102 protein-coding genes and 5 tRNA genes (1 of these 107 cut by a window edge) are annotated in these 115,343 nt (G+C 42.3%); 34 read left to right on the top strand and 73 right to left on the bottom strand.

Annotation, left to right across the window (positions count from 1 at the left end):
* Positions 1-87, bottom strand: partial view of a hypothetical protein gene (locus LU361_RS11915; protein ID WP_233089063.1) — the 5' portion only. It extends 63 nt beyond the left edge of the window; only the first 87 of its 150 coding nucleotides appear in the window; its start codon is at positions 85-87; its stop codon lies off the left edge, out of view.
* Positions 88-663: 576 nt separating this feature from the next.
* Here LU361_RS11915 and LU361_RS11910 point away from each other — a divergent pair.
* On the top strand, positions 664-3,573 hold the full coding sequence (locus tag LU361_RS11910; RefSeq protein WP_233089062.1) for a pentapeptide repeat-containing protein: 2,910 nt from the start codon (positions 664-666) through the stop codon (positions 3,571-3,573).
* Between the two features lie 285 nt (positions 3,574-3,858).
* Here the strand turns inward: LU361_RS11910 and LU361_RS11905 are convergent, their stop codons facing one another.
* Both LU361_RS11905 and LU361_RS11900 read right to left on the bottom strand, forming a co-directional pair.
* Positions 3,859-4,440, bottom strand: a complete 582-nt coding sequence (locus LU361_RS11905; protein ID WP_233089061.1) for an imm11 family protein — start codon at positions 4,438-4,440, stop codon at positions 3,859-3,861.
* A complete protein-coding gene (locus LU361_RS11900; protein ID WP_233089060.1) occupies positions 4,437-5,060 on the bottom strand; it encodes an AHH domain-containing protein in 624 nt (207 codons plus the stop codon). Before LU361_RS11900 ends, LU361_RS11905 begins: the two co-directional genes overlap by 4 nt.
* A gap of 1,183 nt (positions 5,061-6,243) precedes the next feature.
* Between LU361_RS11900 and LU361_RS11895 the strand changes: the two genes are divergently transcribed.
* On the top strand, positions 6,244-9,666 hold the full coding sequence (locus LU361_RS11895) for a pentapeptide repeat-containing protein (RefSeq protein WP_233089059.1): 3,423 nt from the start codon (positions 6,244-6,246) through the stop codon (positions 9,664-9,666).
* 14 nt (positions 9,667-9,680) lie between these two features.
* Here LU361_RS11895 and LU361_RS11890 read toward each other — a convergent pair whose 3' ends face one another.
* Positions 9,681-9,884 (bottom strand): helix-turn-helix domain-containing protein, encoded by a 204-nt coding sequence (locus tag LU361_RS11890; protein WP_233089058.1) that lies wholly within the window; start codon positions 9,882-9,884, stop codon positions 9,681-9,683.
* Positions 9,885-10,050: 166 nt separating this feature from the next.
* Here LU361_RS11890 and LU361_RS11885 point away from each other — a divergent pair, with 166 nt between their 5' ends.
* The 3 genes from LU361_RS11885 to LU361_RS11875 are packed head-to-tail and all read left to right on the top strand — an operon-like array spanning position 10,051 to position 10,928.
* Positions 10,051-10,284 carry a hypothetical protein gene (locus LU361_RS11885; RefSeq protein WP_233089057.1) on the top strand — a complete coding sequence of 78 codons (234 nt, stop codon included), beginning with the start codon at positions 10,051-10,053 and terminating at the stop codon, positions 10,282-10,284.
* A gap of 35 nt (positions 10,285-10,319) precedes the next feature.
* Complete coding sequence (locus LU361_RS11880) at positions 10,320-10,616, top strand: hypothetical protein (protein ID WP_233089056.1); 297 nt, start codon at positions 10,320-10,322, stop codon at positions 10,614-10,616.
* A gap of 21 nt (positions 10,617-10,637) precedes the next feature.
* Positions 10,638-10,928, top strand: coding sequence for a hypothetical protein (locus LU361_RS11875; RefSeq protein WP_233089055.1), 291 nt, complete (start codon positions 10,638-10,640; stop codon positions 10,926-10,928).
* On the opposite strand, the gene LU361_RS11870 is transcribed toward LU361_RS11875, so the two are convergent.
* From LU361_RS11870 to LU361_RS11795, 16 genes are all read right to left on the bottom strand, one after another.
* The gene (locus LU361_RS11870) at positions 10,925-13,777 is read right to left on the bottom strand and encodes a DUF927 domain-containing protein (protein WP_233089054.1); all 2,853 of its coding nucleotides are present in this window, start codon (positions 13,775-13,777) and stop codon (positions 10,925-10,927) included. The genes LU361_RS11875 and LU361_RS11870 overlap by 4 nt on opposite strands.
* 272 nt (positions 13,778-14,049) lie before the next feature.
* Positions 14,050-14,367, bottom strand: a complete 318-nt coding sequence (locus LU361_RS11865) for a hypothetical protein (protein WP_233089053.1) — start codon at positions 14,365-14,367, stop codon at positions 14,050-14,052.
* Positions 14,367-14,636, bottom strand: a complete 270-nt coding sequence (locus LU361_RS11860) for a helix-turn-helix transcriptional regulator (protein WP_233089052.1) — start codon at positions 14,634-14,636, stop codon at positions 14,367-14,369. Before LU361_RS11860 ends, LU361_RS11865 begins: the two co-directional genes overlap by 1 nt.
* Positions 14,637-14,767: 131 nt before the next feature.
* Positions 14,768-15,997: a hypothetical protein gene (locus LU361_RS11855; protein ID WP_233089051.1), complete on the bottom strand. Its 1,230-nt coding sequence runs from the start codon at positions 15,995-15,997 to the stop codon at positions 14,768-14,770.
* A gap of 91 nt (positions 15,998-16,088) precedes the next feature.
* Entirely contained in the window at positions 16,089-17,327 is a 1,239-nt protein-coding gene (locus LU361_RS11850) for a tyrosine-type recombinase/integrase (RefSeq protein WP_233089050.1), read from the bottom strand.
* A gap of 163 nt (positions 17,328-17,490) precedes the next feature.
* Positions 17,491-17,575: transfer RNA gene (locus LU361_RS11845), tRNA-Leu, on the bottom strand.
* Between the two features lie 46 nt (positions 17,576-17,621).
* Positions 17,622-17,698, bottom strand: a tRNA-Pro gene (locus LU361_RS11840).
* Positions 17,699-17,925: 227 nt separating this feature from the next.
* Positions 17,926-18,282 carry a MerR family transcriptional regulator gene (locus LU361_RS11835; protein WP_233089049.1) on the bottom strand — a complete coding sequence of 119 codons (357 nt, stop codon included), beginning with the start codon at positions 18,280-18,282 and terminating at the stop codon, positions 17,926-17,928.
* Positions 18,260-18,568, bottom strand: a complete 309-nt coding sequence (gene ihfA / locus LU361_RS11830; protein ID WP_233089048.1) for an integration host factor subunit alpha — start codon at positions 18,566-18,568, stop codon at positions 18,260-18,262. Before ihfA ends, LU361_RS11835 begins: the two co-directional genes overlap by 23 nt.
* A gap of 51 nt (positions 18,569-18,619) precedes the next feature.
* Positions 18,620-21,034, bottom strand: coding sequence for a phenylalanine--tRNA ligase subunit beta (gene pheT, locus LU361_RS11825; protein ID WP_233089047.1), 2,415 nt, complete (start codon positions 21,032-21,034; stop codon positions 18,620-18,622).
* A gap of 39 nt (positions 21,035-21,073) precedes the next feature.
* Positions 21,074-22,063 (bottom strand): phenylalanine--tRNA ligase subunit alpha, encoded by a 990-nt coding sequence (gene pheS / locus LU361_RS11820; protein WP_233089046.1) that lies wholly within the window; start codon positions 22,061-22,063, stop codon positions 21,074-21,076.
* Positions 22,064-22,212: 149 nt separating this feature from the next.
* Positions 22,213-22,569 (bottom strand): 50S ribosomal protein L20, encoded by a 357-nt coding sequence (gene rplT, locus LU361_RS11815; RefSeq protein WP_233089045.1) that lies wholly within the window; start codon positions 22,567-22,569, stop codon positions 22,213-22,215.
* Positions 22,570-22,608: 39 nt separating this feature from the next.
* Positions 22,609-22,803 carry a 50S ribosomal protein L35 gene (gene rpmI, locus LU361_RS11810; RefSeq protein WP_233089044.1) on the bottom strand — a complete coding sequence of 65 codons (195 nt, stop codon included), beginning with the start codon at positions 22,801-22,803 and terminating at the stop codon, positions 22,609-22,611.
* A gap of 250 nt (positions 22,804-23,053) precedes the next feature.
* Positions 23,054-23,593 (bottom strand): translation initiation factor IF-3, encoded by a 540-nt coding sequence (gene infC / locus LU361_RS11805; protein ID WP_233089537.1) that lies wholly within the window; start codon positions 23,591-23,593, stop codon positions 23,054-23,056.
* A gap of 45 nt (positions 23,594-23,638) precedes the next feature.
* Complete coding sequence (thrS, locus tag LU361_RS11800) at positions 23,639-25,573, bottom strand: threonine--tRNA ligase (RefSeq protein ID WP_233089043.1); 1,935 nt, start codon at positions 25,571-25,573, stop codon at positions 23,639-23,641.
* Between the two features lie 85 nt (positions 25,574-25,658).
* Positions 25,659-25,735, bottom strand: a tRNA-Val gene (locus LU361_RS11795).
* A gap of 227 nt (positions 25,736-25,962) precedes the next feature.
* Between LU361_RS11795 and LU361_RS11790 the strand changes: the two genes are divergently transcribed.
* Positions 25,963-26,862 (top strand): NAD-dependent epimerase/dehydratase family protein, encoded by a 900-nt coding sequence (locus LU361_RS11790; protein ID WP_233089042.1) that lies wholly within the window; start codon positions 25,963-25,965, stop codon positions 26,860-26,862.
* Between the two features lies 1 nt (position 26,863).
* A complete protein-coding gene (locus LU361_RS11785) occupies positions 26,864-27,916 on the top strand; it encodes an MraY family glycosyltransferase (RefSeq protein WP_233089041.1) in 1,053 nt (350 codons plus the stop codon).
* On the opposite strand, the gene LU361_RS11780 is transcribed toward LU361_RS11785, so the two are convergent.
* The 15 genes from LU361_RS11780 to rfbB form a co-directional block, all read right to left on the bottom strand.
* Positions 27,889-29,004 (bottom strand): glycosyltransferase, encoded by a 1,116-nt coding sequence (locus tag LU361_RS11780; RefSeq protein WP_233089040.1) that lies wholly within the window; start codon positions 29,002-29,004, stop codon positions 27,889-27,891. The two genes, LU361_RS11785 and LU361_RS11780, sit on opposite strands and share 28 nt — an antisense overlap.
* 19 nt (positions 29,005-29,023) lie before the next feature.
* Positions 29,024-29,866, bottom strand: a complete 843-nt coding sequence (locus LU361_RS11775; RefSeq protein ID WP_233089039.1) for a glycosyltransferase family 4 protein — start codon at positions 29,864-29,866, stop codon at positions 29,024-29,026.
* A gap of 311 nt (positions 29,867-30,177) precedes the next feature.
* On the bottom strand, positions 30,178-31,062 hold the full coding sequence (locus LU361_RS11770) for a GDP-mannose 4,6-dehydratase (RefSeq protein WP_233089038.1): 885 nt from the start codon (positions 31,060-31,062) through the stop codon (positions 30,178-30,180).
* A gap of 16 nt (positions 31,063-31,078) precedes the next feature.
* Positions 31,079-32,104 carry a GDP-mannose 4,6-dehydratase gene (gmd, locus tag LU361_RS11765; RefSeq protein WP_233089037.1) on the bottom strand — a complete coding sequence of 342 codons (1,026 nt, stop codon included), beginning with the start codon at positions 32,102-32,104 and terminating at the stop codon, positions 31,079-31,081.
* Positions 32,105-32,134: 30 nt separating this feature from the next.
* Entirely contained in the window at positions 32,135-33,718 is a 1,584-nt protein-coding gene (locus LU361_RS11760; protein ID WP_233089036.1) for a methyltransferase domain-containing protein, read from the bottom strand.
* Positions 33,711-34,847, bottom strand: a complete 1,137-nt coding sequence (locus LU361_RS11755; RefSeq protein WP_233089035.1) for an ABC transporter ATP-binding protein — start codon at positions 34,845-34,847, stop codon at positions 33,711-33,713. Before LU361_RS11755 ends, LU361_RS11760 begins: the two co-directional genes overlap by 8 nt.
* Complete coding sequence (locus LU361_RS11750) at positions 34,844-35,611, bottom strand: hypothetical protein (RefSeq protein WP_233089034.1); 768 nt, start codon at positions 35,609-35,611, stop codon at positions 34,844-34,846. The genes LU361_RS11755 and LU361_RS11750 overlap by 4 nt, the downstream gene beginning before the upstream one ends.
* Complete coding sequence (locus LU361_RS11745) at positions 35,598-38,312, bottom strand: glycosyltransferase (protein WP_233089033.1); 2,715 nt, start codon at positions 38,310-38,312, stop codon at positions 35,598-35,600. The genes LU361_RS11750 and LU361_RS11745 overlap by 14 nt, the downstream gene beginning before the upstream one ends.
* 37 nt (positions 38,313-38,349) lie before the next feature.
* The gene (locus tag LU361_RS11740) at positions 38,350-39,102 is read right to left on the bottom strand and encodes an SDR family NAD(P)-dependent oxidoreductase (RefSeq protein WP_233089032.1); all 753 of its coding nucleotides are present in this window, start codon (positions 39,100-39,102) and stop codon (positions 38,350-38,352) included.
* Positions 39,103-40,047, bottom strand: coding sequence for a phosphoglycerate dehydrogenase (locus LU361_RS11735; protein WP_233089031.1), 945 nt, complete (start codon positions 40,045-40,047; stop codon positions 39,103-39,105).
* A 2-nt stretch (positions 40,048-40,049) separates the two neighbouring features.
* Positions 40,050-40,718 (bottom strand): acylneuraminate cytidylyltransferase family protein, encoded by a 669-nt coding sequence (locus tag LU361_RS11730; RefSeq protein WP_233089030.1) that lies wholly within the window; start codon positions 40,716-40,718, stop codon positions 40,050-40,052.
* Complete coding sequence (locus LU361_RS11725; RefSeq protein WP_286206474.1) at positions 40,678-41,613, bottom strand: glycosyltransferase family 2 protein; 936 nt, start codon at positions 41,611-41,613, stop codon at positions 40,678-40,680. The genes LU361_RS11730 and LU361_RS11725 overlap by 41 nt, the downstream gene beginning before the upstream one ends.
* Before the next feature lie 5 nt (positions 41,614-41,618).
* Positions 41,619-42,404 (bottom strand): MBL fold metallo-hydrolase, encoded by a 786-nt coding sequence (locus LU361_RS11720; RefSeq protein WP_233089028.1) that lies wholly within the window; start codon positions 42,402-42,404, stop codon positions 41,619-41,621.
* A gap of 57 nt (positions 42,405-42,461) precedes the next feature.
* Positions 42,462-43,355, bottom strand: a complete 894-nt coding sequence (rfbA, locus tag LU361_RS11715; RefSeq protein WP_233089027.1) for a glucose-1-phosphate thymidylyltransferase RfbA — start codon at positions 43,353-43,355, stop codon at positions 42,462-42,464.
* A gap of 80 nt (positions 43,356-43,435) precedes the next feature.
* Positions 43,436-44,485: a dTDP-glucose 4,6-dehydratase gene (gene rfbB, locus LU361_RS11710; RefSeq protein ID WP_233089026.1), complete on the bottom strand. Its 1,050-nt coding sequence runs from the start codon at positions 44,483-44,485 to the stop codon at positions 43,436-43,438.
* Positions 44,486-45,442: 957 nt separating this feature from the next.
* Between rfbB and LU361_RS11705 the strand changes: the two genes are divergently transcribed.
* Positions 45,443-46,975, top strand: a complete 1,533-nt coding sequence (locus LU361_RS11705) for a polysaccharide biosynthesis protein (protein WP_233089025.1) — start codon at positions 45,443-45,445, stop codon at positions 46,973-46,975.
* A gap of 14 nt (positions 46,976-46,989) precedes the next feature.
* Here the strand turns inward: LU361_RS11705 and ihfB are convergent, their stop codons facing one another.
* The 10 genes from ihfB to LU361_RS11655 form a co-directional block, all read right to left on the bottom strand.
* Complete coding sequence (ihfB, locus tag LU361_RS11700; protein WP_233089024.1) at positions 46,990-47,274, bottom strand: integration host factor subunit beta; 285 nt, start codon at positions 47,272-47,274, stop codon at positions 46,990-46,992.
* Between the two features lie 240 nt (positions 47,275-47,514).
* On the bottom strand, positions 47,515-49,194 hold the full coding sequence (gene rpsA / locus LU361_RS11695) for a 30S ribosomal protein S1 (RefSeq protein ID WP_233089023.1): 1,680 nt from the start codon (positions 49,192-49,194) through the stop codon (positions 47,515-47,517).
* Positions 49,195-49,615: 421 nt separating this feature from the next.
* Positions 49,616-49,690: transfer RNA gene (locus LU361_RS11690), tRNA-Asn, on the bottom strand.
* Between the two features lie 66 nt (positions 49,691-49,756).
* Positions 49,757-49,831, bottom strand: a tRNA-Asn gene (locus tag LU361_RS11685).
* A gap of 146 nt (positions 49,832-49,977) precedes the next feature.
* Positions 49,978-51,183: a lipopolysaccharide assembly protein LapB gene (gene lapB / locus LU361_RS11680; RefSeq protein WP_233089022.1), complete on the bottom strand. Its 1,206-nt coding sequence runs from the start codon at positions 51,181-51,183 to the stop codon at positions 49,978-49,980.
* 113 nt (positions 51,184-51,296) lie between these two features.
* Entirely contained in the window at positions 51,297-51,971 is a 675-nt protein-coding gene (cmk, locus tag LU361_RS11675) for a (d)CMP kinase (protein WP_233089021.1), read from the bottom strand.
* A gap of 20 nt (positions 51,972-51,991) precedes the next feature.
* A complete protein-coding gene (gene pyrF / locus LU361_RS11670; protein ID WP_233089020.1) occupies positions 51,992-52,750 on the bottom strand; it encodes an orotidine-5'-phosphate decarboxylase in 759 nt (252 codons plus the stop codon).
* Between the two features lie 549 nt (positions 52,751-53,299).
* The gene (locus LU361_RS20185; RefSeq protein ID WP_286206473.1) at positions 53,300-53,614 is read right to left on the bottom strand and encodes a ComEA family DNA-binding protein; all 315 of its coding nucleotides are present in this window, start codon (positions 53,612-53,614) and stop codon (positions 53,300-53,302) included.
* A gap of 172 nt (positions 53,615-53,786) precedes the next feature.
* Positions 53,787-54,482 (bottom strand): sensor histidine kinase, encoded by a 696-nt coding sequence (locus tag LU361_RS11660; protein WP_233089019.1) that lies wholly within the window; start codon positions 54,480-54,482, stop codon positions 53,787-53,789.
* Positions 54,483-54,500: 18 nt separating this feature from the next.
* Positions 54,501-56,126 carry a response regulator gene (locus tag LU361_RS11655; RefSeq protein ID WP_233089018.1) on the bottom strand — a complete coding sequence of 542 codons (1,626 nt, stop codon included), beginning with the start codon at positions 56,124-56,126 and terminating at the stop codon, positions 54,501-54,503.
* A gap of 240 nt (positions 56,127-56,366) precedes the next feature.
* On the opposite strand from LU361_RS11655, the gene cmoA reads away from it, so the two are divergent.
* Together cmoA and cmoB are read left to right on the top strand one after the other, a co-directional pair.
* Entirely contained in the window at positions 56,367-57,134 is a 768-nt protein-coding gene (cmoA, locus tag LU361_RS11650; protein WP_233089017.1) for a carboxy-S-adenosyl-L-methionine synthase CmoA, read from the top strand.
* Positions 57,131-58,105: a tRNA 5-methoxyuridine(34)/uridine 5-oxyacetic acid(34) synthase CmoB gene (gene cmoB, locus LU361_RS11645; protein ID WP_233089016.1), complete on the top strand. Its 975-nt coding sequence runs from the start codon at positions 57,131-57,133 to the stop codon at positions 58,103-58,105. The genes cmoA and cmoB overlap by 4 nt, the downstream gene beginning before the upstream one ends.
* A gap of 148 nt (positions 58,106-58,253) precedes the next feature.
* On the opposite strand, the gene LU361_RS11640 is transcribed toward cmoB, so the two are convergent.
* Both LU361_RS11640 and LU361_RS11635 read right to left on the bottom strand, forming a co-directional pair.
* The gene (locus LU361_RS11640; RefSeq protein WP_233089015.1) at positions 58,254-58,715 is read right to left on the bottom strand and encodes a hypothetical protein; all 462 of its coding nucleotides are present in this window, start codon (positions 58,713-58,715) and stop codon (positions 58,254-58,256) included.
* Positions 58,716-59,295: 580 nt separating this feature from the next.
* Positions 59,296-59,835, bottom strand: coding sequence for a flavodoxin (locus LU361_RS11635; RefSeq protein ID WP_233089014.1), 540 nt, complete (start codon positions 59,833-59,835; stop codon positions 59,296-59,298).
* A 378-nt stretch (positions 59,836-60,213) separates the two neighbouring features.
* Here LU361_RS11635 and LU361_RS11630 point away from each other — a divergent pair, with 378 nt between their 5' ends.
* Both LU361_RS11630 and LU361_RS11625 read left to right on the top strand, forming a co-directional pair.
* Complete coding sequence (locus LU361_RS11630; RefSeq protein ID WP_233089013.1) at positions 60,214-60,915, top strand: response regulator transcription factor; 702 nt, start codon at positions 60,214-60,216, stop codon at positions 60,913-60,915.
* Positions 60,916-60,962: 47 nt separating this feature from the next.
* Positions 60,963-62,330 carry an ATP-binding protein gene (locus tag LU361_RS11625; RefSeq protein ID WP_233089012.1) on the top strand — a complete coding sequence of 456 codons (1,368 nt, stop codon included), beginning with the start codon at positions 60,963-60,965 and terminating at the stop codon, positions 62,328-62,330.
* A gap of 111 nt (positions 62,331-62,441) precedes the next feature.
* Here the strand turns inward: LU361_RS11625 and LU361_RS11620 are convergent, their stop codons facing one another.
* Entirely contained in the window at positions 62,442-63,074 is a 633-nt protein-coding gene (locus LU361_RS11620) for a hypothetical protein (protein WP_233089011.1), read from the bottom strand.
* Between the two features lie 422 nt (positions 63,075-63,496).
* On the opposite strand from LU361_RS11620, the gene LU361_RS11615 reads away from it, so the two are divergent.
* Positions 63,497-64,396, top strand: coding sequence for a GGDEF domain-containing protein (locus LU361_RS11615; RefSeq protein WP_233089010.1), 900 nt, complete (start codon positions 63,497-63,499; stop codon positions 64,394-64,396).
* Here the strand turns inward: LU361_RS11615 and rluB are convergent, their stop codons facing one another.
* The 5 genes from rluB to LU361_RS11590 form a co-directional block, all read right to left on the bottom strand.
* The gene (gene rluB, locus LU361_RS11610) at positions 64,397-65,251 is read right to left on the bottom strand and encodes a 23S rRNA pseudouridine(2605) synthase RluB (protein WP_233089009.1); all 855 of its coding nucleotides are present in this window, start codon (positions 65,249-65,251) and stop codon (positions 64,397-64,399) included.
* Entirely contained in the window at positions 65,251-66,555 is a 1,305-nt protein-coding gene (scpB, locus tag LU361_RS11605) for an SMC-Scp complex subunit ScpB (protein WP_233089008.1), read from the bottom strand. Before scpB ends, rluB begins: the two co-directional genes overlap by 1 nt.
* Before the next feature lie 2 nt (positions 66,556-66,557).
* Entirely contained in the window at positions 66,558-67,394 is an 837-nt protein-coding gene (locus LU361_RS11600; RefSeq protein WP_233089536.1) for a segregation and condensation protein A, read from the bottom strand.
* A gap of 268 nt (positions 67,395-67,662) precedes the next feature.
* The gene (locus tag LU361_RS11595; protein WP_233089007.1) at positions 67,663-68,295 is read right to left on the bottom strand and encodes an L-threonylcarbamoyladenylate synthase; all 633 of its coding nucleotides are present in this window, start codon (positions 68,293-68,295) and stop codon (positions 67,663-67,665) included.
* Positions 68,296-68,375: 80 nt separating this feature from the next.
* On the bottom strand, positions 68,376-69,221 hold the full coding sequence (locus tag LU361_RS11590) for a PHP domain-containing protein (RefSeq protein ID WP_233089006.1): 846 nt from the start codon (positions 69,219-69,221) through the stop codon (positions 68,376-68,378).
* Positions 69,222-69,732: 511 nt separating this feature from the next.
* On the opposite strand from LU361_RS11590, the gene LU361_RS11585 reads away from it, so the two are divergent.
* From LU361_RS11585 to rlmB, 7 genes are all read left to right on the top strand, one after another.
* On the top strand, positions 69,733-70,476 hold the full coding sequence (locus LU361_RS11585) for a VC0807 family protein (protein ID WP_233089005.1): 744 nt from the start codon (positions 69,733-69,735) through the stop codon (positions 70,474-70,476).
* Positions 70,477-70,485: 9 nt separating this feature from the next.
* Complete coding sequence (locus LU361_RS11580) at positions 70,486-70,788, top strand: YciI family protein (protein WP_233089004.1); 303 nt, start codon at positions 70,486-70,488, stop codon at positions 70,786-70,788.
* 68 nt (positions 70,789-70,856) lie between these two features.
* On the top strand, positions 70,857-71,543 hold the full coding sequence (locus tag LU361_RS11575; protein ID WP_233089003.1) for a TIGR04211 family SH3 domain-containing protein: 687 nt from the start codon (positions 70,857-70,859) through the stop codon (positions 71,541-71,543).
* On the top strand, positions 71,525-72,211 hold the full coding sequence (locus tag LU361_RS11570; protein ID WP_233089002.1) for a peptidylprolyl isomerase: 687 nt from the start codon (positions 71,525-71,527) through the stop codon (positions 72,209-72,211). Before LU361_RS11575 ends, LU361_RS11570 begins: the two co-directional genes overlap by 19 nt.
* A 105-nt stretch (positions 72,212-72,316) precedes the next feature.
* The gene (locus LU361_RS11565; protein ID WP_233089001.1) at positions 72,317-73,066 is read left to right on the top strand and encodes a pyridoxine 5'-phosphate synthase; all 750 of its coding nucleotides are present in this window, start codon (positions 72,317-72,319) and stop codon (positions 73,064-73,066) included.
* Positions 73,067-73,108: 42 nt separating this feature from the next.
* Complete coding sequence (locus LU361_RS11560; RefSeq protein WP_233089000.1) at positions 73,109-74,008, top strand: Rossmann-like and DUF2520 domain-containing protein; 900 nt, start codon at positions 73,109-73,111, stop codon at positions 74,006-74,008.
* Between the two features lie 90 nt (positions 74,009-74,098).
* The gene (gene rlmB, locus LU361_RS11555; protein WP_233088999.1) at positions 74,099-74,899 is read left to right on the top strand and encodes a 23S rRNA (guanosine(2251)-2'-O)-methyltransferase RlmB; all 801 of its coding nucleotides are present in this window, start codon (positions 74,099-74,101) and stop codon (positions 74,897-74,899) included.
* Here the strand turns inward: rlmB and LU361_RS11550 are convergent, their stop codons facing one another.
* The gene (locus LU361_RS11550) at positions 74,900-76,078 is read right to left on the bottom strand and encodes a benzoate/H(+) symporter BenE family transporter (protein WP_233088998.1); all 1,179 of its coding nucleotides are present in this window, start codon (positions 76,076-76,078) and stop codon (positions 74,900-74,902) included. It abuts the gene before it with no gap.
* 1,397 nt (positions 76,079-77,475) lie between these two features.
* On the opposite strand from LU361_RS11550, the gene LU361_RS11545 reads away from it, so the two are divergent.
* From LU361_RS11545 to LU361_RS11525, 5 genes are all read left to right on the top strand, one after another.
* Complete coding sequence (locus tag LU361_RS11545) at positions 77,476-78,366, top strand: hypothetical protein (RefSeq protein WP_233088997.1); 891 nt, start codon at positions 77,476-77,478, stop codon at positions 78,364-78,366.
* A complete protein-coding gene (locus LU361_RS11540) occupies positions 78,356-78,895 on the top strand; it encodes a GTP-binding protein (RefSeq protein ID WP_233088996.1) in 540 nt (179 codons plus the stop codon). Before LU361_RS11545 ends, LU361_RS11540 begins: the two co-directional genes overlap by 11 nt.
* Positions 78,896-78,899: 4 nt before the next feature.
* Positions 78,900-79,301 carry a roadblock/LC7 domain-containing protein gene (locus LU361_RS11535; RefSeq protein WP_233088995.1) on the top strand — a complete coding sequence of 134 codons (402 nt, stop codon included), beginning with the start codon at positions 78,900-78,902 and terminating at the stop codon, positions 79,299-79,301.
* 22 nt (positions 79,302-79,323) lie between these two features.
* Positions 79,324-79,683 (top strand): hypothetical protein, encoded by a 360-nt coding sequence (locus LU361_RS11530; RefSeq protein WP_233088994.1) that lies wholly within the window; start codon positions 79,324-79,326, stop codon positions 79,681-79,683.
* 444 nt (positions 79,684-80,127) lie between these two features.
* Positions 80,128-81,450 (top strand): amidohydrolase, encoded by a 1,323-nt coding sequence (locus LU361_RS11525; protein WP_233088993.1) that lies wholly within the window; start codon positions 80,128-80,130, stop codon positions 81,448-81,450.
* A 55-nt stretch (positions 81,451-81,505) separates the two neighbouring features.
* On the opposite strand, the gene LU361_RS11520 is transcribed toward LU361_RS11525, so the two are convergent.
* From LU361_RS11520 to purL, 3 genes are all read right to left on the bottom strand, one after another.
* Complete coding sequence (locus LU361_RS11520; protein WP_233088992.1) at positions 81,506-81,805, bottom strand: DUF3144 domain-containing protein; 300 nt, start codon at positions 81,803-81,805, stop codon at positions 81,506-81,508.
* 182 nt (positions 81,806-81,987) lie between these two features.
* Positions 81,988-82,605, bottom strand: coding sequence for a BamJ family beta-barrel-assembly machinery protein (bamJ, locus tag LU361_RS11515; RefSeq protein WP_233088991.1), 618 nt, complete (start codon positions 82,603-82,605; stop codon positions 81,988-81,990).
* 156 nt (positions 82,606-82,761) lie between these two features.
* Positions 82,762-86,637: a phosphoribosylformylglycinamidine synthase gene (gene purL, locus LU361_RS11510; protein WP_233088990.1), complete on the bottom strand. Its 3,876-nt coding sequence runs from the start codon at positions 86,635-86,637 to the stop codon at positions 82,762-82,764.
* 677 nt (positions 86,638-87,314) lie between these two features.
* Here purL and mltF point away from each other — a divergent pair.
* Positions 87,315-88,796 carry a membrane-bound lytic murein transglycosylase MltF gene (mltF, locus tag LU361_RS11505; RefSeq protein WP_233088989.1) on the top strand — a complete coding sequence of 494 codons (1,482 nt, stop codon included), beginning with the start codon at positions 87,315-87,317 and terminating at the stop codon, positions 88,794-88,796.
* 4 nt (positions 88,797-88,800) lie between these two features.
* Here mltF and tadA read toward each other — a convergent pair whose 3' ends face one another.
* The 6 genes from tadA to greB all read right to left on the bottom strand — a co-directional run bounded on the left by tadA (position 88,801) and on the right by greB (position 93,223).
* Entirely contained in the window at positions 88,801-89,319 is a 519-nt protein-coding gene (gene tadA, locus LU361_RS11500; RefSeq protein ID WP_233088988.1) for a tRNA adenosine(34) deaminase TadA, read from the bottom strand.
* A complete protein-coding gene (locus tag LU361_RS11495) occupies positions 89,312-90,154 on the bottom strand; it encodes a putative RNA methyltransferase (RefSeq protein WP_233088987.1) in 843 nt (280 codons plus the stop codon). Before LU361_RS11495 ends, tadA begins: the two co-directional genes overlap by 8 nt.
* Positions 90,151-90,414 carry a DUF1653 domain-containing protein gene (locus LU361_RS11490; protein WP_233088986.1) on the bottom strand — a complete coding sequence of 88 codons (264 nt, stop codon included), beginning with the start codon at positions 90,412-90,414 and terminating at the stop codon, positions 90,151-90,153. Before LU361_RS11490 ends, LU361_RS11495 begins: the two co-directional genes overlap by 4 nt.
* A 108-nt stretch (positions 90,415-90,522) precedes the next feature.
* Positions 90,523-91,404, bottom strand: coding sequence for a cobalamin-binding protein (locus LU361_RS11485; RefSeq protein WP_233088985.1), 882 nt, complete (start codon positions 91,402-91,404; stop codon positions 90,523-90,525).
* A 68-nt stretch (positions 91,405-91,472) separates the two neighbouring features.
* Complete coding sequence (locus tag LU361_RS11480) at positions 91,473-92,690, bottom strand: multifunctional CCA addition/repair protein (protein ID WP_233089535.1); 1,218 nt, start codon at positions 92,688-92,690, stop codon at positions 91,473-91,475.
* Positions 92,691-92,749: 59 nt separating this feature from the next.
* Positions 92,750-93,223, bottom strand: a complete 474-nt coding sequence (gene greB / locus LU361_RS11475) for a transcription elongation factor GreB (RefSeq protein ID WP_233088984.1) — start codon at positions 93,221-93,223, stop codon at positions 92,750-92,752.
* A 155-nt stretch (positions 93,224-93,378) separates the two neighbouring features.
* On the opposite strand from greB, the gene LU361_RS11470 reads away from it, so the two are divergent.
* Positions 93,379-93,990: a flavin reductase family protein gene (locus LU361_RS11470; protein WP_233088983.1), complete on the top strand. Its 612-nt coding sequence runs from the start codon at positions 93,379-93,381 to the stop codon at positions 93,988-93,990.
* A gap of 19 nt (positions 93,991-94,009) precedes the next feature.
* On the opposite strand, the gene LU361_RS11465 is transcribed toward LU361_RS11470, so the two are convergent.
* The 6 genes from LU361_RS11465 to LU361_RS11440 all read right to left on the bottom strand — a co-directional run bounded on the left by LU361_RS11465 (position 94,010) and on the right by LU361_RS11440 (position 102,093).
* Positions 94,010-95,077 (bottom strand): ROK family transcriptional regulator, encoded by a 1,068-nt coding sequence (locus LU361_RS11465; protein ID WP_233088982.1) that lies wholly within the window; start codon positions 95,075-95,077, stop codon positions 94,010-94,012.
* A gap of 111 nt (positions 95,078-95,188) precedes the next feature.
* Positions 95,189-96,085 (bottom strand): ROK family protein, encoded by an 897-nt coding sequence (locus tag LU361_RS11460; protein WP_233088981.1) that lies wholly within the window; start codon positions 96,083-96,085, stop codon positions 95,189-95,191.
* 20 nt (positions 96,086-96,105) lie between these two features.
* On the bottom strand, positions 96,106-96,474 hold the full coding sequence (locus tag LU361_RS11455; RefSeq protein ID WP_233088980.1) for a phosphomannose isomerase type II C-terminal cupin domain: 369 nt from the start codon (positions 96,472-96,474) through the stop codon (positions 96,106-96,108).
* Between the two features lie 16 nt (positions 96,475-96,490).
* The gene (locus tag LU361_RS11450) at positions 96,491-97,732 is read right to left on the bottom strand and encodes a glycerate kinase type-2 family protein (protein WP_233088979.1); all 1,242 of its coding nucleotides are present in this window, start codon (positions 97,730-97,732) and stop codon (positions 96,491-96,493) included.
* A gap of 17 nt (positions 97,733-97,749) precedes the next feature.
* Entirely contained in the window at positions 97,750-99,348 is a 1,599-nt protein-coding gene (locus tag LU361_RS11445; protein ID WP_233088978.1) for a sodium:solute symporter family transporter, read from the bottom strand.
* A 246-nt stretch (positions 99,349-99,594) separates the two neighbouring features.
* On the bottom strand, positions 99,595-102,093 hold the full coding sequence (locus LU361_RS11440) for a TonB-dependent receptor plug domain-containing protein (RefSeq protein ID WP_233088977.1): 2,499 nt from the start codon (positions 102,091-102,093) through the stop codon (positions 99,595-99,597).
* Positions 102,094-102,510: 417 nt separating this feature from the next.
* Here LU361_RS11440 and LU361_RS11435 point away from each other — a divergent pair, with 417 nt between their 5' ends.
* On the top strand, positions 102,511-104,328 hold the full coding sequence (locus tag LU361_RS11435; protein WP_233088976.1) for a glycoside hydrolase family 125 protein: 1,818 nt from the start codon (positions 102,511-102,513) through the stop codon (positions 104,326-104,328).
* Between the two features lie 195 nt (positions 104,329-104,523).
* A complete protein-coding gene (locus tag LU361_RS11430) occupies positions 104,524-104,856 on the top strand; it encodes a hypothetical protein (RefSeq protein WP_233088975.1) in 333 nt (110 codons plus the stop codon).
* Positions 104,857-104,863: 7 nt separating this feature from the next.
* Here LU361_RS11430 and LU361_RS11425 read toward each other — a convergent pair whose 3' ends face one another.
* Together LU361_RS11425 and LU361_RS11420 are read right to left on the bottom strand one after the other, a co-directional pair.
* On the bottom strand, positions 104,864-106,117 hold the full coding sequence (locus LU361_RS11425) for an HD-GYP domain-containing protein (protein WP_233088974.1): 1,254 nt from the start codon (positions 106,115-106,117) through the stop codon (positions 104,864-104,866).
* A 54-nt stretch (positions 106,118-106,171) separates the two neighbouring features.
* Positions 106,172-107,368: an amino acid aminotransferase gene (locus tag LU361_RS11420; RefSeq protein ID WP_233088973.1), complete on the bottom strand. Its 1,197-nt coding sequence runs from the start codon at positions 107,366-107,368 to the stop codon at positions 106,172-106,174.
* Between the two features lie 229 nt (positions 107,369-107,597).
* On the opposite strand from LU361_RS11420, the gene LU361_RS11415 reads away from it, so the two are divergent.
* Positions 107,598-108,068 (top strand): Lrp/AsnC family transcriptional regulator, encoded by a 471-nt coding sequence (locus LU361_RS11415; RefSeq protein ID WP_233088972.1) that lies wholly within the window; start codon positions 107,598-107,600, stop codon positions 108,066-108,068.
* Positions 108,069-108,267: 199 nt separating this feature from the next.
* Here the strand turns inward: LU361_RS11415 and LU361_RS11410 are convergent, their stop codons facing one another.
* Entirely contained in the window at positions 108,268-109,140 is an 873-nt protein-coding gene (locus LU361_RS11410; protein ID WP_233088971.1) for a LysR family transcriptional regulator, read from the bottom strand.
* A gap of 297 nt (positions 109,141-109,437) precedes the next feature.
* On the opposite strand from LU361_RS11410, the gene LU361_RS11405 reads away from it, so the two are divergent.
* The 4 genes from LU361_RS11405 (at position 109,438) to LU361_RS11390 (ending at position 114,158) form a co-directional block, all read left to right on the top strand.
* A complete protein-coding gene (locus LU361_RS11405; RefSeq protein WP_233088970.1) occupies positions 109,438-110,139 on the top strand; it encodes a CoA transferase subunit A in 702 nt (233 codons plus the stop codon).
* A gap of 13 nt (positions 110,140-110,152) precedes the next feature.
* Positions 110,153-110,815 (top strand): CoA transferase subunit B, encoded by a 663-nt coding sequence (locus LU361_RS11400; RefSeq protein WP_233088969.1) that lies wholly within the window; start codon positions 110,153-110,155, stop codon positions 110,813-110,815.
* A gap of 1,803 nt (positions 110,816-112,618) precedes the next feature.
* A complete protein-coding gene (locus LU361_RS11395; RefSeq protein ID WP_233088968.1) occupies positions 112,619-112,981 on the top strand; it encodes a group I truncated hemoglobin in 363 nt (120 codons plus the stop codon).
* A 142-nt stretch (positions 112,982-113,123) separates the two neighbouring features.
* Positions 113,124-114,158, top strand: a complete 1,035-nt coding sequence (locus tag LU361_RS11390; protein WP_233088967.1) for an FAD-binding oxidoreductase — start codon at positions 113,124-113,126, stop codon at positions 114,156-114,158.
* A 6-nt stretch (positions 114,159-114,164) separates the two neighbouring features.
* Here the strand turns inward: LU361_RS11390 and LU361_RS11385 are convergent, their stop codons facing one another.
* Positions 114,165-115,025, bottom strand: coding sequence for a nitrate- and nitrite sensing domain-containing protein (locus LU361_RS11385; RefSeq protein WP_233088966.1), 861 nt, complete (start codon positions 115,023-115,025; stop codon positions 114,165-114,167).
* Positions 115,026-115,343 lie beyond the last annotated feature (318 nt).

Genomic DNA, 115,343 nt, shown 5'->3' with positions numbered 1-115,343 from the left:
GCCATCGAAGCGCTTATTGGTGCCTTCAATCCAGAATAGTTTTTTATCTTCTTCATTCAGAGGGAGATTATCAAATGTTGTTTGCACATCAAGTGGTTGTTTGCCTCCCCCAGGTGGGTTGAGTTGTTACATTAGTGGTGATGGAGTTAGTGACTAGTTGTTTGGATAAGGTGCTTTGTTACTGGCTTAATGTTGATGAATTAGCGATCAGAAAGAAGGGTTATAAGGCTTTAAATGATTATTTATTGGCCTTTTTATATTCTGTTGATGTTGGATATGGTAGCTTTGTTTGTGCGCGCGCAAGTAGTGAACATTTGATTGGGATTAGGGGTGGTTGTGCATGGTGCCTTTATAGTGTTGCTTAGATTGCTTATTCGAACTTAACTTATTGATATTAAAAGAAAATAAATAAGCAATTGGCAAAAGCAACGTGAAATAAGCATTGCTTTTAAACATTTACAGGCTAAATTTCTGTTGATATCTAATCAATAAATGATCGACATTTTGAAATGTGCTCGATCATTTTAACATGTCGCTCGATGGGTATATCTGATGGTTTGTACTGCTTGCGGTAGCTTCAATAGCGATACACAATAATGCTTGATCACCTAGCCACTAACTGACTTCAACAAACAAAATAATTAGCAGGGAGCAGCCCGCAACATGGATGACCAAACCGATTTGATCGCTAAGAAACCTGTTTATATATTTAAAAGATTGAAACTTGATCCTAAGAAGACAATTAAAGCTCTCGGAAAGGCTGTAATATCTGGCGTTAAACAAGATTATTATGGTGTGGCGACCAATATATGGGATGGTTTGACAGAAGTAAGTCCAGCCGTAAAAGCCCAATATGCCGCTTGGGCTTTAATCTATAACGCTCTTACACGATCCATTGCATTACTGGTTGAAGATTACCGTGACCTGTTTGATTTGGAATGCAGCGAATCTACTCTAGAGTCTGTAACTCACCGCTTAGACGAAGAATTACAAGACATTGAAATAGACTTAGACCTTAATTTTTTTAACCAACCAGACAAATTAGAGTTTTTTATCTATCTCGAAGCCCCTCTATGTTTTTGGTTGACCGGTTTAGGATTAAAAGAACATGAGGCCCGAGCTTTCTTTTATCGACTAAAAAATCATTTTGTTATCTCACTACACAAATGTTGGTTAGATAAATCAGCAGATTATCAAAGTATTGAAAACGCTCTTGCAACGCCATTTGTACAAGCGCAAAAAAAACAACGAGAATGGATTCAATACAATGCTTGGTTAAAAGATCAAGTAAAACAACGTATGTTTGCCGAAGCATTTAGCTTGGAACAAATCTACGTGAAGCTTAGGGCCTTTTACCTCCGAGAGAGTGTAACTAAAGACAATGATATTAAAACTGTTAATTTAGGTATTGAAGCTAACCTAGAAGCTACCTTAGCTAACTCAGAAAAAGTTGTAGTAGATATCCACGAAGAATTACTACAGTGGGTAAATAACTTTAACTATGATGATTCTATACGTGTAGTCAGCGGTGGACCGGGTTCTGGTAAGTCTTCATTTTCCAAAATGTTTGCAGCACAAATCGTGACTGAGGTAGTTTATGTACCAGTATTATTTATTCCATTGCATCACTTTAAACTTAAAGACGATTTAATTAATTCTATTGAAAGTTTCGTAAAAAACCATACACATCTATCTCATAACCCCTTTGCATTTAACGGAGGAGAAGACCGGCTCCTATTAATATTTGATGGTTTGGATGAACTCTCAAATAGAGACAAGTCCTCGACAGATACAGCAGAACATTTTCTTGCAGAAGTGATTGAAAATTTAAATATATTTAATGAAAAAGGCTTAAAACACCAAGCTCTTATTACAAGTCGTGATCTAGTCATTGAAGCGAACTCTCATCAATTATATAAAGACAAGCAAATTCTTCACTTGTTACCCTACTATACTAGTGAGGACGATTTAGAAAACTATATCGATAAAGAACGACTATTAGTAGAAGATCAAAGAGATCTATGGTGGGAAAAATATGCCAAGGTAAGTAATAAAACATACAAATCAATGCCCAACGAATTAAAAGCAGACAACCTAGCTCCCATTACTCAAGAGCCGCTACTCAATTACTTAGTAGCATTAAGTTATGAAGAAAACCAAATACAATTTAAGGAAAGCACCACATTAAACAAAATTTACGCCGACCTTCTAAATTCTATTTACGAACGCCAATGGGAAGGTCAGTCATCTCTAGGCAGAAAACATGCATCGATTGGCAAATTAACACATGAAAATTTTGAACAAGTTTTAGAGGTGATTGCGCTTAGTACTTGGCATGGCAACGGTCGCACTGCTTCAGAAGAAGAAATCTATAGTAATATTAAATCTGACGGATTAAAAAATAGCTTAGAAGCATACCAAACAAGTATCGATAAAGGTATTAGCAAACTGTTAACCGCTTTTTACTTCCGCCGGAGTAATAACTCTGAACTAGAAAACAAAAGTTTTGAATTTACACACAAAAGCTTTAGTGAATATCTTGTTGCAAAAAGAATAGTTAGATTAATTAAACAAATTAATCTGGAGCTAAGTAGGGATAATATTCGCTCAAACAATCCCAACACTTCAAAAGTATTAACTACCTGGGTAGAGGTTACCGGACCAACAGAGATAAATAGAAATATCTATTTATTTTTGCAGAATGAAATACAAAGTTACCCATTGGACACACTTAAAATATGGCAAAAAACCTTTGGTGACTTACTACAACTCTGTGTTTGCCAAGGGGTTCCTACTGCCGGACTGGAAAAGCTAGACTTCAAATGTATACTAACCTACTTGCGTAACGCTGAGGAAATGTTATTGGTCGTTCATTCGGCTTGCGCTTTAATAACGAAAGAGGTTTTACTCATAAATTGGCAAGGTATGTTCTCTGAATGGCTTTTACGAATCATCGGGAACGAATCTGTATTCCTTAAAGCCGCTAAACTCTGTTTACAGTATTTAAATTTAGAGTCTGAGAATTTTGCTTTTTATAATTTCACTGACGCAAATTTGACTGGCTCTAACTTGAGGAATACGAATCTATATCGAGCAAATTTACACTCGGCCAATTTAGACAGTGTTGATTTTACTGATACCAACCTTAAAGGAGCGGTGTTAACCAGGTCAAAATTACGTAAAGCTAAGATTATCAATGCTGATCTTAAAGGTGCACAATTCGGAATAGACTTTCAAGATTGTGGCGCAAGCTTGTATCGTCGTACTAGAATCCAGAGGAGAGGTTTAAGGGATATTTTAGAGGATGCGATCCTTGATGGTTCAGATTTAGAAGGTGCTTTTTTGAGAGGAGTAAGGTTTGCTGGCACATCCCTTAACGGCACCAACCTCAAGCACACTCGATTAATAAGTGATAGCGTAGCAACTGATAAATTTAATGAACATACCGTTTTTCCAGAGGGTATAGATAGGGATGAATGCCTAGAGGCACATAAAGCTTACATTCTTCGTCTCCAAGAAAGGGAGTTATATCCTGAGATAAATACTGATCATGAAGACGATCAGATAAAGTAAATTTAGGTTGCTCACTAATAGCTACCCTCAAAACGAAAACAACCAACTGGAAGCAATACAGCCTTTATTTTATCTAATGTAGTGATGAGCGAAGCACCACCTTTTTCAAAGGATGAAACTGTGGTTTGTCACATTCCTGCTTTTCCGAGGGTAGCTTTCCTAGCCAGTGTGTAGACTGGAAAGCCAAAGGTGCCCTCCAAAGTTTCGGGGGCGATTTCCAGCGTTAAACGAATTTCCAGTTGCCGGATATTTCACTTGGAGCTGGATGGCGCATTACAGGTGTAATTAATGATTGGTTTTCATATTAAATTCCGGTGGGAACGGATGACTTACATCGGCGGTGAATGTGATTCCAGTTAGCTGTTCCATTTCAATTATTTTTTTAATTTTTTCTGATACAAAAAAAGCGTCTAAATCTATTTCGCAGCGGAATATGTCAATTCCAGATAGCTTGTTTTCATCAAAAACTATAGAAAATTTATCGTTTAAGGGGGCGTGCATACTGAGTTGATTGTTTACCGCATTATGTTGTTCTGCCAACTCTAAGCAATTAAAAATATATCCGCTTCCGCCATCATAAATAACGGGTAAGAACTCACCATACGAATCAAATAAATTCTTTAATACTTCGTAAGCTTTATTGCTCAAAAATAGCTTTCCAACTCGCATTGAAATATCAGGAACGGCCTCTGCTTCCGAATCGTCATCATAAAACTCAATAACCATCGTTTTCCATTGATCACGATAAGAAATTGGGCTGGGATCAATATTGAAATCTGTATTCTCCCCCAACACTTTGCGAGCTTCTTTTCCGTCAATATGTAAACATAAGAATTTATCAGTTGAAGGATGAATACGGTAAATCATGATGTAACTTTTTCTCCTGCGGGTAACATGACGTAGTCCGGTAAACTATCCATATTTAATAACCGATCTTTGATCATATTGAGCTGGAATCGACAATAAGTTTCGTTGTTGGTAGCGGGAAGCCGTATATAAGTATCCATCCAACGATAATAATTTTTACGATGGATTCTACTGTGAGGCACAGCTGGGCTTCTCATTTTTTTCTTTGCCTCTGTATTATTAGGTAACCAGCAACCATTATCAGGGTCATCTATACGTATTTTATACTTAGCAAGAATACCTCTTAGAGTAGCTGCTCTCGGGTGCCCACCAGAAACAATTGCATGAGCCTGGCATAAAGTGGGATGTGGCTTTTGGTTGTTAACAAGATTCATACGTTGGCCAAGCTTTTTAGAATCATGAACTTCTTCTTCAAGCTCAGTACGAGATTTTTTGGTATAGCCGTCACGTAAATAAGCCAACAACTCTTCTACACCTGCTTCAACCTGCCCAGCTACTTTTAAAACATTGAGATCGCCAAGAGTTGGGTTTTCAATGCCGACAAATTTTTCTATTGCACGCTCTGTCATACTCTTAAATGCATAAGGCTTCTTTGTTGGCATACTGTGATGAGGCAACATGTTTGATCCTTAATTTCGAGAAAATTAATTCTTAAGGATAACAGCAGTTAAACAGCTCTATGGGAACATCAAATGTTATCAAAAGGCCGCAAGTTAAAAAATAGGCGCCAAATTTACGTATATGTGACTTATACCCCATAGAGTTGAATATAACTGGCGGCAATTCAGATTTTCATTAACTTGCGCTCAAAAGGTTTTTCTAGGCACCGGTAAATCATATCGCTTAATTTAAAACCAGTGTAACTCATCACAGACTTTAACTAGCCATACCCTTGGTAATACGTAGATTGGAAAAAGTAAACTGAGTACTGCACAGCGGTGTTATGTGAAGATAAGAAGTATTTCTTACAGTGAATTCTCTATATTGAAAGAGATTTAAGGAAGTTTGATATCGTCAAAGATATCAAAAAAAGAAATGGTGCCAAGGCCGGACTTGAAATATATCCATAAATCATTGATTTATATACGTTTACCCAATTCAATTTTTGAAATATAGCACCAAAAGTAGCACCACTTTCGTTTCGCTGGGCTTACACCTGCTTTTCTGTGGTGATGACTTATTCTCAACGATTTATCTCATTTACCCTCACATTCACTCTTATATTGTTGGTTATTCAAACAATAGCCATACCTTCTTACTTTAAACCGGAACCGGAACCCCCTATAAGAGCCACTTCGGCTGTAAAAATTCTGCGCACTAGCGCCCCCGTAGCTAATACCCACTAGGAAGGACCCATGAATTCTTGGGAATGGTTGTCTGTTGGTGGTTGGTGACTGGTTAATTTGCGTTCAGCATATGAGGTGACGTGGGTTTTAAATAACTGTTTATTTATTGGCCTTTTTATGTGTTGTTGATGTTGGGTTTGGTGACGGTTTTTGTGGGTGCGCAGGTGGTGAACATTCGGTTGGGGTTAGGGGTAGTTGTGCATGGTGTCTTTTTTGCGTTGCTTACATTGCTTAGATTGCTTTTAAGCAATTGTAGGCTGAATTTTTGTGGATATTTGGTCAATAAATCACCGAGATTTTGAAAATGCTCGGTCGTTTTAACGTGTTGCTCGGTGGGTTTATCTGGTGGTTTTTACTACTTGCAACCACCGTAGGAGGGATACAGAATAGGTTTTGATCACTTATTCTTAAACTGGCTTTGCCATTGGAATTCAGTACATCAAGGAACCGCTCTTCTATGCCCACACCACCAGCCAGCATTACCGGTGAAAAGCCCGTTAACGCTCTGTTTCGCGATCTAAAGATTTCGCCTAAAGATAGCTTTAAAGCGTTAGGCAAAGCGCTTCTCTCTGGCGTTAAACAGGATTATCTCGGTGTGGCTGGCAATTTAATGGATGCGCTATTCGGGATTTCGTTTAAGGGTAATACCGAGCACGCAGCTTGGTTATTAGTATTTAGAGCGTTGGTCTTATCGATTAATAATTTATCTGTAGAGTACAAAGATGATTTCGATAAAGACATTGACGATAAACAGCAAGACGATTTTTCGAAAACGCTTAGCGATAAACTGGAAAAGCTGAAATTTTATTTGCCCTATAACTTTTTTAGTAACCCAGAAGATTTATCTTTATTTAACGACTTACAGCCAGCATTCACAAATTGGTTAACAAACTTAGGTATGTCGCAAGATAAGGCAAACGAATTTTTTCGCCGATTAAAGTCGAGCTTTAGTTTTTCGCTGGGTAGAACTTGGGCTGCTAACTCAAAAGACTATGAATGTATTCAAACTGCACTTTCAGGGCCTTTTGCAGAAGCTGAAGCATTAGCCTTAGGCTGGATGCAATACAAAGGCTGGTTAACGGCTGAAACACAACAAAGTATCTTTGATGAACCCATAACGCTAGAACACATTTACGTTCCATTACGCGCTTTTTATTATCTAGATAAACCAAAGAGCTCTATAGATGAAGATGAAAATCCACAAGAGACCACCAAAACCCCAACTGCTCAGGTGGTTGATTTAGAGTCTGAACTTACGGATTGGGTTAAAGAGTTTAACCGGAATAACGCCATAAAAGTGATTAGTGGCGGACCGGGTTCTGGTAAGTCATCCGCTACTAAAATGTTTGCTGTAACTGTCGCACGTAGCATGCCCGATATTCCGGTTTTATTTATACAAATCAATAAGCTTAAGGGTTATGATTATAATGCTGTAATAGACTTTACCAGTAAATTGAATTACTTCCCCCGAGGTTTTAACCCTCTGGATACTAGAGTAAGTAAAGGTCGATTATTACTCATTTTAGATGGCCTTGATGAGCTTTCAAGACGTGGTGATACAGCCGCTGCCGCCGCAACCGCATTTGTAGACGACGTTATCAACAATGTAGAAAACGCTAATGATCATTCATGCCGATGGCAAGTGCTAATCACTGGACGTGACATTGCCGTTCAATCAACTAGCAGAAACTTTAAACGCCTTGCCCAAACATTGTATTTATTGCCATTTATCGTTAATAAATATCACGATAAGTTTAATGACGAGAAAATACAGTTTGAAGATCCCAACAACTTATTACGTGTAGATCAACGAGATTTATGGTGGAGTAAATACGGTACAGGTATAGGACAACAATATGAAGGTATACCCAATAATTTTAAAACGGATAGCTTACTCGAAATCACCCGTGAACCTTTACTTAATTTATTAGTTGCTCTCACTTATAAGCCGAATGACTTTAACCTCGAAAATATAACCATCAATAAAATTTACGACAAATTGTTCCATAAAGTTTTTGAACGTGATTGGTACAGCGAAGGCACTCATCACGGCGCAAGGCATTTAGAGGAGGATCAATATAGACATGTGTTAGAGGAAATAGCACTTGTTGCTTGGCATAGTGGTGACGCCAGAACAGCAAAAGAATCGCAAATAGAAAAACGTTGTAAAACTGAAGGGATCACGAATTATTTAAAAATTTATGTCGAGTCTGCAAAAAAAGATATTAGCCAATTACTAACTGCATTTTATTTTTCAAGAAGTCATGAAAACATTCTTGGTGAAGACACCTTTGAATTCACTCATAAAACGTTCGGTGAATATTTAATTGCTAAAAGATTAGTAAGAGAGCTGAAATTACTCAACAAATTAAAGGTTGATGGTAAAAACGAGAAAGAGTTATTAAAGCGCTGGGCGGAAATCACTGGTCCTGTAGCTATTGACATATTTATTTTAGAGTTTATCAACGGTAGATTCACGCAAGATTCTGTTGAAGAAAATAAAAACCTGCAAGATACCATAAGCCATTTGTTAAGTGCTGCTTCTCAACACGACCTACCTATGGAGCTATTCGAAAACCTCTCTTTTAAGGATATGCTCAAACAATCTGGAAATGCATTAAAGATGTTATTTGTGGTTCATCACGCTTGCAGTTTATCGACAAAAACCATCTCTTCTACGAATTTCAGAGAAGAAACAAACTTCATTAAACAAGTAATTAATCGGAAGAATGATGTAACTTCAGAAAGACTTATATTGTCCTCAATGGCATATTTAAGTTTGTGCAATCAGGATTTGTCTTATCAAAATTTGAATAATTCGAACTTTCAGGGGGCTGATTTAGACAAAGCTAACCTCCAAGGAGCCAATCTCTACAGAGCTAACCTCGAAGGAGCTAATCTCGAAGAAGCTGACCTCCAAGGAGCCATTCTCTACAGAGCTAACCTCGAAGGAGCTAATCTCGAAGAAGCTAACCTCAAAGGAGTTAACCTTCAAGGAGCTAACCTTCAAGGAGCTAACCTTCAAGGAGCTAACCTTCAAGGAGCTAACCTCGAAAAAGCTAACCTCGAAGGAGCTAACCTCGAAGGAGCTAACCTCGAAAAAGCTAACCTCGAAGGAGCTAACCTCGAAGAAGCTAACCTCGAAAAAGCTAATCTCGAAAAAGCTAACCTCGAAGGAGCTAACCTCGAAGAAGCTAACCTCGAAAAAGCTAATCTCGAAAAAGCTAACCTCGAAAAAGCTAACCTCGAAGGAGCTAACCTCGAAAAAGCTAAACTCGAAGGAGCTAACCTCGAAGGAGCTAGCCTCTACCGAGCTAATAACCTCAGAAGAGCTAATAAGCTTGACGGAGCTAACCTCACTGGAGCGCACCTAGAAGGAGCTTACCTCAAAGGAGCTTACCTCGACGGAGCTAGCCTCAAAGGAGCTTACCTAAACAGAGCTTACCTTTACGGAGCTAACCTCGAAGGAGCTAACCTCGAAGGAGCCAACCTCGAAAGAGCTAACCTCGAAGGAGCCAACCTCAAAAGAGCTAACCTCAAAGGATCTAACCTCAAAGAAGCCAACCTCAAAGAATCTAACCTCAAAGGAGCTAACCTCTCTGAAGCTAACCTTTACGGAGCTAACCTCAACAGAACCAACCTCAACAGAGCTAACCTCAACAGAGCTAACCTCAACATAGCTAACCTCGGAGAAGCTAACCTCATTAGAGCTAATCTAAAAGGAACTACTCTCAAAGGTGCTGACCTTGAGGGAGCTGATCTACAGGGAGCTGATCTACAAGGAGCTGATCTATTTAATATTAAATATAATAAAGAAACCATTTTCCCTGACAGATTCGATATAGAAAATCATATGAAACAATACGATTCCAACAAGTAAGGCTTATTTTGGTACTAGACCTGATTTACGTCATCTACAAATACACCGTTGTCACCATCAAATCGTACCCTTCCAGTTTCCAATAAAGCGTGTTTCATTTTATCAACCGTAGTTGTTAACGCAGCTCCGCCCTTCTCAAAGGCTGAGACCGTCGCATGCCTAACTCCAGCTTGCTCGGCCAGAAACTTACCCGACCAATCTAATCCAGCCCTAGCCATTCGGCACTGTTTAGCATTCATACCCACACAACCGTAATTTAATTTCTATTTAGAGCTATAAAATGTTGTAAACAGCAAACGACCGCTGTAATATTACGCTCAACCGTTGGAAAGTTAAGAATGTTATCAAATTAGACAGTAACTCAGCAAATAACAGAGGTCAGCCATGAACAAGAAGGAATTTGCATTAACCGGTATTCAGTTTGATTTGGTCAATAAAATTGGCGCTGTCATTGTCGAGTCTGATGATGGCAAGGAAGTAAAAGAACCGGCTGAGTTTTTGGAATCGATGGATAACCGTTCACGTATGATTTTTTTAATCGGTTATTTGCAGTCGATGAACGATAAAAACAAACCACAAGATTGGGATTTTACGCCGGGTGTCGCCTTGGTTGAGTAGGGTTCTTTTAACGCATTTAATACGCAGGTGATGTTATGCAATTGGGTACTTTTGAGATTACCGCTTTTCATCTTAGTTTGACGAGTGCAGACAGTTTAATTTCTGTTACCAGCGCTGAGGGCGATCAAAAGCTACGACCGGAATTATTAAAGCCGTATTTAACCGAGCAAGAATTTGAGGTGTATTTGGCGGGTTATATTCAAGGGTTTAATGACCGCAATAAAGAGCGGTGTGTTTTTCCATCGCAAATTCTTAATGGTAGTGCCGCTCAGCTATTAAAGCGTAATTGGGATGATGTTAATAACGTGGTGGCTATTCGCACGGAAAGTTAATTAATCAATACAGGTGATGTTATGCAGTTAGGCAGCGTAAAAGTAACGGGCTATTGTTATTGTTATATTGATTACGAGCACATGATTTCTATATCAGCACCCGAAGGCCAACGGATGGTGGAACCGGAATCATTAAGGCCGCATTTAACCGAGCAAGAATTTGAGGTGTACTTGGCCGGTTATCTTCAGGCGTTTAACGATCGCAATAAAGAGCGGTGTGTTTTTCCGGTTCAAATCCTTGATGGTAGTGCCGCTCAGTTATTAAAGTGTAATTGGAATGACGTTGATAACGTGGTGGCCATTAAACGTTAGGCAACGCCTTCTATATCGTCGGGTTTATTGTCGTCATTTTCGTTGAGCACATCTTGCAAGGCAGACATTTTAATAAAATACACTTGGGTTTGGCGGCTGCCGGTACCAGGTAATACTTTTTGGTAAAGATTTCCTTTGCCTTTACTGGTAATTAGCGCACCACGTTTTTTTAAGAGTTCACAGGCGCGTTTGTAGTCTAGGTCTTTGCAAATTTCTTTGCGGAATACTTCTTTAAAAATATACAGTTCTTCTTCGCTATAAGACTGCTCGCCATAGGTGTGGTTTTCTTCAATTTTCCGAAATCCCCAACGAGTCATGCTGCGCGGCTGATGGGTATCAACTGACGGCTCTTCTTTGTCCCAACGGGTAAAGTTAGATTCTGCTTTGGTTTGCAGTAGCATGGTAATTTGTTCGAGTATAGCGCGGTCTTCTGCGTTACCTTCGCCCCCACGGTCGGCTAAGAAGTTTTTAAACAGCATCGACGCCGCAGCACGAGCCTCGCCTTTTTGCCATCCGGTAATGCCTTGCATGGTGGCTAATTCACCGCATTCACCTACCAACGCAAAACCCATAGCGGCACGCCTTGCTTGCCCACTGGCAGCATTGGTTAGGTGCTGCCTTTCAAACTCCATAACCATGCGATCTAAATACGCAGCAACCTTGCTGCGCTCTTCTGGTGTTGCAGAGGTTAACCATTGAATAAACGCTTGAAAGGCGTGGCCGTGGTTTTTAGTGGCTTGTTTTTTTAAGTGTTCTGATAAGGCAGCACCGTTTGCAAAGGCGTGTAGGTTTTGATAAATGCCTTTGCTGGCACGTTCTTTTTCGTTGGTGTGTAAATCAGCGCGAATGTGCAATAAACGCATTTCTTGACCTGCTTCGGTAATTTTACCCACGCGGTTTTGAATTTCCTTCAAAGAGCGCTCACCGTTACTTAACCAGACTAAACGCCATTTGTGTTGGGTGCGCGTACTGCTACCGGTATCGGTTGCACGGGCTTTACCTTCTTCGTTTCCTAATTGATAAACAGTATGGCCAACGCTAAAGGGGTCGGCTTGGTTGATTTCATCAAGAATTAAAATGGAATCACTGTGTGCTGATGCTGTGGATTCTAACGCCGCTGAGGTGGTATTCCATGTGTGCACGTAATTAGGTGCACCACACACAGAACCTGCCACCACCGATAACGAGCTTTTGCCTAGGCTGGAATTACCCAGCATGTGAAAACCCAAGGTTTTATAACCTACCCACTCTAACAATGGGCCAGTAAAGGCAATGGATACCGCAAACATTAATACCGGATTACCTGTGCAATAACGGGCAATATTGTCTTGCCAGCCTTGTAAACTGCCGGTGACTTGAGCGCGGTTTAAACAGGTGCGCTCGCTGTAGTAATGCATGGGTTCATCACTATCACCAATAACACCAACCGGTGACATATAAGCGCTGCCGTGCCAGCCCATACGATTAACAAGGCGCATTCGTTTGGTAGTAACACGAGAGGCTTTTTGCAGGTAATCGAGAACACGATTTTTGCTGTTACGGTGGCTGTCTACGGCCAGGCCACGGCTGTAGAGTTCTTCAAGCACCTTGGCACCACGATCAGACGCAAATAAGCGCATAGGTATGCACAGCTCGCAGCGTTGATTGTCGCGGTCGTGAAAGACCAACATAACGCTCCACTCGGTTCGCTCACTGGTACGCGCAAGGGCAAGCACTTCTAGATGGCCACAAATCCAAAATAGACTTTCACCGTCGTCGCTGTCGGGATTAACCCAATAGACACCACCATCACGAATCACGTAACCGGCGTTCAGTTGTCGATCATCCGGCGGTGGGTTGTCGTCTGCAATGTGTGCATTTGATACCGCGTTTTGCGGTTGTTGGTGCTGTTGATTGGGGTCATCTTTATTGGGGTGCTGCCAAGACTGAATGGCGCCATTAATTTGCGTGGCCACGGCTTCAAGCCCAAGTTGCACGTGCAGATCGTTAAAGTCTGAATAGGCTTTTTTGGTGTTGGGCGGTGGGCACTGAGTAAAGCTGGGTACAACGACATTACCAGCGGCAAGACTTGCAGCCTTGTGCGCGTATTGAATACCGGTAGTGTCGTCATCGGCGGCAATAATTACCATTACCTTCGCAAAAGCTTTGCGTAGCGCGGTGGTGACCTTGGGCAAGTTGCCTGCATCAAAGGCAATCACAACCGGTAATTGCGTGGCCATGTGCAAACTTGCGGCGGTGGCGTAGCCTTCTGCAATGATTACGGTCTGGCTTTGGGCAATATCACCCAATACGTGCATAGCACCGCCTTTGGGTGTGCCGGTTAAGAATTTCTTGGTACCGTCTGACGCAATAAACTGCAAACCTACTAAGTCACCGTTAACCTTTCTTACCGGAACAACCACAGAACCGCGCGAAAAACCTAGTTCAAAGGCGGCAACCTTTTTACGATTAAGGTAATCGGAACGTCCCTGTTTAGGTAATTTTTGCCAAATATCAGCAGCGCGTTTAGCCGCGTTTTGTTGTTTCGCTTTGCGTTCACGATCAGCCGATTGTTGAGCTTGTCGCTGCTTTTGTTTAATAGCTGCCTTGTCTTCTTCACTTAAGGTTTTGCCGTCGTATTCAATGTTTGCGCCTTTTTCTGGTAACGCTGGATTTTTCCAGTTGCCGTAAGAGCCGACGTAATACGTATTACCCGCCTTACTGATCACACTAAAAACACGATACCAACCGGAACGCTTTTTACCTGTGTCACCGTCTACCTGAACACGAACAATGCTGTTGGTATCTGCCTCGAATGAATCCAGCAAAAGACCAGCAGATTGAAGTTGTTTTAATACAGAATCATACATAGTGTTTACCTGTCGCCCCAATCCCCATAAAAACCAAGAACGATTGCGCCAAAATGCTGGAGCGCGCTTAAAAACGCATCGATTACGGTGATTTTTGTGGCCTACAATTGCTTAAAAGCAATGGCGATTTTGTGTAAGCAAGCTACATTGCTTAGATTTTTATCTATAAAAATCAACGATTTAAGTGCTAAAAAGCAATCTAAGCAACGTAAGCAATGAAAAAAGTAAGGGGTGCGTAACTGCATTGAGTTTTTGCCGCGCTGCGGTGTCGCTTAAATCCCTGTATTTGAGCACGAGTAAGTGCGTCTTGGTCGCCCTTCAACATGAACAAAAGTGTTACCAACATGAGCTGCATGGTAGAAGGAATTAAGACGACCAGGCGGAATTTGAATGTCTTCACTGGTGGTATCGTCGTAACAGACGATCCATGCGTGATCACTCCAAACAAAGGCAACAACAAAATTACGAGCTTTATTGAAAGCTTCCATGTGATTAAAAGCGTCTTTAAATGCATCGCTTTTGAGCACGGAATTAGGCATGTGTAATTTAAATTCAGCGGCAGATTTAAACGCAGTTGGTGAGGGATTCATTAGGCTACTCCTTTGGTGAGTTGTTGACGCTTCTCAACCAAGTGATTAACCAACGTACGAATATCATCGTCAGATTTACCCGCCACCATAAAGGCGAGTACTTGATCTAATTCGTGTTCGGGCCAACCCTTAGCACGAACGCCCAACGAAACAGGAGGAGGAAGTAAACCGGCTTTAACACGGTCATGAAACCAAGTGCTTTTGGCACCAAAACGCTTTAGTGCATCAGCACGGCGAAGAAGAATTATTTGATATTTGGATTTAGACATAACTCACCTCAATGACAATAACGATAGTTAACGGAGTGAGAATATGTTCTTACAATAGTTATGATGTGACGATGTTTGAGCCTGGTTAAAACATGTTTTAACCGGCTAAAACATTTTATGAGATTAGTATTTTATACTTCAGTGCTAATTTTTTTCTTAAGTTTGGATATTACCCTTTTTATATGGTCAGTTGCTTGTTCTTGATATTGCCAACCAGCCCCATCAATTTCTATACGAATATCATTTAATTCTGACCACCATCGACGAGCTAGCTTGACGTTGCCAACATCCATATTTGTTTTAATGTCCGCGCTGAAAAGTTCTTCAATCCTAGTTGCTACAGGGTCTCTCCAACGGTTTCTTTGTTTAGCTTTATTACTTTGGGATTTACTTAGCGCTGCTGCTTGCTTCTCTTCAAATAAATTATCTTGCTCTTCTTCTGTCTTGTATTTTAGAGCCTTGCTTAAGAAGCCTTGCGCTTCGCCGTAGTAGATTCTGGTATATTTATCATCAAGCGTTTCGTCATGATATTCCTTATGCCAGACATCAGCTAATGCGTAAAAAGCGTTATAAATAGCAAAGGCTGAGAATATATGTGATTTAGGAAGGCGTTCATCCAACTTACAGCTTGAGCGGTAGTCTCGAACGAATTTCAATACCCAATAGTCCGGTAATTGGCAGTCCAAATAAGCTAGGGGGGCTTCAGGTGTCTGAAACTGTTTTGCTCGACTTTCATTTTCATATCTATTAGCGTACTGAAAAACAAAACTGTATGAATTCTTTAGCCGCGCTGCCTGTTCATGCTTCCATTCTGGATAGTGACCTTCATCATCAACCCAAATATTGCGAGCCTTTTGGATAATTTGGGCTAACTGGCCTTCTGTTGTGCTTCCGGCCATATCACCAATTTCTGGAATCTCGCTTGATAAAAGGTTATAGCTGCCTGACGGAAAATTTTTAGGCGATTCAACTTTGTGTGTTCGTAGAAGTACTTCAGAAATACCCAATAAATGAACAATTCCTTCGTTAACATTTTTACTTTTAAACGCTTCAATTACATTGAGTAAACGAACGAGAGCGCTATACATGGTAAGTAAATAGTCCGTATCCTCAGTCAAATCACTGTCGTATCTACTTTTTATAGCACCAGAAATATTTTTTAATTGATGAAAATCTAAAGTGGTGGCATCTATTTTTATTTCGTATTTTTCGAGTTCAGAAGCAATTTTGTGTAAAACCTTTCGCTCCAATATATTAATTAAATCACTCGGTATTGTTTCTTCATCAAAGGTATGACTTTCTAACCCTTCAATAATTTTTTGAAACTCCGAAGGCTCAAAAAGCCGGTTGTATACCTTCATTATCCGTACCCCTACGGAACCCATAATTAGATTCAAGCCAAGGCGAGTGGGTGCTCGCCCTTTCAGGAGCTACCCTAGGCTTGAAAACTTGTTAACCCTGTTGTGAGAAGATTGGTACTACTACACCAGGGTTTTTAAGACTGTCTAAATAATCGGCCCACCATTGCATTAACTCTTTTCGTTCGTCTAAATATTTAGCGTGGTGTGTGTATGCACCCCTAACAGCGTTCCTTTCCATGTGAGATAACTGCCGTTCGATAGCATCGGGATTAAATCCGGTTTCATTTAAAATAGATGAGGCGGTAGCACGGAAGCCATGAGGGTTAGCTTTACTTTTACCCTCTTCGTTACCGTCATAACCAAGTTTAAAAATTGCTCGCCTCATTGTGTTGTCTGACATAGGTTGAGACCGGTTTCTTTCCGAGGGAAATAACAAAGGGTAGGCGCCAGAAATCGAACGTATTTCTTCGATAATTATTAAGGCTTGGTAAGATAAAGGAACAATATGGTCTGTACCCATTTTCATTCGTTCACCGGGAATGCGCCAAACTCGCTCTTCAAGATCAAATTCTTCCCACATAGCACCACGAAGCTCACCAGGGCGAACAAAAGTTAAAATTAAAAGCTCAATAGCAAACTGTGTAAGTTTTCGCCCTTTAGTCTGATATTCAGATAAAGCCTTTAAAAATAGCGGTAATTCTTCACGTGGTAGTGATGCTCTGTGTTCGGTTTTCCGACCTTTTAATATTCCTTGCAGCTCAGAAGCTGGATTAGTTTCTAGAAGTCCGTGCTGTACCGCATACCTAAACACTCTTCGAATATCTTGAAGTACACGCTGTGCAACATCTGGTGCACCACGATCTTCTGTTAAACGAGCAATTTTAATAATTTCTTGGGGGCGTATTTCTGTAATTGGTTTGTTACCAATTAAAGGGAAGGCATTTTGTTCTAAACGTAATAAGACGCGGTTAGCGTGGTCTGGCTTCCAAGTGCCTTTTTGATGGTTCCACCAGTCTTTTGTTATTTGAGAAAACAGATTACCGGCATTCTCCCTTGCACTTATCTTCTCTGACTTGCGGTGTTCGCTTGGATCAATCCCACTTTCAATTTGATTGCGTGCTTGTGCGGTAAGTTGGCGAGCCTCTTTTAAGCTAATTTCGGGATAAACACCAATAGCCAAGGTTTTCTGTTTACCAAGGAATCGATATTTAAGGCGCCAGTATTTACTGCCATTGCGCTTTACCAGCAAGCGTAGCCCGTTAGCATCGGATAACCATTTGTCTTTATCTTCCGCTGTAGCATTGCGAACTTGAGTGTCTGTGAGAGCCATGTGGTGCTACATTTCTAAATTGAACTGATGTAGCACCAAATGTAGCACCACTTTGCTGCGGATAGCAACGGATTTCAGCGGACAGTAACGAAACGTAATTTAGTGTGAAGTGCAGTGTTTATGGGGTCTAGCGGACGATTACGGACTGTAACGAATGTTGATATGGTGCCCAAGGCCGGACTTGAACCGGCACGGCTTACGCCACTACCCCCTCAAGATAGCGTGTCTACCAATTCCACCACTTGGGCAAGGGAGTTAAATACTTTCTTAGAAAACTAAAGTTCAAAAACAAGATGGTCGGAGTGGCCGGATTTGAACCGACGACCACCACACCCCCAGTGTGGTGCGCTACCAGGCTGCGCTACACTCCGAAATCGGTGCTTTCACGTCCGTTAATTACTTGGGTTAAAAGTGATTAACTGGATAAAAGCCCTGGCAAATCTTTGTTTTCTAAGACATTTAACAGAGCGCGAGATAATACACTCTTGGATTTGTTTTGCAAGCTTCAAAACAAAGATTTTTCTAATAAAAACGGCTGGTTACATAAAGCGCTCGCTTTTTCTCCAGCCGAGATCAATTTTTGTGTGGGTTACTGTTTTTAGCTTTTTAAAACAGTGAGAACTTCTTCCAGCTCAACAATCATTTGTTGCACAATTTGCTTAAATTGCGTGTTGTCTTCCACCGCTTCCTCGCCGGTCATACGCTGACGTGCACCACTGATGGTGAAACCTTGGTCGTATAACAAGCCCCGGATTTGGCGGATGGTAATAACGTCTTGACGCTGGTAATAGCGGCGGTTACCGCGACGCTTCACCGGTTTTAACTGGGGAAATTCTTGTTCCCAATAACGCAAAACGTGCGGCTTTACCGCACACAGTTCGCTGACTTCACCAATGGTGAAGTAACGTTTTGCCGGAATCGCCGGCAGCTCATCATTGTGGCTTGCTTCCAGCATAGGCCTCCACCCTTGCCTTCAGTTTTTGACCAGGACGGAACGTCACCACACGCCGGGCAGAAATCGGGATTTCTTCGCCGGTTTTGGGGTTGCGCCCAGGGCGCTGACTTTTGTCTCGAAGGTCAAAATTTCCGAAGCCGGAAAGTTTCACTTGTTCATTACACTCGAGCGCCGTTCGAATTTCTTCGAAAAAGACCTCTACGAGTTCCTTTGCTTCACGCTTGTTAAATCCGAGCTCTTCATAGAGGAGTTCGGCCAAATCCGCTTTTGTCAGTGCTCCAGCCATAACAGTGTAGCCTTATTCAAAGCAACGCCGCCAATGGCTGGAATCAGCCCGCTAGCGAAGCGTTGCGTTAAGCTCCACCTCCAGATGTTTAACTACGGCATCAACGGAGGCGTTGATCTGTTCATCTGTAAGATTGCTCGAAGGATGCTGGAACGTCAACCCTAAGGCGACACTTTTTCTTTGTGTATCAATACCTTCGCCCACATATACGTCAAAAATCTTTAACTCTGTGAGCCATTCACCCGCGCTCGAACGAACCACTCGTTCCAAATCTGCGCCGGTAACGGATTGATCGACAACGACGGCAAGATCACGTCGAACCTCTGGATGCTTCGACAATGACTCAAACTCTGGCACTCGCGCTTCGGTTAAAGCGGCTTGGTCTAGCTCAAAAACGAACACAGAACGATCAAAATCCAACGCTTTTTGAGCTTGTGGATGCAAACTTCCCAAAATACCAATCACCTTGCCACCGCGCAGCACTTCAGCGGTTTGCCCTGGATGCAGAGCAGAGTGTTTGCCTGGGCGGAATTCGATCTTTTGAGACTCTTCCAAAGACTCGGCGCCGGCAAGTGCCAGCATAGCTTCTACATCACCTTTTAGGTCGTAGAAATCGAAGTTAGCACTTTTGCCATGCCAAGATTCAGTATTTTTAGCGCCGTAAATAACACCGGCAATAACCGGAGTTTGGACGAGCTTTTCTAATGAGCCGTCTTCAGAAACAAACTTCAAACCGGTTTCAAACAACTGAGCGCGAGTTTGCTGACGATTCAAGTTGTGCTTCAAGGCGCCTAACAAACCCGCCCACAAGCTGGTACGCATAACGGAAAGGTCAGCACTGATCGGGTTTTGCAAGGGTACAGGCTTGATGTCAGGATCAATCACAGACTGAGACTTTTCGTCGACAAAGCTGTAACAAATGGCTTCTTGATAGCCACGTGCAACTAGGGTTGAACGCACTCGGCTAAGCGGTAACTGGGTTTCCGTTTGACGCTTAAATTGCGCGGGAATGGTCATGGATGTGACCGGAAGGTTGTTGTAGCCGTAGATACGCGCAACTTCTTCCAACAAATCTTCTTCGATTTGAATATCAAAACGATAACTCGGCACCTGGAAGGTCCAGCTGTCATCATCGGAGGACAATTGGGTTAGACCCAAGCGCGTTAGAATTTCTAACACTTCGTCGTCAGCAAGGGTAAATCCAAGGCCAGATTCGATGCGACGTTTGCGCAAAGTGACTTCAGCAAGTTTCGGCAAATGTTCGTTTTCTGCCACAACCACAGGACCTGGTTCGCCACCGGTGATATCGATGATCAATTGCGTAGCACGCTCCATGGCTTGCTTAGCAAGATCGAAATCAACACCACGCTCAAAACGGTGAGAGGAATCAGTATGCAAACCAAAGCGACGGGCACGATTAGCAATGGCCAACGGATTAAAGAATGCCGCTTCCAGGAAAATATCTTTGGTTGTGCTGGTTACGGAAGAAGGCTCGCCGCCCATGATACCGGCCATCGCAAGAGCGCCAGACTGATCGGCAATAACCATAACGTCGTCGTTTAGCTCAACTTCTTGATCGTTCAATAAGGTGAGCTTTTCTTTGTTTTCCGCCATGCGAACAACGATTTGACCATTTAGCTTGTCGAAATCGAACGCATGCATCGGCTGGCCAAGTTCCATCAACACGTAGTTGGTGACATCAACGATGGCATCAATGCTGCGCACACCGCCGCGACGCAATTTTTCTTGCAGCCATAACGGGCTTGGTTTGGAAACATCGACGTTTTTAACGATACGACCCAAGTAGCGCGAGCAAGCATCACCGGCTTCTAAAGAAACGGAGAAGGTATCGTCAATGGTAGGCTGAACCGCTGGAATTTCAGGAACGGCAACGTCCAAACGATTTAATACACCGACTTCACGAGCAATGCCTTTCACGCACAAGCAATCGCTGCGGTTAGGGGTTAAATCGACCTCGATGCATTGATCGTTTAGCTTTAAGTAGTCGTTTAGATCGCTACCAACAGGGGCGTCTAACGGCAATTCCCACAAACCGGAATCGTCTTCACCGGCTTGCAGTTCAGTTTGCGCGCACAGCATACCGAAGGATTCTACACCGCGAAGTTTGGCCTTTTTGATTTTAAAGGCTTTGCCATCGTCGCCTGGCGGCAATACCGCACCAACGGTGGCAAACGGAATTTTGATGCCAACGCGGGCATTCGGTGCGCCGCAGACCACTTGTTTGGTCTCGTCTCCGTCGCCCGCAACGGTGCAAACGCGAAGTTTATCGGCATCGGGATGTTGTTCTGCGGCGATAATTTCGCCGACGACAACGCCGGTGAACTGACCAGCTACCGGCTCGACAGCGTCCACTTCAAGACCTGCCATGGTGATTTGATCGACTAGCTGTTGCGTGCTGATCTCTGGGTTGACCCATTCACGCAACCAGGATTCTGAAAATTTCATACCTAATTCTGCTCTTTTGCGTTTTCTGTAGCGTGTGGATTAACGGAATTGCTTCAAAAACTTTACGTCGTTTTCGAAGAATAAACGGAGATCGTTGACGCCATAACGCAGCATCGCCAATCGCTCAACGCCTAAACCGAACGCAAAACCGGTGTATTTTTCAGGATCAACGCCGCTGGCACGCAATACATTGGGGTGCACCATGCCGCAACCGCCTACTTCCAACCAACCCGTTTTGCTGGATTCCCACTGAATATCGAATTCGGCGGAAGGCTCGGTAAATGGGAAGAAGGACGGACGGAAACGCACTTCGAGATCACGCTCGAAGAAGGCTTGTAAGAACTGAACAATGGTGCCTTTTAGATCGGCAAAGCTGATGCTTTTATCGATGGCCAAACCTTCTACCTGATGAAACATCGGTGTGTGGGTTTGGTCGGAATCGCAGCGATAGACGCGGCCAGGGCAAATGATGTAAATCGGCGGCTCTTGGCTTTCCATGGTACGCACTTGCACCGGTGAGGTGTGAGTGCGAAGTACATGGTTACTATCGATGTAGAAAGTATCGTGCATAGCACGCGCAGGGTGGTGCGCCGGAATATTCAACGCATCGAAGTTGTGGTAGTTGTCTTCGATTTCTGGACCTTGCTCAACGTTATAACCCACTGCTGCAAAGATGCGTTCGATACGCTCTAGGGTACGAGTCACTGGGTGCAAGCCACCGAGTTCAGCGTCGCGACCAGGCAGGGTAACGTCTAGGGTTTCTTCAGCAAGCTTGGCATTGATAGCTTCTTGTTCGAGAGCATCTTTTTTAACGTTAATTTGCTCTTGAACTTGCTGCTTAGCTTCGTTGATTTTTGCTCCAGCAGCGGGACGCTCTTCGGCGCTCAGCTTACCCAAGCCTTTCAATAATGCGGTAATTTGGCCTTTTTTGCCCAAGTATTCAACGCGAACATGGTCTAGCGCTGGCAAATCTTGAGCGTTTTTAACCAAGCCCAGCGCTTCTTCAGTGAGCGCGGCCAGATTATCCATGGGAATTTCTCCAAATGGTCTCACAGTTAAGGTGTGAGTATTGTTTTCTTACTTCTATTACGAATTCATGACACAAAAAAAGGGAGAAGCTTAAGCCCCTCCCCTTTTTGGCTATCCGCGAAAAAGAATTTTACGGATACGAACTGGGTTTACGCTAGGGCTGCTTTCGCTTTTTCAACGATGGCAGCAAAAGTCGCTTTGTCGTGAATAGCAAGATCTGCTAATACGCGACGGTCCAATTCAATGTTGGCCTTCTTAAGACCGGCGATCAAGCGGCTGTAGCTCATGCCAAGTGCACGAGATTGTGCATTGATACGAGTGATCCACAAAGCGCGGAAGTTACGCTTTTTAACGCGACGGTCGCGATAAGCGTACTGACCGGCTTTAATAACCGCTTGCTTAGCTACGCGGAATACACGTGAACGCGCACCGTAGTAACCTTTCGCTGCTTTCAAAACTTTTTTGTGACTGCGACGCGCCACAACACCACGTTTTACACGGGCCATACTCTATTCCTCAAAATTCGTGTGATTAAAACGGGCCAATTACTTGGCGCGAAGCATACGGTCTACCAATGGCTTATCTGCTGCATTTAACAGAGATGTACCGCGAAGCTGACGCTTACGCTTGGTAGTCATTTTGGTCAAGATATGGCTTTTGAAAGCGTGCTTGTGCTTGTAACCGCTTGCAGTTTTTTTGAAGCGCTTAGCAGCACCACTGTGTACTTTAGCTTTTGGCATGGGGTAAAACTCCATTACACGAACCCTTAAGACTCTTTACTGAACAGGCCAATAAAGGGGGCTCAACTGTTAACGATGTAAAGCGGGTCGGTAGCTAAAAACCTGGCCACTTTAGTTTTTTAACAGCGCATAAATTTCGATACGCCATTAACAGTTTGCCCCAGAGTTCAGTTACAACGCAGAACTCTGGGGCAAATTGAGTAAACTTGCGAGAGCGTGATTCTACACGGCTCTTACAAGAAACATCAGCTTATTTTTTCTTTTTAGGCGCAAGCACCATCAAAAGTTGGCGACCTTCCATTTTCGGGCGCTGCTCAACAACACCGTACTCTTCTAGATCTTTCTCGATACGCTCTAGCATTTCCATACCGAGTTCTTGGTGAGCCATTTCTCGACCGCGGTAGCGAAGAGAAACTTTGGCTTTGTCACCGTCTTCCAAAAAGCGAATTAAGTTACGAAGCTTAATATTGTAGTCGCCGATATCAGTACCCGGACGAAACTTCATTTCCTTAACTTGCTGCTGTTTTTGCTTTTTCTTGGCCGCAGCACGTTGTTTCTTAATTTCAAACAAGTGCTTGCCGTAGTCCATCACCTTACAAACTGGAGGATCGGAGTCGGCCGCCATTTCAACCAAATCTAAAGTAGCAGCACGCGCTGTACTCAACGCTTCGTCTAATGAAACAATTCCGACTTGCTCACCACCTGCACCGATCAATCGAACCTGACTGGCTTGAATTTGATCGTTAATCCGGGCTTTTTTTGAACGACCGGCAGCTGAATCTCGTTTGATAGTTGTGTCTCCTAAACTATGAGCTTACGCCCTTTACTCTGTTGCTTACGCGTCAACCTTGGCTTCAGATCGACCGCGCTTGGCGATATCATCACTGAGTAATTGAATGAAATCGTCAATTGACATAGTACCGAGATCGTCACCGGTACGAGTTCTCACTGCAACAGCATTTGTTTGTGCTTCCTTATCACCGGTTACCAGTAAATAAGGAACTTTTTGCAAAGTATGTTCTCGAATTTTAAATCCGATTTTTTCGTTTCTCAAGTCACACAACACTCGGAAACCCTTCGCTTTGAGCTTTTCTTCTACACTTTTCGCGTAATCAGCCTGAGAATCAGTAATATTCATGATGGCAACCTGCTCTGGCGCCAACCAAGCTGGGAATGCACCCTCATAGTTTTCGATCAAAATTCCGATGAATCGTTCGAAAGAACCGAGGATTGCGCGGTGTAGCATAACAGGAGTTTGGCGGCTGCCATCTTCGGCAACAAACTGCGCTCCTAAGCGACCAGGCATTGAGAAATCGACCTGAATAGTACCGCACTGCCAGACACGACCAATACAGTCTTTTAAGGAGAACTCGATTTTCGGGCCATAGAAAGCACCTTCACCAGGCAATTCCTGCCAATCTAATTCTTTTGCATTCAATGCATCGGCCAGCGCTTTTTCTGCCTTATCCCAAACTTCGTCCGAACCTACACGTTGTTCTGGGCGAGTCGATAAACGGATAATAATGTCTTCAAAACCGAAATCGCGATAGATATCGAACAACAAATCGGTACAGATCGAAACTTCTTTTTGAATATCCGCTTCTGTACAGAAAATATGAGCATCGTCTTGAGTAAAGGCTCGAACTCGCATCAAACCCTGCAACGTTCCAGACGCTTCGTTGCGGTGACAAGTACCAAACTCGGCTAAACGCAACGGTAGGTCACGATAGCTTTTCAAACCTTGGTTATAAATTTGAATGTGACCTGGGCAGTTCATTGGCTTAACCGCAAAATCACGCTCTTCAGATTTAACGGTAAACATATTCTCGCGGAATTTATCCCAGTGGCCAGATTTCTCCCAAAGGGTACGCTCAAGAATTTGCGGCGCTTTGATTTCATGATAACCGTTCAAACGGTTAACTTCGCGCATGTAGCCTTCAACGGTAGAATAAATCGACATTCCTTTAGGATGCCAAAATACCATTCCCGGAGATTCTTCCTGTAAATGGAAGTAACCGAATTTCTTGGAAAGCTTTCGGTGATCTCGTTTTGCTGCTTCTTCGAGGAAGTTTAGGTGTTGCTTTAGCTGTTTTTTATCGGCAAAGGCAGTGCCGTATATACGTTGCAGCATTTTATTGTCGGAATCACCACGCCAATAGGCGCCTGATACGCGCTGCAATTTGAAATGCTCACAAAAGCCCATGTGCGGTACGTGAGGGCCGCGGCACATGTCGATGTATTCTTCGTGATGATAAAGTCCAGGCTTATCATCTTTAGGAACGTCCCGATCTAGGATTTCCATTTTGTAGCTTTCGCCACGCGCTTGGAATGTCTCGTACGCCTCATCCCAACTGACTTTTTTCTTAACCACCGAGTACTTGGTTTTTGCCAACGCTTTCATGCGCGTTTCAAGCGCTTCGATATCTTCGTCGGTTAAGCGGTGTTCTAGGTCAATATCGTAGTAAAAACCGTTTTCAATGGTTGGGCCGATCGCCATTTTTGCGTCTGGCCACATTTGCTTTAACGCATGACCTAAAAGGTGAGCACAAGAGTGGCGAATAATTTCTAAACCATCTTCGTCTTTAGGTGTGAAAATTACGAGATCGGCATCGTCGCTGATAACATCAACGGCATCATGACGCTCGCCATTAACACGGCCACCTAAGGTAACTTTGGCAAGACCAGGACCAATATCTTGGGCAACTTCTAGGATAGAAACGGGATTATCAAAACTGCGTTTTGAACCATCAGGGAGAGTGATGACAGGCATGAGGGATTCCTTGCTTCAGTGGTGACTCTTACCAAAAGCCACATGAGAACTTTTAATTCAGTAAAACAACATCCAGATAGAAATTTGGTACGACCGAGTGGATTCGAACCACCGACCCCTACCATGTCAAGGTAGTGCTCTAACCAACTGAGCTACGGTCGTACAGCATGCTCTTCGAAAGAGGCGCGCACTTTACCAATTTGCTTATCACTTGGCAAGTGATAAAAAGCGTTTAAAAATTAATGGCTTAGCGTGAAACCTACCGCTAACATTGAATTTCTGTTTTCGGACAGAAAAATGCAAGTCAAACCCGGCGGATTTTTAGCCCGATAACGCTGAAAATACCGTGGTATATTTTGAATTCGAACGACTGGCCATCCGGTAAGATTTTGACCCATTCCACAAACAACTCCATGAACATTGCAATAACTGGCGATACAGGACTCATTGGTACAGAGCTAAAAGAGTATCTACGGGATAACTGCGCCACTACGGTGAGCTTATCGAGAAACAACGTCGATATTCATTCGATCACTGAATTAAGCGAGCGGCTTTCAGGAGTGAGCACTGTTGTTCATCTTGCCGGAGTTGCCCACAACCCAAACGCCAGTTACGACGACTATTACCAAGGCAATGTTGTGTTCACCAAAACCTTGTGCCAACACATTGCAACAGCAAACAGCAGAAACCTTTGTAACGTAACTAAAATCATCATGATCAGCAGCATTAAAGCTATGGGTGAATCAACCCGTCCTGGTGAGCCGTTTCGACACAACGATGACTGTGAGCCCGAAGATGATTACGGTAAAACGAAGCTAGCAGCAGAAAAGCAACTCAGCGAGATTTGTGACAATGCCGAAATTGAATGGGCTGTGATTCGGCCACCGTTGGTACTTTCAAAAAAAGTGCGAGGGAATTTGGGTTTAATTCAAACTATCAGCCAAAAAGGTATTCCAATACCGCTTGCGGGGATCGACAATAAGAGAGACCTTGTTAGTATTCACAACCTTTGCAGCGTCATTCTGGCAGCGATTAAAAACCCAAACAAATTGAGAGAAGTTTTCTTGGTATCTGATGGTAAACCGTTATCAACGCCAGAGATTATCGAGTACGCAACAAAAACAAGTTCGAGACGAGCCAAGCTGATCAAACTACCCCAATTTATACGCAACACCTTGACTCGACACCAACACAAACATGGTTTGCTTAGACGATTGTTTGGCAATTTAGAGGTTGATATCAACCACACAAGCAAAACACTCAACTGGCATCCCAGAAAAGAGCCTTAATGTGACAACACTGTTCGTTTTTTCTGCAATCGCTTTTTGTCTAACACTTTGGCTGACCAACGTGTATCGCAAATTCGCGATACACCAAGGCTTACTGGACAACCCGAATCACAGAAGCTCGCACACCATCCCAACACCCACTGGCGGCGGAATCGTTACCGTATGCGCGCTAATCGGCGTATGGCTTACCGCCTATTTGACAAATTTATTAACGTTAAAAGAAGTATTAGCCCTGGTAATTCCGGGAACTATTATCGCCGCAATCGGATTCTTTGACGACAAACACAACTTACCCAAACGTTGGCGATTTTTAGGGCAAGTACTTGCGGTGTGTATTGCTCTGAGCCTACTCTACCCGCTTCCAGAACTGGTTTTATGGCAGGGAGTGAGCATCAACTTCAATGGCATCGGCCTACCCTTTGCCGCGATAGCATTTTTGTGGCTTACCAATCTCTATAATTTTATGGATGGTATCGATGGCATTGCTGGAGGAGAAGCAGTAACGGTTTTGGCAGGTGCCAGCTTAATTTGTTTTTTAAACGGCAATACTGGACTAGCAACCCTTTTACTGGCCACATCTCTGCCAGTTTACGGGTTTTTGTACTGGAACTGGCCTCCGGCAAAAATCTTTATGGGCGATGCATGCAGCACTTTCTTGGGATTAAGCTTCGCAACTCTTGCTGTGATTTCATCTAAAACAGATGCCATCAATCTTTGGAGCTGGTTTATACTGTTGGCCTTATTTATTGTCGACGCCACTTGGACATTGGCAGTTAGAGTTGTCACAGGACAGAATTGGCGAGAAGCGCACAGGACGCATTTGTATCAGAAGTTGGCACAAGCTTTCAGCAATCACTTAAATACAAGCCTAGGAATTATACTTTTAAACTTGCTCTGGCTTACTCCCATCTCAATTTATGCAAGTAAATTAAAAATACCTATTTATTCGCACATCTTTCTAATTCTGTTGTCGATCACTCCGATTCTACTAGCAAATATAATTTTTAATGCAGGAAAAGCAGCGACTCAATTACCATCGAGCAATGACTCATAAACTTTTGCATACTCACGCCCCAATGCTGGCCCTGAAAAGAGCTCTTCGTACCGCAACCTAGCGGCTTGACCAAATTGGGTTAATTTTTCATCATCATGAATCAGTGAATTTATAGACTCACTTAACGCAGAAGCGGATTTTGGCTCTACTACAAGCCCAGTTACTTTGTGTTTATTAACAAAACTAGTTCCAGTCCCAAGTTCACACGTAATCATTGGCTTAGACATCATAGATGCTTCAACCAGTGTCATACCAAAAGCTTCAGATCGCTCGCAAGAGGGAAGAACAACGATGGAACTCAGCCTCATTAATTGAAACTTGTCTTCATCAGAGATATGTCCCAGAAAAGTGACATTAGTCAATTGCAAAGAATCTTTTAGTGAGAGCAGTTCATCTTTCTCTCTACCGTCGCCAGCAATAACGATATGAAAACTTTGCTCCTGCGCCGCCTCTAACAAATAACGCAAGCCTTTGTAGTAACGAAGAACCCCAACAAAAAAAACAAACTTTTCAGGCAACGTAGAAAATTTTGATTGCTTATCTATAGCTACATCTTGTTGATTTGAATTCCCCTCGCTAATACCGAGAGGAATTACTGAGGTTTTGTCAGAATAATTCGGTAAAACCTCGCTCGTATCAATATAATTTTGTGAAGTCGCTATAATTTTATCCACTCGCCCCAAATACCACTTCTGGAGAGGCTGATAGGGCTTCATCAATAATTTCTGACGCACAATATCCGAGTGATATGTTAAAACAGTGGGAATCTTAGACCTAGATAAGAAAAGCAATAAATCAGCAAATGGCCACGGGTAATGAAGATGAAGAATATCCGCCCACTCTAGATTAGCTTTTAATTCGCCAAGAGCAGAAAAACTCCAATCACAGGAGGCTATCTCACCATGACGCTGAAAAGATTGTACCGGTATTGTCTTATGATCGAATGAACATTTACCGTCATTGCTGGGAACCAAAACCCGAGGCTCAACTCCGTAGTGACGAGTGTTAGAAGATATTTGATAGATAGATTCTTCTAATCCGCCCTGAGACTCAGGAAAGAATGTTCTGTATAAGTGCAGTACTTTCAAAAAATAAAGTTCCTTCAGGTTACATTAGGGAACGGAAGACTTTTTCCATTAATTTCGCCGATGTATCCCATGAATACCTTGAAGAAAGAGCTTTCGCATTTTCTGATAAAGACGCTCTTAATGCCTTATCATTCGTGAGAGTTAAAAGAGCTTGCGTTATACTGTTAATATCAAAAGGATCTATGTATAACCCACTTTCACCCGCCACTTCAGGCATCGACGATGAATTAGATGTTATTGCCGGCACCCCTAAAGACATAGCCTCCAATATCGGAATACCAAACCCTTCATAAAGGGAAGGTAAAAGTAAAGCATAAGCCCCTTGGTATAATTCATATAATTCGTTATCAGAAACAAAATTCAGAATCTCAACACTTTCAACTAAATCGTGCTTATTCAAAATATTAGTTAAATCGTCAAGCTTCCAGCCTTTAAGACCAACGATTTTCAACCGTAAAGAATCTTTTTGAGCGTAACGATATTCGCCATAAGCAACTAATAAACGCTCTAAATTTTTCCTCGGTTCAGCAGTGCCTACAAAAAGAAAATATGATTGTTTAGGCTTTTTAATTTCAGAGCTTATACAAAACTTGCTACTAGGAGGAACCACATGCACATCGCTTAACTGCCCAAACTCCAAGTTCAAACTGCGCTCAGTTGATTTTGATACTGTACATATTATGTCCGAGTTACGAATGGAAGGAGGCATCAATAGCTTTTCAGCCATTTTTCCCATTAAAGTCATGGTTTCAGGATAATAAACCCAAACCAAGTCATGTATCGTTAGAACTTTTTTTATAGATTTTGGAAGTGCTAAAGGTAAGTGATGTCTGGGAGACCAAAAAACATCAATCCGATCCATTATCGACCAAATTGGATAGAGTATTTGAGATAAGAAAGTACTAGAACTCGGAGGTACCTTACCAACATGGCGAACCGTAACATTGTCGATTCTCTGCCATTTTTCATTTATATTTGAGCATGAATAAAAATACCACTTCCATGTTGGCGTGAGGTCAACCAACCTAGTTAACAACTCATCGCAATACCTACCAATCCCAGTCAAAGGAGCACTGAGAGGCCTAGCGTCAACCGCGACAGACAGAGTGGATTTCAAAATACGGCTCTTAAGGAATTGAATTTATATAGAATAATGTGGTGTACAAACACAATCTATTCTCTAACCATCCAACTCAATGTCTCACTGAATGGAGTTATCTCAACGGAGCCGATTTGATTTTCTAAAAGGGAAGGATCACCCACAAGCACTTTTACCTCTGACGCCCGGACAAAGTCAGGGTTAACTTTGACTCTAATCTCATGCCCGGTTAATTCTGTCAAGTTTTGTATAACGTGATGAAGCGAATATGAATGACCCGAACACACATTATAAATAAGCTGGCTGGTAGGAGATGTTAGAAGCTCAAAATAGATGCGAGCAACATCCCTAACATCAGAAAAGTCGCGCTCAACATCAATATTACCTAACTCAACAATCTCGGATTTTTCTCTAAATGCGTTCACTATTTTAGGAACAACAAACCGCTTATTTTGCCCTCGACCTGTATAATTAAAAGGCCTACTCATGACTACTGGCACCTTATCCTGCCAAAGGTTTACGACGTATTCCATTGACAGTTTACTAATAGCGTAATCGTTGGCCGGCTCCGGTTGGGCATTTTCCTGTATCGGCCCAGAACGATATATATTTCCATATACATTTGCGCTACTAGCAATTAATAGCTTTTTAAGAGGAAATGATCTCTGAGATAAAGCTTGCAATAAATTTCGAGTACCACAGATATTTACACTGTAAAATGAATCTACATCGGAATCTGCTACAAAGGCTTTTGCCGCTAAATGAACAACGTAATCTGGTTTTATATTTTCAACTAATTTTGAGACGCTAGCCATATCCAGCAAATTAATCTGATAATAATTAGGATCAGAATCTACAGATTGCGTTCCACAACCAAACACCTCCCAGCCTTTGCTGGAAAAAAATTCTGAAACGTATTTCCCAGTAAAACCCTTAACACCAGTTATCAATACTTTCATGCGACAACTATCTCTATCAAATTCTGTTTCGTTCTAAATCCGCTTCAACCATTAAACGACAAAGCTCTTCAACAGAGGTATCAGGAACCCAACCAAGCTCATTTTCCGCCTTTGAGTAATCACCAATTAGTAATTCTACCTCACACGGTCTGTAGTATTGCGGATTTACTTTTACTAGCACCTTACCAGACTTCGCAGAATGAGCTAATTCATTAATACCTTCACCATCCCAAACCAACTGCTCACCAACCACGGAGAATGCCAACGAGATAAAATCGCGAACTGTCAAGGTTTTATTAGTAGCTAAAACAAACGTATCGGGCTTAGAATGCTGCAGGACCATATGCATGCCTTTCACATAATCTTTAGCGTACCCCCAGTCCCTTTTCGCGTCTAAATTACCAATTTCAAGATAATCGAGTTTACCATGGTAAATTTTAGCGACAGCATCAGTAATTTTTCGAGTGACAAACTCAAGCCCTCTTAATGGGGACTCATGATTGAATAAAATCCCACTCGAAGCGAAAATATCATATGACTCTCGATAGTTTACTGTCATCCAATGAGCATATAATTTGGCAACACCATACGGGCTACGCGGATAAAAAGGAGTGGCTTCAGTTTGAGGAATTTCTTGAACCTTACCAAACATTTCAGAAGTTGAAGCTTGATAATATTTGATACCTGTATCAATTATTCTTATGGCTTCTAATAGATTTAACGCGCCAATTCCGGTTATTTCAGATGTAGTAACAGGTTGAGAAAAAGATACTCCAACAAAACTCTGAGCAGCTAAATTATAAACTTCGTCAGGCTTTATCGATTGAACCATCGAGATACAAGAAGCCAAGTCTGTGAGGTCGAACTCAACTAATTTAAATGCTGGATTTTTCAGGACATCTAGCTCTTCAAGCCGCCAAAAGTTAGAAGAAGATAATCTTCTATGCGCACCATAAACTTCATACCCAAGCTTTATAAGCAATTGAGACAAATAAGCCCCATCCTGTCCAGTAACACCAGTAACAATTGCAGTTTTAGCCACTACGCCCCCAAATATATTATTTAATAGATATTATTTTACATCATTTAGTAACAATATAGGTGACTTTATCAAACAAGCATATTGTCGATCAGCACCCTGATTGTCACTCAAGTCTATATTAGTGCTAATTTCTATTCTATTTATTCCTTTTTTCAGCTCCAAAGCTACTCTTTCTTGCGTATCGAATTCTTTAGAAAAAAGGCCGAACTTCAGCTCTAAGGACGCAATGTGTGATGCAGGTTTCAATGTAAACACTACCTTGTTAAAACCAGGGGAATAAAAATAGACCAAACTTGAATTTCTATTCGGTATCTTTATATCCCTTGATGAAGTTAGTGTCATTCCTTTAGTATATATGTAGTCAGTGGCTACTAAGGTATGGTCAGGTTTGGAGTATTTCAACTCCCCACACTTTAACAACCAAACTTTAAAAGGCATGCGCTCAAATAACGTAAGCCCATTAAAGATTAGATCCTGATCTAGGTCAGAACCCAATGACTTCAATTCGCTATTAATCGTGACCTCAAAGTCTCGAATGACAGACACAGCATTCTGAAACTTTTTCTCTAAAGCTTCATACTGGGAGGCTCTTTGTACATTTTTATGTAACGAAGGCCATACGTCCTCAATTACGTTTAAATATTCGACAACTCTTCTAGCTGACTTTTTTGACTCAGATAAATATTTACTTCTCTTTTTTTCCTCAACCTCACTATCAGGTAGTCTTTTCAAGAGCAGTTGGATATTTTCGTTACCTTCAATTGGGACTAAGCTCTGTGATTCACAATAATGAGCGAGTGTCGCTAAATTAAAATTGTATAAATGTGCATGGATCGAATATCCCGTATAACAATAGTTATAATTCGCCCGAGTATGAATGGATAATATCCCCGGCACTTCAATATACATAAGTCCATTAGGCGTTAAAGATCGAGACAATAAAGACAACAAGTCTGTAAAATCATGGACATGCTCTAATATGTGGCTAAGTATGATCAAATCAAACTTTTTCTGCCCACCCAAATCACTATCATCTAAAAGAGTAATATTCTTACTTTCAAGCACCTCTTTTGCGCGGCTATTTTTTTCAATAGCGAATAATGAAGTGTTATTGGAGGTAGCAATTTTAGAAGATATATAATCTAGGACATCTCCAAACCCCGCCCCGTAGTCTAAGATATTTAACTCATTCTGGAGTGATAGATAAGGCTCTATAAAATCATAGACGGCTTCGCCTTGGCTTTCAGAATACAAATAACCCAGACTGTCCCCTTTTTTTACACTTGACAGTAGATCCGGGTATATCTCTTCATAATAATAATCCAGGCTCGATCTACTCATTCGAGGTGACGTAATAACCAAACCGCACTTAACACAAATTTGGCTCGGAGATTCAATTGCAAACCTATCTATTGATGCGATTTTCAGCATCTTTCTCGACCCACAGACACATTGATCTACAGATTCTAATTCTATAACACCACTTTCTATTTGATTTAAAAATAACTCAATTGCTTCCTTTTGCGATTCCGACCAGTCTCTCCATTCAAGCCTTTCCAGCAATCTTTGATCAATATCTAAATCAAATTTTAGACTACCAATTTTTCTATTCATAAATCCATTCAGCTTCTGGAGTGAAAAACCCAAAGACTCTTGGAGTACTAACAACCTCAAAAGAGAAAGCGGGAAGTCGATATAAATACTCTGGCCCATCAACTATAGCTAAAACAGCATGGTATTTACCAGGATTTAAATTACACATTACAGAAATAGTACTCTTATAAGTACGTCCTTTCATATGAATTGAATCCAGCGGAAAGTCAGAATTTACTGCAGTAACTAACCGACCTTGGTCATCCCAGATAGGAATACCGACAATTAAATTATTAGGATCAAACGAAAGCTCAAATTTTAATGAAATAGACAACTTTTCAAAGACTTTGAAAGAACTCTTGTTTATTTTTACGTCTACACATTGAATTTTATTTTTATTATCAAACGACTCACCAAACATTAACAATTCTGAGTCGAGATTATGCTTTTTTTGTGTCATCCCAATACGAGACATGTATTGAGAAACTGCGTCTTCTATTCCTCCATTAAAAACGGATATCCCATTCTCTATAACTAAGCCGCAGTCGCAAAATTGTTTCAATAAATTTACCGAATGGGAAACGAGCAATATTGCAGCCCTTCTCCTTATCGCGTTGAAATATGAATGACATTTCTGCTGAAATATGAAATCGCCCACAGCCAAGACTTCATCTACCAACAAAATTTCAAAGTCCAGATTAATAGCCATGGAAAATGCAAGCTTTGCTTTCATTCCAGAGCTATATTTTGAAACAGGGTCATTAATTTCATCTTTGATTTCAGAAAATTCAATAGCTTTAGTAATTTTAGATTTTAATTCAGAACCAAGATATCCCTTTAGCTTGTAAAACGCGTTTACATTTTCTTGGCCTGTCAAACCAGGTTCTAAGTTGGAATTAATTTCAATTATTGAAGCAACCTTACCTCTTTTAATAACCTGACCAGAATCATATCCAATTGACCCATTCAAGATCTTCAAAAGTGTAGATTTTCCGGCGCCATTCCGGCCCAATACCCCTAGACACTCCCCTCTCTTGACACTAAAGCTAACACCTCCTAAAACTCGCTTAGAATTACTACTTTTTCTTGAGAACAATTTTTTCGAATAAAACTTTTCGAGTTTATTCACTTCAAGAAGAACATCACTCATGTAATTTCCAGAGAATTCTCTGCCAAATCTTTAGTGCAGAAATACAAAACTGCAGAAGAAATTAGACTAATAAAGACCAACAGGAAAACTTCAACATATAAGGCATTCGAAACCATACTAGAGTTATCGAATACAGACACTAAAAGATAAATAGGATTGAAATCAGCTATCAACTCAGAAAGATGGCTTGAGTTTGGAACCCAAATAATAGGAGTAAACCAAAAACCAAATTGCAAAAATGTAGGAATAACATTGCTCGCTGGCTTGAATATAGCCGTTAACATAAGGGTTAAGACACCATAAAACCACGCATGAACAATTCCTACAAAAAAAGTTGATATAAATATAGGCAGGTATTGCACACTAGCTCTATCAATCGTAATCAAACCTATAACTGATCCCCAGTACATCACTGTATAGTTAACAAACACTAAGCCTAATGGGATAAAAACAATCAAAAGTGGAGGAACACTGTGATTCACCATCCATACTTTAGATTTCTTCATTCTATTTATAGACCCGGATACAGTTTCCGAGATAAGCAGCCAAATTGAATAAGCCCCAAGCATACGCAAGTAATCATAGGTGGAAATAGCTTTGACATCTCCACCCCTAACACCCATGTTTACAACCATGTATATAGCCGAAACAAACAAAAGAGGGCGCAATAAAAACCATATTAAGGCGAAAGCATTTGCACCATGTACTCTCTTAAACTCAATCGTTGATAGTACAAGCAGCTTAGCAAAGTTATTTTTGTACATGCTTTAAATAATCCACAAAACGTTCAAACAAGCTATAATTCCGGATATAAAAAAACAATATACACATAACAAATACTGCACAACCAACAATATCTGTTGAGGCTGAACTGTAAGAATCACGAAGAAAGAAAACAGAAGTAACACTTAGTAATAGAGCTACTAAAACCTGACTTATTGAAATTCGAGCCCGACGAATAGAAAAGAATTCAGAACGAAGTTTCATCATAAAATACTTGAAAGGATACTTTTTAGAATCCGTCAGCATTTGAACATTCACTTCTCTAGGATTAACAAACTGCTCATTCTGATAAACTGAAAAAGCTTCATTGTTACCCGAAAAATTCTTGTTTTTACATTCTACATAGCTATTTTCTACTCTATTATAAGCCTCTGACCAAGAGTATTTTTCTAATGATTGCACAACCTCTTGAGAAACATTCGGAAGTTTATCGGGTTCAGTTACCCATGCATCTACAACAGTTTTAATCCCTTCAATGTCAAACGGAGATACAAACTCTACGAGAGGTAAATCTATTTCTTGAAGTGAAGAACAACATGAAGTGATAACTGGCACCCCGTAAGCGGCACTCTCTAGAGCTGGCAAGCCAAAGCCTTCGTAAAATGGTAAGAATATAGAAAAGTCACAACCTTTCATCAAATCCAGTTTATCGGTATCATCGGGATTCTCATGAAGCTCAAGATTACTTATGTTTAGTTGTTTTGCATGAGCTTCTATTACTTCCTTTTCACCCTTCGGAACAATGAGCACCATTTTCCACCTTCCATCAAGCTCATTTAGGTGAGATGCTATCTCTAGATATACTTCTTTATTTTTTCTTGGATCATTTTGATAAATAGCGAAAATACGACGTTTTGATTTATTACAGTGAGATATTTCACCAAACTCAATTAGGTCCGCACCTAAAGGAGCAACTCGACAATTCGACGGATCCGAAATACCAAATGATAAGAAATCCCTCATAGTTGCTTTTGAATCACATAATACAAAGTCATTTTTTCTAATAGACTTCAATACTTTATATATGTGATATTTACTTTGAGGAACACTTTGATCAGGGTAATATTTGCTTAGTTTAAGATGTACTACATCATGCAAAGTGACTATTCTAGAAATACCAATGCTTGAATCTAGGGGGTCATGGGGCGAGTGAAACAAATCATAATCATTGATATTGAGAAGTTCATCACCTTTGTAGTACTGCCAACCACCACCGTTTTTTACAACTGCAGTGAAGTGCACCCTCTTACTCTCGCAACCTCTCACTATAATCTCATTGACATATCGAGATATCCCAGTGTGCTTCAAATTACTTTTGAGCAATCTAGTTGCATCAAATAAAACCTTAACCGAGTATTCACCGCTCACTAGAAGATTATTTTTTCTAATATCCGTAAGTTTTCCACGGCATAAATTTAACCAATCATCAACAGAAGCATGAGACTCAAACAATGGGAACTTCAAAGTAGAGAAAACTTTATCTAAAAACAAGTAAAATGGAGAGCCTGTATTGTATACAGCACCATTTTCTATTTCAAAATAAGCTGATTTTGCAACCTTGGGTAAATATCTCTTAAACTTTAATAGTTTGGCTTCAAGGTCAACTTGATGAATTGCATCAGATATCGCGCTAGGGATTTGATCAAAACTTTGAGGTTCGTAACAAGCTTCTGTTGCTAAAACAGGATTAGCTCCTAAACATACTACAGGTTTTTCTATAGCCAACGCATTAAATAGAACTTTACTATTCCAACCTACAACTACATCAGCTATTGGAAGTACAGACGACAAGGCTCCATCATAAAAGCGAACGCTATGAGGTAGTTTGAGTTTTTTTGCCTCTTGACATGAAGGGTGAGGCTTCACGATTAGCGTTCCTCCCCAACTTTCTACAGACTGATTTAACTGAATAATTGTTTTTTCAATATCATGAAATTCGCGATAATCATCTAAAAACCTCGTTACACTTCCAGAAAAACAACCAGTCCATAAAAAATTATCCAAAACCAATAATACTAGCGGCCTGGCATACTCATCTTCCCCCAACTCTATAGATTTAGACTCGTTCTTTCTAAAACCTTCCAAATCATTTTTTAATATATTTAAATAAGAAGCAGCCTCGAAATTAAAACTATCATCTTCATTTGATACACAACAAGAATGAGTAACAGAGTTTGAAAATAAGCCTTTAGGTTCGAACCACACCCCCATAAATGGAGATCGCTCTAATATAATGTAAGGAATACCATATTTCTTTGCAGCCAGAACCGCCAACCTCTGAGGATGGTCTACTTCATTGTATACAATAACTAAATTTGGTTTGTGACTTTCAAAAAACAGATCGATAGTCTGAGCAATTCGAATGACACCTTCTTCAATTTCATTTTTATCACTATCATTTAATGACCATCGTTTTTGCTCCCAAAGAACAGAAAATTCTCTCTCTTCTTCCGTAAGCCAACTTGGTACAGATATAACAGAAAATTTAATTTTTTTTCCGAAATCTTTAAGTCTAGCGGGAAAAATATAACGAATAACACCTTCAAATAAATCTGGCACCGCTCTGCATTGGAATTCAACAGGGGTAAAGCCATGATTTAACATGTTGCGGTACAATGAATCCCAAAGAGAAACTTCTTGGGGGTGCTGATATGATGGATTGAATAAAGCAATATTTTTCATAAACAAGGAGAATCAAAAACTATTAAAAAGCAACATATTAGGCTAAGGGGTCGACCAATTTACCGGATATTCCACCATCTATATTTAATGTGACCCCATTTATAAATCCATCAGTATCATTCACGAGATAGGTAACTAGCTTGGCAACGTCTAGAGGACTACCAATTTTTCTGCTAGGGTGAGAATCTGCAAGTTTATCATATGCAGTTTTATCAGATTCGAATCCAGCTAAAAGCATTTTAGTCTCAATCGCAGCAGGTGCAATACAAACTGCCCTAACGCTTCCAGCCCAATCCAAAGCCATTGACCGAGTGACTGATGACAATGCAGCTTTAGACGCAGCATAAATACCAAAATCTTTCTTTGTTTGCTCAGAATGAATACTACCGATGTTAATCACAATTCCTTTCGATTTTTTTAAATCGCTGTAGAGGAAACCTGACATCAATACAGGAGCAAAACAGTTGACTTGAAAAGTTTTTTGCCATTCACTGCACGTAGAGTCCTGAATAGAATTTAGTATTTGTACGGCTGCAACATTGACTAATGCGGTACAACAACAATCCAACTGATTCTGAGTATTTTTTATTTGCTCTTGTATCTGTAAACGATAACTTTCATCGCTGGACAATTGAGAAAAATCCACCTGCATAAACTTATGCAGCTTGGAAGAAGTTTCTTCACATGGTGGGACAATATCAATGCCTACCACCAAACCTAACTCACACAATTGGGAGACTATTGCTTCACCAATGCCTCCCGAGCATCCTGTTACGTAAAAAACATTCATTTAAACGGCTTCACTGGATAAATACTTGTTTATCTGATCAATCGCCTTATAACTCGTTCTAACAACAGCTTCGACCGTGTTGGATGAGTTATGAGTTCCCAAAACACATCTAGGATGCTCAAGTAAATAAGAATCTTGAGAAATAGGTTCCTCTTCGAACACATCTAAAGCAGCGGAGTATAAAACTCCTGTTTTCAACCCATCTTCCAATGACTTTTCATTGATCAGCCCACCACGACCAACATTTACGATTCTTACTCCAGGTTTCAATTGTTCTAGAATAGAATCATTAAACATATGATAAGAACTTTCTGTTAGTGAACATGTGAAAACCAAAAAATCAAGATCACCAACGTTATCTGGCCACATCCTATGAACTGTATTTACATTATCATTGTCAAATTTTGCATATGGATCATAGATAGTTACGTTCATATCTGAGGCTATTAGTCTCTTGTGAACATTTTTACCAATATCCCCAAAACCAACCAACCCAACATTTTTACCCTGCAAAGAAATACCAGCTGGTTTTACCCAATTCCCGAGACGTACTTGCCGATCAATCAGGAACGTTTCTCGCGCCAAACCAATTATGTATCCCATAGCAACATCAGCTACTTCACGACCAAACATATTAGGAGTATTCGTGATAGGAATGCCTAAATCTTCACATGCTGTAAAGTCAACATTGTCAGTACCTATACCCCATTTCACAGCAGCCCTTAGCTTTCCCATACGCCCAGCTTGGAATACAGCTTTAGTAGCTGGATCATCGCCAATGATCCAGCCATCCACATTAGGGACTAAATCAATCAACTCTTGTTCACTCAAAGTTTGAACAACCTCTGGCGCGACTACATCTAAGTCATAATTTTCAAACTTTTCCAGACATAGATCCAAGGATTGAAGCATAGGAGGGCAAGTAACAAGTATTTTTTTCTTCATAATTATTTCTGTAATTTTCTAGCTATTTCCCAATCATCAGGAGTATCAATATCTACCGACTCACCTTTAGGAGTCTCAAATAAAAAAGGCTTTTTACCGATTCTAGCTTGAGTTGACTCAAAACTCTCTTTAGTAAATAAATACAGATTTGAATTCTCTTCAAACCAAGGCTCTAAATCTTGGGTCTTAATGAGCTTATCTGGGTTATGATTTATTGGAGTTCCATCTTTTTTATAAAATCTAGTTTGGATTTTATCAACCGAAAATAAGGAATCATGCTCACCGGTAGATAAGGATTCAGAAAATTTAGACAAAGCGTCCACAATAGTTGATCGGCTTAACATAGGATTAGTGGTATGAGTCATCAAATAAATATCACTATCAATTGCAGCGATATCGTCACCAATGACTTTATTCATTGAAACATCATCACCGCATATTTCCTGCCTTCTATCCCGAATTAAAACGCGTTCAGAGCTTTCCAAGCCATAGGTAGAAAGTATATCTCGAGCATCTGTGTTGATAATTACAGAATCTATGATGTCAACACTCAGCAATGTATCTAAGACCCATCTAAAAAGTGGTTTTCCATTCAGGTCTTTAAAGTTCTTACCAGGGACTCGCTCACTATTAGCCTTCATTGGCAAAAGTGCCACTATCTTTTTCTTCATCGAACCGTGCCGACCTCTTTGGGTAAAAATATTCTTCTTTCTGTAACGCAGTTAACTTTTTATTACTGCGGTTACCCTTAAAACTTCCCCTATACTGATAAAAACGGTATTTCAAAATAGGAATTAAGTTATTAAATAATACTCCAGAACGCAGCGCACAAGATAAATCATGAACAATACTAGCAATTAAGTAGCGGAGAAAATCCACCATAGAAATTCTTATTTGAGGCATAATTTCTTGTAGTGCTATCGCTTCTCGCTCAAATCTACGTTCAATCTGTGACCAACTTTCTTCATGAATGTGATAAACACATGCAGAGCTGACATAAGCAACCTTCCACCCCTCGCCCACTATTGCCTTAGCAAGGTACATATCTTCTAGACCTGTCAAATCCTCATCAAAAAGAAACTCTTTCCACACATCCCTACGTATGACACTGTTCGCATTGTTACAGAAGAAGCCTGATTGGGGGACTGCATCGTGTTGGGGGAAATATTTAGAAAATATTCTTTTCTCACTAAAAAAGCTTGATGAATATCCAACCTGGCGACCGTATACATACCCAATATTTGATTCGTTAAATGGTTTACATAGATTCGCCAGCCAAAATTCATCTGTCGGAACACAATGACCACTTATGATGGCCAAATACTCTCCGCTGGCTGCTTCGCATCCAATATTCAATGAACGCCCAAAGGAAAACTCACTTTTACGAATATTGACAATTTTGCAGCCAAAGCTCTTAGCAATACTAACTGTATTATCGTCTGACCCAGAATCTACTAATACAATTTCAATATCAAAACCCGGACAAACTTGGTTCTTAATTGAACGCAATAATTCACCTAGGTATTTTTCCTCATTTAAAGTTCGAATAACTATACTAACTAGCATTGTGTCTATAATTCAGTAGGGTTAATTAACAATTCGAAATCAAAATTAAAGTCTCTATGAACTACTTCTAACTCTTCTTTAGAAACAGAATGAATATGAAACATATCCCCGTGAGAAGGAATAACTTTTTCAATTTTCAGTTCATGAGCTAACGTGAAAGCCTCTCGAACCGACATGTTTCCGATCGTTCCAAACCGCTCCTTAAAATAATTTCGCTCATTAATTGGCAGCATAGCGACATTTATTACAGGCAATTCTTTTAGAAAATCATATAACTCATCTGTAATACAAGTATCACCAGATATATACACTAGCTTTCCTTCAAAGGACAAAAGGAAACCTACACAACAAAAACGGCCGTTTTCGTCACGGGTAATTTCAGGGTGAGCAGCAGGAGTAATTCGTATGTTAATACCATCAGCCAGAACTTCATGCTCGTTTTCAGAACACAAAACTAATCTGGATTCATCAAAACCCCAAGACCTAAGCAACTTAATGACGGAGATAGGGCCATAAAATTTACAAGAAGGAGAATGAATTGCTATTTTTCCGACCGTCTCAGGATCACAATGATCTAAATGGTCATGAGTCAGTAACACCCAATCAGCATCATTAATTTCTTCAGGATTAATCGGAATAGGGATTAATCGTTCTAGCTCGGGAGAATCAAATTTTCGAACTGAATCAGACAGATATGGATCAATATATAATACGGTATTATTAAACTCCATCCTGAAACCAGATTGCCCTAACAATCTTAGGCTAACCTTCTTATCCTTATCACTACTCATCTTTCAATCACCAAAAACAAATTAATAATCGCTTGATATATTACCAAAGCCGCACCATTAGTTAGCAGTAACGACTTGCTCAAGGACTTTCAATAAATACTTCCCATAGTTCGTTTTTTTATACTTCTCTGCAAGATCGAACAATTGATCTCTACTTATCCACTGATTTGCGTAAGCAATTTCTTCCGGACAACAAACTGCAAGCCCCTGCCTCTTGACCAAGGTTTCAATGTAGTTCCCAGCTTCCAATAATGAATCATGAGTACCAGTGTCTAACCAAGCGCTGCCACGACCTAAATCTTCGAGTTGTAACTTGCCGTTATCGAGATAAATTTTATTTAAGTCAGTTATTTCTAGCTCGCCTCTTGGAGAGGGTTTCAATGATTTGGCCAAGTCAACTACTTGGTTATCATAAAAATACAAACCGGTAACTGCATAGTTAGATTTAGGCTTTTCAGGTTTTTCTTCAATTGAAATAACTTTGCCACTTTCATCAAACTCTGCTACACCATATCGTTCTGGATCATTGACCCAATAACCGAAAACTGTTGCGCCGTCTTCTTGCGAATTTGCAGATTTGAGCTTTTCACCTAAACCATGGCCATGAAAAATATTATCACCCAAAATTAGACACACTGGCGCACCATCTAGGAATTCTTCACCTAGAATAAAAGCTTGTGCTAGGCCATCTGGAGAAGGCTGAACGACGTAAGTAAACTCAACTCCCCATTGCGATCCATCACCTAACAATTTTTTAAACTGATGCTGATCGTCTGGCGTAGTAATGATTAATATTTCCTGAATACCCGCCATCATTAAAATCGAAATGGGGTAGTAGATCATCGGCTTATCATAGACTGGCATTAGCTGCTTACTGACAGCTAAAGTAAGTGGGTGAAGTCGAGTACCTGATCCACCAGCTAAAACAATCCCTTTTCTTTGCTTATCCATTTTCACAAACCTTTATTAATAAATTTTTCTAGAATAAATACGCTTTAGACACTTCATTTTGAGGCAGCATTTTTTAAATACTAGGTATTTAGGCCTATTCGGCCACGGTCATATTTATTTTTCGTAACGGCCTCACACCACGGCTTGTTAGCTAAATACCACTCCACGGTTTTACGGATGCCACTTTCAAAGGTCTCTAACGGCTTCCAATTTAGCTCCTCGCTGATTTTGGTAGCGTCGATTGCGTATCTCTGATCATGTCCTGGTCGATCAGCAACATAGGTAATTTGATCTTCGTATTTACCATCTTTGGGCACCAACTCATCGAGTAACGAACAAATCGTTTTAACTACTTCAATGTTTTTCTTCTCGTTGTGTCCGCCTATATTATAGGTAGAGCCAACCGCGCCTTCGGTTACCACCTTCAACAGCGCTCTCGCGTGATCCTCTACATACAACCAATCTCGAACTTGTGAACCATCGCCGTAGACTGGTAAATCTTTACCGTCTAACGCATTGAGAATAACCAAAGGGATAAGTTTTTCTGGAAAATGGTAGGGGCCGTAATTATTTGAGCAGTTAGTTTGAAGAGTCGGAAGGCCATAAGTTTCGTGCCAAGCTCGCACCAAGTGGTCGCTTGAAGCTTTAGATGCGCTGTAAGGGGAATTCGGAGCGTAAGGTGTATCTTCGGTAAAAAAGCCTTCAGTACCCAAAGTTCCAAACACTTCGTCAGTGGAGATGTGATGGAATCTAAATTGGTCTTTTTTCACATCGGTAAGAGTGGAATAGTATTCTCTTGCGACTTCCAATAGAGTAAAAGTGCCCATGATATTGGTTTGCATAAACTCAGATGGGCCATCAATAGAGCGGTCTACATGGGATTCGGCGGCAAGATTCATGATGATATCTGGATTAAAGCTGGCAAAACAGGCTTCTACAGCCTCTCTGTCAGAGATATCAGCTTGCACAAATTGATAACGTTCTGAATTCTCTATGTCTGCCAGGGATTCTAGGTTTCCAGCGTAGGTGAGTTTATCTAGGTTGCATATTTCGTGATTGGTTTGTGTAATCGCTTCCCTAATAACTGCTGAACCAATGAACCCGGCACCTCCAGTAACCAATATTTTCACAGACTTCCTCCTAGATAGATTTTATTTGCTGAGTTAGCTCCAAGCTAAATCAACAATATGGCTTTCAGACAGCGTTGAACTTTATCATCACGACTTATTAGCCACAACTTTAACAGGCGTACCTATCCTAGAAGGAATCGAAGTGTAAAACTTAATCCTTTAATAGCCCAGCTTATCATTTTGGATCCAAAATGATGCATACAATATTGAAACAGTACAACTCACAAACATTTAAATGCATATCAAAGAAATTGCAGTAAAAATGCCGGTGCAGGATATCAAATGCTACTGTAAACTTGAATAAACAACACAAATTAAAGCTGGTATTCGCGCCTAAACACCCAAGACGAACAGTTTATGAAAGTTTTGTGAAAACTATTAATAATATTTCACAAATTTGCAAAGTGTGGTGTGAAATTGGGGCCGAACATACAATACCATGCTCACTTTCCATCAACCCTATTTTCTTGACGCATCAAGATAACCTATAGGTACCTTTCGTTGCTCTTAAGACTATTATCTTCATCAAGACCCATAAAGCGCTTGGTATCGGTAAGTTATGACGCCCTTGTCATTCCTCTGGCAATTTATCTCGCCATTTATTTCCGGGTAGGAGAATCGTTTTCTCTGATTCAACCCAAGTTACTTACCGTTGTAGTGATAACAACCGCTGTGACACTGGTATCTTTTATAAAGCTTGGACTTTACAGAGCAATACTGCGATTCATGGCACATCAAGCAGTAATCACTGTTGTTGTCTGTACGTTCATATCAGCGCTAACGCTTGTTACTACTGCGTATTTTTTCCAGCTGACGATAGACATACCAAATAGAGGCGCCATCGAGCTACCGAGATCGACACCATTCATTTATGGATGTTTTACACTTGTGGCCTTGGGTTTTCCGAGGATGTTCATAAGAACCCTGGTACATCTTTTCTTGACCAACCGCCGACTCATGAAGTCAGACGACCGCGAGTCTATTCTGATTTATGGCGCAGGCCATACAGGCTATCAAATAGCTAGCAGCTTGATGCAAGCTAGAAAGTACGAGGTTATCGCCTTTATTGACGACGACAAAAAGCTAACCAATACAACAGTTAGAGGGGTCGCGGTCCACTCAAGTGATTCAGTCGCCAATTTAATAAAACTCTACAACGTTAAAACAATACTTTTAGCTCTCGGGCAGACCACTAAATCAAACCGCTCATCAATTGTTGAAAAGCTGGAAAAATTCGAAGTCAAAATTCAAACAGTACCTACACTTGAGGACCTACTGTACGGCCAAGCGCACGGACAAGAAATAAGGGATATAGAAATAGAAGACCTCCTTGGGCGAGACCCTATCCCCCCTCGAAAAGATTTGCTTGACCAATGCGTTCGCGACAAAGTTGTTATGGTCACAGGGGCAGGCGGCTCAATTGGCTCTGAACTGTGTCGACAGATACTGTCAGAGAGTCCCAGCAAACTTATTTTGTTTGAGCAAAATGAGTTCAACCTATACAGAGTCGAATCAGAACTAAAACAGCACTTTCCCAACGAAAATTTATTTTCTGTGCTCGGCACGACTCTAGATCGCACGCTCGTATCATCCGTTATTTGTAATTTCAATATACAAACAATCTACCATGCCGCAGCGTACAAACATGTGCCCATGGTAGAAAAAAATATTGTCGAAGGCGTTAAAAATAATGCGCTAGGTACTTGGGAGTGCGCGAAGGCCGCAATTGAGCACTCTGTAGAAAACTTTGTATTAATTTCTACCGACAAAGCCGTGCGCCCCACCAATATTATGGGGGCATCTAAAAGGCTTGCTGAATTAATTCTGCAAGGGCTTTCAAAAAAAGAGAGCAAAACGAAGCTCTCAATGGTTCGCTTCGGTAACGTATTGGGCTCATCAGGCTCTGTAGTTCCGCTATTCAAACAGCAGATAGCCGGCGGCGGTCCCATCACAGTAACCCACAAAAATATAACTCGATATTTTATGACAATCCCTGAGGCTGCTCAGCTGGTTATCCAAGCCAGCGCCATGTCTATGGGTGGAGATGTATTTGTACTGGATATGGGAGAACCCATACGAATCTGGGATCTCGCTGAGAGAATGGTAAGAATGTCAGGCCTGAGTGTTAAATCAAACACAAACCCAGATGGCGACATAGAAATACGACAGATCGGATTAAGGCCAGGAGAAAAACTGTACGAAGAATTATTGGTCAGCAATGATGTAAGAGGAACTGAACATCCACTGATAATGCGCGCGACAGAAGCAAGCTTAAGCTGGCTTGAGACACAAAAACTGATCGAGGAACTGATTCAGCATTGCAAAGACTTCAATGCAGTTAAGCTGAGAGAGCTTATTGCAAATGCACCAACCCACTACAGTTACGACGGCATTAATTACGATTTACTGGAAAACCAGAAAGAGAAAATTGTTTCAATAGATTCTGCCAAGCTGACTCGCCTGCGCCCGGGTAAACAGAATACCGACTAATCAGGGGAACGGAGTTAAATACTCTCGTTAACCCTGTCTCTCATCTCTTTACCTGGCTTAAAGTGAGGAACATACTTGCCTTCCAACTGCACAGCCTCACCGGTTTTAGGGTTTCGCCCCAACCTTGGCTCGCGATAGTGAAGCGAAAAACTTCCAAACCCTCTCACTTCTATTCGATCACCAGATGAAAGAATTTTAGACATGTACTCTAAAATCAGCTTAACTGCCAATTCAACATCTTTAGAAGACAGTTGATCCTGTCTTTCTGCAATCCGCTCGATTAACTCAGATTTAGTCATACCTCAGCCCCCAGGAGTGAACACGAATCAATTCGGGTTACAAAACAACCAATGACCAACCTAAATTCGCTAAGTACCTGATTTATATATCATTAAATGAGCTACTGCAAGAAAGATACTCGACAAAACTAAAAATCTTTGCAAAACGCTTCGAATTAGAACGAAATTAAATATAAATACTTCTTACAGACACAAAAAAAGCGGCTATAAGCCGCTTTTTTCGAAAAGATCAAGTCTACATTAGTCTTGATTTTCCATTTGAGCCTTAATAAGGTCACCAAGAGTCGCAGGAGCTGCAGATTCAGCAGACTTGTTAGAGTGCTCTTTGATAGCAGCCTTCTCTTCGTCTTGATCTTTCGCTTTGATCGACAAGTTGATTGCACGATTCTTACGATCAACGCTAACAATCTTAGCTTCAACAGACTCGCCTTCAGACAAGACATTACGTGCATCTTCAACTTTCTCGCGGCTGATTTCAGACGCTTTCAAAGTTGCTTCAACATCGTCTGCCAAAGTAATAACCGCACCTTTCGCGTCTACTTCTTTAACAGTACCAGTTACGATTGCACCCTTGTCGTTCTCAGTAACGAAGCTGCTGAACGGATCAGTTTCTAGCTGCTTGATACCTAGAGAGATACGCTCACGCTCTGGGTCGATTGCCAAGATAACGGTCTCAAGCTCATCGCCTTTCTTGTACGCGCGAACCGCTTCTTCACCCGCTTCGTTCCAAGAGATATCAGAAAGGTGTACCAAACCGTCGATACCGCCTTCAAGACCAATGAAGATACCGAAGTCAGTGATAGATTTGATTTTGCCAGAGATCTTATCGCCTTTAGCAAACTGACGACCAAATGCATCCCATGGGTTTTCTTGACAGTGCTTGATACCAAGAGAAATACGACGACGCTCTTCGTCGATATCAAGAACCATTACTTCAACTTCATCACCTAACTGAACAACTTTTGATGGGTGAATGTTTTTGTTGGTCCAATCCATTTCGGAAACGTGAACCAAACCTTCAACACCTTCTTCAAGCTCAGCAAAACAACCGTAATCGGTAAGATTGGTAACAGTCGCTTTAACACGCGCACCTTCTGGGTAACGCTGAGTGATTGAAATCCATGGATCTTCGCCAAGTTGCTTAAGACCAAGTGATACACGATTGCGATCGCGGTCAAACTTAAGAACTTTAACTTCGATTTCATCGCCAACATTAACGATTTCGCTAGGATGCTTGATGCGCTTCCAAGCCATATCGGTGATGTGAAGAAGACCATCAACACCACCAAGGTCAACGAATGCACCGTAGTCGGTAAGGTTTTTAACCACACCTTTAACCGCAGCACCTTCTTGTAGGTTAGCTAGAAGCTCTTGACGCTCTGCAGAGTTTGCTTGTTCTAGAACAGCACGACGTGAAACAACAACGTTGTTACGCTTTTGATCTAGTTTGATAACTTTGAATTCAAGGTCTTTGCCTTCGAGGTGCGCAGTTTCACGAACTGGGCGAACATCAACCAAAGAACCTGGTAAGAATGCACGAATACCGGATACATCAACAGTGAAGCCACCTTTAACTTTACCGTTGATAACACCTTTAACAACTTCTTCAGCAGCGTGAGCAGCTTCAAGAACTTTCCAAGACTCAGCACGTTTCGCTTTTTCACGAGAAAGGCGAGTCTCACCGAAACCATCTTCTACAGTTTCTAGAGCAACTTGAACTTCGTCGCCAACGTTCAGTGTTAATTCGCCATTCTCATCCAAAAACTGAGAAGATGGGATAACACCTTCAGATTTAAGGCCTGCGTGCACAGTAACCCAATCTTTATCAACATCAATAACAACACCAGTTACGATAGAACCTGGCACCATGTCGACATTTTTTAAACTTTCTTCAAACAGTTCTGCAAAGCTTTCGCTCATTACGTTACCTATAAATAAAGGCTCATCCAGCCAAACGATTATGCGTCGGGGCTAGACTGCGCAATCCACATATCCAGTTACGTGGGTTTGTTTTTAAATAAAAGCTTGGTATTTTTTACTGGAATTCTACAAAGCCTTCTCGAATATCTCGCTTCATGCAATACAAAGGCGAAAGCAGTTATTTTAATAGATTCATTGGATCTAAAAATCCAGCAATCAAATAACGCTTAACCACATTTATATTATGGGCGTCTAAAAAATAGCGCCGAATTCTACCAGAAATGAGCATTTATAGCAATTGCGAAACGCTTCTGTGAATTTCCAATCAAGAGAACGAATTCAATAAAGAAAGAAAGAGAGGCAAACCTGAAAACCGAAATAGCAATACTATGAGTAACGATTAGATTTAAAGGATTTTGAATGGCTCCGGCACCTGGGATCGAACCAGGGACCAATAGATTAACAGTCTACTGCTCTACCGCTGAGCTATGCCGGATTTGATGATCGCATCAAGTGCGATTTGAAATAAAAAAAGCCAAGACTTAATCTTGACTTTTATATATGGCTCCGGCACCTGGGATCGAACCAGGGACCAATAGATTAACAGTCTACTGCTCTACCGCTGAGCTATGCCGGATCAATTCTTGCGAAGCAATACGCCTCTTAGGAATGGCGCGTATCTTATAGAGCACCATGAGGGCTGTCAACAAAAACCAATAAATAATTTAAGTAATTGTTTTTTATAGTTATTTCCGATCAAAAGACGAACAGATTACACTTTTTTTACTCGCCATCTAAGCCTCTAACAGCCTTAGTTGTTCCCCAACTTTTACAGCTCGGACAAAGCCAATGCAAATGATTGCCTGAAAAGCCACACTGCCCACATTGATAATAAGACTTATGAGTCACAAGCAACTCCAATAGATCTCTAACCAATACCTGGCTCTTTTGATTCTCAAGATCACGATCTTTCTTACTTGATTGAAAATCCAAGAATTTGCCAATCACCCTCAGAGACGGTCGAATTTTTAACTTTTGATCTAACAGCTCAACCGCTGCACTCTCACTTTCATAGTTTTTAACCAAATCTGCCAACGAGATAAGCAACGAACTACTAGGGTGTTGATCTTGAAGACTCTTTAAATACTTGATCATATCTGGGACATGATTCAAGGAGCGATAACACTCCAACATCTCCGGCAAGACTTCTGGAATATAGTCGGGGTCTTGTCCAGGCACACGCTTAAAATGATCGATAGCAACCTCAAAGTCTTCTCGATCCTTAGCCACTCTGGCCCACTCAATGCTGGCGCGTGCACAATTGGGATCACAGGATACAGCTTTTCTCAAAAACAGCTCTGCTCGATCTAAATTTTCCAGATTTTTTGCCCCGAGCGCCAACTCACAATAAAAATGCGCCTGGCGCTGGCGCCACAAATCCTTCTCATAATCCGGTAAATCAGACAGCAGCTTATTTACCGCATCAATAGCTTCGGGCCAATCACGCTCGTCACGATAAATTTCGACCAAATGGGTCAAACTAACAATTCTGATGTGAGCATCATCACTTTCACGCAGCTGTAGGAATATTCTCTCGGCCTGATCCAAAACACCCGCCTTTTGGAAATCCAACCCCAACTCAACGCGCATTCGATTGCGTTGAACCTGAGAAAGTGACGTATTTTCTATCAAATTCTGATGGAATTTTATGGCGTGCCCCACTTCGCCCCGCTGGCGAAGTAAAGAACCGAGCGATAAATGAATCTCAAAAGTTGATTCATTGACATCAAGTAGCTCCGTCAACGTATCGACAGCAGCGTCAGGTTTATCGGTAAGAAGAAAATTTAAGCCCTGCAGATATTGGGAAGCAGCCTTTCCGTGGAGCTTTTTTACAGACTGGGATGAAAGCGGGAAACCGTATTTTCCGAGGAAAAAACCAATAGCCAGAGCGATAAGCAACAATATATAGATAATTCCATTTTCCATCATGCTTTCACTTATCGACTCTCTAGAGATTAAAGTTATTAACTCAATGCAGCAAAAATAAAACTCAGACGATCACACCCGTTTTAGCATTAACGCAAACCGGTAGAGCAAACAGATTAAATAATTTTTAAGCTCTGCAAATGGGAAACTACTGTCTGACAAACCTCATCAATACCCATAGTGCTACTGTCAATGAGTAACGCGTCATCAGCAGGCGCTAAGGGCGAAACAGCCCTGCCGGCGTCATTCAAATCACGCTGTTCAATATCAGCCAAAATTTGCGAATAATCCGCCTCACATCCGGCCTCCATCAACTGATTGTAACGGCGCTTAGCTCGATCTTCGGCGCCAGCGGTGAGAAAAATTTTGGCATTAGCATTTGGGAAGATTGTGGTACCCATGTCCCGGCCATCGGCAATAAGGCCGGGGTTGCGCGCAAAGCTTCTTTGGCGTTCCACCAGTGTTTCACGAACAGAAGGGTATGCAGCGATGGTTGAAGCCATCATACCAATCTCTTCGGTTCTCAATGATTGACTGACATCTTGGCCATTAAGAATAACCGCCACACCCGACTCCGTCGGTTCAAATTCAACATCCAAATACTGACAGATATTAGCCACAGCACTTTCATCTTCAATATTGACATCGAGCAGCTTCGCCGCCAGCGCACCGAGGCGGTATATGGCTCCGCTATCGAGCAAATGAAAACCGTATTGCTTGGCCAAAAGAAGGCTTAATGTCCCTTTACCGGCCCCACTCGGACCATCAATTGTAATTACAGGATAAGTCACCCGAACTCCTTAAGTTACAACTAACAAATAGATTCAAAAATCTTTTGACACGCTAAGGCAGGATCTTCCGCTTGAGTGATTGGTCTACCAATGACCAAATAAGAGCTGCCCTGCGCCAACGCCTGCTTCGGCGTCACAATACGACGCTGATCATCCGACGAAGAATCAGCCGGTCGAATTCCTGGAGTCACCAAACAAAATTGCTCTCCAAACCGACCTCGCAGCATCGTACTTTCTTCGGCAGAACACACAACACCATCGAGTCCAGATTGATTGACCAAATCTGCCAACGCCAACACTTGCTCGGCAGGTGTTTTATTCACACCAATTTGGTGCAAGTCTTGATCTTCCATACTTGTAAGAACAGTGACTCCGATGAGCAACGGCTTTCTAGGATTGTTACTTTGCTCCAAAGCCTCTTTTGCCGCAGACATCATGCGCACGCCACCACTGGCATGAACATTCACCATCCAAACACCGAGATCAGCAGCGGTTTTCACCGCTTTAGCACAGGTATTTGGAATGTCATGAAATTTTAAATCGAGAAAGACATCAAATTGGAGGTCACACAAAGCACGCACCACATCGGGGCCTGCCGCGGTAAAAAGCTCTTTTCCGACTTTTACTCGGCAACGAGAAGGATCGAGTTTTTTAGCGAGAGCTAATGCTTTATTTGAATTATCAAAATCAAGAGCAACTATGATTTTGGGATCTGAGATTTTGGGATCTGAGCCGCTGGTCACATTACCGTTTTTAGTGTGAGGAGCTGAGTTATCCATAAAAGTATCATGTCACAGGACTGTAAAAATTGGGTGGGCCAATTTACAGAAAAATATATCAAAGTAAAAGCCTTGGATGGTTTTTAAACGGATTTATGAATAAAGTAAAGAAAAAGAAAGGGATCTACCGAATATACAGGTATTAGAAATAACATTAAAATTCAGCTAATTAGCCTTTAACTTTGTGTGTTATTTAGGAAATTTGAGGATAATTCCATCTCGAATCGTAATAGCGCACGAAATCGATCATAAAAATATGAATTTCTATCATCAAATAAATTTGATAAAAATTAGAAATCCCAAAAAAATAGTTAATTCCATATTTCGAAGCATATATTTTCTAACACAGGAACAGTTAATAAGCCCCAAGAAACAGATATTCAAATAAGGTATAACGAACAGACCCAATTAAAACAAAGATCCGAACGCAAAACTCCAGAAATAAAGGTCCACAATCAGTGATCTAAAAACCTCGTAATACACAAGCCTGCCAGTACTACACAATATTAATTATCTCCAGCAGACCGTGTTATTAATTAATCTCTAACTTTAGTCAATAGATAATTTGCCCGAATTCTTTTCAACCGTTTTTTCGCCAATACCTTTCACTTCTACCAATTCATCCACGTGTTGAAACGGACCATTTTCATCTCGCCAAGCAACAATCGCTGTGGCTTTAACCGGACCAACACCGATAAGCGCTTCTGACAACTCTTCAGCTGTTGCCGTATTGATGTTAACCGTTGTTTGTTGCTGCACTGATTGTTCGGACGACAATCCGTCGGGACTTGTTTGCGCACTGACAGAGAAACCAGAAAAAAGAGCCACGATTAAAATTGCAATAGCTGAATAATTTACTCGCATAATTTATTACCTCAAAAAGATTAAATATAGAGGGGAAAATCATGATTCGAATTTTATTTTTTCAACAGAGGTTTTTTCTGAAATTATCAGGCGAGAATACTTACAAACAGATGATGGGCGCCAAATACAAAAGAGGCAATAAAACACACAACAAAGAATTAACCACGCTGGTTTACGGAATGCTTAGCACGAAACTACCACCACCTAATAAACTGTTATTATTTATGAAAACCTGACCGCAAACCTCACTAGATTTATGCAAACGCGCTATTCGCATTGCCAAATACAATCCTAAATGAGTACGTTCAGAAAATTCAACATTAACCCCCGTTTTATCATCAACCAAACCCAGCATATCAACGGGAAAACCATCACCATCGTCGTGTATCGCTATCTCGGTAAACTCATCTACTGCTCGAACAACAATTAAAATGCGTTCTCGAGAATATCGCGAACTATTAACAAGTGCGTCATTAATCACACCACCTAACAATTCAAAATCAAAGAAAGCCGTTAGAGAGTCGTCGCAATCTATGTCTATTGAAATATTTCTACTGGTCAGCAAGGGTTGATTTTTAGCAATTTGATCTTCGATAAGGTCAATCACATGATGCTCGTCAACATTGATTGGCATTCGATCATTTTGAAAACGATAAACAGACAGCAACCGCACTAATTCGGAGTTTATTCTTGCCGCTTCGTACTGCAAAATTGAAAAATCATTTTTGCATTCAGGATTAATACTATTGACCTTGGCCATCACATCCTCAAGCGATGCCAACAACATTCCCAAAGAATTTTTCATATCGTGAACACTTGAAGCCAATACCAAAGAAAAATCATTCAGTTCATTTTTTTCAATATTCATCACGCATTTCTCTTAAGTCTACATTTTGCTCTTCATGTCCTTAAATTCTGCCTCCAAGCAAGCAAACCGTTGGTATTGTTGGTCACCCACTTGAATAACGGCACGAACAGCGTTCAGCGATGCTTCGACCTCAAGCATATAGTCAGACCGCATTCCGTGTGATTTCATTTCTTCATACAAAACCTGAACCAGGTTCAGATTGATACCCAAATGTTTGGGGAACAGCTTCCGTGCTCGCAAAAAAAGCGTTGCCGCATCGGAATAATTTTTTTGTTCGTATTGAGCAATTCCCCGTCTATTCATTGCTGCCACAATGGCTTTATTTTTATGACTAACAGGTTCTGCCAAAAGCTGATCAAGAATTTCTAATTTTTTCTCTTCATCCTGATATTTAGAGCACAATGAAATTAAATATTTTTCTGCCGACTCAAGTTTTTCTATGGATTTAAGAGTAAAAACATAATCAACTTCACATTCGAATGGAAGGTCCTCACCAATTTTTGAAACATTCAATTCGACATCGGAAAAAATGTTCAATGCTTTTGCGTGCTCACCTAAGCCACTCAACAATTGCACAGAAACCATCTGATTTTGCAAAGAATCAGATGAATTAGCATTTTTATTCTTTTGACCAAACCAGACTTGGGCATCTTTACAAAAAGCGAGACCCGCTTCGGGATCTTCTGTGGTCAAAACAGCAGCTGTACGCGCGTAATCGACAATCTGTTCCGGCTGATGATAAACAGAGTTTCGACCCAAGCGCATAATTTTTTTGTAAGCACCGGCTGCCACTAAATAATTTTTATTTCCCAAAGCCGTCTCTGCGAGACATTTTTGCCGGGCAAATGACAATGGAGAAACAGCCACCGCTTTTTCCATAATCTCTTGCTTGCAATACAGGTCTTGCTTGGAATCATAAACCTGATGCAATTGGTCGTAAGCTTTCATTACAAATGGATTTTCATTAATAATACTTTTTAAGTTTTCTTCAGCATCGTCATATTCTCTCAGCTCAACCAGCACATTCGCGAGTCCCAAACGAGCCCAATCCAACGGCCGCTGAAGCAAAATAGATTCATAATGAGATTTGGCGGTGGGAAGATCACCCAATTGAATCAATAATTCTCCTAGAACTTTTTCACAAAACGGTGCGTAATATCCGTGGTGTTCAATGTGCTGACGGCAAGCGTCAATTGCGGCACCAGTGTTGTCTTTGCCGAGATATTCGTAGAGCTTGTTTAGCTCTTTCCGCTGCTTAAAAATTCGAGCTAATCGCGAACCCAAATTATGCGTGGTAATCGGTTTAGCGATATAAGCGTCTGGTTCGACATCAGTTGCAGCCAACACTATTTGCTTGTTATTTTCAGCCGAAATCAACATGAATACTTGTTTCGGTTCCAATTCATTGTGAAACCGCAACGCTTCTAATACTTGCAGCCCGGTTTTTCCTGCCCCTAGGTTAAAATCCGTTAGAATGGCATCGTAGTATCGATTCCGACACAGCTTGAGCGCTTCTTCACCGGAATGAGTGGTATCTGCGCGAATATTGCCCTGCTCTTCTAACTTGCGAGCGATAGCGAGACGAAATCCCTCGAAATCATCAACGACAAGCACTCTTTTACCTTTCGCAGAAAATGCTTTCATAAATAACTATCATTCCCACTGTAATAAGCAGTGTAGACCAACCGCCATTATCGGAAGCGACATTTCAGGCAAACGAGATTTTTTTGCTTTTTGTGAGACGTACGCACCCCTCAGAATCGTATACAGACTCAGTACTCTGCTACAACATTGTTCAATTGCGCCAAAATACGCTCTGGTCGAAGCACTCAGAAATACATAGAATGACGTGCTTTAATAACGGCAAAGAATTTAGTAAAGGTTATGGCAAATCCGAACGAGCCAAGAGATTCTCAAACTTCGCGAGAAGACAACTTATTTGCAACGCCACTGGAAGATATCCAGCGATTTTCATTCAATAAAGCGGTGGTGGATGTCTTTCCAGACATGATCAAACGTTCCGTTCCGGGATACACCACCATTATTGGTATGATCGGGGACTTTGCTCGGCGGTACGCCAGAGAAGAGACTAAATGCTACGATTTAGGTTGTTCATTAGGCGCGGCAACACTATCAATAAGACATAATATAAGCGTTGATAACTGTGAAATCGTCGCAATAGACAACTCCCAAGCGATGATCGATCAAGCAAAAAAATTAATTGATCGCGATAACAGCCCAACACCAATTACTTTGCTCTGCGACGACATTAATTCTATAGAAATCAATAACGCATCCATTGTGGTTCTTAACTTCACACTTCAATTTATTCCAATAGCGGTACGTGAAGCCCTCATGGAAAAAATATACAACGGCTTGATTCCCGGTGGCGTGTTGATATTGTCTGAAAAAGTTGCGTTTGAAGACCCAAGCCACAATCAATTAATGATTAACCTGTATCACGATTTTAAACGCGCAAACGGTTACAGTGATTTAGAAATTTCGCAAAAACGTGAGTCTCTAGAAAATGTGCTGATTCCAGAAACATTAACAACTCACAAAAACCGACTTAAAAAAGTTGGATTTAGCGACGCCGATGTTTGGTTTCAATGTTTTAATTTTGCATCAATGATTGCGCAGAAATCCCTATGATCGAACACTTCCAAGATTTAATTGACCAGCTGTCAGGAACCAAACTAGAACGCTGGGCAACATTAATGCCTGAGCAAATTGAAACCGGACTCAGTGAAAAACGTTTCGGCGATTTATCAGGCTGGAAAGAATTTCTATATAGCTTACCGAAAATAAACACCGAAACAATCGACATAGAATCGGAAGTTCGTTTTGGCAGCAGTGATGAACACGATGAAGCAACGCGCTCACAAATAGAAAGCTGTTTAAAAGGACTCATTCCTTGGCGTAAAGGCCCGTTTAACATACACGGAACGCATATTAATACCGAGTGGCGCTCCGATTGGAAATGGGACAGGCTTACGCCGTACTTAAAACCCTTAGAAAACAAATTGGTTTTAGACGTTGGTTGCGGAAACGGTTACCACTGCTGGAGAATGCTCGGAATGGGCGCCTCTAGAGTCATTGGTATCGATCCTTCTCCTCGGTTTGTTATTCAATTCGAAATGATCAAACACTTTTTCAAGGGCGCGCCAATACACGTTTTACCCGTCGCCATGGAAGCGGTTCCAGAAAAACTGCAAGCGTTTGATACCACTTTCAGCATGGGTGTTCTCTATCACCGTCGCTCCCCCATAGACCACCTGAAAGAGCTAAAAGATACTCTAAAACCCGGCGGTCAATTGATTTTGGAAACGCTCATCGTTGAAGGTGAACTCGGTTATTCGTTAGTGCCAGAAGGTCGATACGCAATGATGAATAACGTGTGGTTCCTACCATCGCCATCAACGCTGATAGGCTGGTTGAAAAAGATTGGATTTACTTCGGTTGAATTAGTCGACATCAATGAAACCACCACCGAAGAACAACGAAAAACACCTTGGATGAAATTCCATTCATTAGAACAATTTCTCGATCCAGAAGATCAAACAAAAACAATAGAAGGTTATCCTCGCCCCAAAAGAGCGATATTTTCGGCAATTAACCCTTAATTAAATACTTTTTAATGGCATCATTTTGTGGGCGCGTTTTGACTGACGCAAAAGCGCTCACCCACACAATTATTCTTCAACGTAAGCTATATCGATCTAGAGCAGCCTGGGTTAGCCCTCTAAATTAAACCGGTATTTAATTGGAATTTTATTGTTGGAAAATGTCGGTCGCCAATAAACTCTCGTTGTTCACTTGAGGCACTACCTGAATTTGCTTTTGACGTTCTATTCTCAGCGCTAGATTTTCGCAGGGTTTAATAACAACCTCATCCAAACGCAAAACATAGGCGCCTAAATCCGACAATATCGAATAATCTTTTAAATGCGCTTTTGCAGAATCCCATGAAGGGTAAACACCATAATACACCGCTTCTAAACCGTTAGATTTTGTGCGGCAATACAGGGGCATGTTGGGTACAGTGTGAATGAACTGACTGGCCTTCGCTGAAGTATCGAAGGCGGCAACTTGAATCGTATAAACCTGCTGGTAATAAGACCCTTTAGAGCTTAATGGGAAAAGCGAGCAGGCAAAAACAATCAACAGCCTAGCAACTAGGCAATGCAGATTATATTCAGACTCATTTCCTCTTGGTAACCGCTCGAAATCCATAGTTCTTCCCAGCCGGACTAGAAACTTATCCCGTTCGCTTCTAATTCTTTAGTTCAACCCGGAATTTATACCAAGCAAACTCTCAACGCAAAAGCTATACGCTTTATTTAATAAAAAATGATGGAATCTATCGCTTGCTGTGCTAAGTCGGATACTAGAAAGACGAATAAGTTACTAGGGCCTGTTCACACTAATTTAACCGCACCTGTCGCGCCTAAAACGCGTCAGTCTAGGCGTGAGGAGTGCAGTTTAGCGCGCTAAATAAGCGACGAACAACAACGAATGGCGTGTTTTAGGGGCGACCCTAGGGGCTCGGCGTATTTTTCCCGTATTTCGTGTTGCAGCTCGTTCATTTGGAACAACCAAATCACACTCACTGCGCCTAAAATACGAAAAAAATACGCTCCAGCAGGTGTGATTAAATTAGTGTAAACAGGCCCTAAGTATCGGAAAATTGGAGCGGTTAACACAAAGTGAAAATGCTCTGACAAGAAAACCTAAAAATCGAACTCTTCTAATACAACAATACCCGATGCAAATCTAAACTTGAATCGGGTATTGATCAATATGGAGTGTGACTTCAAGAAAGTAGGGAAAGGGATGAGTCCAATTCAAATTCCTTATGAATTTGTTCGCACCAACGATTAAGCCTTTCAGTCGTCATATGCTCTTGCTGATCTTCATCAATGGCGAGACCAACAAACGTATCCGAATCCGAAATTTGAGCTTTTGACGCTTCAAACTCATAGCCCTCTGTCGACCAATGACCGACGATTGCAGCGCCGTTTGCGACAACAACATCGTGCAACATACCCACTGCGTCTATAAAGTAATCACCATAACCAAACTGGTCACCAAGTCCAAACAATGCAACCGTTTTACCCGAGAAATCTATCTCAGATACATCGGGCCAAAACTCTTCCCAATCCGATTGAATTTGGCCGAAATCCCATGTGGAGATTCCCAATATAATTTTTTCGTAGGAGGCAAACTCTATTTGAGTAGCATCTGCTATGTCGTAGACATCGACAACATCCGCTCCCAAGCACTCTTGAATTTTATAGGCGACACTCTCTGTATTGCCTTCATCACTGCCAAAAAACAGGCCAATTTGAGCCATTTCAACCTCGCACAGTCAAACTTTAATAACCTAAGACTTTCTCGTAGGAGCACAATAAAGGCCGGATTATAAGGAAAACCAACCTATTCAACTAGGAAGTTCACAAAAGATTAAATGAACCCTTCTTTACTTGAATTTTTAATCAATCTAGTATTTTAGAACTATCTAATCGGTTAAAACAATTTAAAATAATCTAAAGTCATAAAAAAACGAATTTTTTATGAACTTAACGAATAAAAAGGAGGTTTTTTTAAACTAAATTGTGAGCCAGTGTTAAATTATGTTCATTTATTGGTGCCTAGATCTGTAATTAATTACCGTTCTCGGGCAGAATAAGTGACAAAAGGAATTAATAATTTTGACGAAGTGATACGCAACATGAACTCTATTTTACTTGTCGATGACGACATGGATCTCTGTAACCTCCTTGAAGAATATCTGAGCGAAGAAGGATTCAAGGTAACAACCGCAAACGATGGTGCTGCCGGATTAGCACAAGCTCGAGAAAATCAGTTCGACGCAATTGTTCTCGATGTTATGTTACCCATTCACAGTGGTTTCGAAGTTCTCAATAAAGTAAGAGACTTTTCCAACGTACCCATCCTGATGCTTACCGCAAAAGGCGACTCTATCGATCGCATTGTTGGTTTGGACATGGGAGCAGATGATTATTTGCCTAAACCGTGCAATCCACGAGAGCTCGTGGCGCGCATCAATGCGGTATTACGCCGACTTGATAAAAAACGTGAAGGCCCACAAAACCCTGACTTTTTGCAAGTTAACGGAATTACCTTAAATCGCGGTAACCGCAGCTGCTCTTTCCAAGGAAAAGCACTGAACATTACCGGTGCAGAATTCTCAATTTTAGACCAATTGATGTCTAAAGCTGGAAATATTCTCAGTAAGGAAGTTTTAACCGAACGCGCTCTGAGCCGAAAACTAACCCCATACGACCGAAGTATTGATGTGCATGTGAGCAATATTCGTAAAAAGCTCTCATCAATTGGTGTAGATAAAGACCAAATCATCAATGTCCGCGGTGCGGGTTATATGTTTACGGTTACAGAGCCAGCAGAATGACAAAACTCTACTTTAAAATATTTCTCTATTTTTGGGCGCTATGTGGCTTGATACTCTTTTCAGGCCTCGTCTACGACAGCACCCATAATCGCACCCCGTTATCGATAATTTCAGCGCAGAAAAAAACCGTTTCCCCTGCGATGAAATTGTCGGATGATTTACTCTCGACCATTGTCGGTCATGACCTGCAATCCCTTTGTATTGCGATGAGTCAAAGCCCTGACCGCATCACCGAGCACATTTACCTTCTAGACGAAAATAACAAAGACCTATTGCAGCGCCCAATACCTGCGTCTATTTCGCCGATGGTAGAAATGCTGGGTTCCAACATGCGAACTGCCCAAATCGGTTTGAATGTCGGCCGCTTAGTTACCCTAACAGACGGCACAGAATTAAAAGCGATTACTCATATTAAAGATAAATCAAACATCTTTTTTAAAGTGTATTTCTTAAATGCTGCACCTTGGTTTATTTCAGGTTTGCTGCTAAGTGCTATTGCCTGCTATCTGTTTGCGAGAAAATTATCCAGCGATGTAAGCACACTGAAAAAAGCCACACGAAGCATCGCCAGCGGCAATCTTTCAACTCGCATTTATCCGAAATTTAGCCGCAGAAACAACGAATTTTCTGACCTGGCACGTGATTTTGATCACATGACGGAACGCCTTGAAATTGCCATGCTGCAACAAAAGCGGTTAATTAAAGACGTTTCTCACGAATTACGGTCACCACTAGCGCGCTTACAAGTCGCTCTTGAATTGGCCTATCAACGCAGCAATGGCGTTGTCGATAAAGAACTCAATAACATCCGCTTGGCCACCGAATCTTTAGAAGAAATCATCACGCAGATTCTTGCGATGCCGGTTACCGAACGCGATACGTTCGAAATGACCGATACCATCGACGTTTCTCTGTTGTTAGCTGATTTGGTTGATAACTGCAAAAACGACGCGGCGGAAAAATCCGTTAAAGTTGAGGAAGATTTCTGCTGTGGAGAGATTCTCATTCAAACGCGCAGCAATATTCTAACAAGCGTATTTGAAAATATTCTTCGCAACGCGATTCGCTACACATTCAAAGGGTCTAACGTCAACGTTAAATTACAATGCGTTCACGGCGGTAAATGCGCCATGGTGACCATTGCCGACCAAGGTCCTGGTGTACCTGAGGAAGACCTGGAGAAAATATTCCAGCCATTCTATCGCTCAGATAGCGCGCGTTCACGAGACAAAGGTGGTTACGGTTTAGGATTGGCGATTGCCGAACGCACGGTTCGATTGCACAGAGGAAAAATAATCGCTAAGAATTTACCCGACGGCGGCCTGAGCATCAGCGTTATATTACCCATGACTCAATTGGAAACGTTAGAAGACGAGCCTCTGGAAGAGTCGAATTTCGCCATCGGTCACGCTTAATATTGATCACTGATCAATATACGTTAAACCTCTTTACCGCTCTGTTTTCCCACTCTGTTGTTTTATGTCGTATAAATTCAGCAGAGTGGCCATCCAACACAATTTAATCCGCTAGGAATCATCAAGGTACCTGTGATCGTCGTAGGTTTTTACCAAATGCGGCCACAGTACTGTCGTCGTTGATACAATTGCACCGTTGATAAAACCTTCTGGGAACAGCGACATTCCGTACAGCCACAGATGGTCTTTTATAACCACCGTTAAGCTCCAGGCATTAAAAATGCCAAACAAAGCCAATCCAGATGCGACCGTTACTAAAACACTTAAAATCGCGCCAAAAAATCCACCGCCTAAAATAAACACAAATAAATTATTAATTGGCACTAGAGCAACAATTTTTAGAGCAATGTAGGTGCCTACAGCGGGCATGACCACGGTCAGTAAAAAATTTAAACCCAGTACATCCCACATAAAAGGCGATACTAATTGGTGAGCAAATAATCCAAAAACACCCGCCAATATCGCCAAACGAAAACCGAACAAAAAGACCGCTGCGGTCATCATCGACAAATGAACCGAAAATACATCAGCCACTTTCACTTCTAACAACCATACCGAAGCCAATGAGAACGCGTAAAAAAGCCACAGCAATACGCGCTGAGAAACGGAAAAAAACGCTCTCCAAGGTGCAAACAGCACAATTAACAGCATGATCAAACATGCGCTTATAGTGCTAAACCACATTAAAGCCGTGCCCGGATAAATAAGTACAAACATAATTTTATGTGTCGGCTAGGTTATTTGATCCAAACAGACGAAAGCCAATTCAGAGTGTACAAGAGGCTGTTAACTCGCCCCAAAATAAAAGTATTATCTAATAAATATGAAACATGACCCAGTCCGATGGCGGCATATTAATGCCGGTTTTCATTCAAACTTTTGTCGCCTACCCAAGTCAGTAGGTGAAAAACTTCCTTCACACTCGTCAATAGTTTGACTGCCGAATCTAGAAATTAATTTAAGAAATTATAAATCTTTGATTTTCATACTGTTTTTATTTTCTTCGAAAATGGCACACATTTAGCGATAAGACTTCCCAAACTGTTATCCCTAAGTCGATCAATAACTCATTATTGACTCAGGAATTGTTAAGGAAGGAATCAATCATGTTGTCATCTACATCTACTGTATCAGTGCTTGGAAAACGCAACACATCAAACGCTATTACCAATAAGCAACTGACAGTCGCTACAGAAGATGTTTTACTCTTGGTGCAAAAGCTGCAATCAAGTCTTGAGCTAGAAGTTATATTTACCCATCTTCTGGATCATATTCGCTCTCTGGTTCCCGGTTGCCGCCTCCTCTATTCCTTACCTGAGTCTAATATTAATCTTCCCATCGGTGGGCCAGTGTTAAAGCACCAGTGCTTTTACCAGCTGAAAGCCGAGCAAGAGCAGCTGGGTGAAATACGCATCAGTAATTCCTCCAAGCTCACCGATTATGAATTATCGATGGTTGAGCTGTGTCTTTCACACTTGTTGTACCCGCTGAGAAACGCTTTGCTCTATCGAGAAGCCATTCGCAACGCGCGTCAAGACGCGCTGACAGGCGTTGGTAACCGCTTTGCGTTTAGTCGAAACTTCGAGCGTGAGCAACGGCTGGCTCAACGTTACCACCAAGACCTGAGCTTACTGGTGATCGATATCGATTACTTTAAACGCATTAACGATAAGTACGGCCACCTCGCAGGCGACGAAGTATTAAAATCAGTCGCGGAATGTTTAAAGTCTGTTATGCGCCAAACCGATATGATTTTTCGCTACGGTGGTGAGGAATTTACGGCGATCCTAACCAAAACGGATCGCGAAGGCGCGCTTGTGATTGCAGAGCGAATTCGAAAAGAAGTTGAGAAACTGACAGTCACTATTAGTGGTAATGACATTAAAGCAACCGTCAGTGTTGGCATCGGCAGCTTGAAAGAAGCGAAAGACAGCCAAGCCTTATTCAATCAAGCCGATGACAACCTATATTTGGCAAAACGCGGGGGACGAAACCAAGTCCGTTAATTAATAACGCTGACCTTTTGATCGCAATTTCTTTTGGTGACGATCGTAGGCTTGTTTTTCTTTGACGTGCATTGGTCGCTTTTTCGGGGGTTTAATGCCCGCAGTCAAACACAAATCACCGACTTCTTTCGGTAATAGTTCGATCCATTGACCAACACGAACGTGAGATGGAATAAAAATGTTGCCGTAGCGGACGCGCTTTAGGCGACTGACCTTAACGCCTTGGGATTCCCACAACCGACGCACTTCTCGGTTGCGACCTTCCATAACCACACAATAGAACCAACGGTTTCTGCCTTCACCGGCACCGTCAACAATGTCGGTAAATTTGGCGGTACCGTCGTCGAGTAAGACTCCCGTACGCAACCGCTCTTTCATGTCGTCATCGACATTACCTTGAATGCGAACCAAGTATTCACGATCGATAACTGATGAAGGATGCATCAGTTTATTTGCCAGTTCACCGTTATTGGTAAACAGTAACAAACCGCTGGTATTAAAATCCAAACGACCGACAGAAATCCAACGACCGCCTTGTAATTTAGGCAAACGATCATACACGGTTCGTCGGCCCTCAGGATCAGACCGAGAACAGATTTCACCTTCGGGTTTGTTGTACAAAAGTACACGCAATGTTTCTTTTTCAGAAGTGACGGCGACACGCTTACCCTTGAACTGTAATTTATCGTCCTCGGATACACGGTCTCCCAATGTTGCTGGCTGACCGTTAACGGTCACCAAGCCATCGGTAATGGCTCTCTCCATTTCTCTTCGGGAGCCAAAGCCTGCGCGGGCTAATACTTTCTGAATTTTTTCGCCTTCTACCATAGAATGGGCACTACTGTTATCTATCATTAACTTATATCAAATAAGGACTTAGCCTTGTGCTCTACTGGCTTTTCGTCTTCTTCTGATTCCTCATCATCCACCAGTTGATCCTGGTTTTCCGTCTCTACGCTGGACGGTTCAGCTTCAATCTCAGGCTCATCAATAGCCGGTTCACTGACGAGTTCAGTCTCATTCTCCTCGTCAATTGGGTCCTGTGGCGCCAGCGATAAATCCTGTTCATCGTCAGCATCAATATCTACTTGCTCTGATTGGGTTTCGGATTCTTCCGACACCACATCAGGTTCTTCGTTATCTTCGGTCGATTCAGCATCGATTGCATCCGAATCCACCGGGGCATCAAGCACATCGCTCTCAAACTCTCGTGATTCGACCGAGTCAATCTGAGAATCAACAGGGCTGCTGGTTTCTTCGCCAACAACGACCTTTTCACGGTCAGCTTCATCTGTATCGGATTCAGTAACTAGTTCTTCAACAAGCGCTTCATCAACAAATACCGGTTCATCCACGTCTGTTGTTGAATCAGAGTCTTGTGTTTGCTCTGTATCGGCCGATTCAATATTTTCAGACTCGTCAAGATCAACGCCTTCCGACTCTGGGTTTTGTTCGGAAACATCAGCTTCTACGTCAGCAACATCTCTATCAGCAACATCGCTGTCAGCCGCAGTTGCGTCTGCTTCACTGCTGTCGCTGCCTTCAACCTTATTGTCAGTATTATCGCCGGTATTTTCAGGCTTAACTTCTAAATTAAGCTCAGAATTCAATTGTTCGATGTCGGCCAGCTCACCTAACGACGGCAATTCTTCGAGACTCTTTAAATTGAAGTAGTCCAAAAAGGTTTTTGTCGTTGCGTACAAAGACGGTCGACCCGGAACATCGCGATGACCGACCACTTTAACCCAATCGCGCTCCGACAACGTCTTAATAATATGCGAACTGACCGCTACGCCGCGAATCTCTTCAATATCACCGCGGGTAATAGGCTGGCGATAGGCAATCAACGCGAGGGTTTCGAGCATTGCTCTGGAATACTTTTGTGGTTTTTCTTCCCACAGGCGATTAACCCATTGTGCGGTCTCTTCTCGGACTTGAAAGCGCCAGCCGCTGCTGACTTGCTTGAGTTCAAAACCGCGACCTTCACAATCTTTAACAATAGCTTCTAAAGCAGCGTCAATGTCTTCAGCGGTCACTTTACCCTGAAGAATTTCCTCAGAATCATTAGCGAAAAGCTCCAATAAACGCTTTACGTCTAAAGTTTGGCCCGCGGCAAGCAAGGCACCTTCAATGATTTGTTTTAACCGATTAGCGTCCAAAATTATTGCGCTCGCGACTTAACGTGGATAGGTCCAAAAGGCTCATTTTGAATAATCTCAACCAAAGATTCTTTAATGAGTTCCATAACAGCCAAAAAAGTAACGACAACGCCTAAGCGACCTTCTTTAATGCTGAACAAACTCACAAACGGCATAAATTGCTGATGCGACAACTTATCGAGCACCTGCGCCATCCGCTCACGAGTGGATAGCTTTTCACGCTCCACTTGGTGGCTGGTAAACATATCTGCGCGCCTCAACACCTCAGACAGTGCCAACAACAGCTCTTTCATATCGACATCAGGATCTTCGCGCGTAATGGTTTTGCTCGGCGCCTGAGCTTGCGCCGTGTGCACATCTCGGCCAATTCTCGGCAGAGAATCAATATCCTCAGCGGCTTTTTTGAATCGCTCATACTCTTGCAAGCGACGAATGAGCATTGCTCTTGGATCTTCTTCCTCTTCGTCGTCTTTGGGAGGGCGCGGCAACAGCATTCTTGATTTAATTTCCGCAAGCATCGCCGCCATCACCAAATACTCCGCCGCTAACTCAAACTGCAGAGCATTCATCATTTCTACGTAATCGATGTATTGGCGAGTGATGTCAGCGACATTGATATCGAGAATATCAATGTTTTGCTTTCGAATCAGATAAAGCAATAAATCCAACGGACCTTCGAAAGCTTCCAAAATCACTTCCAAGGCGTCAGGTGGAATATAAAGGTCTTTTGGAATTTCCGTTATTTCTTTACCCGCAACAATAGCGAAGGGCATCTCCCCTTGACTCGGAGCCTCAGATTCACCGCTGCTATCTGCCGCAGATGCCTGTTCTTGTACCACAGGCGAATCAGATTCGGTTTGAGATTCTGAGGGCTTTTCACCTTGGGGATCAGGCAAGGTGTCTTGAGAAGAATCGGTGTGACCAAATAATTCGTTTTCTTCAGCCACTGTGCGCCTTTAGTTTTGTTGGATTATTGGGCATTTTTTCATCTGTTGGAAAATCGGCCGGGCATTATACCGAGTAAAACCATCTCATCAAATAGCGATTCTACAAGCAGCAGCGCAGGCGAATTTATCTTCAATAAACCACAGAAAAGCTGAGCAGCTATCAATCAAATTCGATATCAAACCCAGAAAGGTCGCCAAGCCCTTTTCGAATGACTTTAGGATGATCGTGCGTGAAATCGATTACTGTGGTGGGTTCCATTGCGCAGTAACCGCCGTCAATAATCAATTCTAGCTGATGTTCTAATATGTCACGAATTTCATAAGGGTCAGTCAACGGTAATTCTTCGTTTGGCATGATAAGCGTACTGCTCATCAATGGCTCACCCAGCTCTTGCATTAGGGCAAGCGCAATCGGATTGTCGGGAACACGCATACCAATAGTTTTACGTTTTGGATGCATCAAACGTCGAGGCACTTCCGACGTTGCCGGCAAAATAAACGTAAATGGACCCGGCGTGTGCGACTTAATCATTCGAAACACTTGGTTGTCTACTCGGGCGTAGGTTGCAAGCTCAGAAAGATCGCGACACATCAACGTGAAGTTATGATCTTTATCTAACTGGCGAATACTGCGAATACGATCCAACGCCATTTTGTCCCCAATATGGCAACCCAACGCATACGCAGAATCTGTAGGGTAAACAATCAGACCACCACGTCGAACAATTTCTACCGCCTGGCGTACTAATCGCTGTTGAGGGTTTTCGGGGTGGATTTGAAAAAACTGAGCCACCAAGGCCTCCTAATTCAATTAACCTCTTGGACGAGGACTATTCTGATTCTAATTTTTTATTCAATCAGCCAATCAGGCTTTTACTGTTGGCTGCTCCAGCTGGACCACACAGGCGTACACGATAGATTGGGTGTGCCAATGCACCCCAACTCCTGCCAAGACATCCCCTCTTTGTGAAAATCACTGCCCACTGAACCCAAAAATTCAAAGCGATTGGCCAAATCACACAACGCTTTTGTTTCAGCCGGAGTTTGATGCCCGCCGCTGATCACTTCAATTCCGTGACCACCGCACGATCGAAAATGCGCACACATTTCTCTCAATTTGGTTCGTGTGAGTTTGTATTTCAGAGGATGCGCGATAATGGCGACACCAGAGGCTTGACGAATCCAACCAACAACCTCTTCAAATTCAGGCCATTGTTGCTTTATGTCGCCGGGCTTGCCGGCACCAAGATACCGCTTAAACGCTTGGTTGAGGTTTTTCACGTAGCCTGCCTCAACGAGATATTTGGCAAAGTGTGGCCGCCCAATTTGACCGCCTGCAGCATTGGCTTCGGCCTCAGCGAAGGCATTTTCCACACCGAGCTTTTCGAGTCGTTCCGCTATTTTTTTTGCTCGACTGAGGCGGCGTTCATTCATCAAACATTTGGCCGCTTTCATGACAGGGTGTTGAACATCAACGTTGAGTCCAACAATGTGGATATTTTTGCCCTTCCACTGGCAAGAAAACTCGACCCCAGAGATTAATGTCACATCAAGCTCTTCGGCCGTTGGTCGCGCTATTTCATAGGCATCGAAGGTATCGTGATCGGTAATGGCTAAGCACTGAACGCCCTGAGCATGGGCTCTTTTAACGACATCAGCAGGCGATAAGGCGCCGTCGGAACATGTGCTATGGCAATGCAAATCATAACAAATACTCAAAATACGCCCATTTACCCGTGTTGAATTCGCTAAACCCGGTATTACACCACAAAGTCAAAAGCTTTTTCCAAAAGTTTCTATCAATTAAACAGACAAAACAATGAGTTATACCCGTCAACACCGGAAACTCGTTAAAATCACCGCCATCACGATCAATGTAAGAACCGACGAAACAATCAAGAGTAGGCGGTGATTCATTAAAAACGAAAATGCGTATAATGGCGGCTTTAAACATGCCCCTGACACGCGCGTTTAAGTGAGTGGTTACCAGCGAACCTTATTCTTAAAAAAAGGTCCATCTGGCAAAGCGGCAAAAACCAAGACGTAGAGTATTTGAAAGGCGAAAACAACGCAGATGTAACGAAACCAGTAACTATGATCGTGTGGAATTGGAATTCCAACGCTAATGTTGCTTGTTTAAGAGAACGCCAGAATACACGGAATGAATCCGAGTACCCTACATCTGCCTACTGTTCAGCGATGAAACAATTGATTACAAACACGGAACATCATGACTAACAAAGACACGGAAAACTTGACCAGCGAAACAGTTAAGACAGAACCCCCTGCCAAAGAAAACATGTGGGTTAACCTTGCGTTTAACATCATTCTACCCACCGTTATTCTGATCAAACTCAGCAAAGAAGAATATCTCGGACCAACCTTGGGTCTGGTGGTTGCTTTAGCCTTCCCGCTCATCTACGGAATCATGGATTATCGGGCGCGGAAAAAATTCAACCTGTTTTCAGGCATCGGTATCTTTAGCGTAATGGCAACCGGCGGCATCAGTTTATTGGAGCTAGACCCCAAATACATCGCAATTAAAGAAGCCGCTATTCCAGGGATTCTCGCCATTGTTTCACTGGTTTCTATTTATACGCCATTCCCACTGATTAAAACCATCATGTTTAACGAAGCCATCGTCGATGTCGATCGAATTAATCAGGCACTGAGAGAACATTCCAATCAAGCACGATTTGAGAAAACACTAAAAACCGCCACCTATCTGGTTGCACTCTCATTTTTTGTGTCATCCATTCTCAACTACGTTTTGGCAAAATGGATTGTGATCAGCCCACCGGGAACGGAGCAATACAATTCCGAACTTGGCAAAATGCAGCTGTTGTCTTATCCGGTTATCGTACTTCCCGCTACCGTTATTTTGATGGGCGCATTTTATTATTTATTCAAAAATTTAACTCGTTTAACCGACCTGACTCTTGAAGAAATTATGGTCGGAGCTTCAACTAAATAGGACAGTATTATGTGGTACAGCATTGTAGGAATCGACAAACCCAACAGCCTTGAAAAAAGACTGGCAGCGCGTTCAGAGCATTTAGCGCGACTTGAACAATTACAAGCCGAAGGCCGTCTGTTTGTCGCAGGTCCTAACCCCGCAATTGACAGCGAAGATCCAGGCCCTGGCGGTTTTACTGGAAGTATTATCATTGCTGAGTTTCCATCTTTGGAAGAAGCGCAGTCCTGGGCCGATAAAGATCCCTATATTTCTCACGGAGTTTACGAATCGGTCACAGTAAAACCGTTTAAAAAGGTGTTTCCTTCATAATATAAAATCGCATTTACTGAAGATGTTATGCGTTAACTGTTAGACTTTAATTATTTCTTGGATTAGTAGTGAAACAATTTATACTCGTTTCTTTCATAGTTTTAACCACCCTTCTACACACCGACAACACTTTTGCAGAAACTGGCTATGTATCAGACATTCTTTATGTTCCACTCAGAAGCGGAAAAGGCAATCAGTTCCGTATTCTAGACAGCGCAATGAAATCCGGCACCAAGCTGGAAATACTCGCAGAAGATACAGAAAATGGTTGGTTTACTGTTCGCACCAGTGACGGCAAAGAAGGTTATGTGAGAGCGCAGTACATTATTAAAGAACCTACTGCCCAGTTGAAATTAACCAATGCAGAGCAACAAATTTCATCATTAAAACAGCGAACTCAACAACTGCAAAGTGAGCTTGATCAACTACAGCAAAATAATAAAGATCTCAATTCACAACTTAACAGCAGCATTGACGCAAAAAGTGAAACGGCGAGAGAACTCGAAGAAATTAAACGTGTGTCTTCCGATGCAATTGAGTTAAACCATCGCCATCAAGATTTGCTGAATCAACATCAAATGCTGCAAAACCAGGTCGATATTCTAAAGGCGGAAAACAGCCGTTACAAAAACGACAACCGCCAGACCTGGTTTATTTACGGCGCTGCCGCTGTCTTTCTCGGAGCTTTCATCGCCGTAATCATACCGCGGTTCAATTTTAAAAAGAAAAACTCAGAATGGATAGAGTACAAATGATGCTACCCAATAATAATATTTTTAGCGTAACTCAGTTGTTAGCAAAGAAAATACTCATCAGCTTCGCATTCATTGCTGCATTTTTTACGCAAGCAAATGCAGAGACCGTTAAAATAGAAACCGACTTAGGCGAAATTACGGTCAATTTATTTTCCGAGCAAGCGCCAGCTACCGTAGAAAACTTTCTAACTTATGTTGACGACGGATTTTACAACGGAACCATTTTTCACCGAGTTATTCCAGGCTTTATGGTACAAGGTGGTGGTTTAACGTTCGATTTTACTGAAAAAGAAACCCGTGAGCCCGTAGTTAACGAATCGCACAACGGTTTACGCAACGCAAGAGGCACACTTGCGATGGCACGTTACTCTGATCCCAACAGTGCAACCGCTCAGTTTTTTATTAACCTTGTTAATAACCCGCACTTAGACAATTATCCCGGCCGACCCGGTTACACCGTTTTCGGTGAGGTCATTAGCGGTATGGAAGTGGTAGACGAGATCGTAACTCGCCCGCCAGGCAATACACGTCGATACCCGAACGCTCCTTCGGAACCGATCAGAATTTTAAAAGCGTATCGAATTGAGGCTACTGGCGACAACCAAACTGGCGACAATCAAAAAGAAGAAAGCAAAAAAGTAGAAGTTAAAACAGTTCAATTTGATTAATGCCAGACACCCATCATGCAGATCTTTTTATTGTGTCATTAGAATCGCAGTAAAAAGATCTGTGGGTTATGATTGCTACTCCTAAAATGTTCGGAAATCACCATTATGTCTTTTGCTCTCAGTGTTAACTTAAATAAAATCGCGCTGTTGCGAAATTCTCGCGAAGGAAATTACCCCAATGTGGTTGAGCATGCGAAGTCTTGCATAGCCTTTGGGGCCAATGGCATAACCGTTCACCCTCGCCCTGATCAAAGACATATTCGCCCAGGTGATTGCACAGAACTTTCAAAACTCGTCAAACCTCTGGCAGACGTAGAATTTAATATTGAAGGTAATCCGTTTGAAGGAGCAATTGGCAGCTATCCAGGATTACTGCAAATTATCGAACAAAACCTTCCCGACCAAGCGACATTGGTGCCAGACCAAAGCGATCAATTAACCTCCGATCACGGGTTTGATTTAGAAAAAACCGGTAAAACGTTAGAACCCATCATTAAAAAACTGAAAGACTTAAATATCCGAGTCAGCTTGTTTATGGACCCGGATATAAAACAAATTGATCTAGCAAAAGCGGTTGGAGCCGATCGAATAGAGCTCTACACAGGCCCTTTTGCAGCGGCTTTTGGGCAAAATAATTGGCAATCTATTTTTGAACAGCACGCCAACGCCGCCCAACACGCCACAGAGATTGGTTTGGGTGTTAACGCCGGTCACGATCTTAATTTAACCAATATGACTGAATATCGTAAGCTACCCGGATTACTGGAAGTATCGATTGGTCATGCATTAACGGTTGAATCATTAGAGCTTGGCTTGAAAGAAACCATGACTCGTTATGTTGCTCTGTGCAAATAACAAAACACACCCCTACCTTTGCTGATTAATAAGAATTCAAATTTGTTAAAGCCCACTCAATTACCTACGCTTAGCATCATCGGCGCCGGAAAACTCGGTAAGACTCTGGCGCGAGTGTGGTTTGACAATTCAACTGTTAATATCCAACAAATTATTAATCAGACACAATCCAGTTCACTTGCGGCCAAAGCATTTATCGGCAGTGGCACTCCCTGCGACACCCTATTCGATTTAAAGCCGTCCGATTTTTTATTGATTGCAGTGCCAGATTCAGACATTGAAACCGTCGCCAAGAAACTGCTTGCTCTAGAGCTCAACTGGACAAACACAGTAATTTTCCACTGCAGTGGCTCGCTTTCGTCTTCGGTATTAAGTTGCTTAAAATCGGACAACACCCACATTGCCAGTGCCCATCCATTACACAGTTTTGCCGATCCAGCACACAGCATTCAACAATTACAGCACTGCTTTTGTTGCGCCGAAGGTGATGACTATGCGCTTGAGCAACTGCACCCTCTTTTTCAATCGTTAGGCATGCACTGGAAGGTAATCGAACAAAGCCAAAAATTGGTCTATCACGCTGCTGCCGTTTTTGCTTGTAACTTTTTACCTTCTATTATTAACGCCAGTCACGAGTGTTTAGAGGTCTTGGGTTTTAGCCCTCAGCAAGCCAATGAAATGCTCCTGCCGTTAGCTCGGCAAACGCTTACCAACATAGAAAAAACGTCACCAAACGCGGCATTAACAGGCCCAGTGCAACGCGGGGATGTATCGCTAATTGAGTCGCAAATCATGGCGTTAGAAAACACGTCTCCTGAACTAGCGAGCTTCTATAAAATGCTCAGCTCAGCAACTCTCAAGCTCACTGATCACAAAAACACCTCACCAGAAACACACACTGAGCTCAGTCATCTATTCAATTCCGATTCTGACCAAACTTGAATCAACAATTCAAAAAACACTCGAACCAGTGATTCGACGTAATTTATGGTAGTATGCTGCGCTCACAACAAGCACTATAGCTGAGCAACAATGGCCAAGAACAACAGTACCAGCGATTCCCAACAATACTTGGAAAAAAAAGCGCTCTTCCGCTCTCTGCTAACCGTTTACGGAAGAAAGCCTGTGCTTGAGGCGTTACAAGCGCCTGAAACCAAACCCATAAAATTACATTTAGCAGAAAGTAATAAAGAATCGGAAATAATTCGCGAGATATTGGCCTTAGCGGAAAATAAGAACGCAGAAATTATTTACCACACACGACAGGCATTATCGCGGATATCGAAAAATTCAAAACAAGACCAAGGCGTGTGCGTTGATATTCAATGCCCCAATTATTTAACGGATGATCAATTCATTAGTGCCAACAAAAACAAACCGTTCGAGTTGATCGCTTTAGATGGCATCAGCAATCCGCAAAACTTGGGTATGATCATCCGATCTGCAACAGCAGGATTTATCGACGGAATTATTCTCCCCGAAAAAGGGTGTGCTCAAATTGACCCACTGGTAATAAAAGCCAGTGCAGGAAGCGTATTTAAAGCTCCAATTGTGCGCTGTGAAAATCTCACTAAAACGCTGGAAAAGTTTAAATCTGCCTGCAATACCAAAGTCATTGGTTTATCTCTTGATAGCTCTCGATCAATAGCAGACATTAATACAATAAACGAAGCTAAAATTTTTGTACTTGGCAATGAAACATCGGGTGTTAGCCAAAGCATTGAACAACTGAGTGATTACGCGGTAAAAATTCCTATGAATAACAACGTTGAATCTTTAAACGTTGCCGTCACAGCGGCATTATTATCATTTCGCTCGGTCTTTAACTCGTAGTTAATCAGTACCTTTTTGTGATTGAACAAATCGAGTAACCGAAAGATAAACACCACCAAATACCAATCCCCAAAAAGCGCTGGCAACGCCCAGTATTTGAATACCAGAAGCAGACACCAAAAACGTAATAATAGCGGCATCTCGGGTGGAAGTTTCTGTGAGCGAACTCACCAAGCTGTTAGCGATAGCGCCCAACAGTGCCAACCCAGCAACAGTAATAATTAATTCATTCGGCAAAGACGTTAACAACGTAACAACGGTAGCTGCAAAAACACCCGCCAAAAGATAAAAAATACCCGCCCACACGGCAACCCAATAGCGTGTTTTGGGATTGGAATCGGCGTCTTCGGACATACAAATAGCGGCCGTGATTGCTGCCAAATTAAAAGCAAAACCACCCAATGGTGCCAGTAAAATTCCGGTTAATCCTGTCCATGTAATGATTGGCGAGGCTGGAGTGTGGAAACCATTTGCCCGCATAATGGCAAATCCGGGCATATTTTGCGACGTCATTGTTACAACGTATAAAGGTATACCCACGCCAATAAGCGAAGTTAAATTAAAATCAGGAAAAATAAATACAGGTTTTGAAATCTCCCAAGACACGTTTTCCAGATGAGTTTGCCCTAAAAAATACGCCACAATAAATGCAATTAGTAGCGTGATGGGAACCACGTATTTTGCTGACAACGGCCGGACAATGGTAAATACAACCAACATAATGCCAACCAATAGCGTTTGATTTTTTAACGCGACAAAAATATCTAAACCAAACTTTAATAAAATGCCACCTAACATGGCCGCAGCAATAGGAGCTGGCACAATTCGCATAAGGCGATCAAATATGCCTGTGACTCCGGTTAGGAAAATCAAACACGAGCTGAATAAAAACGCACCGATGGATTCAGACAGTGATAACCCCGACAAACTCGTTGCAAGTAACGCTGCACCAGGGGTGGACCAAGCGGTGACAATTGGATCTTTATAGCGCAAAGACAAGCCAATACAGGTGGCGCCCATACCAATACCGAGCGCCCAAAACCAGGAAATAATCTCTTCCTCAGAGGCGCCGGCACCTTCAGCCGCTTGCAGAATAATGGCAGCAGAACTTGCATAACCTACCAATAACGCCACAAATCCCGCACTCATGCGAGAAATACTAAAGAGCATCACAGACATAGATAAAAAAGACCTGATTGAATTGGAGGCCTAGATTAGCTCATTGAACGCCAGATTTAAAAGTGATATTCGAGAAAAGCGAAAGGTATTTTAATGAACCTAAAAATCCTCAACCCCTACCAATGATGACTCTGAAAGAAATATTTATAAAAATTTCATCGATGAAATCAGAATGTGGCCAACGCGACAAAAAGGCAACAAACCGACAAAAAAGACAATAAGTTAACAAAAATAAATTTTATTTTTTGTTAACCCCAAATTACCAAAAAAATGATCCGTAATGATTCCATTAAAAAATAATTGCCCAAAAACAGTTACTTTAGACTGAAGCGAATTGAAGCTAAAACAAGCTCAAAATAGCGCAAGCGGCGATCGAAATAATATTTATTCTTATTAAAGAAAATACAAATCATAAAAGATTTATTATTTTAACGGGAAAATAATTCTCCAGCAGAACCGGCTCAGAGCAGCAAAATCGAAGGAATACAGATAGAGAATTTACCCTACACCACTCAATTTTTAGGCAAAATGGCGGTAAATTCCTGAAAGTTCGCCTTCAATTCAAGAAGAATCTTTTTACATGCTTTAATAATGCTTTTAACAAACTGCGTAATCTAAAACTCTGTTGCGTTTAAACAATCTAAACAGAGAGGGAGATAAACGGGTTAAATACGGAGACGAGTATGAAAGCAGCAATTCACCCAGGTGCTCCGATCAATAATGCCACCAAAATGTAAAATTGGTATTGCAGTTATTTTATCTCAAACGATCAGACCGCTTACAAACTGTATAATTATTGCAAACCGGCAATACGTTTGTTAACAAGTGATAAAAAAAGTCTATCAGCAGACAATTTTTGTTCGATAAAATCGGATGAACTGGCACCTAGATTAAGGTTTTAATGTGAATAAAGTGCTTAGTATTCACTCTGAAAAACAGGATATAGCCTGTATATAAATAAGTTTCTTAATTTTTCACATTTTTATGCTATTTCATATTCTGCATGTGATTGTCTAAATCAGACAAAACGTTATCTTTACAAATCAATAATCTAGACCAACAGAAATAGCCGCTGAAATTCTGAAAAATCGGACGACAACAGTGTAATTTACGGGAATATCTTTATATTTAATTCTGTCTCAGCGCTAAACGTGTTATATATTTAGTATTGGCAATAAAATTTATAACAGCCTGTCTCGATTTCAACTGACTGCTAACCAATGAATAAGGTGTGTAGTTTTTACACTGAGTTACATTTATTCATATCAATAAATTTGTTTGCTGCATATAATTGACTTATCGCGCACAGGGGATTATTTTGATGCCAGATATCGCCAGAGCATTAAAATATATTTAAGGAATTTAGCTCTAACCACGGATATAGCGAAGCGTTCACTATGTACTCAATAAAAAGCTATGGTTTCGAACCACATGAAATTGACGTCATAAAAAAACAGGTCCGTTTAATTGCTACACGTACCCAACACGGATGGCAATACACTGGTGAAGGTATCGACGGCGACGTCGTACTTGCCAAGCAACATACTGACCTTCACCCTGGCTCAAAGCTCGTACTGGTGGGCGAACATCCAGATTCATCCTCTGAGCTGGTATTAGAATATCCAATTCGCATTATGAAGTTCATGGAACTCCTGCAACAATGCGAACCTTCCGCGAAACATTCCTCAGCAACCGCCGTTGCTGAATTAATGAAAGATAAAAGTGCTCACGAAACTGTACTTTTGTGTAATCAGAAGTTAGTAAGATTTAAAAGCGATAATGGAAAAGTTTATTTAGAAAATGGCGATGAACACGATCTAATTGATGCCATTTTAAAAACACCGCCATCTGCTATAACAGAAAAAAACGAAATTCCAATCAAAGAAAAGCTTGTTTGGAGCAGCTGCATTAGTTTGAAAAAATTATTGTGGAATTTGGCTCGCAAAGAGATAGGTTTTGCGCGCTTACACTGGTCTTTAGATAAAGGTTATAAACTCATCAGCTGGCCACAGATCAGCGAATGGGAGCCAAATCCACAAATTTTTAAATTGGCAACCTTATACTCAAAGCAAAGTATTTCAATTCGTGAAGCAGCCAAAATCTGTCGTTTGGATAACGAACAGGTTATGACATTCTTACATGCCTGCAACGTGTGCGGCGTTTCAGTGAAAGCTTCAGACATTAGCTCATCAACACTTGGAAGTGTTACTGAACTACAAAACAAGCAAACACTTGTATGGCTAAGAAAGAAAATTCAGTCTTATTTCGGATTATCTCATGGCCATTAAAGTAGTATTTGTAGGCCCGATGGGCGCAGGTAAAACCACGGCTATCACCGCAATCAGCGATATCCCCACGGTAAAAACAGAAGCAAAAAATCACGATAAATCGGTATATTCCAAAGCAACCACCACGGTTGCTATGGACTACGGAGAATTATCACTAGAAGATGGCAATAAGTTAGCTCTGTACGGAATTCCGGGCCAACGCCACTTTAGTTTTATTTGGCCTATCGTGGCAAAAGGCTCTTTAGGCAGTATTCTGTTACTAGACTGCAGCCAAAGCAACTGGTCAGATGAGTTGGAATATTACATTAATGCATTCCGTTCTCATGCCGACACAGGTGCAATGGTAATCGGATTAAACAGAGTCACTGATTCCGATGACGTGTCCGATACCATGCAACAATTTTCACTTAATTTCGAATTAGCTCTACCTTACTTTTTTATGGACCCAAGAGAGTCCAGTGACGTTAATCTGCTTTTAGAAGCATTAATTGTCAACGCGGAGCTTGATCTTTTACTGCAAGAGGAATAATTGCTTGAATCTACCGCCAGAATTAATTGAAAAAATTAAATCTCACCTCAATGATTCCTCATTAACTCGTGACGACATCGAAAGCCTTTTACTGTGTTCATCCGACGGACACGAAATAGCAAGCGCAAATTACCGAGGCTCTGCAATAGAGCCGACACAATTATCTGCTATGGCCGCATCTTTTGCCGGGTTAAGCTTGACGATAGCGACAACTTGTGGGAAAAAAGACGCCCTTGGAGGAATTGTCGAAACCGCTGACGGACTCATTATCTTCGGTCTAATTAACACCACTGAAACAGACTATGTTCTCCTTGGAATTTTTGCCAAAGGCGTTCAACACGGTTTAGCACTGTGGAGCTTTAGAAACCAGTTAGCCGGTTTCCAAAACCTCTTAGATTCAAATTAATGACCAATGATGGAATTAAACAATGGCAAACATTGATACAGTTTTAAAAGAGTTGCTAGAAGTCGACGGCGCAATGGCAGCAGCAGTTGTGGATTACAACAGCGGCATGTTACTTGGCGGTGCAGGAACTGGAATTGACCTAGACGTGGCAGCTGGCGGTAACACCGAAGTTGTTCGCTCGAAAATGAAAACCATGAAAATGTTGGGTTTGAGTTCTGAAATTCAAGATATTCTTATTACTCTATCTGACCAATTCCACCTAATCCGACCCACTCAAAAGTTGGACGGATTGTTTCTTTACTTCGTACTAAGCTCTAGCAAAGCGAACTTAGCATTGGCTCGCTTGCAATTAAAAGCGGTTGAAGAAAAACTAGAAATCTAATTTTTCTTTATTTCAGTCCCTTAATGTCAATTAACCTTCACATTAAGGGATTGCAACGCAATTCACCCTTCTTCTACTCTCCTCTCTTCCACCTTTCAAACTCTTTACCATTCATCTTTTCAATAACTTTATTAATTTCGTTATTCAAATTTTTAGCGCTAATTTAGATAATCTCAAACCAACACGTTATAAATTGCTGTTTTTTATCGTCGCACATTAAAATGTGGGTTTATCTAAAAAATTCGATCCCTAGAATTAACTTACCCTTACTATTAAAATTACAAACTTAAAAACCTGCAATTCCCGCCAAAAAAATCAAAAACACGCCACAGCAATCGATTCTCGGCTTTCTCATTCTGTCAGGTAGTTCAAATACCACTCGTCTTGTAGATTATGTTTCAGTCTTTATTTTACCGTTAGCGAGAAACCGTTGGAGCCCTGTAAATGTCCCGCAAACTATTGATTCCTATGACATTCGCCGTACTTTCTGCGTTTAATGCAAACGCTGATTCGACACTAGCAAACGTTATCCAAAAAGATTACGACAACTATCTTGATCCTCTTTTTAAACACTTTCACGCCAATCCAGAATTAAGTTTGGCAGAAACACAAACGGCAGCTCGTTTATCAAAAGAGTTGGAAAAAGTCGGCTTCTCCGTTTCACAAGGTATCGGCGGCACTGGCGTTGTTGCTGTAATGAAAAATGGTGAAGGTCCACTCGTAATGATGCGCGCAGACATGGACGGCTTACCGGTAGAAGAAAAATCGGGGCTACCCTATTCCTCTAAAGCTCGTCAGATCGATCCAATTACTGGCAATGAAGTTCCCGTGATGCACGCGTGCGGCCACGACATGCACATTACCAGCTTAGTAGGAACTGCCCGCAGAATGCAGGCGATGAAAGATCAATGGTCGGGCACACTCATGTTAGTGGGCCAGCCCGCCGAAGAACGAATCATTGGCGCAAAGGCCATGATGGAAGACGGCCTGTGGAAGAAATTTGGCGTACCCGATTACGCTCTGGCTTTGCACGTATCGTCCGGCTTAGAAGCGGGCGTGATTAATGTCGTTGAAGGCAGCCCTTATGCGGGATCAGACTCTGTAGATATCATCATTCACGGAGTTGGTGCTCACGGCGCGAGCCCTCACGCGGGCAAAGACCCCATTGTTTTAGGCTCGCAAATTGTACTTGCATTGCAAACCTTGGTTTCTCGCGAATTGTCTCCAAGACAACCGGGTGTTGTAACGGTCGGGTCGTTCCACAGTGGTACGAAACACAATATTATTTCTGACAGCGCACATCTACAATTAACTGTTCGCAACACAAACCTAGAAACTCGCCAAATTCTGCTTGATGGCATTAAACGCATTGCCGAAAATATGGGACGAGTCGCCGGGCTTCCAGATGATAAATTACCTGAAGTTATTTATTCGAAAGAGAGCGTGCCACCGACGGTAAACAACCCAGAACTTGCACGTCGATTAAAATCTCTCTGGGTTGAAAATATGGGAGCAGAAAAAGTTTCTAGCCTTGAACCTTCGGGAATGGGTGCTGAGGATTTCCCCATGTTTACCACCGACCCATACATTCCCAGTGTTTATTTTGCCGTTGGTGGAACCCCCGCGGAAGACTTTGAAAAAGCTGCCGCTGGCGGGCCTCAAGTTGCCAGCCACCATTCGCCACTTTTCAAGATTTCCCCTGAGCCCTCGGTAACTGCAGGCGTTGAAGCGACTGTACTGGCGCTACTGGATTTGATGCAAAAGTAAGAAAACAACCAGCTCGTATTCTTACGGGCTGGTTTATTCACTTATAGATAAAACATTAATCTTCTTCACGGCGATAAATTTTAAAATTTTCATCGTACTCATTAAAATTATCTTTTAAATACTCGCGAAACTGATCTAAGAAAAACTTTTGTGAGTCTTTAATGTCTTCACGAAACTCATCGCGAGTTTCGCTGTTTGCAGCCACAATAAATGCGCCCCACCGTGCACTTGCATACATTAACGCTTGATGCACATCACCAGGGCTTAATCCATCCTCACACGATGAGTTGGCCATATCAACGAACTGATCAATTAAATTCCAAATTTTATCTTCGTGATTATCAGTCTCAGACATAATAAAAAATTTCTCTTTTTAAAATTCTCTGCAAACGTTTTTAAATATTTTTATTAACAAAACAATCAGCAAAAATTAACGTTTTTTCCGGGCAAAATTAATGAGTGGCAAAATAAAATCGAACCCAATCAAAAAAGCCTCTATAAAAGAGGCTTTTTAAATACATTATAGTTTTTAAGGTATTAAAGAATATCAATCAATTCAACGTCAAAAATCAATGTAGAGTAAGGTCCGATTTTACCACCCGCACCACGCTCACCGTAGGCTAGGTTGTAAGGCACGTACAAACGCCATTTAGAACCAACAGGCATTAATTGTAATGCTTCAGTCCAACCGGGAATAACACCGTTGACAGGAAACTCTGCTGGTACACCGCGATCAACAGAACTGTCAAAAATAGTTCCGTCAATTAATGTGCCGTGGTAGTGGGTTCTAACGGTAGAAGCGCTGGTAGGTTTTTCGCCATTACCTTCAACCAATACTTTATATTGAAGGCCAGATTCTAGAACCACAACACCGTCTTCTTCTGCGTTCTTCTTAAGGAATTCAGCACCCGCAGCACCAAGAGTTTCGGCTTCTTTTTTCTTCTGCTCTTCAACTTCTTGCTGAATCACAGTGAAAGCGGCATTGATATCGTCAGCACTGACTTGTAACTCTGCGCTGTTCATACCATCAACAAAGCCAGCTAGAGCAGCTTCGGTATCAAAACTGGAAAATGGTTTCTCTGCAATACGGTCACCGAGTTGACGACCGATACCATAGCTCGCTCGGGCTTCATTGGATTCAAACTTATTAGACATTCAATTGTACTCTGTTAAATGAGTGAATTTAGCGATAACACTTATTAAATTGGAAGACGCTATCGAAACAACTACGAGGAAAATTAACGTTTAATTCACCGGTTTTCATAAAAGCCAGCGAATTAAACATAAAGCCCCCAAGTGGGCCTACGGAATTTAATCGACAAAAATCCGCGCGTTTCTAAATACGCGCATCCAAGGAGCATCTTCTTGCCAATGATCCGGGTGCCAAGAGTTACACACCGTGCGAATAACACGCTCTGGATGAGGCATCATGATGGTTGCTCGACCATCGGTGCTGGACAAACACGTAATACCTTGCGGAGAACCGTTTGGATTCGCTGGGTAATTTTCGGTAACTTCAATGCCGTTATCGACGTAGCGAAGACCCACTGTGCCGGAATCCTCACAGGCTTGCAAATGCGCTTGGTCTCGAAATTCCGCGTGACCTTCTCCGTGGGCAACTACAACCGGCATGTGAGAACCCGCCATACCGGCCATAAGAACAGACGGCGTAGATTCAACTTTCACTAGGCAGGTTCGCGCTTCAAATTGCTCAGAAAGATTGCGCACAAATCTCGGCCAGTAATCAGCACCCGGAATAAGTTCTTTAAGGTTGCTCATCATTTGGCAACCGTTACAAACACCTAAACTGAACGTATCGGAGCGAACGAAGAATTCCGAAAACATATCGCGTACACGAGCGTTAAACAAAACAGTTTTTGCCCAACCTTCGCCTGCACCCAATACGTCACCGTAGGAGAAGCCACCACAAGCAGCCAAACCTTTAAAACCTTCTAACGTCAGTCGTCCTTCAAGCAGGTCGCTCATGTGAACATCAATGGCATCAAAACCGGCTCTTTGGAAGGCAACGGCCATTTCGACCTGACCATTAACACCCTGCTCTCGTAAAATCGCCACCTTTGGTTTTACCGAGAGATTTAAATACGGCGCAGAGACATCTTCGTTAGGATCAAAGGTCAAACTCGCACTTAAGCCATCGTTGCGACCCAAAATTCGGTTGAATTCTTGTTCCGCACAAATAGGGTTATCGCGCAATGATTGAATTCGGAAACTGGTTTCGCTCCACAATTGTTGCAAGTACGATTGCGCCTGCTCGAACACCAATTCTTCGTTGCGAGAAATTCTAACTTGCTTATCGTCGTTGAGTTTTCCGATCGCGAAAACTTGCAAACCTGCATTTCGGTAGCTGTTCAACACTGATTCTGTGTTTTCCGATGCAACCTGAATAACAGCGCCAAGCTCTTCGTTAAAGAGTGACTCCAGCAACTCACCTGGCAATTCGGTTAAATCAACATCGATACCAGTGTGACCGGCAAAGGCCATCTCAACCAATGTTGCAAACAAACCACCGTCTGAGCGGTCGTGGTAGGCAATTAACTGATCTGCAGCCAACAGCTCTTGAGTTGTCGAGAAGAAATCCGCCAACCACGATGCCTGATCTAGATCTGGAACTTCATCGCCAAGCTGCTGATACACCTGAGCTAAGATCGAAGCTCCCATACGCTGCTGGCCGTTAGCAAGATCGACAAACACCAAGTCGGTTTCACCCAAATCGGTACGCAACTGTGGCGTCAGTGTTTTGCGAACATCCAATACTGGTGCGAACGCAGAAATCACCAACGACAACGGAGCCGTAACGGATTTGCTTTCACCGTTGTCTTCCCATGCGGTGCGCATAGACATAGAGTCTTTACCCACAGGAATGGTAATGCCCAGCTCAGGGCACAATTCCATACCGACAGCTTCAACCGTGCGGTAAAGTTTTTCGTCTTCACCTTTGTGGCCAGCGGCACACATCCAGTTGGCAGATAACTTAATATCACCAATAGCACCGATACGCGTGCTGGCAATATTGGTAATCGCCTCAGCGATGGCCATACGACCGGAAGCCGGGGCATTAATTAGAGCTGATGGTGTGCGCTCACCCATCGACATAGCTTCACCAAAGTAGCTGTCGTACGAGGACGTGGTGACAGCACAGTCCGCCACTGGCACCTGCCAAGGACCAACCATTTGATCACGTACTACCTGACCGGTGATAGAGCGGTCACCAATGGTAATTAAGAAGTTTTTGCTGGCCACCGTTGGGTGTTGAAGAACGCGTTCAGCGGCTTCGTTCAGTTCGATATTCTCGGTGGCAAACACCTGAGTAACACCCGTGTGTTTTTGTCCGGTTCGATGCATCTTCGGCGGCTTGCCAAATAACAGCGACATCGGTAGATCGACTTGTTTAGCATCGAAGTGGCGATCGTTCAGAATCAATCGCTGCTCATCAATAGCTTCGCCAACGACAGCAAACGGCGCACGTTCACGTTTACAAATGTCTTCGAAAACCGATAAATTCTCTGGGCGAATCGCCATCACGTAACGTTCTTGGGATTCGTTACACCAAAGCTCCAGCGGGCTCATTCCTGGCTCATCGTTAGGCACATTGCGCAATTCGAAATCCGCGCCACAACCGCCATCTTTGGCAAGCTCTGGGAATGCATTTGATAAACCACCCGCACCCACGTCGTGAATAAACGCAATGGGGTTATCGTCACCCAACTGCCAACAGCGATCGATCACTTCTTGTGCGCGGCGCTGCATTTCAGGGTTCTGACGTTGCACTGACGCAAAATCCAAATCTTGTGAAGAACTACCAGAGGTGACAGAGGAAGCAGCACCCCCACCCAAACCAATCAGCATGGCAGGGCCACCGAGAACCACCAGCTTACAACCGGCATCGTAGGTGTTTTGGTCAACGTGCTCAGCTTTGATATTACCGTAACCGCCCGCAATCATAATCGGCTTATGGTAGCCGCGACGCTGACCGTCAAAATCCGCCTCAAAGGAACGGAAATAACCGCACAAATTGGGACGCCCAAACTCGTTGTTAAACGCAGCACCTCCAATTGGGCCTTCAATCATGATATCGAGAGCCGATACGATACGATCGGGCTTGCCGTAGCTGTTTTCCCACGGTTGAACGAAATCAGGAATCAACAACTGAGAGACCGAAAAGCCTGACAGACCGGCTTTTGGTTTGGAGCCGCGACCCACTGCACCTTCGTCGCGAATTTCACCACCTGAGCCCGTACCTGCACCTGGGAATGGCGCGATAGCCGTAGGATGGTTGTGGGTTTCAACCTTCATCAAGATGTGAATGTCTTCTTGATGGTAAGAATAACTTTGTGACTGGTGATCCGGGTAAAAACGACCCGCCTTATGACCGGTAATTACCGAAGCATTGTCGGCGTAGGCAGAAAGTACGTTGTCACCTCCGCACTCATAGGTATTTTTGATCATCTTGAACAGACTGTGCGGCTGATCTTGATCATTTAGCGTCCATGAGGCGTTAAAAATCTTATGGCGGCAATGTTCTGAGTTTGCCTGAGCAAACATCATTAATTCCACATCAACGGGATTGCGCTCCAACTCAGTGAAGCCTTTAACTAGATAATCGATCTCATCATCGGTGAGAGCTAAACCTAAGGTTTCGTTGGCGCTGACGAGTGAGTCTTTACCACCACCTAATACGTCAACGGTTGAAGATGGCTTTGGCTCCAACTTGGTAAACAGTTCAGATAGCTGTTGCAGATCGTCAAATACGGTTTCGGTCATTGGGTCGTGAATCAGTGCTAGCAACTGATCACGCTGCTCGTTACCGCCTTCAATATAGAACGCCTTTACGCGTTCAACTCGGGCAACGCCCTCTAAACCCACTTGATGGAAAATATCCGTCGCCTTAGACGACCAAGGAGAAATAGTGCCGATTCTTGGCGCCACAATATATAAGTCACCGCTGCCAGAGGTCTGACCAGCGGAGGGGCCGTATTGCAGCAATTGCTTGATAACGTCGTTCTGCTCTGGGGTTAAATCGTCTTCAGATGATCCATCGTTGAAATCAATTACATGCATGTAAACAGCACAAACACTCGATACACCAATTTCGGATTCGTTGAACAGCTTCAGGAGTTTTTCGCGGCGAAACTGGGAGAGTGCTTCGGAGCCAGGCAGAATTAACATTGATATATAAAGCCTCAATAACTTTGTCGATAGGTAAAGCAAGTATTGACCAGATTTTCTGGGGTCAATTTTGCGGCGCATTGTACTTGAATTGCCAAGGCCTTACATCCGACCTCCAGGTTTATTTTTCAGGCGTGTTAATTTTTAGTTTGGCACCTGCCGACTCTGCATGAAGGAACACTTTGTTAGGTTTAACCGTTTAAGGTGAGACTTAAGGCATAAGATTGTCACTATCCACATCAATTAGTGTGCACAAATACAAAGATTAACTTGTATAAAAAGCGTGTTTTAGATCAAATAACAACCATTGAATGTTTCATTCCTAAATTTTGAACGAGATCACACGTAAACTTTTTTTAAACTTTATTCGTCTTAAAACAAAATAGTTAATAGCTTTTTATTTTTTGAACGAAACCAGAAATATAAACCGTGCGTAGCTCACAAAGTTAGCAGGCGCTTTTTAATCAGGTTTTTATTTGGATAAGAAATATACAAACCATTATTCAAAACAGAAACTTTTTGGGCGCCTACTATAATTTTTCATTATTTTCAATCTAGCGTCTCTCGAAATTGGCCGTTAAAATTCGCGCACTTTTTGTTCAACAACGTTCATTAGCTATTCATCTTGGTGCACCTAACGTTAGTTCAATCTAATAGAAAAGGAAGACATCTAACTTATGTCGATATTTGGTTTGTTTAAGCGAGTACTAAAATTGTCGGTTGCTACTGCAGTAGTCGGCGGCTTGTGTGCGCCTTTAATCAGCAGCCATCTACCCACAGAATTGGAAAAGGTCTACGCCAACGGAAAACTGGACGTCATATCCCGCAACGGCCCAACCACCTACTATGAAGACTCTAACGGCTACACCGGCTTAGAGTACGATTTATCGAAGGGTTTTGCCGACTATCTCGGTGTTGAACTTGTTATTCACGAGCAAGAAAACATTGGCCGTGTGATTTCAAAAGTCGCTGATGGCCAAGCGCATTTTGCCGCAGCTGGATTAACATCCAATCCTGAGCGATCAGAAAGCGTGCGTTTCGCAACCTCTTACCGAGATGTACAAGAAGTTCTCATCTACAACCGACGAAACCCTAAGCCAAAGAGCTTAGAAGACTTGGTTGGCAAAAACATTCTTGTCATCTCCGACAGCGCTCACTCCCAGCGTTTAAAAAACATTCAAGCTGAAATTCCTCAGTTGCAATGGACTGAGAGCCCTGAGGCCGAAATGATCGAGCTGATCGAAATGGTCCACTCAGGGAAAATCGATTACACCATTGTCGACTCTCACGCATTCGAAATGACCGAGAAGATTTACCCAAGAGCCGATATTGCCATTGAGCTCGAAGGTTCTCAGTCACTCGCCTGGGCGTTCCCAAATCACATTGACGACAGCCTGTTCGAAGTTGCTCAAAACTATTTGGACTCAGTTAAAGCCAGTGGGCAACTGGATGAATGGGTCGCCAAATACAACAATGACATCGATCTGGATCGCGGCGGCGCACTTACTATTTCGGGCAAAATTGAATCTCGCCTGCCCAAGTGGGAAAACCACCTGAAAGAAGCCGGTGAAGAATTCAATATTGAATGGCGATTGCTGGCGGCGATTAGCTACCAAGAATCTCACTGGAATCCCAAAGCCCGATCACGTACGGGTGTGCGTGGCTTTATGATGCTCACTCAAACTACCGCCAAAGAAATGGGCGTGGATAACAGAATTGATGCGGTGCAAAGCATTTTTGGCGGTGCAAAGTACTTCAAGAAAATATTTGATCGCATTCCAGACAGAATTCAAGGTGAAGACCGCACTTGGATGGCTTTAGCCGCCTACAACGTGGGCATGGGCCATTTGGAAGATGCGAGAGTGCTAACAGAGCATCTCGGCGGCAATCCCGACAAATGGGACGATGTTAGAGAAAATTTGCCACTGTTAGCAAAGCGCAAATATTACCGCTCGCTTAAACACGGATACGCACGCGGTTGGGAGCCGGTGCAGTACGTTGAAAACATTCAGCGTTACTACACAATCCTGACCTGGCACGACACCTTTAAAAATCAAAATCGCGCCTTTGCATCGACTCGCAAAGATCCACATTCAGACGTACAGCCGGTAAGATTCCAAAACGACGACTCACTGGAACTCTCTCAACCGATTCTGTAAATCTCTACTGCTCAGAAGCCTGCTGTTGTTTTAACTGCTGCTTCAAGCGCTTCTGAGCTTTAATTTGTTCGCGACGCTGAGCAAAAAAAGCACTCAGCTTCTCAGAACAACGCTCCTCAAGAACACCACCGGTTACGGTTAAATAATGATTCCCGTAACCCTCTTCAATTAGCTTTAATCGACTTTCTATCGCACCGGCTTTAGGCTCTTTCGCGCCGTAGATTAAACGCTTTACTCGACTGTGAATAATCGCGCCCGTACACATTGCACAGGGTTCTAACGTGACAAACAGCTCGCAATCTACCAAGCGATAATTGCCAATGGCCTGAGACGCTTTGCGTATCGCCAACACTTCCGCATGGGCGGTAGGATCACACGTGGAAATTGGTTGATTCCAAGCCTCGGCAATTAGCTCCCCTTCTTTTACCACAATTGCGGCTACGGGAACCTCACCAATCGAAGAGGCTTGATCGGCTAACGCCAAGGCACGTTCCATCCAATAAATATCGTGTTGTTCAGTCATGTCGTTTAAAACAAGTGATCACAAAGTTTGCGGTAACATCGTGGTTTTGAGAATGTAACCAAAGTGTTTGATCTTCCGGACGGCTGCGCCAATACATCGGCGTCATCGCCAACAAATCCTGTTTATTTTGTTCGGATTCTACACGCAGCGAAAAATTTAGCTGTTTTTCCGCAAGGCGCTCAAAGCCCTCAGGATCAGGCCAAGGCTTGTGAGGTTGTGCATCCTTAAAAATAATAGAACGCATCTCCTGCAAATGCTGAGTACCCGGATACACACGAATCCAAATACCGCGCTCGCTCAACACTCGGTCAGATTCCGAGTCTGAGGCCGGAGCAAACGCTTGAAAAATACAATCAACAGATTGATTAACGACAGGAAGATCCAAACTGTTGGCCACCGCAGTTTGAGTCTTGGGAAACCGCTTGGCTGCCAATTTGACGGCTTCTTTTGAAATATCCGACAACCACCAGGTTACCTTGCCATTGGATTTTTCTGTGCCCTGATGCTGATTGAGATAACTGGAAAAATAGCCGTCACCCCCCCCCAAATCCAACCCCGTTAACGGCTGATCAGACTCAGTAATTTCTGAAAAATAATCGTCAATCATTTCACTGATGGCTTGGGCAAGGGGCTCATAAAATCCTTGCTGCAAAAAGCGATTTCTTGCTTGAATCATCATTTGAGAATCGCCCGGATTTTTGGAATGTTTTTTTTGCACGGGCAACAAATTAACGTAGCCCTGGCGAGCGATATCGAAACTGTGGTTGTTTGAGCATTTTAAACACGAATCGTAAATAACCAATTCGCTGTTACACAGAGGACAATTCCAAATCATAGGTTGGCAATTTTATGGTTGAGTTCTACACGTTCCTCATCGGCCATTTCACCAATGTACTCGAATCGTGGCACAGGTTCGTTATTAACCAGCACCGATTCCGTAAACATGCCTAAAGGCCGAACCCAAAGGTCATAATTGCCATACAAACAGCGATAAACCACCAACTGTTCTTCGGTTTCGCTGTGTTTAGCAACATCCATCACCAAATAGCGTGGGCCTTTATAATGTTTATAGATTCCAGTACGTAGATTAAGCATAAGGTTACATCGTGAAACAGCGTGAATAAGTGAAAATAAATCGTTGTCGATAAAACTGCGGGCATGAAACACGATTTACCCGATACGTTCAATCACTTTTAAAACAAATCACTCAGAAATTCTCGCCTGTTCAAGATAGCGACAAACCTCTTGAGCGCCCAATAAAATACGCGCGGTATGTCGTGAAAGCCAATCAGCATTCACCGAATGAACACGTTGATTAGCAACCGCTGAAATCATAGGCCACTCGCTCCAGGCCGCAGGCCAAGCAGGAGAGTCATCAAACGCGTGACTGCCTAAAATAACTTCGGGGTTTTTAGCAATTACTTGCTCCATGGCAACTTGAGGAACCGTTGCTAGCGCTTCGGCAAAAACATTAACGCCACCACACAGACTGATAACATCATTGATTAATGTATTCTTATTCAAGGTTTGTAAAGGCGTTGACCAAACCTGATAAAAAACCGGAATTTTTTCGCGTGCTTGGTATTGGTTCAGGCTCGCTAATGAACGATTAAACGCGGCAATCACATCGTCAGCTTTTTGGTGCTTGCCCGTTAATTTTCCAAGGTGATTAAATTCCGTCACAATTCCAGCAATTTTATTAGGCTTGGACCAATACACGGGAATACCAAATTTTTGTAACTGACCTATGCTGGTGGTATCGCCGCCATCGACCCAGGCAACGACTAAATCCGGTTGCAACGAAATAATTTTCTCGACGTTGACGTGTTGAAAATCACCCACACTGGGAAGCTGTTGCGCTTGTGGCGGAAAATTACTGAATGCCGACACTGCAATCACAGAGTTACCCGCACCGATGGCAAATAAATTTTCCGTTAAATGCGGAGCTAAGCTGACAATACGTTCCGCTGCTTTTTCCAACCGCACGGTTTGCCCTAAATCATCAACCACGACGATTTCGGCCATAGAATTTGATGACTGAATCCAGCAAAAAATTGATGTAATTAAAATCGAAACAAACTTCACTCTTTTACCAAAACTCCTTTTACCAAGACTCATTAGCGAAAAACATTAAAAAGTCAGCTGATGCGTTATTATTGCAAGCTGTGCTTAATTGCTTTAATTCGTGCTTGACGAATTTGCTCGGCCAAATCTTTTCCTTTGTAGCCTTTTTCTAACAGCGGTTTTACTTCTACTGATTTCGCGGCAATTAAAGCATTTTCTAAAACAATTCTTTGAGGATAAGGTGACTCTTCCAATCCCAATCGACCCCGAGCATCCGCTTCGCAAGCATTAATAAATAAGCCGACACGTTCAGGACGACGAATGCCATCGAGGCTCTCGATCAGTTTCATTATGGTTCCCGCTTTCATAACCTTCAATTGATGTGCGCGAAGATGATGTTTGGCAACGAGAGCGGAAATTTCACCGAGTTCTTTGGGTGTTTTTAATCGCTTATTCACCTCTCGAACTAACGGCTCGCCGAGGTTTTCATGGTCGACGTGACTGGGCCACTGCTCTTTTGGCGTTACGCCTTTACCCAAATCATGCAACAGCACCGCCCAGGTTACGGTTAAATCATTAAATTGTTGGCGGGCGTAATCGAGGCAAAGCATAACGTGCTCGCCGGTATCTATTTCGGGGTGGTGCTGTTCGGGTTGTGGAACACCAAACAAACAATCAAGCTCGGGCATAATAGATTTTAATGCGCCACAAGCCCGCAAAACACGAAAAAATTCGCTCGGTTTTGGCTCGGTTAAGGCTCGGGAAATTTCCTTCCAAACACGCTCAGGTGTCAGTAAATCAAGCTCGTCGTTTTGCGCCAATACCGACATCAATGCCATAGTATCGGAGTGAACCGAAAACCCTAAATTTGCAAATCGGGCGGCAAACCGGGCAACCCTTAAAACTCGCAGAGGATCTTCAACAAACGCGGGAGAAACATGCCGAAGAACACGATTATTAAGATCATCGATGCCACCGTAGGGATCAACGTAGTCGCCATTGTCGCGCTTAGCAATGGCATTAATCGTAAGATCTCGACGCAGCAAATCGTCTTCTAAAGAAATATTAGGATGGAAGTCGCAAATAAATCCGGTGTGCCCTTCACCACTTTTTTGCTCGGTTCGAGCTAAGGCGTACTCTTCTTTCGAATCTGGGTGTAAAAAACACGGAAAATCATTGCCAATTTGGGTAAAGCCCAAATCGATTAATTGCTCCGGCGTGGAACCTACCACAACCCAATCGCGATCAGCCACCGGTCGCTGCAACAGTTCATCTCGAACCGCGCCACCGACTAAATAGGCGTTAATAGAAGAAAGGTTTTCGTGTGTCATTGCTTACGTCGTTTAATAAATACGTTTTAGGAATGTTATTTTTCGTAACTGATGGAATTAATTATCCATTCGACGGTGCCTGCTTCGGTCACCACTTCGGCTTCGTCGTCGACTTCTTTTTTTAACAGCGCACGCGCCATGGGAGAATCAATAGAAATATAATCTTTTCGATTAAAAATTTCGTCATAGCCAACAATGCGAAATTTTTTCAATTCACCGACTTCATTTTCTACTTCAACCCAGGCGCCAAAGAATACCTTGCCTTCTTGCTCTGGGTGATAATCCACAATTTTTAGATGCTCTATCGATTTGCGCAAATAGCGAACACGGCGATCAATTTCGCGAAGACGTTTTTTATTGTACTGATAATCGGCATTTTCACTGCGATCACCTAGACTTGCCGCCCAAGAAACTTTCTTGGTTACTTCCGGTCGTTCCTCTCGCCATAAATAATCGAGTTCTTGCTTTAGGTTTTCAAAACCTTGGCGAGTAATCAGCGGTGTTCTCAAGCGTTGCTCCTATATTTTATGGGGTGACTCACCGTATCTTTTCGATGCCAAAGATTGAACTCAGTGTTCGAAAACTCACTCTTTGCATGAATTCGGTTTTCCATTACCTTAACCTCATGTAACCACCAAACTCTTAAACCCCAAACGGCTAGACTATGATTTTCAATTTAGACGAATTATCGCCCAATCAGCGTTATTTTACGCTAACACAGAGCATTGTACCTCGCCCAGTTGCGTGGGTTCTTACCGAAAACAGTAACCAATCGCTCAATTTAGCGCCGTTTTCTTATTTCAGTGGTGTATCCAGTGATCCACCGCTCATCATGATTTCCGTTGGCAAGAAAAACGACGGCAGCATGAAAGATACGCGCGCAAACATTATCGAACGAAACGAGTTTGTCATCCATATTCCCCACAAAGAAATGGCCGCAGCCGTAACCGAAAGCGCCCGTCCGTTGGCCAATGGCGAATCGGAAATAGACGCCCAACAACTCGAAACCGTCGAATTTGAAGGCTCCAGGCTGCCAAGACTGAAAGACGCACGAATTGCTCTAGCTTGCGAAAAATTTCGTGTAGAAGACATTACCGACTCTCAAGCCATGATTCTCGGACTTATTAAAGCGGTATACGTCGATGATGAATTGATCACATCCAACGACAACGGACGTGTGACTATCGATGCGGAAAAACTATCACCGATCGGCAGATTGGGAGGTAACGATTACACCGGCCTTGGCGAAATTATCACCATTGAACGGCCGAGATAAAAGCTAAGGTAACGAATACCTAAACGCTGACTCCACCGGGGTAAAAGTGTTGTTTTAAGGGCAGTGCGGCGGCGCCAATTGCGCCGCCGTCGGTCAAATCGGAACTCATCAATTGCGGTAACGGACGCGGAGAAGCCCGTCGCGCATCGTCGTAAATTTCTAACCTTGATGCGACTTTTTTACTCAGAGAAGCCGGGATACGCCCGCCAAAAACAATGGCTTCGGGGTCTAAAATCGCCGATAACGCCGATACAATCAACGAAAAAGATTCCTGCGTTTTATTTAACCACTCTTCCACACCCGGCCAGTTAACATCAAAACGTGACAACAAGTCGGAAATGCCATCAACCTCGACGCCATTTCGAGTTAATGTTTTCTCCAACAAACTTAAATTGGGCTCCAAATACATGCCACTGGGCAGAATTAAGCCCACTTCGCCGCCGTTACCGTGGCAGCCGCGAAGAAGCTCGCCGTTGATAATCACACCACCGCCGATACCCGCCGCCAGATACAAATAAACGAAATCTTTGTAGGTTTTGCCCGCGCCCATCAAGCTCTCGCCGACTGCGGCGGCATTAGCGTCGTTTTCGACCCAAACCGGGAAACCGAAATCTGTGGTTAATACTTCTACCAGATTGATCAGCGCCCAGTCGCCCAGGGCTCGGGGAGGATTGTACATACCCGTACCACCCAGGGAATAACCAGAAATGGCAACACCAACACCGACAATTCGATTGGCATCAATTTGATGTTTACTCAGGAGGTTTTCGAAGATTTCATTGATTTTCGCAACAATTCGCGGACGATCCATGGTGGCTTCATGGCAGTGAACTTCTTCTAAGACTTGGCACGAGAAGTCCATTAGCACCACCGAAAAAGAATCGGTCATGATGGCGACGCCAAAAGTGTACGCAAACTCTGGCACAACTCGGATGGAAATACTGGGCTGGCCTCTTCTGCCGCTTGAGACGCGCTCACCGACAATGGCACCAATATCGGTGAGACCTTTGACAATACGCGACACACTTTGCTGGGCCAAGTCGGTGTAGCGGCAGATGTCTGGCTGGGAAACAAAGTGCCGTTGCAAGACAACACTCAGTACTTTCTTTTCGCTAAGAAGGTTCTGTTTAATATTATTTTTTTCAAAAAATGAAGGAACAACCATTGTTAAAAATAACGTTTCCCGAATAAATAATTCTTACGTAACCAGTTTTCCAAAACCGTACTTAGCCAGATACAAACAGCCCATCACACCCGCATTGCCGTCAAGCGCAACAGGGCTTACAAGCTCGTTTACATTAAGATTGAATGCGTCTAACTGAGTATAGCCCTTGTTTAATAGGTTAAAGTGAGTACGAATTCTATCAAACAAATGGCTTTGTTTCATAACTCCACCACCCAGTATCACCTTCTGAGGAGCAAACGTACTGACTAAATTAAACGTCAGTTGGGCCAAGTAATACGCTTCAATATCCCACAGTTCGTCATCTTCAGAAATTTCATAACCGGGCTTTTTTGAACGTGCTTTGATCGCAGGACCAGAGGCAACGCCTTCAAAACAATGTCCGCCGTGATACGGGCACACACCCTTAAAATCAATATCCTTTGGATGCGGTTTACACATCATGTGACCGAATTCAGGATGAGAAATACCAGAGATCAAACGATTATTAGTAATGGCACCACCGCCAATGCCAGTACCTACCGTTAAATAAACAACCGAATGTAACCCTTTTGCAATCCCAAAATAAAATTCACCCAATAAGGCTGCATTAACATCGGTAGTGACATGAATCGGAACCTTAAAATTAGCCGTTAAATAACGATAAATATTAAAGCCCGACCAGCTTTCCTTGGGCGATTCTAAAATTGAGCCAAAATTCTCATTGTGTTTTTCTAAGCAAATTGGGCCAAATGCTCCCAATCCAATCGCACGGATGGGCTCAGGAAATTGCTGCTGAAAAAATTGCTTAACCTGAGCCATAGTCTTTTCTGGCGAGGTGGTATCTATTACCGCTGATTCAATGATATCGTCGGGACTATTTCCAACAGCACACACAAATTTAGTTCCGCCCGCTTCAATCGCGCCAAACATACTCTCTCTCCAGAATCTAACTACGAACGACCGTATTGATCATTGAACCTTTGTATATCACTTTCATCAAGTGCACTGCCCGCTTGAACCTCAATAAAAATAAGTTCAGAGTCACCGATATTTTCGATACGATGCTTAACGGTTTTCGGAATGAAAACATTGTCGTTTTGATTGAGCTTAAGTAATTCTTCACCCAAAGTTACCTGAGCAGAGCCTTCAACAATCACCCAATGCTCATCGCGAAACTGATGGCTTTGCAACGACAATTTTTCACCGGGATTAACACTGATGCGCTTAACAATATGAAAGCTGCCAACATCAACCACCTGCCATTTTCCCCAAGGACGATTGTCACTTTGACCTACTGCGTATTTTACGTCTGAACTCATGCTCTCCCCCAACTTATTAATCAACGTACATCAAAATAATTCTTATATCGTTCACATTCGTGCCCGTAGGCCCGGTGACCACCAGATCATTAATCGTTTTAAAAAATTCATACGATTGGTTACTTTGCAATTGCTCGCTAACACTCAAACCAGCGGCTTCGCTTCGATCTAACGTGGTTGTATTAACGTAACCTCCGGCGTTGTCTTCGGAACCATCAATACCGTCGGTGTCACAAGCCAACGCTTCAAAATGAATTTTTTTATCAATGCCGCTCAATAAACCCAGTAAATATTCGAGATTAGGCCCGCCTGCACCATTGGGATTATTGATAGTAACGGTCAGCTCACCTCCAGAAATAAAGGCATATTTTCCTTTACTTAGCGCCAGCCGATTTATCAACTCTGCGTGATGCCGACCCACTTCTTGAGCTTCACCTTCCAAAGCATCACCCCAACTTTCGACTTGCCATCCACCACGCTCTAGCGTGCGTTCAATAGTGTCTAGAGCGATCGAGCTTTTAGAAATAATGTCGTAATTTGAGCAGAGTACTTCGGGCGTAGAATTAGCGCGCATCGACTCGATAATATTTTCAGACAAATCAATATCGTACTTAGCCAATATCGACAAAACTTCGTTAATATCCGTCGAGTTATTAATCGTAGGGCCAGAGGCAATGGCTTGCGGATTATCACCAACAACATCCGATATCAGAAAGCTCATAACATTCGGACAAGCACAGCGACTGATTAAACGCCCGCCTTTCACACGTGATAAATACGGCCTAACCTTATTGATTTCCGAAATAGACGCACCACAAAACAACAATTGTTTGGTAATGCTTTTTTTATCAACGAGTGAAATTCCCTCCGCCGGGGCGCACAGTAGCGACGAACCACCACCGGAAACCAGAAAAATCACGACATCGTTTTCAGTCGCTTTTTCTAAAATTTCGATTAGCCTTAATGTTGCTTTTGTGCATGACTTATCGGGCACAGGATGAGAGGCATGCATAATTTCGATGTCATTAATCGTTTGGTTATTGCCGTAACCGTGCCGAGTTATTGCAACACCTTCAACGGGAATCGTGATTTGTGCTCGTGCACTAGCCACCATTTCAACTGCAGCTTTTCCAAACCCCAACAAGTACGCTTTTTTGTATTCGGATAAATCAGGTATTTTTCCGTCCATTGCGACTTCGGGCAAACAAGCGTTGACGCCTGTTAAAAACAAATCGGTAAGACCAGACTTCCCAATCATATAAATACCCAAATCACTTAAACAATATTTTCTATCACAATACTAATCGACAAAATGATGGCGAAAAATAAAACCAGAACCGCAGAACTTATTAAAACATCTTTACCAACAAAGGACTCTTTTGACTTAACAGCATCTTGCAGGCTTTCAAGAGAGACTTCCGAAAATTTTTCACGACCAGAGACAACAATATGAACAAGGTAGGTTGCTAAACACATAACAGCGAAACCAATAACGTTCCACCACATCCAAAATACATTTTTAACAGCCAACCAAAAAATTAAATTAACCACCAGCCCTGCTGTCAAACCAATATTAATCGATAAAGATGAAACTTTTTTGGTTAAAATGGCAAATAAGAATACGCCCAAAATAGGTCCGTACAATGCCGAACCTACTTTATTAATGGCTTCGATAACGGTTGGCGCGATGTTTCCAGCAAAAATAGAAAGCGTTAACGTTAATACCCCCCAAAATAACGCAATCACTCGTGACGCTAAAACCTCAGAGTTACCACCTTTTTTAAGAAGCCCAAGACGTTGGGCATCTTCAATAGAGACCGCAGACAAGGAATTAATGGTTGAGCTTAGCGTTGACATTGCTGCGGCTAGTATGGCAACCAGCAACAAACCAATTAAACCGTTAGGCAAGTATTCAATAATAAATACTGGCATCATAAAATCGGGCTTGCCTTCAGGAATTTTGGACAAAAACTCCGGCGAACTCAACGCCAATACTCCAACCGACAAGCCAGCAAAACAGTATAAAATTGTAATTGGAAAACGCAGCAAACCGTTGGCAATCAGAATCTTTTTAATATCATTTAAGCTTCGCGCAGACAGTGCTCTTTGAGCTTGGGTTTGATCACACCCGTAATAGGACGCGTACAATACAAAACCACCGAACAGCATGGGAAGAAAACCAAATTCATCGCCATTAAAACCCATTGAACCGAAATCAACAGCAACTAGCCGCTCTTTATCGATACCGGATAAAAACGAGTCCACACCACCCAAAGCTTGCACCGAATAAAACACACACAGAATCAATCCGAGAATGATTAGAATCATCTGAATGGCATCGCCATACACCACCGCTTTCATGCCGCCTTGCAAGGAATAAATAATGGTGATGACACAAATAATTAGAATTGACTGCCAAAAAGGAACACCCAATACCGACTCGATAATAATTCCAGTGGCATACACCATAATCCCAGTACTAAAAGATCGTACTACTTGGAATGACACACTAATATAAAAACGCGTTGTACGATCAAATCGTCGTTCTAAAAATTCGTAAATACTTACAACGCCAGATCGGTACAACGGCGGAATAATAACAAAGGCCACTAAAATCATGGCCAAAGGCACGGCCAGCTCATAGGTCAACCATTTTAGCCCACCACCTTCACGCAATCCTACAAATCCGGGCGCAGAAATAAAACTGATCGCCGATAATTGCGTTGCCATGGTCGACAATGTTAGAGGTGCCCAGCCTAAAGAATTACCCCCTAAAAAATAGTCGTTTTCGTTGCTTTGCTTTCTAAGTGTGTAACCGAAACCCAGCATTGCAGCGAGGTATCCAAAAACAATCAAATAATCCAAGTAATTCATTCAACATCAACTTAATAGTTTGGAAAAAATTCAAAAAAAGGCGGACGAACCGCCAGAAACATTTAGCTGTGGAGCAGCTAAAAGAAGATTGCCCCGATAGACAACATTACTAATGTCAATTTAAACGACTATTGAACACTCAATAAGAAGCTGAATAAAAAATAAATTTAATGATTAAAATAAAAATAGTGAAATGGTAAAAAGGAGCGGCCGAAACCGCTCAAACTCATAAGGACATACAACAAATTAAAAGGTATAGGTTAACTTCAATGAAGCGCGACGAGGTAAGATTGGCCGTCCAACAGCAAAATCGCCTTGCGGACCCGTTCCCGCTCTTGGGTTACCCTCGGTCAACCCTTCTTCGTCGGTTAGATTGAAAATACTGAGCGCAATACGCAATGAATCATCACCACTTAGCGGCAAGTTATAACCTGCCTGCGCGCGCCAGAAACCAAAACCATCCAACTCACGGTTATTACTGTCATCGCCAAAACTGTCGCCGCGATAACTGTAAGACAAGCTTGCATCAAAGGTATCGGTTTCGTACTTAAAGTTCGAACCCGCTAAGAAGTTTGGTTGACGACGAATTTCATTACCGTCATTCGGTCCTGCGGTAAACTCGTGATCGGCGTAGGTTAAATTAACATCAACACTGAAATTGGAACCAAAATAGAACGTACCGCTGGCATCAATACCGGTTGTGTCAGTTTCCTGCAAAATGGCTTCTACCTCGAAGGTTCCGTCGTCTTGCTCAACTTGCCTAAAAGTGGTGCTATCGCTTAACTGCAAATTGTACAACCCGATAGAACCGGTAAATAATTCGGTATCAAGCTTTAAGCCCACTTCAATTCGATCGATGATTTCTTCTTCAAATTGGTTTTCGACAAAGGCAATGGGATTGTCAACACCGGAAACATTGTTAACCTGTCCTGGTAAGGTTCTCGCTTGCGGCCAGAAAAAACCTCTCGATAAGTTACCGTAAACATTTAATTGATCATTAATGCGATACAAACCGGCAATAGCGCCCGCCCAAGCCGTTGCATCAACATCCAATCGCGTAAAAATACCGTTACCAATGGTGTCGTTTTGTAAATTCGCTAAGACAATGTCGTCATCACTGATTGCGTATAAACTGGGATCAATTGCGGCACTTTGAGAACCTTCGTCAAAGTATTCTGCAGAAAAGCGCTCAAACCTAAATCCGATATCGAAATTCCATCGATCAGCTTCAATTTGATCGGCAAAATAAAACGCCTGACGGGTTGCTGAACCACCCGCGTTAACGTGACCACCAGAACCGGCAAAGCCGTTAACGGAATAATGGCGTGTACCGGTTTCGGTTTCTGCAGTATTTAAATCATCGCCACTGACACTCAAAGCCAGTAAATCTGGGCTGTCATTAAATTCGCTGAGATAAAAAACGCGATTGTTAAAATCATCGGCATCAGCGCGCGACAACCAAATACCACCGGTAAAGTTGTGCTCCAGCCCATTAATTTCAAACGATTTACTCAAATCAAACTGCGCAGTTACATCTTCTACTGGACGGCGTCGGTCCCACGCTTGAGTGCGATACACCAAATCACTGTCACTTAAAGTTTGACCCGTATTTAAATTGGTGAAGGTTGCGTTTTCAAAACCGTCCAAACCTTGCTGAGCCAAAAAGGCGTCTGTAGACAGAACGGCGTCACCACCGGCAGGAATGAATAAATTAAAATAATGGGTGTATTCAGAATATTTCGCTTTTGCGCCAAACGCCCAGCCACTTTCGTATTCTTTATTAATTTCGACTGCAATGGTGCTACCACTGGTTTCCACACCATTGCCAACGCGCAAATCTCGCAGTCCATTAGCGGTAGGGTAAACAAAATTGTCTAATGCATCCGTTTGAATGGTTCTGACTTCACTGCCATTATTGCCGCGTGCAAATTCGTCGCTATCGGCATCGAGTGGTAACGGCAAGAAAAACTGTACGTCGTCATCAATTACTTGTCCGTATACCGCGAAATTACCCGAGCCATCTTCAAATTCGTGCAGGTAATTACCTTTAATTTGATAACCCTTGGTTTCTAATCCGGTATCAATTGGGCCTTCGTCGTATCGGTAATAACCAGACAACGCGTAAAAGTCACTGGTTGATTCTCCAACCGGACCGCTCACAGCAAAATTGGTTGCAACGCGCCCTTCTTCAGCAACTTCCAATTCAACTTTTGCTTCTGGATCAATAGATCCTTTTTTACTGATGAAATTAAGAATACCGGCAACCGAACCTGGACCAAATAAATTCGACACACCGCCGCGAACCACTTCAACCCGCTCCAAGCCGATGTCAGAACGGTGATAAACGTCGAACGAAGAAGAGTTCAAACCAAAATAACTGACTACCGTAAAATTATCATAATTTAGAGGTGTAAAAGCGTATTGACCCGCGGCTGGCAAACCAGGAACAAATAAATTCACGGCCACTTCGCCGCCGCCACCCTCGGCGGATATTCCAGGTACATTTCTTAAAATATCAGCGTTACTGCTAGCAGCGAGGCGCGCGATTTCTGTTTCGTCAAAGGAATTCACGGATAAGGGCGTATCAAAGGACGTTCGCTTAACAGAACCAACACCCGTTACCACTACCTCTTCTATGGGGCCCGCGTTATTTTCAGAAGATAAATCTTGGGCAAAAACATGCGAAGCGCTCATTAATCCGGTTGTTGCGAGACTAACCGCAAGACTTAGATTACTTATTTTCATACGGATCTCCGAAGGATCATTATTTTTATATTACCTAAGGGCGACTATTCATTAGTCTTAGCCAGGGAAGCAGAGAGAGCCCCTTAACTTCAGAATTGGCTTGTAGAGAATATAACCGCAATAAAACCCAAATACAACTCTTCATGAGTATTAATAATAATTTATGCTCATATGAAAATAGGTATTAAATTCTAAAAATGCATAAAAAGTACGTTTTTCGTGCAAAAACAACAGCTAATACAATACACATAGAAACATATTTTGCATAAATATTGATAAGCAGCTAAAAACCACACAGACCAAAAAGCCAAACACTGCATTTAACACTCATTATGGGTATTAAATATTAAAAAGATAAGTGATATAGTTTTCCCATACCACCTAGACAATAAAAGCTCATACAAAGAGGTGCTGAGCATGGCCATCGATGAATTCTCAAGTGACGTTCACCTGCATTTAGATCCGTTACACACCAAACCCTTAGACATAGGCACGGAAGACTTCGTCGCGTCGATCGATTTATCGGGCAAACTCATTAATTTTGGTAAATATCATCAAAAACAGGGATTTGCAGGATTTACAGTCATCAAACCGTTCGAACAGAGTGATCGCTACTCAGAAGTTGAGGTTCGTAAATTCAGAAAAAGCGTAGCCAATAGCGATGGCTTTGGGCCAAAACTTGAAGGCGATATCACCAACAGAGAGTGCACTTTAATTGCTGGCTCTTTCCCTAAAATAAAAATCACCAATCAGCACGGGGATTATGCGCAATCTATATCTGTCGCAACCCAATACGGAATCATCCAACAGTGGATTTCAAACAAACAGCATTTAAATTGGTGCGGTAATGCTTCGGTACAAAGAGCGGCTTACACCCAAATTACTGAGGGTGGCCCACTTGAAGACATTATTCCCAATAATATTATCGAGCAAACCGGTGATTCTCTTAAAATTACGGATGACAATTTAGGATGCACTTATGTGTGCGAACAGATCTTTCTCAATTCAACATCCGACAACCGCTCTAAACAAGAATTTGAATTTTATGTTCTTCATGCGGTTTCAAACTCCACCCATTCTGCTCAGACAGACATCGATCAATTAAAATCGCTTTTAAACAATGAAGGTTTTGATGCACTGATAAACAGACTCGCCCACCTCGAAGATCAAAAGCTACAAGGCACCCCCAATGACACAATATATCGCCGTGGAATTACTTACGCCGAACAAGTAAGTATTCCTCTGTCGGATCATCCCGATGCCACCTGTATTCTCACCGACCATATGTTATTGCCATTATCGTGGAATCGAGATGCTTACTTTGTCGCCAGAGTTCTTCTTGATAAATCCAGCGAAGGAAGAGACATTGTTCGCAAACATATTAATTGGATGTTTGATGTTGCTGACCGAGGCGAATCCAACGAATGGGGTCGATGTTATCTTGCCAATGGAAAAGCAAAAGACTTGGCTTATCAGTTAGACCAGCAGTTTTTTCCTATTTTAGAACTTGCAGAATACACGCTCACCAGTGGTGACACCGAAACGTTAAACCGCTTTGCCAACCAAGTTGATAGCATTATCGATGCGGTTATGAAACGAAAACACGAAAACTGTTTTTTGTTTCCCACCGACGAAACACCCGGCGATGACCCACTGGAATATGCTTACCATTTTTCCAGCCATATTTTAATTTGGCACACCTTAAAAACCTACGCCGAAGCTTCTGGAAAAACAGACTATTTAACCCTGGCTGAAAATGTGAAAAAAGATTCGCTGTCTCAATTCACTACCAGCTGGGAAGGCAAACCGATATTTTCTTACGCCTGCGATACGTTAGGTAATCACTTACTGTATCACGATGCCAACGACGTACCTTTAGCACTCGCAATCCAGTGGGATTTTTGCGATGCGCAAAATACAACGTGGCTAAACACCCTGGATTTTTCGTTTAGCCAAGCCAATGCATCCGGTATTTTTGGATGCAACCAATTAGGCTCCGTGCACACCAAAGCACCTTGGCCACTGGGCGATATTCAAGAAGCCATCATTGCGAAAGAAACCAATAATCAGGAACGCTTTAATGCGACAGTAAAGCGCATCAATCAAGCAGCACAATTTGACGGCGCGCTACCAGAAGCTTACTCAAGTGACGATAACTCGGTATTTTCTCGACATTGGTTCGCCTGGCCCAACGCTTTTTACTGCATGCTAATCAACCGGTTTGGCAATCATTAAGTTTTTATATTTCCGTTAATTTCTTCGCACACAATCAAAAAAGGAGCTGAACTCAGCTCCTTTACACCCCCAGTTTTTAGATTACGCATCAATGCGCTCTTCACTCACACTCAACGATTCTAGCAATGGGATTTACTCTCAATTTACCGCACTGCGTTATGAGTTTACTTATGTTTAATCATCGCAGGAGCCCGCGTGAAAAAATTTCTTTCCATTCTCGTTTTACTTTCAATATCACACTTTAGTTCAGCAGATTGCACAGCAGATAGATGCACAACCACGGTAGATCGTGTTTATCCGACCGGAGCTAATAACGGTGGGGTTTATATTAAACCTGCCGGGTCTTTGGCAGGAATTAACTGCACACCATTAGGTGGTATTTATTTTACTATGTATAAGAGCCACAACGTATTTGAAGAAACCTACTCGTTATTGCTAACGGCATTGGTGACTCAAAAAGAAGTGACCATCAGAATTATTGAGGGCACAGACTCTTGTGAAGTAGCGTACGTTTACATCGATAATTAAATAAAAATTATCGACTGCGAAACATCAACCCTTTTTCTTGATACTCGCGCACGCTCACATTAAAAGCACCGTCTGCGTGAGTATCTTTAATTAAAAAGCATTTATCCAATTTGCCCTGTTCAATTAACGCTAAATCAATGATTTTTTCTTTAACAGGCACTTTATTAGCATCCCGTAAAATAATCACCTTCGGCAATTGGCGATAGCGTTGATTGGTTTCAACCACAAGCCCAATCTCACCATTCACAAGCTCCACAACAGACCCAGGCGGATAAAGCCCGACAGTTTTTAAAAAAACTTCGGTCAGCTCTTTATCGTAGTGCGTTCCACGCTCATGAAAAATTATTTTTAACGCTTTGGTCGCAGGAAAAGCCGGTTTGTACACTCGGTGCGCTGTCATTGCATCAAAGGCATCAACAATGGCAATAATTCTGGCGTAGCGACCGATTTTAGAATCGGTAAGCCCTCGTGGGTAGCCTTTTCCGTCCATTCGCTCATGGTGGCTCCAGGCAACGTCCACCGCTTGCGCCGCGCCACTGCCTGCCGACATCAATAAATTGCGGCCATAAGTCGTGTGCCGCTGCATGATTTTTAATTCTTCGTCGGTAAGCCTGCCGGGTTTATTCAAAATTTCTAGAGGCACTTTCATTTTGCCAACATCGTGCAAAAGACCGCACATACCAATGTCATGGAGTTCGTTTTCAGCGTAACCCAATTGACGGGCAAAGGCGATGGCGAGAATACAGACATTCAAACAATGCTCGGCTGTGTATTCGTCTTGACTGCGGATTTTAGACATCCACATTAAGGCATCAGCGTTGCGCAGAATACTATCGACGCATTCGTTCACCAGACCTTTGGCTTGTTCGGTATTGATCACCGACGACAGCCTGGCTTCATCTAACAGACTTTTGGTGATGCGGCGGGCTTCCCGGTAAACACCGAATACCTTTTGGTTTTCTTCTCGGACGGGAATTTTATTGATGTAGCGCTGACGTTTAGGCGCGTTTTTGAGGGTTTTATTGGAAAAGTTATCGACCCACTGCTCTTCGTGAACATCCACCCAAACGTGTTCGCAAAACTCAGCCAGGGTTTCGATATCCTCCATGGATTCAACCAAAAACCCTTGCATCAGAAACGGGGTTTCAAGCCAATCTCGATCGAGCTTGGAAACCCACATTCCGATTTGAAGCTCGCTGATGTGAAGCTTCTTAGTTTCAGTGTTAGAAACAAAATGTCCGCTGTGTATCTCGCTGGACATGTAAGGCCCTCGAATCCGTGAGAGCGGCTAATTTAGGTCACTCTCACACGTTTGTCATAACTTAACCACCTCAGACACTGCACGGCACAGGTAAGGCAGATTGCCAGGGTTAATTCCAGCAACGCTAATGCGACTGGACTTAATGATATATACACTATAGTCCGTCTTTAGGCGGTCTACCTGGGTTTCGGTCAGGCCTAAGAACGAAAACATTCCGAATTGCTGTTTAATAAAACTAAAGTCTCGATCACAGCCGAGTGCAGCAATACCATCGGCAAGTGCAGAGCGCATGGCCACGATTCGTTCGCGCATCGCGTTAACTTCGCTATGCCACATGTCTCTTAAATCTGGATTCGATAAAACCGTTTCAACTAAGGCCGCACCGTGCGCTGGAGGCATGGAGTAAATCCCGCGGGCAACATTCAGTGCCTGATTCATAACCGTTGATGTTTGTTGAGCATCGCTGACAACCACCGACAAACTGCCGGCGCGCTCTCGATAAAGACCGAAGTTTTTCGAAAATGAATTACACACAACTACTTCAGGCAGATGCTCCGACATGTAGCGGATTCCGTAGGCGTCGTCGTCCAACGAGAGACCAAAACCCTGGTAAGCCATATCAATAAAAGGAACAAAACCGTTCTTTTGAGCGAGTTCGGTCAGTATTCGCCACTGTTCTTTGGTTAAATCTGCACCACAGGGATTGTGGCAACTTGCGTGAATTAACACCAAATCGCCAGCGCCTGCGTTTTCAAGGGTCGACACCATTTTATCGAATGAAACGCTGTGCGATTCGCTGTCGTAGTATGGATACAACTCAATATTGATACCGGTACTGCTTAACAGAGGGAAATGGTTGGGCCAGCTGGGATCGCTCAACCACACTTTTGCGTCGGGATTTGCGCGCATGATCAGTTTGGCAGCAAGATGCAACGAGGCGCAGCCTCCGGTCGCTTGAACCGTGGCAATTCGGTTGTCTTTTAACGCTGGATGGGATTCGCCGAAGATTAATTCGTTAACTTTACCGATAAAGTTCTCAGTACCACCCGGAGGTTGATACACCTTACTGGTCTCAGACTCCAAATAACGGATTTGAGCCTCTCTTACCGCAGCCATAACCGGAGTGTGGTTACTTTCGTCTTTGTATACACCAACACTTAAATCGATTTTATTAGGATTGTTATCACGCTTACATTCAGCAACCAACCCTAAAATTGGGTCGGGTACTAATGTCGGTAAAGTTTCGAACATTCTGCACTCCAATCACGGCACTCCCAATTTTTTTACTGGGATGTGTCAAATAGTTGTCAGCTCCGCCAGCTCCCTTAAATTCGGGAATGAAGGGAACTGAATTTTTGGCGAATTCTCTAAGCTAACAGCTGTTAAGAAATTCTTAAAGTAAAAAAATAGCCAATGTTAAGCATTTTTTAAATCTAGTTCTATCATTAGTAAGAACCTATCAATAGTTGGATCGAGGCGTATGTCTTCAACCACAGATATCGATGATTATGATCGCAAAATCCTACGGGCACTCCAAGAGAATGCTGATTACTCTATGGCAGAATTGGGTGAAAAAGTGGGGCTATCTCACACTCCGTGCTGGAGAAGAATCAAGCGTTTAGAAGCTGACGGTATTATTCGCAGCCGCGTCACACTTCTCGACCCGAACAAGCTCGATTTAAGCGTTAGCTTGCTCGCTCAGGTGAATATGTCCAGACACGACGAAGCAACCCGCCAAGCGTTTGAGCAGGCGGTGCTCGAAATTCGAGAAATTATTGAGTGTTATTCAATCAGCGGCGATAACGATTACGTTCTAAAAATTACCGTTAAAAGTGTTTCCCAATACGAACAGCTTTTGAAAAACACCTTATTGAATTTACCGGGTGTTGCTTCCATCAGCTCGGATTTCGCACTAAAACAGGTGAAGTACACAACCCAATTGCCGATTTAAACCCGTTTATGAGGCTCAGAAATTTCGTTATTTACACGCGTTTTATTAGGGTGCTTTTTTATGAATTTAAACACGCGTAAACAAGCAATAGTTATTATTTTCGAATAAATGACGAATGGCTTTGAGTGTTGCCAAACAATTTATAAAATAAAATGAATAAAACGGATTTAAAAATACGCTGCTGCGAGAACACAAATAACTAAAGCTGACTGTGAAGCGCTTTAGCCGCCGCTGATAACGCAAATCGAGTCCGCCAAATAACACCCACACTTCGCTCTATTTTTGGCGTTAACAACGGCAAACACACCGCCCCAGACTCTTCCATTTGCTGTTCACACATTTTCGGCACCGTACTGACGCCCAATCCTAGAGAAACCAATTTGCCCACCGTTGCCAGCTGATTCACTTCAATTGCGGGAGTAATTTGTAAATCGTGATCGGCCAAAACTTCCTCAATGTACAAACGCATGCTCGACGGTTTTTGCAACATAATTAAGGTATCGTCGACCAATTCGGCCCAGGTAACCGACGCCTTTTTGGTTAACGGATGTTTCTGCGGCACAACGGCAATTAATTCGTCGTTAAACAATTCTTTAAAAATTAAATCATCGGATTCACCGGGATTAAAACAGATGCCCAATTCAGCTCGCCCCTGACGCACCAAATCGATCACCGATTCGTTCAACACATCGTGCAAGAGAATATTAATATTGGGAAATTGGTTTTTAAACGTCGCAAGAATGCTGGGCAACCTCGCCACCGCAAACGACGGCATGGCGGCAATAATTAAACGACCCTGCTTTAAATTGAAGGAATTGACGACATCACCGAGCGCTTGATCCCAATCATTGAGCAAACGCAGAGCCACTGGGTAAAAAGCCTCACCTTCGGGTGTCAGATGAAGCGAACGTGTTGATCGGCTGAACAAGCCACCACCGAGGGAGTCTTCCAAGTTCTTGATCGTGATACTCAGCGCTGGCTGCGACAGATGCAATCGCTCACACGCTTCCGCAAAACTTCGACATTGGGCCAGCGCTACAAACGCGTTAATCTGCTTTACGGTTACATTCATTATCACGGCCTCTTTGGTATCTCAGAAGGTATTGTTAGCCGAATAACCCACAACCAATAAATTTAAAATATAAATGAAACTATAATTTATTTATATTTGATAAATAAATCAACATTCGCAATGATAAAGCCACTCACCGGTAAAAAGGGCGTTTGCAGCGTTTTTCTGAGAACATATAAACATAACCACTCACTAAAATTTGCAAACAACGGCTTTACCACCCAGGCTTAAACAGCCAGGTCAAAAGTTAGTTACAACAACAATCACTGTCATCACAAATACATCAAAGGAGACGTTATGTCCGGTTTTGATAAAGTTGTGTCCAGCTACGAAGAAGCCATGGCGGGACTGACCGATAACATGACCATAGTTGCAGGCGGATTCGGTCTCTGCGGCATTCCCGAAGGCTGTATCAGCCAAATTAAAGCAATGGGTGCAAAAGGATTAACAATCGTTTCCAACAACTGCGGAATCGATGGGTTTGGTTTGGGCATCCTGCTTGAAGATCGCCAAATTAAAAAAATGGTGGCCTCCTACGTTGGTGAAAACGCGCTGTTCGAACAACAATTGCTCTCTGGAGAACTGGAAGTCGAACTCACACCACAAGGCACACTGGCTGAAAAAATGCGCGCCGGTGGCGCTGGCATTCCAGCATTCTATACCGCCACAGGTTACGGAACCCCAGTTGGCGAAGGTAAAGAGTCGAGAAGCTTTAACGGTCGCGACTACATATTAGAAGAATCCATTGTCGGTGATTTCGCCATTGTTAAAGGTTGGAAAGCGGATCGCTTCGGCAACGTTGTTTACCGCAACACCGCACAAAACTTTAACCCAATTGCGGCAACTGCCGGAAAAATCACCGTGGTTGAAGTTGAAGAAATCGTCGAGCCAGGAGAAATCGAGCCTGCGCATATTCAAACGCCAGGTATCTATGTCGACCGTTTAATCAAAGGCACCTTTGAAAAACGAATCGAACAACGAACTGTGCGTGCAAGCTAAGGGGAGATGAACAATGGCTTTAACTAGAGAACAAATGGCACAACGTGTTGCCTGTGAACTTAAAGACGGCTATTACGTAAACCTTGGCATTGGGATTCCCACGTTAGTTGCGAACTACATTCCCGACGGCATGTCGATCATGTTCCAATCCGAAAACGGTCTACTCGGCATGGGACAATTCCCAACCGAAGACGAAGTCGACGCGGATATGATCAACGCCGGTAAACAAACCGTGACTGCAATTCCAGGGGCGTCGATTTTTTCTTCAGCAGAATCTTTCGGCATGATCCGAGGCGGCCACGTAGATTTGACGGTATTGGGTGCATTTGAAATTGATGTCAGCGGTAATATCGCTTCTTGGATGATTCCCGGCAAGCTCATTAAAGGTATGGGCGGCGCCATGGATTTAGTGGCGGGTGCGGATAACATCATTGTTGTTATGACACACGCCAGCAAGCACGGTGAATCAAAATTGCTCACTGAATGTACTCTGCCATTAACCGGAGCAGGCTGCATTAAGAAAGTTCTTACTGACCTTGCGTATCTAGAAATTAAAGACCAAAAGTTCTGGCTAAAAGAACGAGCGCCCGGCGTTTCAGTGGAAGAAATTGCTGAAAAAACCGCAGGTGCTTTGGTTATACCGGACCACGTTCCTGAAATGAAATTTTCCGTTTAATTGCCATTTCAGCTTTGCTAGAGCCATCTTTGGATGGTTCTAGCTTTTTCCCATTTCGTCACAATTCCTCAACACGTATTTTCTCCAAAACCGTCAACGTACCCTCCTCCATAAATCTTCTTGTGAATTTTTTCTTTGATCTAGGGGCTCGGCGTATTTTTCCCGTATTTCGTGTTGCAGCTCGTTCATTTGGAACAACCAAATCACACTCACTGCGCCTAAAATACGAAAAAAATACACTCCAGCAGGTGTGATTAAGTGAGTGTGAACAGGCCCTAATATCCTAAACATCGAATGCATCAGTTGGGATGCGACAATAAGTAGCCGTCTAGAAAAATCTCTGATTAAAAATAAAATTGATAACCGTATCGCAAAAGATTTTTCTATTTATTTTTAGTTCACCATATAAAAGATTTTAAAATTAGAAATAAATTGCAACTCGAAAATTTCAGTTTATTTAACGCGAAATTAAAATACAGTCTCGCACTCGCGTTTTCATTAAACACATACTTTCTGATAATTAATGCAATAAACGCGAACAAAATTATTCCAGCTGATTTTTATAATCGCCAGTGTCACAAGACACACTAGGATTACAATTCTAACGATGATTAAGCATTTTTATAATTCCCAGTAATATTACAGAATCATGAAACGATACATTGTTTAACGGAGAGGTTTTCAATAAATGAACATATGTCACAAAAAATAGGCGCTTAAAAAGCGCCCAAGCAACACCTTAGGGAATGTGAGATATAATCTCGCTAGGAAACATTGAAAAATTAAAGCACTTAATTTCACAACGTATCTCTCAGACTTAGGGGCACTATATAAGTTCAAAATATTTTCGAATTTATTTGCCAACTACCTAAACAGTGCAGTAAGTCACTATTTAATCTCAGTTTGCGTTAATTTTCCGCACCGCCACATGCAATTTAAGCCAGAAAATTCAATCAGTTAGACGATATTACAGATAAGTTCCCGGATTTTGTCGATAAATTCATTAATTTTTGAATTTATTCATACTGTCGCTTTTATCAGGAGGCTTGATCAACAATAACGCATAAGAACGAGTAAACCATCAAAACTCGCCATAGCAGGTTTCATCAATTTACCTAAGCATATTCATTTTTGTTACAAAACTGATCGAAAACCAAACAAAGAGAGAAATTTCAAACCACATCCGCTTACCGCTCCCGCGAACACAGAAAAAACAACACACTATTTGGTTTTTAAATAAGAACAAAGAAGTAAAAAACGATTTCAGCAAGAAGCCAGTGAGAAGCTCGTGAATACCAATCGTTTTAGGGCCTGTTCACACTAATTTAAGCAGAATAACCAAGCCTGGCATAGTCTGACAAAATAATTAATTCAAGGTAATTATCGAGAATGAGTTCAGCCTTATAACCACTGACAGAAAAATTTTACCCGTCTTGAAAATTTACGAATAACCAATAATTAAACCCCGAAACTTTTTCAATAGCTCCAGTTTCAGTGGCTATAGTTTTAGTAGCTCTCGTTTTGATGGCTCTAGTTTTAGTGGATACGGTTTTAGTAGCTACAGTTATCGTGTGATACCGAGTTATCCACAACCAGATCTGCTAACAGGCTGAGTTATGTTTGGGCATAAATGATGCTTACAGATGGAATATTAGAAAACCAAATACTAAAAACAACCGTGTGTTAAACAAGTTGTACCGAGTCAATAACCGTGAACATTACTCGTACTCAACGCAACTTCACACTGTTCGATTATATAGACACACCGTACTGATTAGCGTACTGAACGCAATGGAGAAGACAATGAGTGACGTTTCTGTATTTAATAAATTAGGTGGCGCTCCAGCCGTTGATGCCGCCGTCGATATTTTTTATCGCAAAGTGTTAAGCGATGATCGAATCAGCCACTTTTTCGATTCCACCGACATGGAAGAACAACACAACAAACAAAAAGCTTTTTTAACAATGGCTTTTGGCGGTCCCAATAACTACAACGGCAAAGACATGCGTGAAGCTCATAAACACATGCAATTAACCGACACACATTTTGGCGCAGTCGCAGAAGCCTTGGTTTCAACACTAGAAGAACTTAACGTGCCTAAAGAAGATATTGATTCCGTCGTAGAAATTGCGCTGAGCGTAAAAGACGATGTTCTCAATGTATAAATAGAGAAAAAGATCACACAAACGCAGCTTACTCGAGCCGCTGCGCTTTTTAAGCCGAAACAACCCAATTTTGTCAGCAATGACAAATATCATTACACTGTTTAATTGAGTAAACTCTAATAAATTAGGCGAGACCCTCTTAATGAGTATAGACCACTCAAACGTTATAAAACCGTCCCAAATAACGTTTAACAAGAATTCTATTACCTTAAAACCCGAGGAAAGCGTATTGGAAGCCCTTCTGCGTGAAGGACATGCCATTCCAAACAGTTGCAGAGCTGGCGCGTGTCAATGTTGTTTAATGCAAGTAACCCCAGAGGGCAAAGCACACTTGCCTGCGTCGAGCCAACAGGGTTTGACCTCGCCTGAAAAAGAACTGGGCTATTTTTTATCTTGTAGCTGCGTACCCAGCAATCCCATCACTGTGCAGCTGCCCAGCGAAGCTTCGGACTCTGCGATCACCACACAAATTACCGAAGTACGACCACTCAATAACACAATATTGAGAGTGCGTTTCTCGGCACCGTTAGATTACCGCCCAGGACAATACCTGAATTTACTGTTCACCGACGACGCTGGCGTGCAACACACACGCAGTTATTCCATAGCCAGTGTTCCCGAATTAGATCAGACGACTGTTGAGCTGCACATAAAAACTTACGAGAACGGAGTGTTTGGCCGGTGGATTAAAGGTTCTAGTGTTCAAGATCAAAATATTGAAATCCAAGGCCCGTTGGGCCACTGCTTCTATTCTGATTCACTCGCCCATGACAACACCAACACGCTGCTCCTTGCGGGCTTAGGTACTGGCCTTGCACCGCTGTACGGTATTGTCCGAGATGCGCTGAATCAAGGCTTTGACAAACCTATCCATTTGGTCGCTGGAGCTCGAAATAGCAACGATATTTATCTCATCGAAGAGCTGAATAAATTGGAAAAGCAATTTCCTAATCTTCACGTATCGCTCGTGGCATTAGAGGGTGAAGAATACGAGGGAATTAAAATAGAAAACATCTACGATTTTTGCAAAAATCTAGACATTGATTTTTCGAAAACTCACGCATTTTTGTGCGGTGCACAATCGTTTGTTGGCAAGTTAAAAAAGCAATTATTCTTGAGTGGCACTCCCATGAAAAGCATTATGAGCGACCCTTTTCTACCGGCAAAAAATCCCTAGGTTTTGTTAAGGTGAATTAAAGATTGGGTGAATGGGTGATTCTCGAAAAATATGATCGGTTAAATGATTAATTTCTAATTGGTAATGGTTGTACAAACCGTCAATGGCTGCTGTGCCCAAATTAAAATATTCGTGCGGCATTATTGACGGTTTTCTAACAATAATACTGTCGTCAACACTCGATAAAAAAAGATCAATATCACGCTCCAACTGCTGATTGTTTAGAATATTCATCCACAAACAATCCATGTTCACCTCAATAGCACGCACCAATTCATGCAGGCGAACTCTATCTTCGTCACTATGATAACCCGCAGCAGCAATACCGGTACCCAACGCCCTGACTTGCCCGAGTAATTCCGCTGTGGGTAGTAATTCTTGCCATAAATACCCGTAGCTGCGGTCTGTATCGAATGTTTGTAACTGGATTAACTGATATTCAGTAACACTGAGATCAATACAATCAAGTATTAGCTCTACTAATTCATTATGCTTTGAAAAATTGGCCTCGCAAATCCAGGTTCCGTGAGGATTCGTCAATTTTGCCCAGGTTTTTGTTATCGTCCCCCAAGAGTCGGTGGTCGATAACCATTGATTAGAATGTTCGATTCTATGAATATCTTCACTGATGAAATGTTTTAAATCCAAAATTTGGCAATCAAGCTCATTAGCGCCTTTCATAACGCCGTAATTCAGACCACGATGGCGCTGAACGTGCGACAGCATTCGCTGTAGAGCTTGAATAAGATTGAGTCCTTCACGCTGTCGACTGCGCAGACGGCGCTGATTAACGTATCGGAACGACAATAACGAAATCAGCCCTACTGCCGCCAAAACCAGCAAAAGAACAGGCATTAAATTATCCATCGAAGGCGCTTGCTAATTTAATTTTCTAATTATTTTTTTCTAATTTAGCTCTTACCACACTGATAAACGGCTAATGAGTAATTCGAAATCAGCACAGAGCGACCAGAGCATCACACAACTTTAGCGCAAAACTCAGCATTTCAAAATAATATACTTTTTTTAAAAATTAAAAAAAGCAATCGATTAGTAATAATTATAATTAAAAGTAGGAAAGCTGATAACCAAAAGAGCAACAAAAATACGATTCATCAAATTTTTAAAAATAAACCGTAAATTTGTCACTCTTTGGCGATAACTGAGAAATGGCAGTAAACCGTT

This window comes from Sessilibacter corallicola, assembly GCF_021290925.1.
Classification (GTDB): domain Bacteria; phylum Pseudomonadota; class Gammaproteobacteria; order Pseudomonadales; family Cellvibrionaceae; genus Sessilibacter; species Sessilibacter corallicola.
This window is presented reverse-complemented; position numbering and strand designations above follow the sequence as displayed.

What these genes read in the sequence shown, in the direction of transcription:
- LU361_RS11460 (WP_233088981.1), bottom strand. Translation starts at nt 96,085, where the DNA reads ATGTTTGGCGCGATTGAAGCGGGCGGAACTAAATTTGTGTGTGCTGTT.
- LU361_RS11725 (WP_286206474.1), bottom strand. Translation starts at nt 41,613, where the DNA reads ATGCTAGTTAGTATAGTTATTCGAACTTTAAATGAGGAAAAATACCTA.
- purL (WP_233088990.1), bottom strand. Translation starts at nt 86,637, where the DNA reads ATGTTAATTCTGCCTGGCTCCGAAGCACTCTCCCAGTTTCGCCGCGAA.
- LU361_RS11410 (WP_233088971.1), bottom strand. Translation starts at nt 109,140, where the DNA reads ATGAATGTAACCGTAAAGCAGATTAACGCGTTTGTAGCGCTGGCCCAA.
- LU361_RS11875 (WP_233089055.1), top strand. Translation starts at nt 10,638, where the DNA reads ATGCAGTTAGGCAGCGTAAAAGTAACGGGCTATTGTTATTGTTATATT.
- rpmI (WP_233089044.1), bottom strand. Translation starts at nt 22,803, where the DNA reads ATGCCAAAAGCTAAAGTACACAGTGGTGCTGCTAAGCGCTTCAAAAAA.
- LU361_RS11655 (WP_233089018.1), bottom strand. Translation starts at nt 56,126, where the DNA reads ATGAAAGCATTTTCTGCGAAAGGTAAAAGAGTGCTTGTCGTTGATGAT.
- LU361_RS11720 (WP_233089028.1), bottom strand. Translation starts at nt 42,404, where the DNA reads ATGAGTAGTGATAAGGATAAGAAGGTTAGCCTAAGATTGTTAGGGCAA.
- LU361_RS11525 (WP_233088993.1), top strand. Translation starts at nt 80,128, where the DNA reads ATGTCCCGCAAACTATTGATTCCTATGACATTCGCCGTACTTTCTGCG.
- LU361_RS11425 (WP_233088974.1), bottom strand. Translation starts at nt 106,117, where the DNA reads ATGTCCAGCGAGATACACAGCGGACATTTTGTTTCTAACACTGAAACT.
- LU361_RS11770 (WP_233089038.1), bottom strand. Translation starts at nt 31,062, where the DNA reads ATGAAAGTATTGATAACTGGTGTTAAGGGTTTTACTGGGAAATACGTT.
- LU361_RS11620 (WP_233089011.1), bottom strand. Translation starts at nt 63,074, where the DNA reads ATGTGGTTTAGCACTATAAGCGCATGTTTGATCATGCTGTTAATTGTG.
- LU361_RS11885 (WP_233089057.1), top strand. Translation starts at nt 10,051, where the DNA reads ATGAACAAGAAGGAATTTGCATTAACCGGTATTCAGTTTGATTTGGTC.
- LU361_RS11750 (WP_233089034.1), bottom strand. Translation starts at nt 35,611, where the DNA reads ATGTACAAAAATAACTTTGCTAAGCTGCTTGTACTATCAACGATTGAG.
- cmoB (WP_233089016.1), top strand. Translation starts at nt 57,131, where the DNA reads ATGATCGAACACTTCCAAGATTTAATTGACCAGCTGTCAGGAACCAAA.
- LU361_RS11490 (WP_233088986.1), bottom strand. Translation starts at nt 90,414, where the DNA reads ATGCTTAATCTACGTACTGGAATCTATAAACATTATAAAGGCCCACGC.
- bamJ (WP_233088991.1), bottom strand. Translation starts at nt 82,605, where the DNA reads ATGTCTAATAAGTTTGAATCCAATGAAGCCCGAGCGAGCTATGGTATC.
- LU361_RS11660 (WP_233089019.1), bottom strand. Translation starts at nt 54,482, where the DNA reads ATGAATATTGAAAAAAATGAACTGAATGATTTTTCTTTGGTATTGGCT.
- tadA (WP_233088988.1), bottom strand. Translation starts at nt 89,319, where the DNA reads ATGACTGAACAACACGATATTTATTGGATGGAACGTGCCTTGGCGTTA.
- LU361_RS11905 (WP_233089061.1), bottom strand. Translation starts at nt 4,440, where the DNA reads ATGATTTACCGTATTCATCCTTCAACTGATAAATTCTTATGTTTACAT.
- LU361_RS11580 (WP_233089004.1), top strand. Translation starts at nt 70,486, where the DNA reads ATGTGGTACAGCATTGTAGGAATCGACAAACCCAACAGCCTTGAAAAA.
- LU361_RS11630 (WP_233089013.1), top strand. Translation starts at nt 60,214, where the DNA reads ATGAACTCTATTTTACTTGTCGATGACGACATGGATCTCTGTAACCTC.
- LU361_RS11615 (WP_233089010.1), top strand. Translation starts at nt 63,497, where the DNA reads ATGTTGTCATCTACATCTACTGTATCAGTGCTTGGAAAACGCAACACA.
- LU361_RS11395 (WP_233088968.1), top strand. Translation starts at nt 112,619, where the DNA reads ATGAGTGACGTTTCTGTATTTAATAAATTAGGTGGCGCTCCAGCCGTT.
- LU361_RS11900 (WP_233089060.1), bottom strand. Translation starts at nt 5,060, where the DNA reads ATGTTGCCTCATCACAGTATGCCAACAAAGAAGCCTTATGCATTTAAG.
- LU361_RS11455 (WP_233088980.1), bottom strand. Translation starts at nt 96,474, where the DNA reads ATGAGTTCAGACGTAAAATACGCAGTAGGTCAAAGTGACAATCGTCCT.
- LU361_RS11640 (WP_233089015.1), bottom strand. Translation starts at nt 58,715, where the DNA reads ATGGATTTCGAGCGGTTACCAAGAGGAAATGAGTCTGAATATAATCTG.
- LU361_RS11870 (WP_233089054.1), bottom strand. Translation starts at nt 13,777, where the DNA reads ATGTATGATTCTGTATTAAAACAACTTCAATCTGCTGGTCTTTTGCTG.
- LU361_RS11860 (WP_233089052.1), bottom strand. Translation starts at nt 14,636, where the DNA reads ATGTCTAAATCCAAATATCAAATAATTCTTCTTCGCCGTGCTGATGCA.
- LU361_RS11880 (WP_233089056.1), top strand. Translation starts at nt 10,320, where the DNA reads ATGCAATTGGGTACTTTTGAGATTACCGCTTTTCATCTTAGTTTGACG.
- LU361_RS11735 (WP_233089031.1), bottom strand. Translation starts at nt 40,047, where the DNA reads ATGAAGAAAAAAATACTTGTTACTTGCCCTCCTATGCTTCAATCCTTG.
- rpsA (WP_233089023.1), bottom strand. Translation starts at nt 49,194, where the DNA reads ATGAGCGAAAGCTTTGCAGAACTGTTTGAAGAAAGTTTAAAAAATGTC.
- ihfB (WP_233089024.1), bottom strand. Translation starts at nt 47,274, where the DNA reads ATGACTAAATCTGAGTTAATCGAGCGGATTGCAGAAAGACAGGATCAA.
- LU361_RS11415 (WP_233088972.1), top strand. Translation starts at nt 107,598, where the DNA reads ATGTCTTCAACCACAGATATCGATGATTATGATCGCAAAATCCTACGG.
- LU361_RS11565 (WP_233089001.1), top strand. Translation starts at nt 72,317, where the DNA reads ATGTCTTTTGCTCTCAGTGTTAACTTAAATAAAATCGCGCTGTTGCGA.
- LU361_RS11730 (WP_233089030.1), bottom strand. Translation starts at nt 40,718, where the DNA reads ATGAAGAAAAAGATAGTGGCACTTTTGCCAATGAAGGCTAATAGTGAG.
- rluB (WP_233089009.1), bottom strand. Translation starts at nt 65,251, where the DNA reads ATGATAGATAACAGTAGTGCCCATTCTATGGTAGAAGGCGAAAAAATT.
- pheS (WP_233089046.1), bottom strand. Translation starts at nt 22,063, where the DNA reads ATGGATAATCTGGCCGCGCTCACTGAAGAAGCGCTGGGCTTGGTTAAA.
- LU361_RS11400 (WP_233088969.1), top strand. Translation starts at nt 110,153, where the DNA reads ATGGCTTTAACTAGAGAACAAATGGCACAACGTGTTGCCTGTGAACTT.
- LU361_RS11435 (WP_233088976.1), top strand. Translation starts at nt 102,511, where the DNA reads ATGGCCATCGATGAATTCTCAAGTGACGTTCACCTGCATTTAGATCCG.
- LU361_RS11865 (WP_233089053.1), bottom strand. Translation starts at nt 14,367, where the DNA reads ATGAATCCCTCACCAACTGCGTTTAAATCTGCCGCTGAATTTAAATTA.
- rplT (WP_233089045.1), bottom strand. Translation starts at nt 22,569, where the DNA reads ATGGCCCGTGTAAAACGTGGTGTTGTGGCGCGTCGCAGTCACAAAAAA.
- LU361_RS11570 (WP_233089002.1), top strand. Translation starts at nt 71,525, where the DNA reads ATGGATAGAGTACAAATGATGCTACCCAATAATAATATTTTTAGCGTA.
- LU361_RS11495 (WP_233088987.1), bottom strand. Translation starts at nt 90,154, where the DNA reads ATGATTTGGAATTGTCCTCTGTGTAACAGCGAATTGGTTATTTACGAT.
- LU361_RS11405 (WP_233088970.1), top strand. Translation starts at nt 109,438, where the DNA reads ATGTCCGGTTTTGATAAAGTTGTGTCCAGCTACGAAGAAGCCATGGCG.
- LU361_RS11745 (WP_233089033.1), bottom strand. Translation starts at nt 38,312, where the DNA reads ATGAAAAATATTGCTTTATTCAATCCATCATATCAGCACCCCCAAGAA.
- LU361_RS11445 (WP_233088978.1), bottom strand. Translation starts at nt 99,348, where the DNA reads ATGAATTACTTGGATTATTTGATTGTTTTTGGATACCTCGCTGCAATG.
- LU361_RS11530 (WP_233088994.1), top strand. Translation starts at nt 79,324, where the DNA reads ATGGCAAACATTGATACAGTTTTAAAAGAGTTGCTAGAAGTCGACGGC.
- rlmB (WP_233088999.1), top strand. Translation starts at nt 74,099, where the DNA reads ATGGCCAAGAACAACAGTACCAGCGATTCCCAACAATACTTGGAAAAA.
- mltF (WP_233088989.1), top strand. Translation starts at nt 87,315, where the DNA reads ATGTCGATATTTGGTTTGTTTAAGCGAGTACTAAAATTGTCGGTTGCT.
- pyrF (WP_233089020.1), bottom strand. Translation starts at nt 52,750, where the DNA reads ATGGATAACTCAGCTCCTCACACTAAAAACGGTAATGTGACCAGCGGC.
- LU361_RS11895 (WP_233089059.1), top strand. Translation starts at nt 6,244, where the DNA reads ATGCCCACACCACCAGCCAGCATTACCGGTGAAAAGCCCGTTAACGCT.
- LU361_RS11450 (WP_233088979.1), bottom strand. Translation starts at nt 97,732, where the DNA reads ATGATTGGGAAGTCTGGTCTTACCGATTTGTTTTTAACAGGCGTCAAC.
- LU361_RS11385 (WP_233088966.1), bottom strand. Translation starts at nt 115,025, where the DNA reads ATGGATAATTTAATGCCTGTTCTTTTGCTGGTTTTGGCGGCAGTAGGG.
- LU361_RS11740 (WP_233089032.1), bottom strand. Translation starts at nt 39,102, where the DNA reads ATGAATGTTTTTTACGTAACAGGATGCTCGGGAGGCATTGGTGAAGCA.
- ihfA (WP_233089048.1), bottom strand. Translation starts at nt 18,568, where the DNA reads ATGGCTGGAGCACTGACAAAAGCGGATTTGGCCGAACTCCTCTATGAA.
- lapB (WP_233089022.1), bottom strand. Translation starts at nt 51,183, where the DNA reads ATGATGGAAAATGGAATTATCTATATATTGTTGCTTATCGCTCTGGCT.
- LU361_RS11855 (WP_233089051.1), bottom strand. Translation starts at nt 15,997, where the DNA reads ATGAAGGTATACAACCGGCTTTTTGAGCCTTCGGAGTTTCAAAAAATT.
- LU361_RS11775 (WP_233089039.1), bottom strand. Translation starts at nt 29,866, where the DNA reads ATGGATCGGATTGATGTTTTTTGGTCTCCCAGACATCACTTACCTTTA.
- LU361_RS11440 (WP_233088977.1), bottom strand. Translation starts at nt 102,093, where the DNA reads ATGAAAATAAGTAATCTAAGTCTTGCGGTTAGTCTCGCAACAACCGGA.
- LU361_RS11550 (WP_233088998.1), bottom strand. Translation starts at nt 76,078, where the DNA reads ATGTCTGTGATGCTCTTTAGTATTTCTCGCATGAGTGCGGGATTTGTG.
- LU361_RS11420 (WP_233088973.1), bottom strand. Translation starts at nt 107,368, where the DNA reads ATGTTCGAAACTTTACCGACATTAGTACCCGACCCAATTTTAGGGTTG.
- LU361_RS11585 (WP_233089005.1), top strand. Translation starts at nt 69,733, where the DNA reads ATGACTAACAAAGACACGGAAAACTTGACCAGCGAAACAGTTAAGACA.
- LU361_RS11705 (WP_233089025.1), top strand. Translation starts at nt 45,443, where the DNA reads ATGAAGTCAGACGACCGCGAGTCTATTCTGATTTATGGCGCAGGCCAT.
- LU361_RS11635 (WP_233089014.1), bottom strand. Translation starts at nt 59,835, where the DNA reads ATGGCTCAAATTGGCCTGTTTTTTGGCAGTGATGAAGGCAATACAGAG.
- pheT (WP_233089047.1), bottom strand. Translation starts at nt 21,034, where the DNA reads ATGAAATTTTCAGAATCCTGGTTGCGTGAATGGGTCAACCCAGAGATC.
- LU361_RS11760 (WP_233089036.1), bottom strand. Translation starts at nt 33,718, where the DNA reads ATGAATAGAAAAATTGGTAGTCTAAAATTTGATTTAGATATTGATCAA.
- LU361_RS11540 (WP_233088996.1), top strand. Translation starts at nt 78,356, where the DNA reads ATGGCCATTAAAGTAGTATTTGTAGGCCCGATGGGCGCAGGTAAAACC.
- LU361_RS20185 (WP_286206473.1), bottom strand. Translation starts at nt 53,614, where the DNA reads ATGCGAGTAAATTATTCAGCTATTGCAATTTTAATCGTGGCTCTTTTT.
- thrS (WP_233089043.1), bottom strand. Translation starts at nt 25,573, where the DNA reads ATGCCTGTCATCACTCTCCCTGATGGTTCAAAACGCAGTTTTGATAAT.
- LU361_RS11890 (WP_233089058.1), bottom strand. Translation starts at nt 9,884, where the DNA reads ATGGCTAGGGCTGGATTAGATTGGTCGGGTAAGTTTCTGGCCGAGCAA.
- LU361_RS11850 (WP_233089050.1), bottom strand. Translation starts at nt 17,327, where the DNA reads ATGGCTCTCACAGACACTCAAGTTCGCAATGCTACAGCGGAAGATAAA.
- LU361_RS11390 (WP_233088967.1), top strand. Translation starts at nt 113,124, where the DNA reads ATGAGTATAGACCACTCAAACGTTATAAAACCGTCCCAAATAACGTTT.
- LU361_RS11910 (WP_233089062.1), top strand. Translation starts at nt 664, where the DNA reads ATGGATGACCAAACCGATTTGATCGCTAAGAAACCTGTTTATATATTT.
- rfbA (WP_233089027.1), bottom strand. Translation starts at nt 43,355, where the DNA reads ATGGATAAGCAAAGAAAAGGGATTGTTTTAGCTGGTGGATCAGGTACT.
- LU361_RS11545 (WP_233088997.1), top strand. Translation starts at nt 77,476, where the DNA reads ATGTACTCAATAAAAAGCTATGGTTTCGAACCACATGAAATTGACGTC.
- cmoA (WP_233089017.1), top strand. Translation starts at nt 56,367, where the DNA reads ATGGCAAATCCGAACGAGCCAAGAGATTCTCAAACTTCGCGAGAAGAC.
- LU361_RS11470 (WP_233088983.1), top strand. Translation starts at nt 93,379, where the DNA reads ATGATTTTCAATTTAGACGAATTATCGCCCAATCAGCGTTATTTTACG.
- LU361_RS11835 (WP_233089049.1), bottom strand. Translation starts at nt 18,282, where the DNA reads ATGCTGGAAGCAAGCCACAATGATGAGCTGCCGGCGATTCCGGCAAAA.
- LU361_RS11520 (WP_233088992.1), bottom strand. Translation starts at nt 81,805, where the DNA reads ATGTCTGAGACTGATAATCACGAAGATAAAATTTGGAATTTAATTGAT.
- LU361_RS11755 (WP_233089035.1), bottom strand. Translation starts at nt 34,847, where the DNA reads ATGAGTGATGTTCTTCTTGAAGTGAATAAACTCGAAAAGTTTTATTCG.